Raw genomic sequence first — 115343 nt, 5'->3', positions numbered from 1 at the left:
GGTCGCCGCCGCCGGAGCCCGGAAGCTGAGCCACACGTTGGAGTCCCGCCGTGGCCCCAACCGGGCCACTCGACTGCTCAACAAGGGCGCCGACCTGATCCGCCCTCGGCAGGCAAAGCGCCGCCGCTTCTTCTGACGCGACCGGTGCGACCGGTAGCCCAGCAATACGGCATCTCGCGGTATCCCTGCTGAGGGATACCGCGAGATGCCGTATTTCGGGGGCTTGCGGGTCAGGCCTCGACCTCGGCGCGGTCGGGGGTGGCCCAGAGGGTGTGGAACGAGCCGTCCCGGTCGACGCGGCGGTAGGTGTGCGCGCCGAAGTTGTCGCGCAGTCCCTGGATCAGTGCGGCCGGCAGCCGGTCCGCCCGCAGCGCGTCGAAGTACGCCAGCGACGAGGCGAACGCGGGCGCCGGTACGCCCGCCCGGGCCGCCTCGGCCACCACCCGCCGCCAGCTCGGCACGCCGTCGCGCACGGTGTCGGCGAACCACGGTGCGACCAGCAGGGTGGGCAGCTCCGGCTGCTCGTCGTACGCCTGCTTGATGCGGTCCAGGAACCGGGCCCGGATGATGCAGCCGCCGCGCCAGATCGTCGCCGTGCCGCCCAGGTCGATGCCCCAGTCGTACTCGGCGCTGCCGGCGCGGATCTGGTCGAAGCCCTGGGCGTACGCGACGATCTTCGAGGCCAGCAGCGCGCGCCGTACGTCCTCGATGAATGCCTCGCGGTCGCTGACCTGCCACTTCTCGCCGGCCTCGGGGAAGGCCCGCAGCGCGGCCTCGCGCTGACCCACGTGCCCCGACAGCGACCGGGCGAAGGTCGCCTCGGCGATGCCGGTGATCGGGATGCCCAGGTCGAGGGCGATCTGGACGGTCCACCGGCCGGTGCCCTTCTGCTCGGCCCGGTCCTGCACCACGTCCACGAACGCCCGCCCGGTGGCGGCGTCGGTGTGCGCCAGCACGTCGGCGGTGATCTCGATCAGGAAGGACTCCAGCTCGCCGGAGTTCCACTCCCGGAAGATCTGCGCGATCTCCGCCGGCTCCGCGCCCAGCCCGGCCCGCAGCAGGTCGTACGCCTCGGCGATGAGCTGCATGTCGGCGTACTCGATGCCGTTGTGGACCATCTTGACGAAGTGCCCGGCACCGTCCGGCCCGACGTGCTGGCAGCAGGGCACGCCCTCGACCTGCGCGGCGATCTTCTCGAAGATCGGTCCGAGCTTGCGGTACGACTCGGCCGAGCCGCCCGGCATGATGCTCGGCCCCCACAGCGCCCCCTCCTCGCCACCGGAGACACCGGTGCCGACGAAGTGCAGGCCCTTGGCCCGCAGCGTCTCCTCCCGGCGACGGGTGTCGGCGAAGTGCGCGTTGCCGCAGTCGATGATGATGTCGCCCGCTTCCAGCAGCGGCACCAACTCGTCGATCACCGCGTCGGTGGGTCCCCCCGCCTTGACCATGATGATCACCGCGCGGGGGCGCTCCAGCGCGGCGACGAAGTCCGCCAGGGACTCCGTCGGGACGAAGGTGCCCTCGTCGCCGTGCTCCGCCACGAGCGACCGGGTCCGCTCCGGCGAGCGGTTGTGCAACGCCACGGTGAACCCGTTGCGGGCCAGGTTGCGGGCCAGGTTGCGACCCATCACCGCCAGTCCCGTCACACCGATCTGCGCCGTAGCCCGATCCGCCATCCTCGTCGCCACCTTCCGCCGTCTACCTGTAGTGCTGCGACGGTATCGCGGCATGGGTCCGGTGCGCGTCGTCCCCCCACCGCTGGTCATCAGGTGGTCGCGTAGCGCACCCCGATCGCTCGCGCGGACCGGTGACGTTAATTCGGATGCACCGGCCCCGCCCGGCCGATAACGTGCGGGCATGCGCTACTGACGCCCCTTACCTGAGCCGGGTTCGCCGCTGTCGTGCCGCGACCCGTGTGCTCCCGGGCGTCCGCGTGTCCACCCGCCGTCGGCGGTGGCGTCCTCCGTGGCCGGTCCCGGGCAGCAGTCCGAACCGTCCCCGACCGCCCTGGTGGCGGTCCTCATCTGGTCGGCCGACCGTCCGCAGGTTGCCGGCCGAGCGAGGAGGCACAGATGCCCGCCAAGCGCAGCTCAGGCAAGTCCCGTCCCGACCGCCACTCGGCGGAACTCGCCGCCGTCACACCGGCGAACCTGGGCGACGTCGCGATCGCGCCGGTGCCCACCCGGCCGGCCGGGCGACCGGCCGCCCCCATGGCGGGGCCACCGGCCACCGGCACCTCCGGTGTCGGACGCGGCCAGCGGACCGGCCAGGTCCGCCGCTACGCCTTCCGGCGTAGCTGACGGTCCGCGCGCGGGCCGGGTGCGCGTCGGTACGCGCACCCGGCCCGTTGCCCTCCCGCGTCGCGCCGGTGCCGGGCGCCACGGTCGGAGGATCACCTCAGTGGTCGGCGCAGCAGGGCGTCGGGTCGGGCACCTCGAACGGGGCCAGGCCGCCCGCGTGGTGCGGCATGGTGACCAGGACCAGCTCGCCGTCCTGCCACTGTGGCCGGACGAAGTCCCTGGTGTGTACCGGCGCGTCCGGGGTCACCGGTGTCCCGCCCAGCGCCACCACCCGCTCGATCGCCCCGGCGGCGAGCAGTTCGGCGACGGTGAGGGTGCCGACCATCCGGTCCGCGCCCGGGTAGCGCACCGCGCGGCCGGAGCGGCGGGCGGCGTGCTCACCGGCTGCCCGGGCCGCTGCGGTCCGTAGCTCGGGCGGGGCGACCGCCAGCTCCGCGAGCCGCTCGGCCGCCGTGCCGGCCACACTGAGCGCCACATGCGGGTACGGCTCGGCGACCAGGTGGGTGCAGGCGACCAGATCCGGCCCGAACCCTGTCACCTGCTCGGTGAGCCAGTGGTCGGCCTCACGCAGGGTGCGGTGCCCCAGGCTGAGGCCGACGATCACTTCGGCAGGACCCAGATCGGGTTGGCGTAGAACCACAGGTCCTCCCACGGGTTGGCGGCACCGGCGACGTCCAACGCGGGACCGAACGGGTCGACCCCCGCACCCATCAGACCGGGCTGGCTACGCTTGCCGTCGGTACCCCGGATGCGCAGATAGAACGGCTGATCCACCCGGCCGAAGGAGTAGCTGAACGAGACCCGGCCGGTCTTGGCGGTGACGTCGAACGACTTGACCACCTTGGTGTTCGGGGCGGTGAAGCTGTCCTGGTCGGCCACCGGGCCGGTCACCCGGCCGGCGATCACGTCGACGCGGGCGAGCACCGGCACGAACTGCGACCAGTTCGGGATGTCGGCCAGATCGATGTCGATGGTCACGTCGACGGCGGTGCCACGCCGGACCCGCAGCACCCCGCCGAGCGGCGTGCCCGAGTTGGCCCGCCGGTCACCGGCGACGCGGGCGCGGACGTCCAGCCCCTTGATCAGACCGCCGTGGTCGACCCAGACCCGGCCGGCGCGCAGACCGTCCATGACCGCCCGGTAGTTGAAGCTGCTCGCTCCGACATGGGTGCGGCTGTACTGCCCCGGCCAGTAGTCACCGGCGTCGGTGATCACCGGTCCGTGGACCGGGTCGTTGTACCTGCCGTTGAGGTTGAAGTCGCTGCCCGGGCCCCGCTGCGAGGTGTCCAGGTAGTTGACGTGCGAGTCGGAGTTGGCGCTGATCCACCAGGCCCGGCCCTCGGCGAGCAGGCTGTCCCAGAGCCCGCCGACCGTCGAGGTCATCCAGTCGAACCCACCCCAGGTGCGGTAGCTCTCCAGCGGGTAGCCGGGGAACGAGTTGGCCGACGGGTTGTTGTCGTAGTAGCCGCGGGCCCGGCCGCCACTGTCCCGGGGCAGGCCGGCGGCCTGGTGGCCCGGTGCGCCCTCCATCCCGATGGCGACGCTCGGGTCGGCGTCGCGCCAGGCCCGGATCTCGTGCGGGGAGTCGATGCCCCGCCGGGCCGGGTGGTTGGCCAGGAAGAGCGCACCCTCGACGCGGCGCTTGCGTACCGCCTCGCCGAGGAACTTGATGCCGGCGACGGCCAGCGCCTCGTTCGCCGGGGTGTTGTCGCCGGCACTGCGGACGCTGCCGTCGAAGGAGTTCTCGAACTCCTTGAGCACGGCGACCTCGTTGCGTCCGGGGTGCACGAAGACGGTGGCGTGCTCGGCCGCCGGGATGTTCCACTCCAGGCCCTGGTAGATCAGCAGATCCTTGAGCCGGGAGCGGGCGGCGACGATGTCCGGGTTGACCTTCTCCACGCCGATCTTCGCGTGCGTCGCGCTGCCGTGGTCGGTGACGACCATCCAGTCCAGGCCGTACGCCCGCGCGTGCCGGGCCTGGTCGATCACCCGGTACATGGCGTCGGAGCTGTACTGCGTGTGGATGTGGTGGTCGCCCGCGAGCCAGTGGAACCCGCCTGTCCTGCCGTGGTCTCCGCCGGGCCCGTGGCCGTGACCGTGGTCATGACCACCGGCCACCGCCGGGGTGCCGGTCGCCAGCACGGTGGTGGCCGCGCCGGCACCGAGCAGGCCGGCGTTACGCAGGAAACCGCGCCGATTCAGGTCGGCCGGCGGCAGGTCGCTGTCGGGGATGGACAGGTCGAGCGCCGGGGGCACGTCGGTCCCGCTGGCGGCGTCGTGGTCGTGATGGTGCGCGTGGCCGTGGCCCATCTGCTGCTCCAGATCGATCGAGGAGTCGTCGCAGGCCAATCTGGTCGTAGCGGGGGAACGCGGCGTGTCACCTTCGCGGCGAACATGCGAACATGCGATCCCGACCATGTGTGGCGTCGATCGGGCCGCCGCTCACCAACCCGCTTCGACGCGTGTCGGCGGTGGCGTCAGCCGAGCAGGGGGCGGAAGGTGTCGAGCGCCACGCTGACGGCCAGCGCGGCCCCGGAGGTCGCCGTCGCGCCGACGACGAGCAGCCAGTCGGCCGCGACGAAACGCTGTCGGCGGGCGAAGGTGCGCGGGGTGCCGCTGTCGAAGCCTCGGGCGTCCATCGCCACCGCGAGCCGGGTGCCCCGCCGGATCGCCCCGACCAGCAGCGTGAACGCCGTCGAGACGAACAGCCGTAGTCGGGCCACCGGGTCGCGCCCCGCCTCGACTCCGCGCGCCCGGCGCGCCATGGTGATCATCTGCCACTCCTGGCCGAGCAGCGGCACCAACCGGAACGCCGCCAATGCGCCGATCGCGAACCGGGCGGGTGCCCTGGCGTTCTGCACCAGCGCGTCGGCCAGGTCCGTCGGGTCGGTGGTGGCGAAGACGATCACGCCGGGCAACGCCACCGCGAACAGCCGCAGCACCAGGCCGAGCGCGGTGACCAGCACCCCCGACGTCACCACGACCGGCCCCACGTCGAGCAGCACCCGGCCCGAGCGGTCGGCGGCGAAGAGCACCAGCGTGACCAGGATGCCGCCGCCGGCGGCCAGCAGTGGCCAGGCCCGTCGGGCCAGCAGCCCGGGGTGCACCCCGAACAGCGGCAGCACCGCCAGTTCCACGGCGATCGCGATGGCCGGCGTGACCGGGTCCAGCGTGGCCATCAGCGGAAACGCGAACAACATCGCCGCTGCCAGTTTGGCCACCGGATTGCGCCGAGCCAGCGGCGCGCCCGGCCGGGCGATCGGCTCCAGGGTGATCATCGCGACTCCGGTCCCGGACCGGGGGGAGCGAGGGCCAGCGTACGGTCGGCCAACGCGGCCACGAAGTCGGCGTCGTGGGTGACGGTGACCAGGCCGTGACCGGCGTCGCGCAGATCGGCGAGGAGATCCACCAGCTCACGCCAGGTGCGCCGGTCCTGGCCGAAGGTGGGTTCGTCGCAGATGAGCAGGCGGGGCGCGGTGGCCAGGGCGGTCGCCACGCTCAGCCGCCGCGCCTCGCCACCGGAGAGGGTGTACGGGTTGGCGGCGGCGAGCCGCTCCAGCCGCAGCCGGCTCAACAGTTCCGTGACGCGGTCCTGCACCGCCGATTCGGACGCCCCGGTCCGGCGCGGGCCCAGGGCCAACTCGTCGAAGACCGTACCGGTGACGAACTGGTGCTCGGGATTCTGGAACACCGAGCCGATCCGGCGGGTCAGCGCCGGTGCCCGCCAACGGTGCGGCGCGGTCCGCGAGTCCACTCCGGCCAGTCCCCGGCTCGCCGCCAGCCGCCCGGTGCCGGGCCGGAGGAGTCCGCCGAGCAGTAGCGCCAGGGTGGACTTCCCGGCGCCGTTCGGCCCGAGCACCGCGAGCGCCTCACCGGCGCGTACGGTCAGGTCGGTGGCGGCCAGCCGGGGTGGCTGGCCGAGCTGTTCGGCGGTGAGCAGCACCTCGCCGGCCGGGCCGGCGGCCCGACGTGGCGGGTTCTCCCGGCCGGGCACCCAGACTCCCTCGGCGGCGAGTGAGTCGCCGTGCGCGGCGAAGACCGCCTCCGGTGAGCCGTCGGCGCGGACCCCGCCGCCGGGTTCGAGCACCACCACCCGGTCGACCAGGGGGAGCGCCTCGGCGACCCGGTGTTCGACCAGGATCAGGGTGGTGTCGGCGTCCACCGCCCGGGCGAGCGCCGCGCGGATCAGGGCGGCACCGGCCGGGTCGAGGTTGGCGGTGGGCTCGTCCAGCAGCAGCAGGCCGGGACGCAGCGCCAGCACCCCGGCCAGGGCGAGGCGCTGCTGTTCGCCGCCGGAGAGCGCCGCGGTGGGCCGGTCCCGGTGGTACGGGAAGCCGACCCGGTCCAGTGCCCCGTCCACTCGCGCCCAGATCTGTCCGGCCGGCACGCCCCGGTTCTCCAGCCCGAACGCCACGTCGTCGCCGCTGCGGGCCATGACGAGTTGGGACTGCGGGTCCTGGAAGACGATGCCGACCCGGTCCCGGGCCTCGCCGACCGGCTGGCCGTCGATCTCGATGGTGCCTTCCCGCTCCCCGGAGTCCTCGGGCAGCAGCCCGGCCAACGCCGCCAGCAACGTGCTCTTGCCGGCTCCGGACGCTCCGAGCAGCAGCACCTTCTCGCCGTGCTCCACCCGCAGATCCACCCCGCGCACCGCCCAGCCACGCCTTCCGGCATGCCGCCACCCGAACCCCCGCACCCCCACCCCGTCACCCACAACACCCTCCTTTCTTCCCGTTGATCATGAGGTTGACGGCTGGTTCGGAGATCAACTCCGCCGCCAACCTCATGATCAACGTGGGATGGATTCCGGGTCAGACGAGGGGGCGTTCGCGGGCGGCGGGGAAGCGGTCCAGGACGCCGGTGCGGGCCAGGGCGCGGGTGAGGGCGTACGCGCCGGCACCGGCGATGACGGTGGCGCTGATGATGGTGAGCGCGGCGTAGGGCAGGCGGTAGGTGGCGATGTCGCGTTCGGCGTTCCAGTAGACGAAGTCGAAGATCGCCGCGCTCAGGCCGGTCAGCGCGCCGGCCAGCAGGGCGGCCGGCAGTCGGTAGGACCGGTACCGGAAGGCGGCGAAGGCCAGTTCGGCGCCGAGACCCTGCATCAGGCCCTGCAACAGGACGATGGTGCCCCACTGGCTGCCCAGCAGGGCCGAGATGATCGCCGCCAGCAGTTCGCAGTACAGCGAGGCGCCGGGCTTGCGGATGACCAGGCCGCCGAGCACGGCCGGCACCAGCCAGACACCGTAGATGAGGGTCTGTGCCGGCGGGAAGAAGCTGAAGGCGCCCTCGGTGGCGCTCCACACCACGCCCCAGGCCCAGAAGATGACGCCGAAGGCGACGGCGATGACCGACGCCACCACGATGTCGATGGTGCGCCAGCGGTTGCTCTCGGTGGTCTGCACGATGATTGCTCCCAGTCCAGATGCGAACCAGGCAAGACGCACGCCCCGGCCGGCGGCGCCGAACGGTGGCGGGCTGGAGGTGGACCGAACTCCCTGCGCTGGCATTACCCAGATCAGGTACGGAGGGTCTGCGGGCGGACCCGCACTCTCAGCGCTGTGCGCTCCCCTGTCGGAGGTGTTGTCTGTCCCGCCGACGCTAACACCACGGAAGATCCACCGGCAATGTGATCTCCCCAGGTCACGACGGGCGCTCGCCTCCGGCTCGTCTGGTGGGCCGGGGACGACCGGAGCCCGGCCATATTTGTGACATCCATCGACGTCATCCCCGCCGGACGGTAATCTCAGTCCGCTGATCCGCCACGGCCGAAGGGCGACGGGTGACCACAGACACTGACCGGGCCGTGCCGGGCGAGCCCGAGCCGCGACCCGCGGCCGGGGGCGTCGACATCGAAACGCGTCCCCCGGAGCCCGCCGGTGGCGAGCCGCCCCGGCGCTGGCTCGGTGACCGGATCGGCTCGGTGGAGGTCCTGGCGGCGCTGCTGATCATCCTGATCATCTTTCGGGAGCCGATCGCCGCCGCCCTGGACGATCCCCGCATCCAGACCTGGACCACCGTCTTCGTCTCGATCATGGTGCAGGCGGTGCCGTTCCTGGCCTTCGGCGTGCTGCTCTCCGCCGTGATCGCGGTCTTCGTACCCCGATCCTTCTGGGCGAAGGCGTTGCCCCGACACCCGGCGTTGGCGGTGCCGGCGGCCAGCGCGGCCGGGGTGGTGCTGCCGGGCTGCGAATGCGGTTCGGTGCCGATCGCCGGGTCACTGATCCGGCGGGGCGTCACCCCGGCCGCCGCGCTGGCGTTCCTGCTCGCCGCCCCGGCGGTCAACCCGATCGTGCTCACCGCCACCGCGGTCGCCTTCCCGAACAACCCCGAGATGGTGCTCGCCCGGGGCGTCGCCAGCCTGATCGTCGCCATGATCATGGGTTGGCTCTGGCTGCGACTCGGGCGTACCGAATGGATCAGGATGCCGCGCCGGCCGGAGTTGGACGACGCGTCCCGGGGGCGGGCCTTCTGGGCCGCCGTCCGTCACGACGTGACCCACGCCGGTGGATTCCTGGTGCTCGGCGCGATGGCCGCCGCCAGCATCAACGTGCTGGTGCCGGAGCGGTGGTTGCAGACCCTGGCCGACAACACGTGGTTGTCGATCCTGGCGCTGGCGCTGCTCGCCGTGCTGCTCTCGCTCTGCTCGGAGGCCGACGCCTTCGTCGCCGCCTCGCTGTCCCAGTTCTCGCTCACGTCCCGACTGGTCTTCCTGGTGGTGGGGCCGATGGTCGATCTCAAGTTGATCTCGATGCAGGCCGGCGTGTTCGGCCGCCGCTTCGCGTTCCGGTTCGCGCCGACCACCTTCGTGGTGGCCGTGCTGGTCGCTGTCGGCGCCGGGGCGGTGCTGCTGTGAACCGGCAGGCGCAGGCGGTGATCCTGCTGCTGCTCGGCGGCGCGGTGATCCGGGCCAGCGTCACCGACCTCTACCTGCGCTACGTCAAGGAGGGCCTGCGTCCCTTCCTGATCGCCGCCGGCCTGCTGCTGATCGCCGCCGCGATCATGACGCTCTGGTACGAGTTGCGCCCGCCGGCCCCCCGCGCGTTGACCCCGGCCGACGGATCGGGCGTCGGCCACGACGGCCACGGGCACGCCCACCACGAGCCGAGGATCGGTTGGCTGCTGATCCTGCCCGTGCTCGGCCTGCTGCTGGTCGCCCCGCCGGCGCTCGGGTCGTACGCGGCGGGCCAGGCCGGCACGGCGCTGAGCAGCCAACAGCAGTCGGACTACCCGCCGCTGCCCGAGGGTGACCCGGTGCAGGTAAGCGTTCTGGACTACGCCTCCCGGGCGCTGTTCGACCGGGGTACGTCGATCGGCGATCGGCGGGTGCAGCTCACCGGCTTCATCGCCACCGGCGCGGACGGCCAGCCGATCCTGGCCCGGATGGTGCTGTCCTGCTGCGCCGCCGACGGACGCCCGGTCAAGCTCGGGTTGACCGGCGACGTACCGGCCGGGTTGCCCGACGACAGCTGGGTGGAGGTGATCGGTCGCTACAGCGACCGGCTCGGCCGGGATCCGGTGAACGACGCCGAGATCCCCTACCTTGAGGTCGAGTCCTGGCGGCAGGTGCCTGTCCCCAAGCGCCCGTACGACTGACCTCGCGCCACCCACTGCGGAAAATGGCGCCGCTGCGGGCTTGACCCTGACGCTACGTCAACCCTCCATGCTGACCGGCATGACAATCCCGGCGACAACCAGTCAGTCTCAGGAGCCTGCGATTCGGGTGCGGGGCCTGGAGAAGTCGTACCAGAAGCTGCACGTGCTGCGTGGGGTGGATTTCGAGGTCGCGCGGGGGAGCATCTTCGCCCTGCTCGGCTCGAACGGCGCGGGCAAGACCACGGTGGTGAAGATCCTCTCCACGCTGCTCAAGCCCGACGCGGGTGGCGCACACGTCAACGGCCTCGATGTCACGGCCCAGGCCGCCGAGGTACGCGAGTCCATCAGCCTCACCGGGCAGTTCGCGGCGGTCGACGAGATCCTCACCGGGCGTGAGAACCTCGTCCTGGTCGCCAGGCTGCGGCACCTCAAGGCCCCCGGCGCGATCGCGGACGAGCTGCTGAAGCGCTTCTCGTTGACCGAGGCGGGCGACCGGAGGGTGGCGACGTACTCCGGGGGCATGCGCCGCCGGTTGGACATCGCGATGAGCCTGATCGGGAACCCGCCGGTCGTCTTCCTCGACGAGCCGACCACCGGGCTGGACCCGCAGGCGCGCCTTGAGGTGTGGCACGCCGTCAACGAACTCGCTCAGGGCGGCACGACCGTGCTGCTCACCACCCAGTATCTCGACGAGGCGGAAAACCTCGCCGACCGGATCGCGATCCTCCACGAGGGCCGGATCATCGTGGACGGCACCCTCGAAGAGCTGAGGCGGGTCCTGCCACCCGCTGAGGTCGAGTACGTCGAGAAGCAGCCGAGCCTCGAAGACATCTTCCTCACCCTCGTCGGCGCCGGCACGGACAAGGAACAGCGATGAACAAGCACTTCCTCGGCGACACCACGGTGCTCCTGGGGCGTTCGCTGCGGCACATCCTCCGCAGCCCGGACACCATCATCACCACCGCGATCATGCCGATCGCTTTCATGCTGCTGTTCGTCTACGTCTTCGGTGGTGCGATCGAGACCGGGTCCGACTCGTACGTGAACTACCTGCTCCCCGGCATCCTGGTCATCACGATCGCCTCGGGTATCTCCTACACCGCGTTCCGGCTCTTCCAGGACATGCAGGGCGGCATCTTCGGGCGGTTCCAGTCGATGCCCATCGCGCGATCCGCCGTGTTGTGGGCGCACGTCCTGACCTCGATGGTCGCCAACCTGATCTCACTCGTGGTCGTCGTCGGCGTAGCCCTGCTCATGGGCTTCCGCCCGGGGACGGATGTGCTTGGTTGGCTCGCGGCGGCAGGCATGCTGGCCCTGCTCACCCTCGCGCTGACCTGGCTTGCGGTGATCCCGGGCCTCACCGCGAAGTCGGTGGACGGCGCGGGCGCTTTCTCCTACCCGCTGATCTTCCTGCCGTTCGTCAGCTCGGCCTTCGTGCCCACCGACACCATGCCCGGCCCGGTACGGGCCTTCGCCGAGCACCAACCGGTGACCGCCATCGTCAACACGATCCGGGACCTGTTCGCCCAGCAGCCCGTCGGCTCCGACATCTGGACCGCACTCGCCTGGTGTCTCGGCATCCTCGTCGTCGCCTACCTGGCCGCCACGATCTACTACCGGCGGAGGATCGCGTGAGTCGGCACCGACCGGACCGGGCGAGCTGACGGCAGGATCGGGGCATGCTGACGATTGGTCAACTGGCCGCGTACGCCGGTGTCACGGTGCGGACGGTGCGGCACTATCACCAGATCGGGCTGCTGCCCGAGCCGGAGCGGGACGCCTCGGGTTACCGGCGGTACGGCGCGACGGCGGCCGTGTCGCTCATCAAGATCCGCACTCTCGCCAACGCCGGGGTGCCGCTGTCCCGGATCGATCAGCTACTCGAAGCCGACGCGGTGACCTTCACGGAGGCGATCCACAGGATCGACAGTCACCTCCGGGATGAGATCGAACGGCTTGAGACCAGCCGTCGGCAGATCGCGCAGCTCGCGGCCGGCGACGGCCTGACGCTCCCCCCGGAGGTGACCGCCTACCTTCATCGGCTTCGGGAGATCGGTGCGTCCGAGCGGGTGGTGGCGGGTGAACGGGACGGTTGGATCCTGGTCGCCGCTCGCTGGCCCGACAGCGTCCGCGAGTTCATGCCCGGCAAACTCGCGCAGCTCGACGACCCGCGGATCGTCCGGCTCTACCGGGTGCTGTCCGAGGTCTTCGACGGCGACGTCGACGACGATCCACGACTTGCGGAGGCCGCCGACATCATGGCCTGCCTGGCCGAGCAGGCGTACGCCGCGGGCGAGCTGAACGTCAGCAACGAGTCTTACGACGAGATGCCGCACGACCTGCTGGACGCGCTCGCCGAGGAGTCCGACCCCCGGATACAACGGCTGAAGGAGCTGTTGCGCGAACGAGGCTGGATCGGATGGAACCGGATGGAGCCGCTGGCCGAGCCGCCCTGTTGATCTCTGACCCGGTATCGCCTCTGTGAGCCGGCGTCGGGTCGTCGGTAGGCTGCCGGCATGCGTATCGATGCCCGAGGTCTGCGGTTCGACGTCGCCACCGGCGGTCCAGAGCAGGGCGAACCGGTGCTGCTGCTGCACGGTTTCCCGCAGCACTCGGGCGAGTGGGGTGGGGTGCTGCCGGCGCTGCACGCCGCTGGTCTGCACAGCTACGCGCTGAACCAGCGGGGCTACTCGCCGCAGGCCCGACCCACCCAGGTCGAGGCGTACCGGCTGGGGGAACTGGTCGCCGACGCGGCGGCGGTGCTGGACGCCCTCGGGGTGCCCGCCGCCCACGTGGTCGGGCACGACTGGGGTGCGGTCGTCGGGTGGGCGCTGGCCGCCACCCACCCGGACCGGGTACGGACCCTGACCGCGGTCTCCGTGCCGCATCCGGCGGCCATGGCGTACGCGCTGACACACGACCCGCAGCAGAAGGCGCGCTCGGCGTACATGCTGCTGTTCCGGAAGCCGGGGGTGGCGGAGAAGACGTTGCTGGCGCTCGGTGCGGCCGGGCTGCGGCGGCTACTGCATGGCGTCGGCGACGCCGCCCGGGTGGCCGCGTACGCCGATCCGATGCGTGAGCCGGGTGCGTTGACCGCCGCGTTGAACTGGTACCGGGCGATGTCGAAGGCCGATCTGGCGGCGATCGGCCCGGTGCCGGTGCCCACCACCTTCGTCTGGAGCGACGGTGACGTCGCCATCGGACGGGTCGCCGCGCAGGCGTGCGCCGCTCACGTGACCGGGGATTTTCGATTCGTCGAACTTGCCGGGATCACCCACTGGATCCCGGACGAGGCGCCGACGGCGCTGGCCGAGGCGATCCTGGCCCGGGTGCGCCCGGCGGTTTGAGCGGTCGGAGAGCGGGCACGGGGGATCCTGAACGGGTTTCGGGTCGCGCCCGACGGGGCATCAGCGTGACCGCCGGCGGCGAGGGCCGGCGGAGCCCCGGAGGTTCGCAGTGTCAAAGGAAACCGAGAAGCAGCGGTGGCAGCGCAACTTCGCCGACCTGCTACAGGAATTGCGGGTCGCGCAGACCGGCGTGCAGATCCTCTTCGCCTTCCTGCTGACCCTGCCGTTCAGCGCCGGCTTCGACGACACCACCCAGTTTCAGCGGGACGTCTACATCGTCGCGCTGCTGGCCGCGGCCGGCGCCACCGCGATGATCATCTCACCGGTGGCGTTCCACCGGGCGCTCTTCCGGCAGGGCCGCAAACCGGAACTGGTGCGCTTCGCCCACCGGATGGCCAGCGGCGGTCTCGGCTTCATGCTGGTCGCGATGGTGAGTTCGGTGCTGCTGATCACCGATTTCGTGCTCGCCCGACCGGTCGCCTTCCTGCTCAGCGGTATCGCCGGCCTGTGGTTCCTGACCTTCTGGATCTTCTTGCCGTTCGCCCGTCGCAACTGGGGTGAGGACGACATCGACGACGACGAGGACCCGAGCGGCCTGAACCAGGGCTGAGCCGGTCGCCGCTGCGGATATCCGTGGCTACCTTTGGGTAACAAACGCGGGTAGCCTGCTGAACAGGCGGAACAGTCCGACTGTCCGGATCGAGCCCCCGGGGGTTTGCCGTGGCCATCGCCGAGAACCACCGTCCGTCAGCCACCGACAGCCGCAACGCCGACCCCGCGCCGGACGCGCCGGGCCAGGTGACCGCGCCGGACGCGTCGGGCCAGGTGTCCGAGAAGGAGGCGCGTCAGGTCGCCGAGGCGGCCCGTCAGACCACCTGGGACCGGCCCAGCTTCGGCAAGGAACTCTTCCTGGGCCGGCTGCGGCTCGACCTGATCGATCCGTGGCCGCGACCGGATCCGGAGGAACAGGCTCGCGCCGAGGAGTTCCTCGGCCGGCTCCGCGATTACGTCGCCACCGAGGTGGACGGTGCGGCGATCGAACGCGATGCGCGGATCCCCGACGAGGTGTTCCAGGGGCTGGCCCGGCTGGGTGCCTTCGGGATGAAGATCGGTCGGGAGTACGGCGGGCTGGGCCTGAGCAACCTGCACTACTGCCGGGCGTTGATGCTGGCCGGCTCGGTCAGCCCGGCGATCGGCGCGTTGCTGTCGGCACACCAGTCGATCGGCGTACCGCAGCCGCTGAAGATGTTCGGCAGCGAGGAGCAGAGGCGTCGTTTCCTGCCCCGGCTGGCCGCCGGGGAGGTCTCCGCGTTTCTGCTGACCGAGCCGGACGTCGGCTCCGACCCGGCCCGCCTGGCGACCACCGCCGAACCGACGCCGGACGGCGCCGGCTACCGGATCAACGGCGTGAAGCTGTGGGCCACCAACGGCACCGTGGCCACCCAACTCGTGGTGATGGCCCGGGTGCCCAAGGCCGAGGGGCGTCGCGGCGGCATCACCGCCTTCGTGGTCGACGGCGACGCCGAGGGCATCACGGTGGAGCGGCGCAACGCCTTCCTCGGCCTGCGTGGACTGGAGAACAGTCTCACCCGCTTCCACGACGTCTTCGTACCGAAGGAGAACGTCATCGGTGGCGAGGGCAAGGGCCTGCGGATCGCCCTGAGCACGCTGACCACGGGTCGGTTGTCGCTGCCGGCAATGTGCGTCGGCGCCGGCAAGTGGGCGCTGAACGTGGCCCGGGAGTGGTCGGCGGAGCGGGTCCAATGGGGCCGGCCGGTGGGTGAGCACGAGGCGGTCGCCCAGAAGCTCTCCTTCATCGCCGCGACCACGTACGGCATGGAGACCATGCTCGACCTCTGCTGCCTGCTCGCCGACGACGACCGCAACGACATCCGGATCGAGGCGGCGCTGGTCAAGCTGTACGCCAGCGAGATGGCGTGGCGGGTCGCCGACGAACTGGTCCAGATCCGCGGTGGCCGTGGATACGAGACGGCCGAATCGCTCACCGCCCGGGGCGAACGTCCGGCCGCAGTCGAGCAGATGCTCCGCGACCTGCGGATCAACCGGATCTTCGAAGGCTCCACGGAAATCATGCACCTGCTCATCGCGCGGGAGGCGGTGGACGCCCACCTGTCGGTGGCGGGCGACATCATCGACCCCGACGCCGGGCTCGCCCGCAAGGCAAAGGCCGGCGCCCGGGCGGGCGCGTTCTACGCGCGATGGCTGCCGACTCTCGCGGTCGGCAAGGGGCAGCAGCCCACCGGGTACGGCGAGTTCGGTCCGCTCGCCGGGCACCTGCGTCAGGTGGAACGCGCCAGTCGGAAGCTGGCCCGCTCCACCTTCTACGCGATGTCCCGCTGGCAGGGAAAGATGGAGCGCAAGCAGGCGTTCCTGGGCCGGGTGGTGGACATCGGCGCGGAGTTGTTCGCGATGAGCGCGGTCTGCGTACGCGCCCACGCCGAGCGCGACACCCGACCGGAGAACGTCGAGCTGGCCGACCTGTTCTGCCGGCAGGCCCGGGTCCGGGTGGATGCCCTGTTCACCGCCCTGTGGGAGAACACCGACTCGATCGACGTGAGGGCCGCCAAGCGGATCCTCGCCGGCCGCTACGCCGCTCTGGAGGACGGCGTCATCACCCCGCCCACCGACCTCCCCTGGGTGGCCCCCTGGACCCCAGGCCCCTCCACGGCCACCACCACCGCCCGCCGCCACCTCCCCCCACCCCCCACCCCCTGACACCCCCACCCCCACCCCCACCCCTGACACCCCCACCCACCCACCCCCCAGCCCGGTCGATCATGAAGTTGTAGTCGCGACACGCCGAAGTCGATGACAACAACTTCATGATCGACCAGGCCGGGGTGGGGGAGGGGGTGGGTGGGTGGGTGTGCGGGTGGGAGGGGGGTGTGTGGGGGTTAGGGGGATTGGGGGTCGCGGAGGCCTAGGCGGCGGAGTTCGAGGGCGGCCAGGGCATCGACCGTCGTGTCGTCGCCTCGGCGCCAGGCCTCGGCGACGTCGGGGGCGATCCGGGTGAGCTTGCGCAGCGGTTGGCCGGCCAGGGCGCGCAGGGCCAGCAGATCCCGGCCGGCGGGTGCGGCGGCCAGCGCCGCCGCCGAGCCGGCCCGGCGCATCCAGCGCACCCGCAGCGGCAGCCAGCCGAACACCACCAACCCGAGTGGCACGATCAGCAGCCCGATGGCCAGTGCCAACGCCAACTGGTCGACCAACTCCTGCTGGTCGCGGCCGGCCTCGGCAAGCGAGCGGGCGGCGCCGGCCGCCCTTTCGAAGGGGGCGGTCAGCTCGTCGCCGACCAACGGCACCCGGCCGACCTTGCCGCCGGCCTCGGCGAGGTTGTCGGCAAGTCCGCCGCCCGCCCCTTCCAGCTTCTGCCCGGGTACGGCGAGTTTCTGCACCAGATCGTGCAGCCACAGCGCACCTCGGATCGTCGCGTACACCCAGGCGATGACGAGCAGATCGGTGAGCAGCTGTCGCAGCGCGGTCGGGAAACGATCAGCGTAGATCTTCACGCCGGACAGCCTGCCACGGACCCCACCGCCCGGCACCCCGACAACTGCCCGCCAGACCTCGCCGATCTTGCAGTTGTGGTCGCCGATATTTCCGCTCTGGCAGTATTCGTACCGACCAGAGGTGCAAGATCGACGGGTGGGAGGTGGGGGGTCAGCGGGCGCAGGTGGGGCAGGTGCCGAAGATTTCGAGGGTGTGGCTGACGTCGGTGAAACCGTGCTGTGCGGCGACGCGATCGGCCCAGGTCTCCACGGTGGGGCCGGCGACCTCGACGGTGCGACCGCAGGCCCGGCAGACCAGGTGGTGGTGGTGCCCCTCGCTGCACCGGCGGTACAGGTGCTCGCCGCCCGGTGGGCGCATCACGTCGATCTCGCCCGCGTCGGCCAACCCCTGCAATGTCCGGTAGACCGTGGTCAACCCGACCCGCTCGCCACGGTCGCGCAGCATCGCGTGCAGCTCCTGGGCGCTGTGGAAGCCCTCTGTCTCGGCGAGCAGCGCGCTCACCGCCGACCGTTGACGGGTGTTGCGAACCGCCGTACCACCGTCGCTCATGACGCCACTCCGCTCCGCTGCGTGCCGTCATGAGGCACGTCCGCAATGAGCCTGATGATTCGCTCGCTCATGACGCCACTCCGCTCGCTCATGATCCCTCCCCGGCGTGGCTGACCGCGTCGGCCACGATGTGCGCGACGTGCTCGTCGACCAGGGTGTACGCGATCTCCCGCCCCCGCCGGGAACCCCGGACCACGCCCGCCCCACGGAGCACCCTCAGATGCTGGGAGACCAGCGGCTGGGCCACGCCGAGCTTGTCCACCAGCTCGTGCACACAGCGCTCACCACCGGCCAGCTCACTGACGATGGCCAGCCGGATCGGTGCCGAGAGGGCGCGCAGCAACTCGCTGGCACCCTCGTACGCGTCATAGCCGGATCCGCTGGTCACCCTGCAACGGTAACCAATACCGGCGAGCCGCTCGTGATCAGGACCCGCCGAGCACCACCTCGTGCGGCTCCGGGGCCGGCGCGGGCTGGGGTCGGGCCCGCCGAAGCCGGCGCCAACCGGCGGCCAGCAGGGTGACCACCACGAACGAGGCGATCGCGAGCACCACCACCGAGGCGCCGGGCGCGGTGTCGGCGGTCGCCGCCATCCAGATGCCCGCGCCACCGGCGAACAGGCCCAACGCCATCGCCGCCGCCATCGTGCTGCGGAACCCTCGGGTGACCTGCTGCGCGGTGGCCACCGGGACGACCATCAGCGCGCTGATCAGCAGCACGCCGACCGCGCGCATGGCGATCGTCACCGTGATCGCCGTGGTGACCGCGAGCAGCAGGTTGAGCGCGCGCACCGGCAGGCCGGATACCCGGGCGTACTCCTCGTCGTGACAGACGGCGAACAGCGCCGGCCGCAGCCCGATCATCACCACCAGCACGGCCGTACCCAGCACCGCGATGGTGGCGACGTCCGCCCGCGACGCCGTGCTCAACGCGCCGAACAGGTACGCGTTGAGATTGGAGCTGGTGCTGTCGGAGAGACCGACCAGCACCACCCCGCCGGCGATGCCGCCGTAGAAGAGCAGCGCGAGGGCCAGATCGCCGGAGGTACGGCCGCGTTCACGAATCAGCTCGATGACGACCGCGCCGGCGGTTGCCGCGATCACTGCCATGATCACGGGGGAGGTCTGGAAGAGCAGGCCGGCACCGACCCCGGTCAGTGCGACGTGCCCGATGCCGTCGCCGATCAGCGCCAGCCGCCGCTGCACCAGGTAGATGCCGAGCGCGGGCGCGGTCAGCCCGATGATCAGAGCGCTGACCAGCGCAAGCTGCATGTACTCGTACTGGAAGAGGCTCATCGTGCGCTCCACAGCCCGGCGGGCTCCTCGGGACCGTGTGGATGCACGTGGTCGTGGTCCGGCGCCGCGTGGTGGCCGGCCGGCTCCGGCACGGCGCCGTCGTGCGCCACGAACCCCTGGTGTACGACGATCGCCCGGCCGATCACCGGGCGCAGCGGGCCCAACTCGTGGGCGACGAGCAGCACGGTGCCTCCGCCGACGGTGAAGTCGCGCAACGCACCGGCGAACGCCTCCTGGCTGGCCGCGTCCACGCCGGCCGTCGGCTCGTCGAGGATCAGCAGCTCGGGCTGCCCGGCCAGGGCGCGGGCGATGAGCGTGCGCTGCTGCTGCCCTCCGGAGAGGGTGCTGACCGGGTCCTTCGCCCGGTCGGCGAGGCCGACGGCGCGCAGCGCCTCGGCGACGGCCTCCCGGTCGGCGCGCCCGGGTGGGCGCAGGATCCCCCGGCGGGCCAGCCGGCCGGCGGCGACCACCTCGGCGACGGTGGCCGGTACGCCACTGCCGGCACCGAGTCGCTGGGGGACGTACCCGACGCGGTGCCACTGGCGGAACCGGCGGACCGGCCGGCCGAAGAGGGTCACGGTGCCGGCGCTCAGCGGAACCAGCCCGAGAATGGCGCGGATCAGGGTGGACTTGCCGGAGCCGTTGGCGCCGAGAATCGCGACCACCTCACCGGCGGTCACGGTAATTGAGACGTCACGAAGCACGGGGCGGCCGTCGTAGCCGACCACCCCGTGCGTGACGGTGATGACATCAGGTGTCACGAGCAGCTCAACGCCGTCCTCAGGGTCTCCAGGTTGGTACGCATCACCGAAAGGTAGTCCCCGTCGCCCTCGGCTGACAGGCCCTCGATCGGATCCAGCACGGCGGTCTGAGCGCCGACCTCACGGGCGATGGTCTCGGCCACCTTCGGGCTGACAAGCGTCTCGAAGAAGATCGTGGTGGCCTGGTGCTCCCGGGCCTCCTCGGTCACCTCCGCCAGTCGCTGCGGGGACGGCTCGTCCTCCGGGGTGAGCCCGGTGATGCCGATCTGCTCCAGCTGGTACTTCTGCGCCAGGTAGCCGAACGCGGTGTGGCTGACCACGATCTCCCGACGCTGGCAGGTCTTCAGCCCCTCGGTGAACTCGGCGTCCAGCTCCTCCAACTCGGTACGCAGGGTGGCGGCCCGCTGGGTGTACTCGTCGGCGCGGTCCGGGTCGGCCGTGCCGAGCCGCTCGGCGAGCTTGTCGCCGATGGTGGCCAGCCGGGTCGGGTCCAGCCAGACGTGCGGGTCCTTGGCGCCGTCGGCCGCCTCCTCGGCGTGCTCCTCCTCCTCGGCGTGCTCCTCGTCCTCGTGGCCGTGCTCGTCCTCCTCGCCTTCGTGGCCGTGGTCGTGGCCACCGGCGGTGGCGTCCAGCAGGGGTTCCACGGTCGCCACGTCGAAGGCGCGGTCACCGGCCTGCTGCTCGACCGCCTCGTCCACGGCGGGCTGGAAGCCGTGCAGGAAGACGACAAGTTCCGCCTCGCTGATCTGGCCGACCTGACCCGGGTTGAGCTCCAGGTCGTGCGGCTCGGCGCCGGGGCGGGCCAGGTTGGTCACGGTCACGGCGTCGCCGCCGATCCGCTCGGCGAGGAACTGCAACGGGTAGAAACCGGCCACCACGTCGACCCGCTGCGGGTCGGCGCCGGCCGGGCTGTCGTCATTCGAACAGGCGGTGACGCCGGTCAGGGCGAGCAGGGCGGCCGTGGCGGTGGCCAGGGCGCGCGGGGCGGGGCGGAAGGTCATGTCCTCGACTTTCCGCGACAACGACAATGATTGTCAAAAACGCATGCTTGCATGTCAGAACAGCTTCACCAGACCGGCCGTGACCAGCAGGGTCAGCACGATCAGCCGGATCGTCCGGGTCTGCGGCGTCTGCACCGACCAGGTGGTCACCAGCAGAGCCGCCAGCGCGCCGGCCAGCAGCAGCGTCAACAGCCCGCCGACCACCCCCGGAGTGAAGAACGCGACAAGCGCGAGAAGGAGGGTGACCAGGAACACCGTCGTCGGGTTGGTCCGGGCCAGTCGGCCGGCGATCCCAGGCTGCGTACGCTGCATCCCACAGACTCTACGAGGAGGAGGAGCCGGTGCTGGTGACCAACCGGTTCGTGGTCGACGAGGACGTCGCGGAGGCGTTCGCCACCCGGGCTCACGCGGCCCTCGCCGCGCTAGCCGCCCGGCCCGGCTACCAGCGCGGACAGCTGGTCCGGGCGCTCGACGACCCGCGTCACTGGTGCCTGGTCACCGAGTGGGAGTCGGTGGGCACCTACCGCCGCGCGCTCGGCGGGTTCGACGTGAAGATCACGGCGGTGCCGCTGCTCGCCGAGAGTGTCGACGAGCCGTCCGCGTACGAGCCGTTGGCGACCGCCGCACCGGGCGGAGACGTGGTCACGGTCGCCAGCGACCGGGCTGCGGGTCCTTACCGCTGAGTCGCCGGGCACTACGCTGGCTCCCATGACCGCTCCCGGACCGGCAGCCCCACCACCAGACTCCTCGCTGCCCGGCCAGCAGGGACCTCAGGCGGCGGACGAAAGCGGCACGCCGGCCCCATCCGGCCCGCCGTCCACCGACGGCACCGGTGCGCGGCCCGCAGCTGCCACCGGCCCGACCACGCCGCCCGGCACCGACGCGCCGCCGCCCGGCACCGACGCGCCGCCGCCCGGGCCCGGGGTGGCGCCGCCGTTCGCGGCGCCACCGACCGAGGGAGGTCGGTCCCGGCTCTGGCTCGGTCTCGGCGCGGGGGCGCTGGCCCTGCTGCTCTGTTGCGGCGGAGGCGGCACGGCGATCGTCGGCCTGCTGGTGAGTGGGGTACAGGCGATCGAGGAGCAGGGCCGAACGGTCTCCGGCGACTATTACCGGGCCCTCTCCGACGGCGACTACGGCCGGGCTTACGAACAGCTCTGCGAGGACGCCCGGCGGCGCGAGTCCCGGCAGGAGTTCGAACGCCGTTCCGCCGCTGAGCCGCAGATCTCCTCCTACCGGGTCGGTGAGGTGGACACCACCACGCTCACCGTGCCGGTGGAGGTGACCTACCGCGGAGGTGGGCAGGAGCGCCAGCAGGTCGTGCTCGCGCAGGATCCGCAGACCGGTGGCATGGAGGTCTGCGGAGTCAACTGACCGGCCGCAGGTAATGTGCTGGGTTCGGGACCGCACCGGTCGTACCGTGGTCCCGAGCCGTCCCCGCCGACCGTGACGTCCCCGCCGACCGCCAGTCGGCGTAGGAGGAAAAATGCCAGCCGACCGTATCGACGCCGTCGTCAGCCTCGCCAAGCGCCGGGGCTTCGTCTTCCCCTCCAGCGAGATCTACGGGGGCACCCGCTCGGCGTGGGACTACGGTCCGCTCGGGGTGGAACTCAAGGAGAACGTCCGCCGGCAGTGGTGGAAGACCATGGTCCAGCAGCGCGACGACGTGGTGGGGCTGGACTCCGCGGTGATCCTCGCCCGGGACGTGTGGGCCGCCTCGGGGCACCTGGAGGCGTTCGTCGACCCGCTGACCGAGTGCCAGTCCTGCCACAAGCGGTTCCGCGCCGATCATCTCGAGGAGGCGTACGAGGCCAAGCACGGCCGCCCGCCGACCTCGCTGGCCGAGCTGAACTGCCCCAACTGCGGCAACAAGGGCACCTTCACCGAGCCGCGGATGTTCAACGGCCTGATGAAGACCTACCTCGGCCCGGTGGAGAGCGACGAGGGTCTGCACTACCTGCGGCCGGAGACCGCCCAGGGCATCTTCGTCAACTACCGCAACGTGGAGACGGTGGCCCGCAAGAAGCCGCCGTTCGGCATCGCGCAGACCGGCAAGTCGTTCCGCAACGAGATCACCCCGGGCAACTTCATCTTCCGTACGCGCGAGTTCGAGCAGATGGAGATGGAGTTCTTCGTCGAGCCGGGCACCGACGAGCAGTGGCACGAGTACTGGCTCGCCGAGCGCTGGAACTGGTATCGCGACCTCGGTCTGTCCGAGACCAACCTGCGCTTCTACGAGCACCCCAAGGAGAAGCTCTCCCACTACTCGAAGCGCACCGTCGACATCGAGTACCGGTTCCAGTTCGGCGGCACCGAGTTCGCCGAGTTGGAGGGCATCGCCAACCGCACCGACTTCGATCTGTCCACGCACAGCAAGCACTCCGGCGTCGACCTGTCGTACTTCGACCAGACCAAGCAGGAACGGTGGATCCCGTACGTGATCGAGCCGGCCGCCGGCCTCACCCGCGCGGTGCTGGCCTTCCTGCTGGAGGCGTACGACGAGGACGAGGCGCCGAACACCAAGGGCGGTGTGGACAAGCGCACCGTGATGCGCTTCGACCCGCGACTGGCCCCGGTCAAGGTGGCGGTGCTGCCGTTGTCGCGTAACGAGGCGCTCTCCCCGAAGGCGAAGCAGCTCGCCGCCGACCTGCGCAAGCGCTGGGTGGTCGAGTTCGACGACTCGCAGGCCATCGGCCGCCGCTACCGTCGGCAGGACGAGATCGGCACTCCGTTCTGCGTCACCGTCGACTTCGACACCCTCGACGACAATGCGGTGACCGTGCGCAACCGGGACACCATGACCCAGGAACGGATCGGCCTGGACCAGGTCGAGCGCTACCTGATCGACCACCTTCCCGGCTGCTGATCCCCGACTCCGCCCGGGCACGCCGGTCTGAACCCGGCGGCCCGGGACGGATCGACGGTCGAGCCGACTGGTATCCATGGCCAATGATGTCTTCAGGCGGGCGTACCCGCACGGAGACGACGAAGGGCCAACGACGTGGAGCCGGAAGGACGCGAGGAGATCTTCGAGCGGGCGCGGGAGTACTCCACCCGGCCGGCGGGCTGGGAGCAGGCGGACGTGCTCTGGCTGCGGGTCATTGAGGCGTACCGGCAGGCCGTCGCGGGCGACCAGGTCGACCGGCACGATCAGCGTCAGCTGGCTCGGGCCCTGTGGCGGCACAGCATGGTGTTGGCCGCCATGGGTCGCCACGACCGGGCGAAGGAGTCGGGCCACCAGGCCATCGTGCTGTTCGCGGAGATCCATGAGGCGGTGGCGGCAGAGCATCCGGATCCGACCCAGCCGCGCCGGGACGAGGCGCTGGGCGAGTTGATCACCGCGATGGTGGACTGCGGCGAGTCGGCGTTCGTGGCCGGCAGCCCCGAGGTCCGGCTGGAGCTGCTGGACAAGGCGCTCGGCATCGGGCTGAACACCGCCGGTCCGCCGCCTGGCGCGGGGCCGCGCACCCGTGCGGCGATGGCCACCGCCTACCACAACTACGGCAACGCCCTGCTGCACCGTCACCAGCAGCGGGGCGCGGCGACCGATGCTCAGGAAGCGGCGCTGGCCGCCTCCCGGGCGACGGAGCTGCGCCTCAAGGCGCTCGACCCGCATCAGCCGATCACCATCTGGGAGCTGGCCAACACGTACTCGATCTACGCGCACGCGCTGGTGGCCATCGGCGACGTCGAGCGTGCCGGGTTGGTGGTCAAGCAGGGCATCCTGCTGACCGACTTGCTGGGTGTTAGCGGGACGGAGATCCAGCAGAAGCTGCGGGCAGCGGAGGCGCTGGTCCGGCAGGCGTCCGGTGGCGGCGGCCGCCGGTGGCCGTGGCGGCGGCGCTGACCACGGTCCCCGTACCCTTGAGCGGTGGAAACCGCCCTCCCTCCCGCTGCCGACCGGCCGTCGCTGAGCATCGGGCCGCACCAGGTGTGGCCACCGGTGGTGCTCGCCCCGATGGCCGGCATCACGAACGTCGGCTTTCGGCAGCTCTGTCGGGAGCAGGGCGGCGGCATCTACGTCTGCGAGATGATCACGACGGTCGCCCTGGTCGAGCGGAACCCCAAGACGCTGCGAATGATCGCGTTCGGGGCGGACGAGCGACCGCGCAGCCTCCAGCTCTACGGCACCGACCCGGAGACCACAGCTGCCGCCGTGCGGATCGTGGTCGAGCGGGACCTCGCCGATCACATCGACCTCAACTTCGGCTGCCCGGTGCCGAAGGTGACCCGGCGCGGTGGCGGCGCGGCGCTGCCCTGGCGGCGGCGGCTCTTCGCCCGCCTGGTGCGGGCCGCCGTGGACGCCGCGGCACCCGCCGGGGTGCCGGTCACGGTCAAGATGCGAAAGGGCATCGACGACGAGCACCTGACGTACGTCGAGGCGGGGCTCGCCGCCCAGGAGGCCGGCGTGGCCGCGGTCGCCCTGCACGGGCGTACGGCCGCGCAGCGGTACTCGGGCACCGCCGACTGGGACGCCATCGCCACCCTCAAGCAGGCGCTCGACGTGCCGGTGCTCGGCAACGGCGACATCTGGGAGGCCGACGACGCGCTGCGGATGGTGGCGCACACCGGGGTCGACGGCGTGGTGATCGGTCGCGGCTGCCTTGGCCGGCCGTGGCTCTTCGCCGACCTGGAGGCGGCGTTCGACGACTCGGCACAGCGGCGGCTGCCCACCCTCGGCGAGGTCGCGGTGACCATGCGCCGGCACGCCGAGCTGCTGGTCGAACAGTTCACCGCCGGCGCCCGCAACCCGGCCCGAGGTGAACGCGACGGCTGCACCGACTTCCGCAAGCACGTCGCCTGGTACCTCAAGGGCTTCCCGGTCGGCAGCGAGCTGCGCCGTTCGCTGGCGATGATCGACAGCCTGGCCCAGCTCGACGACCTGCTCGGCAAGCTCGACCCGGCGGCGCCGTTCCCGGTGGAGACGTTGGGCCAGCCGCGCGGGCGCACCAACTCGCCGGGCAAGGTCTTCCTGCCCGACGGCTGGCTGGCCAGCCGCGACGACGACACCGTCCCCGAGGGCGCCGAGCTGGACGACTCCGGCGGCTGACCCGCCCCGGCCCCCATGCCTGCGCCCCCGACCACCCCCTGCCCCGACCACCCCCTGCCCCGACCACCCCCTGCCCCGACCACCCCCTGCTGGCGGGAGCACAGCAATATCGGGGATGTTGCTGTGTCACGCCACGGCGAGGGAGCAACATCCCCGATGTTGTCGTATCCCGGGGTGGTGGTTCGGGGAGAGACGACGAAGGGCCGACCCCGGGTGGGGTCGGCCCTTCGTGGTGTTCGGTTGGTCAGGAGGTGGCGCTGTAGCCGCGGGTGGCGATCCAGTCGGCGAGGGCGTCGACGCTCATCCGGTAGGAGGCCTGGGCGGGGTCGGCGGAGTCGGCGATGGTGACCGTCTCGCCGCCGTCGCGGTAGCCCACGACGCTGATGTAGTGGCCGCCCTCGAAGCTGTGCGTGGTGCCGTCGGTGTCGGTGGCGGTGCCGGCGATGTTGGCGACCACGGCACGGCCGTCGTCGACGGTGCGGACGATGTCGTCGCGCAGCTTGTCGGTCTGCTTGTCGTCAGCCTTGGCGTCGGAGATCTCGACCGACTTGTAGACGTCCTTGCCGGTCTCCTTGTTCAGCACCGGGGTGATGTCGTTGATGGAGTTGGTGCCGGCCTCGGTGGTACGCATCTCCTTGGCCATGGTGTCCACGTCGATGTTCTTGCCCTGCACGCTAAGCGCGTTGCGGGCGGCAGCGGGACCGCAGTAGTAGAAGTTGGGCTGTGCCTCGTAGCGGACGCCCAGTTCGCGCTCGCCACCGGGCTTGCGGTCGGCCACCACGGCGCTCGCCTGGACACCGGGGGTGGCCTGGGCGGCGACGGCGGGGCCGGCGATGCCACCGGCGGTGGCGGCGGCAGCGGCGATGGTCAGGGCGGTCTTGCGCAGAATGGTGGTAGCCATGATGATCTACACCTTTCGGTCGGGGGTGCGCGCGGCTCCGCCCGCGAATGGGGGATGCGGGCGAGCCATGCGAAAAGGGGAAGACTTCGTGGCGTTCGTCCGGTGTCCCGGGATGCGGGGTAACACCGGGGGCTCGCGGCCCGGCCACATGTAACGCCGGGTGGGCCTGGGCCATTCCGTGGGCGTCGCGGGGAGGCGGTCGCCCTGGCATTGTCGTCCGGAGGTGTAACGCCCGACGGCGGGGGGTCATTCCGACCCGGGCCGGGGGCGGCGCTCGGAGGCGCCCGTGGTTACCCCATGTACAACCACCGGACCCGGCCCGCGATTCCGCCGGTGGGGTGGCCTCGGCCACCGGCGAACCGGACAACCCGGTCACATGGTGACGCGGGTGTCAGGCGGGTCGGGAGTCGGGTGCGGCGACGCTGAGCCAGGTGAACCCGGCATACATCGTGATCCGCTCGAACAGCCCCACCCGGCGCGCCGGGGAGCACCCCGGCAGGTCGAGGGCGACGAGCGTGGCGCAGGTGAGGAAGGCGGTCAGCGCCGGTGCCGCGACGCACTGTTCGCCGACGGACCGGTGGACCGCTTCACCCTCGGTCTGGAGCTGCTTCTGGACGGTCCGGCGGCTCGCCGGAATGGCTGACCGGCGGCTGCCCAGCCGGCTCGGCGCCGGTCGACGGCCTGCGCGGGGCGGGCAACGGCGTCGCCGACCAGGGCAGTTCAGGGCAGCGGTGATACGCGATGCCCGCCGTGGCCCACCGTGGGCCGTGCCCCGCCAGTCGGTCGCGGAACCCGTCCCAGTCGTGCGTCGACCGGGGTGACCAGCCCAACTCGGCGATGGCGGGCAGCCGGGGGAACAGCATGAACTCGATCTCGGCGAGGCTGGTCACCGACTCGGTCCACAGCGGCGCCTCGACACCGAGCACCGCCTCGGCCGGTACGCCCGCCAGGTGGCCGGCCGGGTCCCAGTCGTACGCCCGGCGTACGTCGATCAGGCCGGCCCAGTCGTGCCCGATCGGGGTGTCGGGGGCGTACTTCATGTCGAGGTACGCGTGGTTGCCGGGGGAGAGGATCAGCCGGGCGCCCCGGCGTACCGCCTCGGCGGTCACCGGATCGTCGCCGGTCGTGCCCCACCACTGGAGGATCCGCCGGTCGGTGTGGGCGGCGGGGGCGATCTGGTGCCAGCCGATCACCTCCCGGCCGAGCCCGGCGACGATGCGTTGCACCCGTTCGACGAAGGCGGCGTACACCTCGGCGGGTACTTTGAACGCCTCGTCGCCGCCGATGTGCAGCCACCGGCCTGGGGTGAGCGCGGCGATCTCGCCGAGCACGTCGGCGACGAAGTCGAAGGTGCGCTCGCTGGCCGGGTCGACATAGCTGAAGCCGACCTCGGTGCCGGCGTACGGTGGCGGTGCGACCCGGTCGGGCGCCAGCTCGCCGTACGCGGTCAGCGCCGCGTGCGTGTGACCGGGCAGGTCGATCTCGGGGATCACGGTGATGTGCCGCTCGGCGGCGTACGCCACGATCCGCTGGTAGTCCGCCCGGGTGTAGTAGCCGCCGGAGGCGTCGCCGACCGCGCCGGCTCCGCCGACAGTGGCCAGCCGGGGCCAGGATTCGATCGCGATCCGCCAGCCCTGGTCGTCGGTGAGGTGCAGGTGCAGCCGGTTGAGCTTGTACCGGGCCAGGTGGTCGATCACCCGCAGCACATCGCTGACGCCGAAGAAGTGCCGGGCCACGTCGAGCATCGCTCCCCGGTGCGGATACCGGGGGCGGTCGAGGATAGATCCGCCGGGTAGCACCCAGCGTTCGGTGACCGGGGTCACGCTCTCGACGGTGGCCGGCAGCAGCTGCCGCAGCGTCTGCACCCCGTGGAAGAGACCGGCGGGGGTGCCGGCGGCAATGCGTACGCCGTCGGTGGTGATGTCGAGCCGGTAGCCCTCCGCGCCCAGTGCCGCCTCGCCGGTCAGAGCGAGGGCGATGCCACCGGACGGTACGGGCGTGGCGGCCTCGGTGACCGGCAGCGGATATCCGGTCGCCGGGCGCAGCAGGGCGGCGAGATGCCCGGCGACGGCCCCGGCGGCCGGGTCCGCGCTGACCCGGATCACCGCGTCGGCGGCGAGCAGGTAGTCGGCCGTATTGTCCGGTTCGACCCGTTCCGGCGCGGGCACCACGTCGCCCAGCCGGGTCGGTGCCGGCGGTGCGAGCAGCGCCGCCGCCTCCCGCTGCGCCGCCCGGGCCAGCTCGCCAGTGGTACGCCCGGCAGCCTGGGTGGCGGCGGCGCGCGCCGCCGTCTCGGTGGCGTTCGCCGGTGCGGCGGTCTCGGCCCGGGTGGTGGTGCTCGCCCGCGCGGCGGTCCCGCCACCTGCGGCGTTCTGATCCGCTGCGGCGGTCTGCGCGTCCGGGGTGGGCGCCGCAGCAGGCGGCGCGGGGACGTCGGCGAGGTGGGACGGGTCGAGTGGTTCCGGTGCGGTGCTGGCTGCGGCGGACACGAGGACTCCCGAGGGGGTGTATTCGCGGCGGTTGTGGCAATGGTGCGGGGTGGTGACGGAGCGTGCCGTCCAGGGTACGAGGGGGTCGGCAATTGCGTGAATGTGCGCGTGGAACCGTTCCCAGAAGCCCTGTCGAACGCGAACAGTCGTGAATGCTGTGCCTATTGTCACCGAATGCTCCCGAGCCGCTCGTTGTTCGCTTAGCCTTCGCCCACCGATCGGCACGACTCCCCGGATTGCCAGCCCATGGATTCGGGGTATCAGAAAACTTAACCTTCGTTAAGTGTCAATCCGGGCGCGTGGGAGGCTCTGGTGGCAGCGCAAGAGACGGTTGAGCACAAGTACGTCTACGACTTCGCCGAGGGCAACAAGGATCTCAAGGACCTCCTGGGCGGCAAGGGGGCGAACCTGGCCGAGATGACCAATCTCGGCCTGCCGGTGCCGCCCGGCTTCACCATCACCACCGAGGCGTGCAGGGCGTACCTCGACACGGGTGCGGAACCGGCCGGACTGGCCGACCAGATCAGCGCGCACCTGACGGCGCTGGAGCGCGAGATGGGCCGGCGTCTCGGCGACCCGGACGACCCGCTGCTGGTCTCCGTACGCTCCGGGGCGAAGTTCTCGATGCCCGGGATGATGGAGACCGTGCTCAACGTCGGTCTCAACGACCGCAGCGTCGAAGGACTGGCCCGGCAGGCCGGTGGCTCGACCGACCGGGCCGCCTCCGGCGGCGCGGACAGGTTCGCCTGGGACTCCTACCGGCGGCTGATCCAGATGTTCGGCAAGACCGTCTGCGACGTGCCGGGCGAGGAGTTCGAGCACGCGCTCGACGAGGCCAAGCGGGCCAAGGGCACCGACCTCGACCTGGACCTGGACGCGGACGACCTGCGTGGGCTCGTCGACGCGTACAAGAAGATCTTCACGAAGCACACCGGGCGGGAGTTCCCGCAGGAGCCGCGCGACCAGCTGGACCTGGCGGTCCGCGCGGTGTTCGACTCGTGGAACGCCGAGCGGGCGATGGTCTACCGCCGGCAGGAGCGCATCCCGGCCGACCTGGGCACCGCCGTGAACGTGGTGGCGATGGTCTTCGGCAACCTCGGTCCCGACTCCGGCACCGGCGTCGCCTTCACCCGCGACCCGGCCAGCGGTGCCCAGGGCATCTACGGCGACTACCTGGCCAACGCGCAGGGCGAGGACGTCGTCGCCGGCATCCGCAACACCGTGCCGTTGCAGGAGCTGGAGCGGATCGACAAGGACTCCTACGACGAACTGCTCGACTACATGGCCCGGCTGGAGCGGCACTACCGGGACCTGTGTGACATCGAGTTCACCATCGAGCGCGGCAAGCTGTGGATGCTCCAGACCCGGGTCGGCAAGCGCACCGCCGCCGCCGCGTTCGTCATCGCCGGCCAGCTCGTCGACGAGGGCCTGATCGACCTCGGCGAGGCCCTGCACCGGGTCAACGGCGCACAACTGGCCCAGCTGATGTTCCCGCGCTTCCAGCTCGACCACGAGTTCCAGCCGGTCGCCACCGGCATCGGCGCGTCGCCGGGCGCGGCGGTCGGCAAGGTGGTCTTCACCTCGGCCCGCGCGGTCGAGTTGGCCGCCGAGGGCGAGGCCGTCATCCTGGTCCGCCGGGAGACCAACCCGGACGACCTGAACGGCATGATCGCCGCCCGGGGCATCCTCACGTCGCGGGGCGGCAAGACCAGTCACGCCGCGGTGGTGGCCCGGGGAATGGGTAAGACCTGCGTCTCGGGCGCCGACGACCTGGACATCGACGTGCCGAAGCGGCGGTTCGCCGTCGCCGGACACACGGTCACCGAGGGCGACGTCGTCTCCATCGACGGCACCACCGGCAAGGTGTACCTGGGCGAGGTGCCGGTCAGCCCGTCCGAGGTGGTGCGGTACTTCGAGGGTGAACTCGACCCGGCCACCACGGACGACGCTCTGGTCAAGGCCGTACACCGGATCATGTCGCACGCGGACGCCAGCCGGCGGCTGGCGGTGCGTACCAATGCCGACACCGCCGCCGACGCGGCCCGGGCCCGGCGCTTCGGCGCCGAGGGCATCGGGCTGTGCCGCACCGAGCACATGTTCCTCGGTGACCGGCGTGAGTTGGTGGAGCGGCTGATCCTGGCCCGCGATCCGGCTGAGCGGGAGGACGCGCTCGCCGCGTTGCTGCCGTTGCAGCGGGCCGACTTCGTGGAGATCTTCCGGGAGATGGACGGCCTGCCGGTCACCGTCCGGTTGATCGATCCGCCGCTGCACGAGTTCCTGCCGCCGCTGGAACAGCTCGCGGTAAACGTGGCGGTCGCCCAGGAGCGCGGCGAGGACGTCGCCAAGCAGGAGGCGCTGCTGGCGGCGGTGCGCCGGATGCACGAGGAGAACCCGATGCTCGGGCTGCGCGGCGTACGCCTGGGCCTGGTCATCCCCGGACTGTTCGCGATGCAGGTCCGGGCCATCACCGAGGCGGCCGTGGAGTGCACCCGCCAGGGTGTACGCCCCTGCCCGGAGATCATGGTCCCGCTGGTCGGTGCGGTCCAGGAACTGGAGACGGTACGCGCCGAGGCCGAGCGGATCATCGCCGAGGTGGTCGGTGGCAGCGACGTCGACGTGCTGATCGGCACGATGATCGAGGTGCCCCGGGCGGCGTTGACCGCCGGGCAGATCGCCGAGGCCGCCGAGTTCTTCTCCTTCGGCACCAACGACCTGACGCAGATGGGTTGGGGCTTCTCCCGCGACGACGTGGAAGGGGCGTTCTTCTGGCGCTACCTGGAGCTGGGCATCTTCGGCATCTCACCGTTCGAGTCCATCGACGCCGACGGGATCGGTCGGCTCGTCCGCATCGCCGCCGAGGAGGGGCGGGCGGCCCGCCCGGGGCTCAAGCTCGGGGTCTGCGGCGAGCACGGCGGTGACCCCGACTCGGTGCACTTCTTCCACTCCGTCGGGCTGGACTACGTCTCCTGCTCGCCGTTCCGGGTGCCGGTGGCGCGGCTGGAGGCCGGCCGAGCGGCAGTGGTCACCAGCGGCTCGGACAGTCGCTGACCAGCCGGCTCGCCCCGCCCCGGGGCGAGCCGCATACCCGCCGCGCCGCGCCGCGCCGCGCCGCGCCGCGCCGCGCCGCGCCGCGCCGCGCCGCGCCGCGCCGCGCTGCGTCGTGCCGTGCCGTGCCGCGCTGCGTCGTGCCGTGCCGCGCCGCGCCGCGCCGTGGAGCACAGCAACATCGGGGATGTTGCTGTGTCGAGCGGCCGTGAGACAGCAACATCCCCGATGTTGCTGCATGGCGCGCGGGGCGCGCGGGGCACGCGGGGTGGCGCATGGGTGCGCGCGGCGTGCGGCGTGGCGCGGCGTGCAGCGTGGCGCGTGGCATGCGGCGTGGCGCGTGGCGTGGCGCGGGGCGTGCGGCGTGGCGCGTGGCGCGCCGCGTGGCGCGGGGCGTGCGGCGTGGCGCGGGGCGTGCGGCGTGGCGCGGGGCGTGCGGCGTGGCGCGGCGTGGTACATAGCGTGCCGCGTGCCGTGCGGCTTGGCGCGGGGCGTGCGGCGTGGCGTGGGGTGGCGCATGGCGTGCGGGGTGGCCCATGGGCCGGTGTGCGTTGTGCGGTGTGCGGCGTGCGGGGTGGCGCATGGGGCGGTGTGTGGCTTGGCGCGGGCACGGGTAGTGCGGCGCGTGGGCGCATGACGTGGCGGGCGGCGCGTGTGGATGCCGCCCGGTGACTGACGTGGGTCAGATCGGAGGGCGGCGCCAGGTGATGGACTGCGCGCGGCGGGGGCGTTGGTTCGGCATCGTGGCCATCGGGGTGCGCACCGCCAGCGGGGCGTGCGGATCCGTCTGGTGCGGCAGCAGCGTCGGTTGGCGGCAGGCGGCCAGGGCCGGGCCGGTACGCCGGACCACCCCTCGGGCCTCCTCGCGTAGCGCCACCAGATCCGCCCCCGGTGCGGTGACCAGGGTCAGCAGGGCGTCGCGACCGGCCGGAAAGGTGACCACGCAGCCGGCAGCGCTGTGCACCACGGACTCGTGGAACTCGCCCTGCCGCACGGTGGCTGCCATCCGATGCCCGAGGCCGAAGCTGGCTGCGGCCAGCGCCGCCAGGTGAGTGGCGTCGGTCGCGGGCAGATCGCTGGAGATGAGCAGGCCGTCAGTGCCGGCAAGCACCGTGCCGGCGATTTCGGGACGGCGTCGGCGCAGCCCCCGGAGCTCGGTACCCATCATCGTTTCCGCGTTCACGAGCGTGTCTCTCCCACCGGTCGGGTATCGCCGCAACAGGTGACGTTCCGCGATGGCGACGCTACCCGTGGATGTCGATGAGTGCGATCCCGTTACCGTCGGCAATCGGGCGACAACTCTCGTCTGATCGGAGGATGTGGACCCGCCCTGGACACGTCGGGGGTGCGCCGAACCGGGGCCCCGGGCGTAACCTGACTTCGCCCGTGGACCGTCGTTTCGCGAAGGGGTGGCCGGATGGGATGGCGTGCCGAGTTGTCGGAGGCTGTCGGTGTCGCGGTGGCGGTGCCGGCATGACCGCCGTGTGGGAGAGCCTGACCGTCGACGCCCGTGACCCGGGGCGGCTGGCCCGCTGGTGGGCCGAGGCGCTCGGGTACCAGGTCATCGAGGAGCGGCCCGACGAGGTGGAGATCCGGCAGAGCGCGGACCGGTTGCCCGGCATCGTGTTCGTGCCGGTGGCCGGCGTCAAGGAGCGCAAGAACCGGCTGCACCTCGACCTGCGCCCGACCGACCGGGAAGCCGAGGTGGAACGGTTGGTCGACATGGGTGCCCGGCATGTCGACATCGGCCAGGACGGCGACGACTGGACGGTGCTGGCCGACCCGGAGGGCAACGAGTTCTGCGTACTGCGGCAGCGTGGGGATTGAGCGCTGCGTCCGGTGAGCCGGACGCGGCGCGTCGGGTCGCGGAGCCGGTCAAGGATCCGGAGCACGGCCGGTCCCCGTACGAACGGGACCGGGCCCGGGTGCTGCACTCGGCGGCGTTCCGCCGGCTGGCCGCGAAGACCCAGGTGCACACGGCCGGCACCGACGACTTCCTGCGTACCCGGCTCACCCACTCGCTGGAGGTGGCCCAGATCGCCCGGGAGATGGGTGCCCGGCTGGGCTGTGATCCGGACGTGGTGGACACCGCCGGGCTGGCCCACGACCTCGGGCATCCGCCGTTCGGTCACAACGGTGAGGCCGCGCTCGACGAGCTGGCTGACGACTGCGGCGGATTCGAGGGCAACGCCCAGACGCTGCGGGTGCTGGCCCGGCTGGAGGCCAAGGTGTACGGCCCGGACGGGACGTCCGCCGGGTTGAACCTGACCCGTGCCTCGCTGGACGCGGTCGGCAAGTACCCGTGGACCCGCCAGCCCGGCCGGCGCAAGTTCGGGGTGTACCCCGACGATCTGCCCGCCTTCGTCTGGCTGCGGCAGGGCTCCCCGACCGGCGAGCGGCAGTGCCTGGAGGCGCAGGTGATGGACTGGGCCGACGACGTGGCGTACTCGGTGCACGACGTCGAGGACGGCATCCACGGTGGTTACCTCACGCTGGAGCCGTTGCTCGTCGACCGGGACGAGCGGGCCGCGCTCTGCGCCGACGTCGCCGCCGTCTACTCGACCGAGTCGCCCGACTACCTCGACGACACCCTGACCGGGCTGCTCGCCGATCCGGTGCTCGCCCCGTTGGCCGGCTACGACGGCAGCCATCGGGCCCAGGCCGCGCTCAAGGCCACCACCAGCGTGTTGACCGGTCGATTCGTGGCGACCGCCGTCGCCGCCACCACCGAACGCTTCGGCCCGGGACCACACCGACGGTACGCGGCCGACCTCGTCGTACCCCGGCCGTTGCGGGCCCGGTGCGCGCTGCTCAAGGGGATCGCTCTGCGCTACGTGCTGCGTCGGCCCGGCGCGCAGGGCCGCTACCAGCGGCAGCGGGAGATCATCGCCGGGCTCGTGACGACGCTGGCCGCGCGGGCGCCGGCAGCGCTGGATCCGGTCTTCGCTCCGCTGTGGCGGGACGCACCTGACGACGAAGCCCGCCTGCGGGTGGTGATCGACCAGGTGGCCTCACTGACCGACCCCGCCGCCCTGGCCTGGCGTGATCGCTTGATCAGAAGCTGACATCGGACCGGAGGTCGAACGGCACTCCGAAGTTAGGTTAGCCTAACCGAATGACGGATCGCTCGAAGAAGGTCACCTCCGCCCGCGTACTGCGCACCTCGCGACCCACCCCACACGTGGTCCGGCTGGTGCTCGGCGGGGAGGAACTGGCTGGCCTGCCGGTCGGCGAGTTCACCGACCACTACATCAAGATCGTCTTTCCGGTCGCCGGTGTGGACCACCCGCGTCCGCTCGATCTCGCCACCATTCGTCGCGACCTGCCGCGTGAGCAGTGGCCCCGGCTGCGGGCGTACACGGTCCGCGCCTGGGACCCGACGGCGGGGGAACTGACCGTCGATGTGGTGCACCACGGCGACGAGGGGCTGGCCGGCCCGTGGGCTGCGGCGTTGCGCCCCGGTGACGAGGTGCTGTTCGTGGGCCCGGGCGGGGCGTACGCGCCGAGCCCGGCGGCCGACTGGCACCTGTTGGTCGGCGACGAGAGCGCCCTGCCGGCGATCGCCGCCGCCCTGGCCCGGCTGCCCGTCGGTGCGCCCGCGTACGTCTTCGTCGAGGTCGACGGCCCGGCCGACGAGCAGCCGCTGCCCAGCGCTGGCGCGGTGCGGCTGACCTGGCTGCACCGGGGCGTACGCCCAGTGGGTCAGGCGTTGGTGGCCGCGGTGGGTGAGCTGGAGTTTCCGCCCGGCACGGTGCACGCCTTCGTGCACGGTGAGGCGTCCTTCGTCCGCCAGTTGCGCCGGTTGCTGCGGGTGGAGCGGTCGGTGCCCCGCGAGTGGTTGTCCATCTCCGGCTACTGGCGAAAGGGCCTGGACGACGAGGGCTGGCGGGCCACGAAGCCCGACTGGAACCGCCAGGTCGAGGCGGACGAACAGGACCGCGTTCCCGTGCCGCTTGGTTGACCAGCGAGCCGATAACCGGCAAGGTGGCACCCCAACGCGCCCCTGAACGGCCGAAAGTCGACTCCGAGGGTGCGATTAGCCGGATTTTCGGAGCACGACGGCAGTGGACCGGGAGGATGGTCAGGGGTGACCATGAGCGAGCAGGTGGACGAGAAGACCGCTGCACCTGGCGGTGAGGGCGGCGCGATCGATCCGATCGTGCTGGGCTTGGGCGTCGGCGGGGTGCTTGCCGTGGTGCTCTGGGGGGTGCTGGCCCGTGACTCGCTGGCGAGCGTCGGCGAGTCGGGCCTGGCCTGGGTGATCGACACGTTCGGCTGGTTCTTCGTGGTGGCGGCCAACGCCTTCCTGGTGCTGGCGGTGGTGCTGGCGCTGTCTCGGTTCGGCCGGATCCGGCTCGGCAAGGACGACGACGAGCCGGAGTTCAGCACGCTGGCCTGGATCGCCATGATGTTCAGCGCCGGCATGGGCATCGGCCTGGTCTTCTTCGCCGTGGCCGAGCCCATCCAGCACTACGCCACACCGCCACCGGCGAGCGGCGTCGAGCCGCTGACCGGGCAGGCGGCGTCGGCGGCCATGCAGTTCACCCTCTTCCACTGGACCCTGCACCCGTGGGCGATCTACGCGGTGGTGGCGCTGGCCCTGGCGTACTCGACGTTCCGTCGGGGGCGGCAGAACCGGATCTCGGCGGCGTTCCGGCCGCTCATCGGCGACCGCGCCGACGGTTCCGTCGGCCAGATCATCGACCTGCTGGCCGTCTTCGCCACCGTCTTCGGCTCCGCGACCAGCCTCGGGCTCGGCGCCCTCCAGGTCGCCGCCGGCCTGGACCTGGTCGCCGGGGTGCCGGACTCCACGGCGGTGGAGCTGGTGGTGATCGGGGCACTGACGCTGGCCTTCGTCATCTCCGCCTTCACCGGCCTGCATCGGGGCATCAAGTGGCTCTCCACCACCAACGTGGTGCTGGCCGTCGCGCTGATGCTCTTCGTCTTCGTGGTCGGGCCGACCATCTACACCCTTGAGGTGCTGCCGGCCTCGATCGGCGACTACCTCAGCAACCTCGTCTTCATGTCCACCCGGACCGGGGCGTTCTCCGACCCGGCCTGGCTGGGCGGCTGGACGATCTTCTACTGGGCGTGGTGGATCTCCTGGGCGCCGTTCGTCGGCACCTTCATCGCCCGCATCTCCCGGGGCCGGAACGTGCGACAGTTCCTGATCGGTGTGCTCCTGGTGCCCAGCGGAGCCAGCGCCGTCTGGTTCGCGATCATGGGCGGCAGCGCGCTGCGAGTGCAGGCCACCGGGGTACGGGACCTGGTGGCGGACGCCTCCGCCAGCAGCGAGCAGGCGCTGTTCGGTCTGCTCGACGCGCTGCCGCTGGCGGCGCTGACCGGTGTGCTGGCCATGGTGCTCATCGCGCTGTACTTCGTCACCAGCGCCGACTCCGCCTCGCTGGTGCTCGGCTCGCTGACCTCCCGGGGCGCGCTGCGCCCGCACCGGCTGGTCGTGGTCAGCTGGGGAATCCTGATCGGCGCGGTCGCCGCCGTGCTGCTGCTCGTCGGCGGGCTGGATGCGCTGCAACAGGCCACCATCATGGTGGCGTTGCCGTTCGTGGTGGTGATGCTCGGGCTGGCTGTGGCTCTGGTCAAGGACATGGCCCGTGACCCGCTGCTGGCCGCGCCGACGCGCAGCCGCCCGCACGGACTGGCCGACGCGGTGCGCGCCGCCCGGTCGTACGAGGAAGAGGACCCGCCGCCGGTGCGTCGGTACCTGCGTCGTCGCCCCCGCTGACCGTCCTCGCCCTCCGCCTGCCTGCCGCGCCCGCCGCGCCGTTCCGCCGGAACGGCGCGGCGTCGGCGTGCGGGCGACCGGCTCGGCGGTTCCGGGTGGGCGGCCCATTGGACACCGGAGGCGTCGACGAGGGGCCCCTCCTCGCGCCCGGGGCGCGCAGGGCAGGATGTAGGTCGAGGAGGTGGCGGCATGGCGGGGCGGATCCGGGACGAGGACATCGCGCTGGTCCGCGAGCGTACGTCCATCGCCGAGATCATCTCCGACACGGTGACGCTCAAGTCGGCCGGCGGCGGCAACCTCAAGGGGCTCTGCCCCTTCCACGACGAGAAGAGCCCGTCGTTCAACGTCTCGCCCGCCCGCAACGTCTGGTACTGCTTCGGCTGCGGCGCCGGCGGCGACGCGATCAAGTTCCTGATGGACGCCGAGCACCTCAGCTTCGTCGAGGCGGTGGAGCGGCTCGCCGCCCGCGCCGGCCTGCAACTGCGCTACCTGGAGGACGACCGGTCCGCACCTCGACCCAACCGCCCGCAGCAGGGACAGAAGCAGCGGCTGGTGGCCGCGCACGCCGCCGCCGTCGAGTTCTACACCGCGCAGTTGGCCACGGCCGGCGCGCGCCCCGCCCGGGAGTTCCTGGCCGAGCGCGGCTTCGACCGGGCCGCCGCGCAGCGGTACGGTTGCGGCTTCGCCCCCGACGGCTGGGACCTGCTGACCAAGCATCTGCGTCAGCGTGGCTTCAGCCACGACGAGCTGGTCACCGCCGGGCTGTCCCGCCCGGCCCGCTCGGGCAGCCTGATCGACCGGTTCCGCCGCCGGCTGCTCTGGCCGATCCGGGACCTGACCGGCGACGTGATCGGCTTCGGCGCGCGCAAGCTCTTCGCCGACGACGACGGCCCGAAGTACCTGAACACCCCCGAGACGCCGATCTACAAGAAGTCCCACGTGCTCTACGGCATCGACCAGGCCAAACGGGAGATCGCCAAGCAGGGCCGGGTGGTGGTGGTCGAGGGCTACACCGACGTGATGGCCTGTCACCTGGCCGGCGTACCGACCGCCGTGGCGACCTGCGGCACCGCCTTCGGCGCCGACCACATCGGCGTACTGCGTCGGCTGCTGCTGGACACCGACGCCGTCGCTGGCGAGATCATCTTCACTTTCGACGGGGACGCGGCCGGGCAGAAGGCCGCGCTGCGCGCCTTCGACGACGACCAGCGTTTCGTCGGGCGTACCTTCATCGCGGTCAGTCCCGACAACATGGACCCGTGCGAGCTGCGGCTGGCAAAGGGCGACCTGGCCGTGCGTGACCTGGTCGCCCGCCGCGAGCCACTTGTCGACTTCGCGCTGCGCCACGTGATCAGCCGGTACGACCTGGACACCGTCGACGGTCGGGTCGAGGCGATGCGGCGTGCCGCGCCCCTGGTGGCCAAGCTCAAGGACCGGGAGAAGCGTCCGGAGTACGTCCGCAAGCTCGCCGGTGACCTCGGCATGGAGATCGAACCGGTGCAGCGGGCGGTGCTGACCGCTGCCTCGGGACGACCGGCGGACGGCCCAACCGCCCGAACCGCCCGGGTCGAGCCGAGCGTGGACAGCCCGCAGTCGATGGTGGAGCGGGAGGCGTTGAAGCTGGCCCTCCAGGAGCCGGTGCTGGCCGGTCCGATGTTCGACGCGGTCGAGGCGACCGACTACCGGCATCCGGTGCACGTGGCCGTCCGGGCCGCGGTCGCCGCGGCCGGCGGCGTCGCGTCGGCGGCCGGTGGCGCGGTGTGGATCGAAGCGGTACGCGACGCCTGCGACGATCTCGCCGCCCAGGCTCTGGTCGGTGAGCTGGCTGTGGAACCGCTGCGGATCGACGGCGAGCCGGATCCCCGCTACGTCTCGATCACCATGGCCCGGTTGCAGTGGGGGTCGGTCACCGCCCGGATTCGGGAGCTGAAGTCCCGGATCCAGCGGATCAATCCGGTAAACAACAAGGACGAGTACTTCGCCGCCTTCGGTGAGCTGCTCTCGTTGGAGCAGCACGCCCGTGCCCTGCGCGAGCAGGCGGCGGGAGGGTTGTAGGGATGCCACTGTTCCGCCGCCGGCCCAAGCTGCCACCGGCCGACCGGCCACCACTGGAGCGCGACGAACGGGTGCTGGCCTGGGCCGCCGCCGGCAACGGTGAGGGCGACGGGGTGGTGGTCGCCACCAACCTTGGGCTCTGGCTGCCCGGCCGGGGGCACCGGATCGGTTGGCACGACATCGTCAAGGCCGTCTGGTCCGGCCGGGAGCTGACCGTGACCCCGGGCGAGCGGGTCGCCGAGCGGGACGGCTACCTGGTGGTCGCCGAGCGGCCGGCCGAGCGGTACCTGCTGCTCGATCCGGGTGACCTGCCGCACCAGGTACGCACCCGGGTGACCCGCTCGGTCGCGTACACCCAGCACCACGCCCTGCCCGGCGGATCCGGCCGCGTCGTCGGTCGCCGGGTGCCCGGCAGCGACGGTCTGACCTGGATGGTCCACTACGACCCCGGCACCCCCACCGACGCCCCCGACGTCCTGACCGAAACCGACCGCCTCGTCGCGTCCGCCCGCACCGCCACCACCCCCGCCGACCTCTGACGTCCCCCTGCCCCCGCGATCATGCACTTGTGGCACCGGAAAAGTGGCAAATGTCCGGCTTGCTCGGTGCCACAACTCCATGATCGGCGCGTTAATGCGGTGGGAAGTGTCGGAGCGGGTGTCTAGGGTGCGGGGGGTGATCACGGGGCGACCATTGATTCAGGCACGGGGGCTGGTGAAGCGGTTTGGCGACTTCACTGCCGTCGACGGCATCGACGTGGAGGTCCGTGCCGGTGAGGCGTTCGGCTTCCTGGGCCCCAACGGTGCCGGCAAGTCGTCCACCATGCGGATGGTCGGCTGCACCTCGCCGCCCAGCAGCGGGCAGCTGCGCATCCTGGGCATGGATCCGGTGCGGGACGGGCCGGCCATCCGGGCCCGGCTCGGCGTCTGTCCACAGCTGGACAATCTCGACCCCGAGCTGACCGTCCGGGAAAACCTGACGACGTACGCCCGCTACTTCGGCATCTCACGCCGGGTGGCCCGAGCACGGGCCACCGAGTTGCTGGATTTCGTGCAGCTCGGTGACCGGGCGGACAGCAAGGTCGAGCCGCTCTCCGGTGGCATGAAGCGTCGGCTCACCATCGCCCGCGCGCTTGTCAACGAGCCGGACATCGTGCTCCTCGACGAGCCGACCACCGGCCTCGACCCGCAGGCCCGGCACCTGGTCTGGGAGCGGCTGTTCCGGCTCAAGCAGCAGGGCGTCACGCTGGTGCTCACCACGCACTACATGGACGAGGCCGAGCAGCTCTGTGACCGGTTGGTGGTGATGGACGGCGGCCAGATCGTCGCCGAGGGGTCGCCGCGCGCGCTCATCGAGCAGCATGCCACCCGCGAAGTGGTCGAGCTGCGGTTCGCCGCCGAGTCGCAGGAGACGTTCGCCGGCAAGCTGGACGCGCTGGGAGAACGCGTCGAGGTGCTGCCCGACCGGGTCCTGGTCTACGTGCCCGACGGTGACGCGGCGGTGGCCGAGGTGGCCGCGCTCGGTCTGCACCCGACAAACGTCCTGGTCCGACGCAGCAGCCTGGAGGACGTATTCCTGCACCTCACCGGCCGAACCCTCGTCGACTGAGCCAGGACCTGCTGGAAGGGGCCGCCGTGACGGCACAACTCACCCGGGACCGACCCGCCCTGCCGCGGGTGCCGGCGCTGCGGGTGCTCGAATACCGCCTGGTGGGTTACCGGCGTATCTGGCGGGCCGGCGCCTTCTCGTCCTTCCTGCTGCCCACGCTCACCGTGCTCGGGTTCGGGGTGGGCGTCGGGGCGTACATCGACCAGGGCGTGGGTGGCGTCTCCTACCTGGAATGGGTCGTCGGCGGGCTGCTCGCCTCGACGGCGTTGCAGGTGGCGATCGGCGAGTCGACGTGGCCGGTGTTCGGCAACCTCCAGTGGAGCAAGATTTACCTCGGGCAGCGCTCGTCGCCGTTGCGGGTGGCCGACATCCTCGCCGGCCACCTCGCGTTCGTGCTGTTCCGGGTGCTGACCTCCGTCCTCGCGTTTCTCCTGGTCACCAGCGTGCTGGGGGCGCTGCGCTCGCCGTGGGCGGTGCTGGCGGTGCCGGTGGCGGCACTGCTCGCGCTGGCCGTCGCCGCACCCACCTTCGCGTACGCGGCGTCGGTCGACTCGGACAGTTGGCTCGCCATGCTGTTCCGCTTCGCGGTGATTCCGATGACCCTGTTCGCCGGGGTGTTCTTCCCGGTCGAGTCGCTGCCGCTGGTGCTGCGCTGGCTCGCGTACCTCACGCCGCTCTGGCACGCCGTGGACCTGTGCCGGGCGGCGGTGCTCGGCGTCGCCCCGCAGTGGTCGGTCGCCGGCCACCTGTGCTACCTGGCGGCCTGGGCGGCCGGAGGATGGTTGCTCGCCCGCCGCGTCTTCACCCGCCGGCTCGTCGTCTAGGAGGGGTCATGGTCAGTCTGGTGCTGCCCCGGCTGGTCGACGTCTCGGCCGCGTCGCGGCGATCCGCGTCGGTCACCGAACGGAACGTCGCCGCCCTGAAGTCCGTCTACTGGCTGCTGCTCGTCTCCGGCTTCGTCGAGCCACTGCTCTACCTGCTGTCCATAGGCGTCGGGGTGGGGGCACTGATCGGCGACCTGACGCTGCCCGGCGGCACTGTCGTCTCGTACGCCGCCTTCGTCGCCCCGGCCATGCTCGCCTCGTCCGCGATGACCGGCGCGCTGGCGGAGACCACCTTCAACTTCTTCGGAAAGATGAAGTACATGAAGCTGTACGACGGGGTGATCGCCACCCCGGTGCAGCCGTTCGAGATCGCCCTCGGCGAACTGGCCTGGGCGATGCTGCGGGGCAGCGCGTACTCGGCCGCGTTCCTCGTGGTGATGGTGGTGATGGACCTGACGACGCCCGTTAGCGCGCTCGCCGCGTTCCCGGCGGCGGTGCTGGTCGGCTTCACGTTCGGCGCCCTCGGCATGGCCATCTCCACGTTCATGCGCAGCTGGCAGGATTTCGACCTGATGAGCTCGGGGCAGTTCGTGCTGTTCCTGTTCTCCGGCACCTTTGTGCCCGCCGAGGCGTATCCGACGGTGCTGCGCTGGCTGGTGGAGGTGACTCCGCTCTACCGGGCGGTGCATCTGATCCGTGGGCTGACCGCCGACACAGGTGGCTGGAGCTGGACAATCGACGTGTTCTACCTGCTCGCGGTCCTGGCAGCCGGCCTGCTGGTCGCCTCCCGCCGGATGAGCCGCCTGCTCTACGAGTAGCTCACTTTTCCGCCGCCGCCTCCTTCGAATCGTGGCCGGTGGGACGGCGCGGGCAGCGAAGATTGTGGCACTCCAGGTGCCCTCTGGTCGGCGTGTCGAGCATCAGGAGTGCCGACATGGTCTGGCTGGTCAGCTGCTGCCAAAGGGCCGGTGGCAGGCGCCTGGTGTTCCGCTTGCGTTGGGGGAGCGGCGCGGGTTGCGCCGGGGGCCGGCATCGCCAGGACCTGATTCGCATGAAGCCTCCGACGAGGTGGAGGGGGCGCCGTGGTCCCTTCCCGCCCCCGCCCCCGCCCCGGCGTCCCCGCCCCCGCGGCCCGGACGGCCTGCGGTGACCGTCCTAACTGGTCAATCTGACCGGTAAATGACCTGTACCGCGGCGGGTTTGGGGCGTGCGGGACTGGCCTTGTGTCGATTGGCTGGGGTTGGGGTGGGTGTGGGTCAGGTGGTTGGTTGCAGGGTGATGGTGTGGCCGAGGGCTTCGAGTTGCCGGATCAGGCTGTTGATCTTGCGGGTGGTGTTGACGCGGCGGTCGTGGTAGTCCGCGCCGAGGTCGTGGAAACGGGTGGTGGGGTTGGCCAGCAGGTGCCAGATGGTCACGAGTATGGATCGGGCGACGGCGACGAGGGCTTTGCCTTTGCCTCGGCGTTTGACCACGCGTCGGTAGCGTTCGGACAGGAACGTTGTCTTGCCGCGGGCGGCGCTGGCGGCGGCGATACCGAGTGCGCCTTTGAGGTAGGGGTTGCCTTTGCCGGTCTTGCCCGGGGTGTGGGTGGTGCCGGACTGGATGGTGCGTGGGCATAGTTTCGCCCAGGACACCAGGTGTCCGGCGGTGGGGAACCGTGTCATGTCCAGGCCGATCTCGGCGATGATCAGTTGTGCGGACTCGGTGCTGATTCCCGGGATCTCGGCCAGCCGTGTGCGGGCGTCTGGCCGCGGGATGTCCCCGTCGGGGGAGGGTGGATCGATGTCGTCGAGCAACTGCCCGATCCGTGTGGTGAGCTTCGCGATCTCGGCGTCGAGGCGGTCGATCTGGTCGAGCAGGATCCGGGCCAGCTCACCGTGATGGGCGTCGAACCGGCCGGTGAGTGCCTCGATCAGGGCGGTGTGTTTGCCGCGCATCCGGCCACGGGCCAGGCCGGCGAGGGCCTGCGGATCACGTTGGCCGGCGATCAACGCCTCGACCATGTCCCGCGTCGAGACCGTCTTCAGGGTCGACGCCACCGACGAGACCTTGATCAGGGCATCTTCGAGGAGTTTCTCCAACCTCGACCAGTAACGGGTGCGGTCCCGGACCAGATCCACCCGCATCCGGGTGTAATCGCGTAACACCCGCACCGGCGCCGGGGGCACGAACGACGGCCGTAACAGGCCCTTCTCGGTGAGTTTGGCCAACCACACCGCGTCCAGCTTGTCGGTCTTCGCCCGCCCGGGCACGTTCTTGACGTCACGGGCGTTGACCAGTTGCACATCAAACCCGGCAGCTTCGAACAGGTAAAACCAGATCCGCCAGTAGTCCGACGTGCTCTCCACAGTGACCTTCTCCACCCCCGCCGCCACCAGATTCCCCGCAAGGTCACTGACCGCCTTCGTGGTCGCCGCCACCTGCCACACCCGGCTGACACGCCGCCCGCTCGGACCAGACCCGCGGGTGCACACCATCCCCGACTCCTTGGCCACGTCGACCGCGCACACCCGCGCCAGGACCTGCTCAGACTCCGCGTCCGCAATCTCCTCGGGCACTCCACGCATCCTCACCCACACCCCCTCACTCACCGCGCAATCGATATGAAAGGCGGTCGCCCGGGGGCCTCGGTCGGGAACCGAAAATCTGACCGGCGTGCTCGAAGCAACAGTGCGTGACCCTTCAGGTCCGGGCCCCGGCGTCAGACTTGGACACGGCCTCAAACAGGCCAAGATCTCACGACGTCGGCGGGCGACCTACCCACCATTTTCACGCCTGCGAGGCGTCCCGAAAGACCGGGTGACTTGGACAGTTCCCGTTAGCGCGTAACGGGAACTGTCCAAGATCTCAGGAGCGGGGAGCGGGGAGCGGGGAGCGGGGAGCGGGAAGCGGGGAAGCGGGGAAGGGGAAGGGGGAAGGGGAGGGGAAAGGTGGTGTGGGAGCGGGGGTGCGGGGAGGGCTCTGTAGCGGGTGGTCAGCCGCCCTGGTAGTAGCGGGCGGCGCCGGGGTGCAGGGGGATGGGGTCGGTGGTGGCGGCGGATTCACGGTCGAAGTTGCGTGCCTCGGGGTGCGCCACGGACAGGTCGGCCTGGTAGGTGAAGAGCAGGCGGGTCAGGTCGTACGCCAGATCGTCGGGCATCTCCGCGCTGACCAGGATCACGTTCGGGACCGTCACGGTGGGGGTGCCCGAGGGGGTGTCGTAGGTGTCGCGGGGCAGTTCGGCAGTGGTGTAGACCGAGCCGTGCGTGGCGCTCAGCGGCTCGATCAGGTCGGCGACCGGCAGCAGCCGGAACCGGTCCGGGGCGTTGGTGAGCAGGTCGGCGATGCCCGGCGTGGGTAGCCCGCCGGAGAAGAACATGGCGTCGAGCGTGCCGCCGCGCATCCGGGCCACCGTCTCCGGCAGCGAGACCCGGGCTCGGCGTACGTCCCGCTCCGGGTCCAGCCCGGCGGCGGTGAGCAGCCGACCGGCGATGACGTCGGTGCCGGACTTCGGTGAGCCGGTGGAGACCCGTTTACCGCGCAGTCCCGCGAGGTTGGCGATCTGCGCGTCGGCGCGGACGATCACGTGGGTGTAGTTGCTGTAGACCCGGGCCAGCGCCCGGACCGGCTGCGGACGCCCCTCGAAGGCGCCACGGCCGGCGGTGGCGTCCGCCGCCGTGTCGGCGAGGCTGAAAGCGATCTCCATGTCGCCGTCGACCAGCCGGGTGATGTTCTCGACGGAGGCGCCTGTCGGTTCCGCCCGGGCCTCGTAGCCGGGCAGGTGGCGGCTGATCACATCGGCGTAGCCGCCGCCGAGCTGGTAGTAGACCCCTGTGGTGTTGCCGGTGGCGAGGAAGATGCGCCCGTCGTGCCAGGGCCGAGCCTCCGGGGCGCGCTCGGCACCGCAGGCGCTGAGAAGCGCGACCGCCAGCAGCGCCGCCACCAATCGCCGGCACCGGCCACTGCCAAGCAGGCCGTGCCGCCGTCCCCGGGCGGGAGGACGTCGAGCGGCTGCACGACCCCGCCCGCCCGCGTCGGTCCGCCCGGCGGGCCGGGTCGTGTCGGTGACCGTGGTGCGATCCGGCGACACCTGCGGTCCGTTCATGCCGGCACCCCGCCGGGGTGGTCCGCCCAGGTCCGGGCCGCCGGTTCGAGCGCCTCGGCGACCCGCTGGACCAGCGTCGCCGTTTCGTACCCGATCTGGCCCAGGTCGCATCCGGCGGCGGCCAGCACGCCGAGCAGGGCGCGGTCACCGACCGCCATCACCAGCAGCACGCCGCCGTCCATGTCCACGATCTGCTGTCGGACCCGGCCGGCGGACATCAGCCGGGCGGCGCCGACGGTCAGGCTGGCCAGGCCGCTGATCACGGCGGCGAGCTGGTCCGCCTGGTCGGTCGAGAGGTGCGGAGAGGCCGCCAGCCGCAGCCCATCCCCGGAGACGGCGAGGGCGTGCGACACGTCCGGTACCTGCTCGGCGAAGTTCGCCAGGAGCCAGTCGAGGCCGGGGCTGCCGTTGGGCATCATCTAGGTTCTCCCGTTCGTCTGCTGGTTACGTCGCATCGCGTGGGCCACCCCGGCGGAGAGAGCGGACAGCCGGGCCCGTACCACCTCGGGGTCGAGCAGGTCCGGCGCGGCCTGCGGCGGCGGCACGTCGTGCAGTTCGGACTGAAGGTCGCCGCCGCGTACCCGCCGGGGCAGGCCGGCCGCGGTGGCTTCCTCGGGACGGACGCCGGGTCGCCAGGCCGGCGCGCCGTTGGCCGACGCGGGCGGCCCGTCCGGCGTGACGCCGACGGGCTGTGCGGGCGGTCGGTAGTGCGGTTGACCGGGCTGGTCGGGTGACCAGGCCGCTGCGCCGTTGCCCACCACCGGCAGCGTCATCGTCGGGGCGCGGTGCACGTCGAACCGGTCTGCTGCGGCACCCACCGCCGCCGGAGCGCCCCGCTGCCGGAACCAGGCGTCCACGGCCGGGGGCGCCGGCCTCCCGACGGCGTTGGGACGGCCGGTGAGCTGCTCCATCCGGGTCAGCAGCGACTCCGGTACGTCCACCTGGGCGACCGTCCCGGCACCGGCGCTGTGCAGCCGCACCTGAATGCCGTGCCGGGCGGCCAGGTGCGCCACCACGTGCAGGCCCATGCTGCCGGCCGCCGCGCTGGACAACGCGGCCGGGGCGCGCAGCCTCTCGTTGATCTCGGCCAGCCGGTTCTCGCCGATGCCGATGCCCTGGTCGTGTACGCGCAGGGTCAGCCCGTCGACGGTGCGTCGACCGTCCACCTGCACCGGGGTGTGCGGCGGGGAGTACGAGGTGGCGTTCTCCAGCAGCTCGGCCAGCAGGTGCACCAGGTTGCCGACCGCCGACCCGTGCACACCGGTGGTGGGCACGTCGATCTCGACCCGGGCGTACTCCTCGATCTCGGAGGCGGCACCGCGTACGACGTCGGCCACCAGATGCGGCCCGTCCTGCGAACGTCCGGGCTCGCCGCCGGCCAGGACCAGCAGGTTCTCCCCGTTGCGCCGCATCCGGGCGGCGAGATGGTCGAGGGCGAAGAGGCGGGCCAACGCGTCCGGATCCGTCTCCTCCTGCTCGAACTCGTCGAGCAGCCGCAGCTGCCGGGTGATCAGCGTACGGATCCGACGGGCCAGCGCCTCGACCATCCGGGTCACGTCCATCCGCAGCTCGGCCTGCGTACCGGCGAGCCGCAGTGCGGCCCGGTTGACGGTGTCGAACGCTTCGGCCACCTGCGCGATCTCGTCGCGTCCACGGCTGATTCCCGCCGTGAGTTGCGAGGCGGCGCCCTCCGTCGGGCCACTGTCGCCGGCGGCGATGGCGGTGATCCGCTCGGGCAGTTCCCGATGTGCCATGGTCAGCGCCGCCACCCGCAACCGGCGCAGCCGGCGGCTGGTGCGTACCGCCAGCAACGCGGCGCTGGTCAGCGAGACCAGCGCCAGACCGGCGCTGGCGCCGCCGGTGACCAATGCCCGTTGCCGGGCGTCCGTCGCCAACTCGGCGGCGCGCTGGTCCAGCTCGTCGGAAAGCTCCCGGCCGAGCAGGTTGAACCGGCGGATGGCACCGCTCTGGGCGACGTACCAGGCGTCTCCGTCGGCGGGCAGCGCGGTCGGCTCGGCGTCGGCGTTCAATGCGCTGTCGCGCATCCGCCGGGCGGTGGAGACGTCGCCGCCGGCGATCAGACGGGTGTACGCGTCGGTGGCGCGTTCCCCGGCGATCCGGGAGAACTCGGCCTGCCGCTGCTCCTGCGCGCCGCGCAGCCGGCCCAGCCGGGCGAGTTCGCCCTCGACCAGCTCACCTCGGACGAAGATGGCCCGGAGCAGGTCACGTTCCAGCGACGCCAGGTGTTCCTGGGCCGCGACGGCGGCCACCTCACGGGCGCGGTTGGCCAGTTCGGGGTCGCGTAGCTGGGCGGGAAGCGCGTCGGCGACAGCGAGCAGCGACTCCACAAGTGCCACGTACATCCCGTCGGCATTGTCGGTGGTGAGCGCGGCTATCCGGGCCTCGTCGAGCTGGTCGAGGTGTTCGGTCACGCCGTCGAGGTCGTGGCCGAGGTCCGGCGCGGTGCGGCGGGCGTCGGAGCTGGCGGTGCGGTAGCGCTCGCTGGCCTCGTCGACCCGACGCCGTTGGGCGTCGACCAACTGGCGGCCGGAGGTCCCGCCGCGCTGGCGGAGCGCCGCCGTCTCGCCGAGTTCCCGCTCCAGCTCGTGCACCAGCGAGACGGTGGCGGTGGCGGTGCCGGCCAGCACCCGGGCCCGTTCGGCGTCGGTGGAGGCGGCCAGGGCGTCACCGGTCTGGATGGCCCCCAGCACGAGCAGGCCGGCGGTGGCGATCAGGATCGGTGCGAGCAGTTGGGTACGCACCGACCAGAGTCGGCCGGTGTGGCCGGACGGTCGGCTGTGCCGGCGTACGCGGGCCAGCGAGGACAGCGGCACGGGGGTCTCCCGAGGTCGGGGCGGCCGGGCCGGGTGTCAGAACTCCGGCCCGGCCGCCGTCGGTCAGCTCGCGCCGAGGTCCTGCAACGCCTTGGCCGCGCCCCGGTGCAGACCGACCGGGTCGGTCTTGCGGGCGGTGTCCAGGGCGATGCCCTTGGCAGCGGGATTGGCCTGGGCCAGCGCGTCCCTCTTCTCGAACACGGTCCGGGTGATGGCGCAGGCTACGTTGGCGTCGAGGTCGTTGCGGACGAGCAGCACGTTCGGGACCACGATGGTCGGGGTGTCCGCCACTGTGGAGTACACGTCCTTGCCGATCGTGCCGGCCTGGTACGCGGGGTTCAGATCGCTCATCTTAGGCAGCAGCGGCGTGATGTCGATGAATTTGACCTTGTCGCCGGCGGTGGTGAACAGGTCGGTCAGGCCGCCGGTGGGCAGGCCGCCGGACCAGAAGAAGCCGTCGACGGTGCCGTCCTTGACTCCCTCCACGGTCTTGGTGAGATCGAGCCGCTGGGCCTGCACGTCCGCGGCCGGGTTCAGGCCGGCGGCCTCCAGCAGCCGGTTCGCGATGACCTCGGTGCCGGACTTGGGGGAGCCCGTCGAGATCTTCTTGCCGCGCATGTCGGCCACCGAGTTGATCCCCGAGTCGGCCCGGACGACCACCTGGGTGTAGTTGTCGTAGATGCGGGCCAGCGCCTCGACCGGCTGCGGTGCGCTGAAGCTGTCCTTGCCCTCCACCGCGTTGACGGCCGTGTCGAACAGCGAGAAGGCCACGTCGTACTGGCCACCGACGAGCTGTTCGATGTTCTGGACCGAGGCTCCGGTCTCGGCTGCGGTGCCGGTCAACCGGCCGCCGGTGCTGTCCGAGAGCTGCCCGGCCAGGGCGTTTCCGACCACGTAGTAGACGCCGGTGGCGTTGCCGGTGGCGATGCCCACCCGGGTGTTCTCGGCCACCTCACAGGTGACGGCGCTAGCGGTGTCGTCCGTGGCCGCGGCGTCCTGGCGGCCTCCGCAACCGGCGGCGCCGGCGGCGACGAGGGTGAGGGCTCCCACCCCGGCCACGAGCCGCGCGTTGATCCGTCCCACAGTGACTCCTTCCTGGGTCATGCCGGTGATCCGGCTCGCGTTCCGCCGGAGGGACCGGCGGATCCGCGTCGTATGAACACGCCCACCGCCATGACGCCGGCCAGCACGGCACCGATCGCGACGGGCACGGGTTGCAGCCAGAGCAGCGTCAGGCCGGCGGCCCCGCCGATGACGCGTTCCGCCGCGCCCGCCGGGCCGACACCGGGCAGCCAGCCGCCCGCCGCGACTGCCAGCACCGCGACACCGAGGGCCGTGACGACGGCTGCGACGAGGATGCGCCGGGGCCCGCCGATGCCGAGCAGGCCGAGCCCGGTCGGGGTGATCACGAATGCCAGCGGAATCAGGTACGCCGGCAGCGCGTACCGCAGGGTGTGCCACATGGTCGGCACCAGCCGTCCGCCGGTGACCGCGGCGGCGGCGACGGCGGCGAGCGCGGTCGGTGGCGACACCTCGGACAGCACCGCGAAGTAGAAGACGAACATGGCGGCGGCGGGAGCGCTGACCCCGAGGTCCAGCAGGGCCGGCCCGATGATCACCCAGCCGATCACGAACGACGCGGTCACCGGGACCGCCAGGCCGAGCAGGCTGAGCGCGACGGCGGCGAGCAGCGCGGTCAGCGCGAGCACCACGGCCGGCTCGGAGCTGACCGCACTCGCGGCGCCGACCAGGAGCGCGGCGGCCTGCGGACCGAGACCGGTCTTGGTGGTGGTGGCGGTGATGACGCCGGCCGCCGCGCAGACGACGGTGACCGCGAGAACTCCGCGTACGCCGTTGGAGAGCGCGGCGACCAGCCGGGCCGGGCTGAGCCGGTCCGCCCGGTCCAGGAAGGACAGGGCGATCGCGAGGACGGTGGCCAGCACCACGGCCCGGGTTGCCGACAGCCCGACGGCGAGCAACCCGACGATGGCGAAGAGGGAGGCGAAGTGATACCCGGACCGGGCCAGCAGCCGCCAGGCGGAACCGGCCGCGAGAGCCGCGGGCCGTACCCCGGAGCGGCGCGCGTCGATCTCCACCGAGAGCACGATGCCGAGGTAGTAGAGGACGGTCGGCACCACCGCCCAGCCGAGTACCTGGAGGTAGGACACGCCGAGGTACTCGGCGATGATGAAAGCTGCCGCGCCGAGCGTCGGTGGGGACAAGATGGCGCCCACCCCGGCGGCGGCGAGCATCCCGCCGGCCCGCTCCGCCGGATACCCGGCGCGACGCAGGATCGGCCAGGTGACCGCGCCGATGCTGACGGTGGTGGCAGCCCCGGAGCCGGAGACGGTGCCGAGCAGGAACCCGGAGGCCACCGCCGTACGGCCGGCGGCGGTGCGCGAGCGCCGGAACGCCGCGGCGGACAGGTTCACGAAGAACCGGCCGGCGCCGGAGAGGTCGAGCACCGCCCCGTAGATGGTGAACAGCACGATGTACGTGGCGGCCACGTCCAGCGGGGTGCCGTAGAAGCCGCTGTCGGAGTTGTAGAAGGCGTCGACCAACTGTCCGAAGTCCAGCCCGGCGTGCGCCACCGCCCAGGTCTGCGGCAGCAGCCCGCCGTAGTAGCCGTAGCCGAGGAAGACCAGACAGACGGCGGGCAGGATCCAGCCGGTGGTGCGTCGGCAGCCCTCCAGCAGCAGGAGCAGCAGGACGGTGCCCATCGCCACGTCCATCCCGACCAGCAGCCCCTGCCGGTCGAGGAAGGCGTCGTAGCCGCCACCACCGCCGGCCAGGGCGATCGGCAGCACCGGGTACAGGCAGCCGGCCAGCGCCGCGGCGGCGAGCAGCCAGTCGACGCGGCTGGGCCCGGACCGGGCGGGCCTGGTCGGGCGGGATGCCGACGCTGACGGTTCCCTACCTGCGCGCGCCCGCAGGCGGCGCGGCAGTCGCAGGTCGGCCGGATAGGCGAGAAAGACCAGCGGGAGTACGCCGGCCAGGAAGAAGATCAGGTAGTACTTGCTGCCCTGTGCCAGCGGCCGGAACACCTGCCAGAGGGCCAGCAGGCTGATCGCCAGGGTGGCTGCGGTCAGCGCGAGGGCGACCGGTCCGGTCAGCACCCGGCCCGGCTTCTCGTCCTCGAACCGCCCGGCGAGGTCGGTCGGATCGATCTGAACGGGATCGGACCCGACGGCGGGTGCCTCCGCCTCCGCGACTCGGCTATGTCCGCCGCGACGCTCAGGTCCGGAATCTTCGATGAATCGGATAGCCGACACGAGGGGGGACGATACGCGAATTGACCCCACGTTGGGGGACATAGTCGAACATCGCTTCGCTGCGTGACTTTACATTCTTTCGCGTCCCATGTAACAGGGGAATTTAAGAATCGCATTCATGATTGACCCGGACGTGCCGATAAGAGGTTCCAGGTCGCCGGGCGGGGTGGCGCGAACTGTCCGCATTGTCGAGTTAGCAGACATCTCGCGACCGTGTCGGTCGGCAGAGAAATTGACTCGGATGGCTACTCTCCGTATCCATGACTACGTTAGGTGTCGTACCGAACCGCCTGGGTCGCCGGGTGGTCGGCACCGACCGGAAAACCGATGCGGTACGACCGGCGTGAATGGCCAGCCTGTTGGTCGGTCCCTGGCGGGCACTGCCAGACCATTCGCGTAGTGATCGCATTTGCCCCGCTCCCGTCGGTGGGAAGCCACGTTGGCGCATTTCCCGTACATAGGAGACCGGGCCTGCGTCGACTGTTTCACGCCCCGCCGGGCGGCTTCGGGGTCGTCCGAGGCGGCCCGCGTCGCCGACCGTCCGATGGCTGCCGACGCGAAGCCGGGTCGGCTGGCGCGACTGTCTGGGTTACTTCACGTCGGTCGCTGGGCATGTGACCTCAACGATCACCGTGAGCGGAGCCGAGGGGAGAGGCGATGGCCTCCGAGGAGTCTTCCCGTCCAGACCGGCGTGGCCCGGGTGCCGACCCCGCACCCGAGGGGCGGCGGCACGAGGCGGGTGTCGACCGCGACCGTGCGGAGCGGCGGGACCGCGTCTCCGAGGAGCGGCGGAACGAGTCGGGCACCGGTCGCGCCGATGCCCAGCGGCCGGGCGACCGCGAGGGGCGGCGGAGCGAGGCGGGTGCCGACCGCGACGAGGTGCCGGTAGGGCAGCAGGTGAGTGACGCGCCGGCGCATCCGGGCCGGTTGTCGCGCGGCGAGTGGTTGGCGGCGGCGCGCCGGACGGTGCGCGAATTCGGCGACGACGGCCTGACCGACCGGGCCGCGGCACTCACCTACTATGGCGTGCTCTCCATCTTCCCGGGCCTGCTGGTGCTGGTCTCGCTGCTGGGCCTGCTGGGCCCGGCGGCCACCCGGACGGTACGCGACACCGTCGCGGAATCGGTGCCCGAGCAGAACATCCGCGAGATCCTCGACGCCGCGATCGAACAGGCGCATCGGAGCGGCGGGTTGGCCGGTATCGCCGCGATCATCGGTCTGCTCGCCGCCTTCTGGTCCGCCTCCGGCTACGTCGCCGCTTTCATGCGCGCCTCCAACGCGATCTACGACGTGCCGGAGGGCCGACCGATCTGGAAGACCCTGCCGATCCGGGTAGGGGTGACCGCGGTGATCGGCGTGATGCTGCTGGCCAGCGCGGTGATCGTGGTCTTCACCGGCCGCTTCGCCGAGGAGGTCGGCGCGGCGCTGGGGGTGGGAGGCACGGCCGTGGCGGTGTGGGACATCGCCAAGTGGCCGGTGCTGCTGGTCCTGGTCAGCCTGATGTTCGCCATCCTCTTCTGGGCGTCGCCGAACGCGCGCCAGGGCGGCTTCCGCTGGGTGAGCCCCGGTGGGGTGCTGGCGGTGCTGATCTGGCTGCTGGTCTCCGGTCTGTTCGCCTTCTACGTCGGCAACTTCGGCTCGTACAACAAGACCTACGGGGCGCTCGCCGGGGTGATCATCTTCCTGGTCTGGCTCTGGCTGAGCAACATCGCGATTCTGCTCGGTGCGGAACTCGACGCCGAGCTGGCGCGTGCGCGGGCGATCAATGGCGGCCTCCGGCCGGTCGATCGGGAGCCCTACGTCGAGTTGCGCGACGACCGCAAGCTGCGCTCGAAGGGTGGTGGCGAGCGTGCCGGCTGAGGGTCGTTGTAGTCCCTGACCGGTGCCAGCCGGGACGGTAGCTTTTGCTAGATCCAGCAAAAGTTGGGCACAGATTGGTTCTAAGGTCTGGACAGGGCGCACTGAAGCCTCCTACTGTGTCGGGCACCACACGTCGGCATTTCGTCGATGTGAACGCCCCCGGTGGGAGAGGTGAGCCCGTGCCCAACGCCGACCCCCTGCACGTCCGGTTGTTGCGGTTGTTACGCGACGAGGGAGCGCTGTCGCGGGCCGAACTCGCCGACCGCCTGGAGATGCCCCGGCCCCGGCTGCTCGCCGAACTGGAACGGTTGGTCGCCCTCGGCTATGTGGCGGAGGCGGGCAAGGCGGCCTCCCGGGGCGGGCGGCGGTCGACGCTTGTCGAACTGAGCCCCGAACTGCGTTTCGCGGCCGTCGACCTGGGCGCCAGCTCGATCGACGTGGAGGTCGTCAACGGCCGGCTGGAGCCGGTGGCGGCGTACGCGGAGACGGCCGACATCCGGTCCGGCCCGAAGGTGATCCTCCAGCGCGTCAACGAGCTGCTGCACAAGGCCCAGGTCGACGGGGTCTACGAGCGACTCGACGCGGTCGGCGTCGGGGTGCCCGGCCCGGTCAGCTTCCGCGACGGAGTACCGGTCTCACCGCCGATCATGCCCGGCTGGGATCGCTTCCCCGTCCGGGAGCTGCTCACCCGCGAGCACGGATGCCCGGCGGTGGTCGACAACGACGTGAACATCATGGCCATCGGCGAGCGGCACGGCGGGGTGGCCCACTCGGTCGACGACTTCCTCTTCGTCAAGATCGGCACCGGCATCGGCTGCGGGATATACCTCAGCGGCGACGTCTACCGGGGCACCGACGGGTGTGCCGGCGACATCGGCCACATCCAGGTCGATCAGCAGGGGCCGATCTGCTCCTGTGGCAACGCCGGCTGCCTGGAGGCGCTCTTCAGCGGAGCGGCCCTGGCCAAGGACGCCACCGCCGCGGCCAGGGCCGGCACCTCACCCGCTCTGGCCGAACGGTTGGACGCGAACGGTTCGGTCAGCGCTCTCGATGTCGCCGCCGGCGCGCTCGAAGGGGACGTGACCTGCATCCAGCTCATCCGCGAGGGGGGACGTCGGGTCGGCGGAGTGCTCGCCGGGCTGGTCAGCTTCACCAACCCTTCGATGATCGTGATCGGCGGTGGACTCGCCCAACTCGGACACATCCTGCTCGCCGAGATCCGCAGTGTCGTGTACCGCCGCTCGCTGCCGCTGGCCACCGGGAACCTGCCGGTGGTGCTCTCCGAGCTCGGCCCGCGGGCCGGCGTGGCCGGCGCCGCGGTGCTCGCCAGCGACCTGGCCTTCGGGGAGGCGGCATGACCGAGCACGACGTGGCAAGCTCGACCGGCGGCACGCCGGTCGCGACGACCACCGGCGAGGGCGAGGTGGTGCTGCGCCTGACCGACGTGGTCAAGACCTTCCCGGGCGTACGCGCCCTGGACGGCGTGCAACTGGAGGTCCGCGCGGGCGAGGTGCACTGCCTGCTCGGGCAGAACGGTGCCGGCAAGTCCACCTTGATCAAGGTTCTCGCCGGGGTGCACCGGCCGGACTCGGGCCAGGTCGAGTGGCGCGGCGAGCGGGTCACCTTCGCCAATCCGCAGGCCGCGATGCGCGCCGGGATCGCCACCATCTACCAGGAACTAGACCTGGTCGACGACCTGTCGGTGGCGGAGAACGCCTTCCTGGGGCACGAGCCCCGTCGGCTCGGGTTCATCCGCCGGCGCCACATGGCCAATCGGACGCGCCAGATCCTCGGCCGGCTCGGTCACGCCGAGATCCCACCCAACCGGATGGTGCGGGCACTGCCGGCGGCCGGCAAGCAGGTGGTCAGCATGGCCCGGGCGCTGTCCCACGAGGCCAGACTGATCATCATGGACGAGCCGAGCGCCGTGCTCGCCCACGACGAGGTGGAGAACCTCTTCCGGATCATCCGCGAACTCACCGCCCAGGGCATCGCGGTCATCTACATCTCGCACCGGTTGGAGGAGATCCGCGAGATCGGCGACCGGGTGACCGTACTCAAGGACGGCCGGACCACGGCGGCGAACCTGCCGGCCCGCGCGACCCCGACCAGCGACCTGGTTTCCCGGATGACCGGCCGCGACATCGAGTACGTCTTCCCGGACCGCCCCGCCGACACCGTGGTCGGTGACGAACTGCTCCAGGTCGACGGGTTGACCCGCCACGGCGAGTTCGTCGACGTGTCACTCACCGTCCGAGCGGGAGAGATCGTCGGCATCGCGGGCCTGGTCGGCTCGGGCCGCTCCGAACTACTGGAGACGATCTACGGAGCGCGGGCGGCCGAGACCGGTTCGGTGCGGATGGCCGGCCGGGCACTGCGACCCGGCAGCGTCGGCGCGGCGGTCAAGGCCGGCATGGGCATGGCTCCCGAGGAGCGCAAGAGTCAGGCGCTGCTGCTCGGTGAGCCGATCTACCGCAACGTCACCCTCGCCACCTTCGCTCGCTACGCCCGCTTCGGGTTCACCGACATGGGTCGGGAGCGGACGGAGGCCGACCGGATCGCCGAGAGCCTGGAGATGCGCCCGCGCGACGTCCGCCGGGCGGTACGCACGCTCTCCGGCGGCAACCAGCAGAAGGTGGTGGTCGGTCGCTGGCTGCTCGGCGACACGAAGCTGCTGCTGCTCGACGAGCCCACCCGGGGGGTGGACGTCGGTGCCCGGGCCGAGTTGTACCAGGTGATCCGGCAGCTCGCGGCCCAGGGGGTCGGAGTGCTGCTGGTCTCCAGCGAGGTGCCCGAGGTGCTCGGTCTGGCCGACCGGGTGCTGGTGATGCGGGAAGGGCGGGTCGTCCGGACCGCCCCCGCCGACGAACTCGACGAACCCACGGTGCTCGACCTCGTGATGGCGGGGTCCCTGATGGAAGGCGCAGCGGCATGACCGATAGTCCGCCCACGACTAAGCTGCCGGCGCAGTCGCCACCGGTGGACCCGGCCGAGACCGAGGCGGCGGGACACGCCACGGCGGGCCCCACCGGCGGGCTCTCCTGGTGGCACGGCGACGGCGGTGAGGGCGCCAAGCGGAACCTCGCCCTGATCGGGGTGCTGCTGGCACTCTTCGTGATCGGTGCGGCCACCCGGTGGGACCTGTACTCCAACCCGGACTGGGTGTGGGCGAACATGCTCAGCATCCTCAAGCTCGCCTCGGTGGTCGGCGTGGTCACCGTCGGGATGACCTTCGTGATCATCGGGGGTGGTATCGATCTCTCGGTCGGGGCGATCGTGGCGCTGGCCGGGGTCTGGTGCACCACGGTGGCGACCCAGAGCTTCGGCGCCGGCGGGATGATCTTCACCGCGATCATCGTCGGGTTGGCGGTCGGCCTGGTCAACGGGACGCTCATCGCGTACGGGCGGCTGGTGCCGTTCATCGCGACGCTGGCCATGCTCGTCGCCGCTCGGGGACTGGCCGCCGAGATCTCCCAGAAGCAGACCCAGATCTCGCAGAACAGCACCATCAACGGCATCGCCAGCACCGATCTGCTCGGCATTCCGCTGCTGGTCTACATCCTGGCCGCCGTGGTGGCCGCGGGCTGGGTGCTGCTGAACCGCACCACGTTCGGGCGGCGCACCGTCGCCGTCGGCGGCAACCCCGAAGCCGCCCGCCTGGCCGGCATCAACGTCCGGCTGCACACCCTGTTGCTGTACGCGCTGTCCGGCCTGTGCTGCGGCATCGCCGCCATCATGCTCACCGCCCAGGCCACCTCGGCCCAGGCAGCGATGGCGAACCTCTACGAGCTGGACGCGATCGCCGCCGTGATCATCGGCGGCACGCTGCTCAGCGGCGGGCGGGGCACCATCATCGGCTCCCTGCTCGGCGTGATCATCTTCGCCACCATCACCAACCTCTTCGCCATCAACGGCCTCTCCACGGAGGCGCAGAACATGGTCAAGGGCGGCATCATCGTCGCCGCCGTCCTGATCCAGCAGATCCAGTTCGGCACCCTCTCGCAGTTCTTCCGTCGCAACCGGCTCACCACGAGCTGAGCACCACTGCATCCGGGCCACCCGCGCAATCGACGGTGGCCGGGCCTCGTACACCCAAAATCCTTACCAGTGAATAACCAGGAGGTCGTCATGACCCAGCACAGTCGCGACATGTCGCGGCGCCGGCTGCTCTTCGGCGGGGCGGCCGTCGGCGCCGGCGTACTGCTCGCCGGTTGTACCAGCAACGAGCAGTCGCCGACCGAGGCGCAGACCAAGGCGGCCGACGGCAACGCCAACGCCGAGCCCGGCCAGGAGGTGACCATCGGCTTCTCCGCACCGGCCGCGGATCACGGCTGGATCGCCGCGATCACCAACAACGCGAAGGCGCAGGCCGCCGCGTATTCCGACGTGAACTTCAACATCGTCGAGGCGGGTGCGGACGCGGCGGCCCAGCGGGCGGCGCTGTCCACCCTGATCTCCCAGCGGCCCGACGTGATCGTGCTGCTGCCGCACGACGGCAAGGAGCTCAACTCGTTCGGGCTGGAGGCGATGCAGGCCGGCATCCCGGTGGTCAACCTGGACCGGGCCTTCCCCGACGCCAAGGCGTACCGGTTGCAGATCAAGGGCGACAACTACGGTATGGGCGTCTCCGCGGCCACCTTCATCGCCGAGCAGCTCAAGGCCAAGGGGGTCAGCAACCCGGTGATCACCGAGATCGCCGGCATCGACTCGCTGGAGCTGACCCAGGAGCGGTCGAAGGGCTTCGCCGACACCCTGGCCCAGCACGGTCTGCGGGTGGCCAACCGTCGGGCGGCGGAATTCACTGTGGACACCGGTCAGCGGGAGGCGGCCCAGCTGCTGCAGGCCGAGCCGAAGATCGACGCTCTCTGGAACCACGACGACGACCAGGGCATCGGTGTGCTGGCCGCGATCAGCCAGGCCAACCGCAGCGAGTTCTTCATGGTCGGCGGCGCCGGCTCGAAGAAGGCGATGGAGGACATCCAGGCCGACAACACGGTGCTGAAGGCCACGGTGACCTACAGCCCGTCGATGGCGTCCTCGGCGATCTCGCTGGCCCGTCTCATCGGCCAGGGCAGGGGCATGTCCGACCTGGTGGAACTCCAGGTTCCCAAGGAGATCGTCCTCGCCTCCGAAACGATCACCAAGGAGAACGCGAGCGACTACCTCAAGCTCGGGTTCTGACACAACGGGGGGAGACCCACCTTGTCCACGACAAACAACGAACTGCGGGTCGGCATGGTCGGCTACGCGTTCATGGGGGCCGCGCACTCGCAGGCGTGGCGCACCGTGAACCGGGTGTACGACCTGCCCGCGCGAGCCCGGATGGCGCTCATCTGCGGCCGGGACTCCGCGAAGGTGGCCGAGGCCGCCGACCGGCTCGGCTGGGATGAGCACACCACGGACTGGCGGGAACTGGTGAACCGTCCGGACATCGACGTGGTCGACATCTGCACACCGGGTGACAGCCACGCCGAGATCGCGCTGGCCGCGCTGGCCGCGGGCAAGCACGTGCTGTGTGAGAAGCCGTTGGCCAACACGGTCGCCGAGGCCCGGGAGATGGCCGCCGCGGCGGCCACCGCCCAGGCCGGCGGGGCCCGGTCGATGTGTGGCTTCAACTACCGGCGGGTGCCCGCGGTGGCGCTGATGCGTCAGCTCGTCGCCGACGGGCGGCTCGGCGAGATCCGGCACGTCCGGGCCGCCTACCTGCAGGACTGGATCGTGGACCCGCAGTTCCCCCTGGTCTGGCGGCTCCGCAAGGAGGTGTCGGGCTCCGGTGCACTGGGTGACATCGGTGCGCACATCATCGACCTGACCCAGTACGTCACCGGACAGCGGATCAGCGGGGTCAGCGCGGTGACCGAGACGTTCGTCAAGGAGCGGCCGTTGCCGGCCGAGTCGAGCGGGTTGGCGGCGCAGGCCGACGGGGCCGGGGCCGCCACCGGCCCGGTCACCGTCGACGACGCGGCGATCTTCGTGGCCCGCCTCGACGGCGGGGCACTTGCCACGTACGAGGCGACCCGGTTCGCCACCGGGCGCAAGAACGCCCTCCGCGTGGAGATCAACGGCTCGCTGGGCAGCGTCGCCTTCGATCTGGAACGCCTCAACGAACTGGAGTTCCTCGACGCCACCCGGCCCGCCGCCGAGCAGGGCTTCAACCGGATACTGGTGACCGAGGCCGAGCACCCGTACCTGTCGGCCTGGTGGCCGCCGGGGCACATCATCGGGTACGAACACTCCTTCACCCACCAGATGCGCGACTTCATCGAGGCGGTGGCGACCGGCGTCGACCCGTCGCCCTCGTTCGCCGATGCGTTGCAGGTGCAACTGGTGCTGGACGCGGTGACCCGCTCGGCCGAACTGGGCTCCTCCTGGGCCGCGGTGGAGCCGTCGATGGCGACGGTCGCCGCCTGAACCACCTCCGGAGCCGACCGGCGAGGGCCGGCCACGGTTGCGCCCCGTGGCCGGTACGGGTCGGGTCCGGAGGGCGTGCCCCGGGCGACCGGCGGTACGAGCAATGCGGTTCCTCCGGTGCGGCCGGACCGGGATTCCCCGGCAGCACCGGAGGGCCGCCGCCCATCGACCACTTCGTTGCCGTCCACCTGGAGACTCCCGCCGCCAGGCGGACCGCGTCCGATGAGCCGTCCGATCGGGACACCGTCGTCCCGACTGGCCGGATGCGGGGGAGGCAGGGGCGAGACGCCGACCGCCCCTGCCTGCCAGCCCCGTCCGACCGACCCAACCGGTACGCCGGCCCGACGTCGTCGCCGCCGACCTCGGCGTCGGCCGGCGTGTTCACCGGAGCGGGCGGCGGACGGGGCGCATCGGCCTAACCCGTATCTTTTTCAGCTTTTTCCTGATATCAAGATTCAATTGATGCATGTCGGTTTCCTGGACACCGGAAGGAGCGCTATGCGTACAGGTGTCTGGCTGGTGGGGGCGCGTGGCTCGGTCGCGACCACAAGCATCGTCGGGGCGCTCGCGCTGCGTGCCGGCTTGACCGGGCCGACCGGCTGCGTCACCGAACTGACCGGGGTCAACAGCGCCGCCCTGCCGGGCTTCGCCGACCTGGTCTTTGGTGGCCACGACGTGGTCGCCACGCCGATCGCCAAACGCGCCGAGGAACTCGCCGCCGCGGGTGTGCTGCCGGCCCGACTGGTCGCCGCGCTGCCCGAGGAACTGGCCGCCGTGGAACGGGAACTACGCCCCGCGCCCACCGCCGGGACACAGGCCGACCGGGCCGCCGCGCTGGTCCGGGATCTCACCGCCTTCCGACAGCGACACGAGCTGGCCCGGGTGGTGGTGGTGAACGTCGCCGCGACCGAACCGGCGCCCCGCCCGCATCCCGGGCACGCCGACCCGGACGCGCTGCGGGCCGCCCTCGCCGGCCCTGGCGAGGTGCTGCCGCCCAGCTCGCTCTACGCGTACGCGGCCGTCGCGGCGGGCTGTCCGTACGTCGACTTCACCCCGTCGACCGGCCTGCGGCTGCCGGCGCTTACCGCGCTTGCCGACCGCCACGGCGTGCCGTACGCCGGCCACGACGGCAAGACCGGGGAAACCCTGCTCAAGTCGGTGCTCGCCCCGATGTTCGCGATGCGTCACCTCACCGTCCGGTCCTGGTCCGGGCTCAACCTGCTCGGCGGCGGCGACGGCGCGACCCTGGCCGATCCCGACGCCAACGCCGCGAAGGTGCGCAGCAAGCAACGGGTGCTCGGGGAGACGCTCGGCTACCTGCCGCAGGGCGACACCCGGATCGGGTACGTCGAGGAACTCGGTGACTTCAAGACCGCCTGGGATCTGATCACCTTCGCGGGATTCCTGGGTACCGGAATGCGGCTGGAGTTCACCTGGCACGGCTGCGACTCGGCGCTGGCCGCCCCGCTCGTGCTCGACCTGGCCCGGCTCACCGCCGCCGCGCACGCCGCCGGCCACACCGGAGCGCTTACCGACCTGGCCTTCTTCTTCAAGGATCCGCTGGGCACCGCGACCCACTCGCTGGCCGACCAGTGGTCCCGGCTGTGCGTCTTCGCGGGCAGCCTGGACGCCGGAGACACCGATGCCGCGCGTGGCTGACCTGGCCGAGCTGGTCCGCGCCCCGGCCGCGCTCTCGGTACCCGGGGACGTGATCGCCGGTGCCGCCGCGGCGGGCAGCCTCGGTCCGCGTACCCCCGCCCTCGCCGCCGCGTCGGTGCTGCTGTACTGGGCCGGCATGGCCGCCAACGACTGGGCCGACCGCGAGCTGGACGCCGTGGAACGCCCCGAGCGGCCGATACCGAGCGGCCGGGTCGGTCCCGGCCTCGCGGTCGGCCTCGCCGCCGGTCTCACCGTGGCCGGCGTCGGGCTCGCCGCCGCAGCCGGCGGCCGGCGGGCCACCGCCGTGGCGTTGCCGCTCGCCGCCGCCGTCTGGGGGTACGACCTGGCGGCCAAGAACACCGCCGCCGGCCCCGCCATGATGGCCACCTGCCGAGGGCTGGACGTGCTACTCGGTGCCGCCGGAGGCCGGACGGCGCGGGCGTTGCCGGCCGCGGTCACCGTCGCCGTGCACACCTGGACCGTCACCGCGTTGTCCCGTCGGGAGGTCAGCGGCACCGACCGCGCCCTGCCGCTGCGTACCCTCGCCGGCACCGCCCTGATCGCGGCGAGCGCCGCGCTGCCGCCCGGCCGGCCGCTCACCACGAGCGCCATCCGGACCGGTGGCCCGGGGGAGTCCGGCCGGCGCGCACCTGTCGTCCGCACCGACGGTCGGCGAGCCGGCGACGTCGGGCACGGTCGGCGTGCCCTCGGCAGCGCGGCGGCGGCGCTGCCCGCCGTCCTCGCCGGCTGGTACGCCACCCGCTACGGCACCGCGCAGGCCCGGGTGGCGGCCGAGCCGACCGCCGCGCGGGTCCGTGCGGCGGTGGGCGCCGGTATCACCGGCCTGCCCGCGTTGCAGGGGGCGCTGACCGCCCGCGTCGGGTCCGGTCTGCTCGGACTGGCGGTGGCGGCGGCCGCGCCGTTGGGCCGGCGGCTGGCCCGGAAGGTCTCACCGACATGACGGCCGCCACCGCCCCCGACGGACTGCGCTTCGGGTACGGAACCAACGGCTTCGCCAACCACCGCCTCGACGACGCGCTCGCGGTCATCGCCGATCTCGGTTACGCAGGTGTCGCCCTCACCCTGGACCACGACCACCTCGACCCGTTCGCGCCCGGGCTGGCGGGGCGCGTCGACGCCGTCGCTCGCCGGCTCGCCGAACTCGGCCTCGGCCTGGTGATCGAGACCGGCGCGCGGTTCCTGCTCGACCCCTGGCACAAGCACGCCCCGACGCTGCTGCACGACGACCCCGCGCTCCGGATCGAGTTCCTGCGCCGGGCGGTGGCCATCGGCGCGGATCTCGGCGCCGAGGCGGTCTCGTTCTGGGCCGGTGTCCGGCCGGGCACGGTCACCCCGGCGGTGGCCTGGGACCGCCTGGTCGCCGGCTGCGCCACCGTGATCGAGGCGGCCGAGGCCGTCGGGGTGACGCTGGGCTTCGAGCCGGAACCGGGGATGCTTGTCGAGGACATCGCCGACTGGCGTCGCCTGCACACCGCCCTCGGCTCGCCCGCCCGCCTCGGCATCACTCTCGACATCGGACACTGCCGTTGCCTGGAGCCGCAGGCGGTGCCCGACTGCGTCCGTGACATCGCCGCACACCTGGTGAACGTGCAGATCGACGACATGCGGCGGGGGGTGCACGAGCACCTGGAGTTCGGTGCCGGCGAGATCGACTTTCCGCCGGTGCTGGCCGCGCTGCGCGAGATCGGCTACCGGGGCCTGGTGGCGGTCGAGTTGCCCCGGCACTCGCACGCCGCTCCCACCGTCGCCGCCCGCTCGCTGGATTTCCTGCGCAACGCCGCCGCGCGGCACACCCTTTGCTCTGCTTCAACCGGCGCACCACCAGGCGTCCGCTATCCGGACAACCACCGACGCGTGGAGTGAAGCAGAGCAAAGGACGCACGCGGTACCACCGCCACGGCCGTCGACGGCGGCGGACGAGGGAGGAGACGCGATGACAGTGGACGAGCTGCGGGCGGCCCTGCGGGGCGTACCCGATCCGGACTGGTTGGCCACGGCCCTGGACCGCGTCGCGGCCGAACCCACCGCCATCGCGCGGTTCTTCCCGGCGGCCGGCCGTCGCTGCGGCCGACACGACCTGCCCGACCTGCCCGGTTGGACCGCCGACGAGGCCGCCCGGGCCCTGCTGCTGGCCAGCCTGCCCGCCGACCACGCCGAGCAGGCCGAGACGCTCTACCGCACCGGGGACGCCGCCGAGAAGCGGGCCGTGCTCAAGGCGCTGCCGTTGTTGCCGATCGGCGCGGCCGGAGTGCCGCTGCTGCACGATGCGATCCGCACCAACGACACCCGGTTGGTGGCCGCGGCCCTCGGCCCGTACGCCCGCCACCTCGACCCGTCGGCCTGGCGGCAGGCGGTGCTCAAGTGCGTTTTCACCGACGTGTCGCTGGGGGTGGTGGCCGACCTCGACGCCCGCGCCGACGGGGAACTGGCGCAGATGCTCGCCGCGCTGGCCGCCGAGCGCCGGGCCGCCGGTCGGAGCATGCCCGCCGACGCCACCGAACTGCTGGATCGGCTCACCGCCGCCAGCCAGCCCCAGCCCAGGGAGGTGTGATGCGGATCTTCGACCCGCACATCCACATGACGTCGCGGACCACCGACGACTACGAGCGGATGGCCGCCGCCGGCGTCCGGGCGGTGGTGGAGCCGGCGTTCTGGCTGGGCCAGCCGCGCACCAACGTCGGCTCGTTCACCGACTACTTCGACTCGTTAATCGGGTGGGAACCGTTCCGGGCCGGGCAGTTCGGCATCCGTCATCACGCCACGATCGCGCTCAACCCGAAGGAGGCCAACGACAGGCGTTGCCGGCCGGTGCTCGACGAACTGCCCCGCTACCTGGAGAAGGACGGCGTGGTGGCGGTCGGCGAGATCGGGTACGACTCGATGACCCCCGAGGAGGACGACGCCTTCGCCGCCCAGCTCGCCCTGGCCGTGGCGCACGACCTGCCGGCGATGGTGCACACTCCGCACCGGGACAAGGCCCGGGGTGTCGAACGCAGCCTGGCCGTGGTCGCCGAGTCCGGCATCGCGCCGCAGCGGGTGGTGCTCGACCACCTCAACGAGACGACAGTGAAACTGGTCCGGGACACCGGCTGCTGGCTCGGCTTCTCCATCTATCCGGACACCAAGATGTCGCCGCCGCGAATGGTCGAGCTGCTCAGGGCGTACGGGACCGAACGGATGCTTGTCAACTCGGCCGCCGACTGGGGACGCTCCGACCCGCTGCTCACCCGGGCCACCGGCGAGGCGATGCTGCTCGCCGGTTTCACCGACGACGACGTCGACCGGGTGCTGTGGCGTAATCCTGTCGAGTTCTACGGGCAGTCCGGGCGGCTCGACCTGTCCGACGACGACCTTGCCGAGCCGACCTTCGCCGGCAACTCGATCCTGCGCGGCGGCAGCTGATGCGGCTGCGGCACGCCGGTGGGCGCACCGTCCACCTCGGTTACTGCACAAACGTGCACCCCGCCGAGGACCTCGCCGGCATCGTCGCCCAACTCGACACCTACGCGGTGCCGGTCCGCGAGACGCTCGGTGCCGATCCGCTCGGGCTGGGCCTGTGGCTGGCCGCCCCGGTGGCCGCCGAACTGGCCGCCGACCCGGCCGCCCGTCGCCGGTTGCGCACCGAGCTGACCGTACGCGGGCTGGAGGTGGTCACCCTCAACGGCTTCCCGTACGCGGCCTTCCAGGCGCCGGTGGTCAAGGGCGCGGTGTACCGGCCGGACTGGACCACGCACGAGCGGCTCGGGTACACCCTCGACCTGGCCCGGGTCTTGGCCGACCTGCTGCCCGACGACGCCGCCCGTGGCTCGGTCTCCACCCTGCCACTGGCCTGGCGCACGCCGTGGGACCGCAGCCACGCGGACGCCGCCCGTCGCCGACTCGACCAGCTCGCCAGCGGACTCGCCGCCGTCGAGCGGGAGACCGGCCGGCCGGTGCGGGTCGGTTTCGAGCCGGAGCCCGGCTGCGTGGTGGAGAGCACCCCGCAGGCGGTCGCCGCCCTGTCCGGAATGGACACCGATCGGCTCGGAATCTGCCTGGATCTGGCCCACCTCGCCTGCGCCTGGGAGGAGCCCGCCGCCGCCCTGGAGCGGCTGGCCGTCGCCGGCCTGCCGGTGGTCAAGGTGCAGGTGTCCGCCGCGCTGGAGGCGGCCGACCCGGCCGCCGACGCCGCCGCCCTGCGCCGCTGGGTCGAGCCGCGTTTCCTGCACCAGACCCGCACCGCCGGCTGCGCCACCGCCACCGCGCCGACCACCGCCACCGCGCCGGCCGGTGGGCCGCGGGCTGCCGATCCGGCGGATCCGAGCTGGGCGGCCGACGATCTCGACGTCGCTCTGGACGCCGCGCTGCCCGGGCCATGGCGGGTGCACTACCACGTGCCACTGCACGCCCCACCCGAACCACCGCTGGGCTCGACCCTGCCGGTGCTGCGCGCCGCGCTGACCGCGCTCTTCGCCGGTGCGGATGCCGGCTGCGACCACCTCGACGTCGAGACGTACACCTGGGGGGTGCTGCCGGCCGCACGGCGCCCGCGCACCGACGCGGAGCTGGCCGCCGGAATCGCGGACGAACTGGCCTTCACCCGGGACGAGCTGGTCGCCCTCGGGCTGACCCCGTTAGCTGAGGCGGTGACAGCATGAGCAGGCAACTGGTGGTGCTCGACGTGGTGGGGTTGACGCCTCGGTTGCTGGCGCACATGCCCCGGCTGCGTGCGGTCGCCGACACCGGGTTCCGCGCCGAGTTGGGCACCGTGCTGCCGGCGGTGACCTGCTCGGTGCAGTCGACCTTCCTCACCGGCGCGCTACCCGTGGAACACGGCATCGTCGGCAACGGCTGGTACTTCCGGGATCTCGGCGAGGTGCTGCTCTGGCGGCAGCACAACGCGCTTGTCGGCGGGGAGAAGCTGTGGCAGGCCGCGCGCCGCGCCCGGCCCGGCTACACGGTGGCGAACGTCTGCTGGTGGTACGCGATGGGCGCGGACGTGAACTGGACGGTCACACCCCGACCTGTCTACTACGCCGACGGTCGCAAGGAGCCGGACTGCTACACGGATCCGCCGCAACTGCACGACGCGCTCACCGACCGGCTCGGCACCTTCCCGCTGTTCACCTACTGGGGACCGGGTGCGGGCCTGCCGTCGTCCCGTTGGATCTGCCGGGCGGCCGAGCAGATCCTCGCCGAGTCGTCGCCCGACCTGACCCTGGTCTACGTGCCGCACCTGGACTACGACCTGCAACGGTTCGGCCCGTCGTCGCCCCGGTCCGCCGCCGCGGCGGCGGAACTCGACGGCGTGCTCGCGCCGCTGCTGGACGCCGCGCAGGCCCGCGACGCGACCGTGGTGGTGCTGTCGGAGTACGGCATCACCGAGGTGTCCCGTCCGGTGGACGTGAACCGGTTGCTGCGCGCCGAGGGGCTGCTCCGGGTGCACACCCAGGCGGGCATGGAGTACCTCGACCCGTGGACCTCTCGCGCCTTCGCGGTGGCCGACCACCAGGTCGCGCACGTGTACGTGCGCGACCCGGCCGACGTGCCGGCGGTGATGAAGCTCTGCGCCGGCCTGCCCGGGGTGGCCGAGGTGCTCGACGCCGACGGCAAGGCGGCACACGGGTTGGACCATGCACGCGCCGGTGAGCTGGTGCTGGTGGCCGAGCCGGACGCCTGGTTCACGTACTACTACTGGCTGGACGACGCGGGTGCGCCCGACTTCGCCCGGCTGGTGGAGATCCACCGTAAGCCCGGGTACGACCCGGCGGAGCTGTTCTTCGACCCGGCCGCGCCGGGCGCGGCGAAGCGCCGCGCCGGGGTCGCGCTGGCCCGCAAGAAGCTCGGCATGCGGTACCTGATGAACGTGGTCGGGTTGGATGCCGGCGCGCGGGCGGTCCGGGGCTCACACGGACGGCTGCCCGCCGATCCGGCCGACGGGCCGGTGCTGCTCTGCTCCGACGCGTCGGTGGCCCGGGACCGGATAGCGGCCACGGAGGTGAAGGGGCTGCTGCTGGAACTGGCCGGAGTGGAGGGACGGTGACCCTCGCCGAGGCAGCTGTCGACTCCGCCGGGCTGCGGGCCCGCTTCGACGCCGAGCTGACCGCCTTCCTCGACCGGCAGGATCCGGACTGGCCGGACGGCGCGCCCCGAGGGGTCTTCACCACGTTGCACCGGTTCGTGCTGGCCGGCGGGAAGCGCCTGCGACCACTGTTCTGCTACTGGGGCTGGCGGGGCGCGGGCGGCCCGGACGGCACGCCGATCGTGGTCGCCGCCGCCGCGCTGGAGCTGTTCCACGCGTTCGCGCTGATCCACGACGACATCCTGGACGGCAGCGACCGCCGCCGGGGGGAGCCCTCGGTGCACCGGATCTTCGCCGACCTGCACGCCCGCTCGTCGTGGCGGGGTGACCCCGAGGCGTACGGACGCAACACCGCCCTGCTCTGTGGTGACCTCTGCGCCGCCTGGTCGGATCAGATGTTCCACGAGTGCGGGTTGAGCCCCGACCAGGTGCACCAGGGGTACGCCGTGTTCGCGCTGATGCGTACCGAGGTGATCGCGGGGGAGTACCTCGACCTGGTGTCCGGGGTGGGCGACGGCTCGGTGGCCAGTGCGCTCACGGTGATCCGGATGAAGGCGGCCCGCTACACGGTCACCCGGCCGTTGCAGATCGGCGCTGCGCTGGCGGGTGCGCCCGTCGAGCTGCTCGACGCGCTGGCCGAGTTCGGCGACCCGCTCGGGGACGCCTTCCAGCTCCGCGACGACGTGCTGGGGGTCTTCGGTGACCCGGCGGTCACCGGCAAGTCCGTACTTGACGATCTGCGCGAGGGCAAACCGACGGTGATGATGGCGCTGGCCCGCGATGCCGCCGACCGGGCGCAGGGTGCCCGGCTGCGTGAGCTGTTCGGCAATCCCGACCTGGACGCCGACGGCGCCGCCGAGCTGCGCGAGATCATCGAGAGCACCGGGGCACGCCGGAAGATCGAGCAGATGATCCAGGTCCGCGCCGAGGCCGGGTTGGCGGCGCTGGAACACACCGAGGTGACCGCGGACAGCCGGACCGCCCTGACGGAGCTGGCCGCCCAGGCCATCGACCGGCAGCGCTGAGCGCCACTGCGGCAGCGCGGCAGCCGGGCGGCTTTTGACCGAACTGACGAAAGTCAGTATCCGGCGGGCAGAAGATATAGACACATAGACGAATGACGCTTAGTGTCGTCGCTAGCACCGAATTGTTTCGTCGAGGTGAACCGGCGGCGCGGGACCCCCCTCGGCACCCCCCCGGCTACGGCATCCGGCGCGACGGCGCGCGCCCCGCCCTGGCAGAAGCACTCGTCAGGAAGGGACAGCACTGCGATGTCCACCATGCGCACCACCCGCCACCCCGCACGGTGGTCCACCAGCGCTTCGGCGCTGCTCCTGGTCGTCACAGCCGGCACCGTTGCCATTGCCGGCCCGACCCCGGCCCGCGCCCACCCCATCGTCGCCAGCGACTTCCAGCAGGTCACCCTCGCCAAGGGGGTGGCCGAGGTCGGTGAACCGATGACCCTCGCGGTGTTGCCGGACCGCTCGGTCCTGCACACCGCCCGCAACGGCACCGTGCGTCGCACCGATGCGGCCGGCACCACGACCGTGATCGGTACCGTATCGGTCTACACCCACGACGAGGAGGGTTTGCAGGGCATCGGCGTCGACCCGAACTTCGCCAGCAACCGGCACATCTTCCTCTACTACGCGCCGCCGCTGTCCACTCCGAGCGGCGACGCACCGGCCACCGCCAGCGACTTCTCCGCCTGGCAGGGAGTGAACCGGCTGTCCCGGTTCACCCTCAACGCCGACTTCACGCTCAACCAGTCCAGCAAGGTCGACGTCCTCGACGTGCCCGCCGACCGGGGCATGTGCTGCCACGTCGGCGGCGACATCGACTTCGACGCGGCGGGCAACCTGTACCTCTCCACCGGCGACGACACCAACCCGTTCGACTCGGGCGGCTACTCGCCGCTGGACGAGCGCACCAACCGCAACCCGGCGTACGACGCCCAGCGCAGCGCCGCCAACACCAACGACCTGCGCGGCAAGATCCTGCGCATCAAGGTCAACGCCAACGGGTCGTACTCGATCCCGGCCGGCAACATGTTCGCGCCCGGCACCGCCCGGACCCGCCCCGAGATCTACGCGATGGGCTTCCGCAACCCGTTCCGGATGAGCGTCGACAAGGCCACCGGCGTCGTCTACGTCGGCGACTACGGGCCGGACGCGGGCTCGACCTCCGCACGCGGGCCCAGCGGGCAGGTGGAGTTCAACCGGGTCACCGGGCCCGGCTTCTACGGCTGGCCGTACTGCACCGGCACCAACACCACAAACGAGACGTACGCCGAGTGGAACTTCGCCAACGGCACCGCCGGTCCGAAGTACAACTGCACCGGCGGCGCGACGAACAACTCGTTCCGCAACACCGGCCTGGCCACCCTGCCGGCCGCCAAGCCGTCCTGGATCCGCTACGCCGGTGACGCCGGCAGCCCGCCGGAGTTCGGCGGCGGCTCCGAGTCGCCGAGCGCCGGCCCGGTCTACCGCTACAACGCGGCGTCGACGTCGACCACCAAGTGGCCGCAGAGCTTCGACGGGCTCTTCTTCGCCGGTGAGTTCGGCCGGGGCTGGATCAAGCCGATCCACGTCAACAGCGACGGCTCGGTGGGCGCGATCGACGCGTCGTTCCCGTGGAACGGCAAGCAGGTCATGGACATGGCCTTCGGGCCGGACGGTGCGCTCTACGTGCTGGACTACGGCACCGGCTACTTCAACGGCGACGCCAACTCGGCGCTCTACCGTTACGACTACGTCGCCGGAGGCAACCGGGCACCCACGGCGGTCGCCTCGGCCAACCGGACCTCCGGGGTCGCCCCGTTGAGCGTGAACTTCTCCTCGGCCGGGTCGTCGGACCCGGAGGGTGGGGCGTTGACCTACTCGTGGGCGTTCGGTGACGGCACCACCTCCACGGCGGCCAACCCGAGCAAGACGTACACCGCCAACGGCAGCTACACCGCCACCCTGACCGTACGCGACCCGCAGGGCGCGACCGGCACCGCCAGCGTGCAGATCCGGGTCGGCAACACCGCGCCGACGGTCACCATCAACGGCCCGGTCAACGGATCGCTGTTCTCCTTCGGCGACACCGTGCCGTTCAGCATCACGGTGACCGACCCGGAGGACGGCACCATCGACTGCACCAAGGTCAGAATGACCTACGTGCTGGGCCACGACAGCCACGGCCACCAGATCACCTCACGCAACGGGTGCTCCGGTTCGATCACGATCCCGGTGGACGGGGAGCACGACTACGCGGCGAACATCTTCGCCATCTTCGACGCCGAGTACACCGATGCCGGCGGGCTGACCACCCACACCCAGCACACCCTCCAGCCCCGTAGCCGGCAGGCCGAGCACTACAAGACCTCCTCCGGCATCGCCACCTTCGACAAGGCGGCCGCCGAGGGCGGCAAGACCGTCGGCAACATCAACAACGGTGACTGGATCGCCTTCGAGCCGTACCGGATCAACAATGTGACGTCGTTCAGCGCCCGGGTCTCCTCGGCCGGCTCCGGCGGCACCCTCCAGGTGCGGGCCGGCTCGGCCACCGGCACCGTGCTCGGCTCGGCCACCGTCCCGGTCACCGGCGCCTGGGACACCTTCACCACGGTCACCGGCACCATCAGCAACCCGCCGTCCGGCACCACCACGCTCTACCTGACCTTCGCCGGCACCGGGACCGGCTCGCTCTACGACCTGGACTCGTTCACCTTCACCACCGGCAGCGGTGGTACGGGCGGAACCGGTCCGATCGTCGGCCTGGGCGGTAAGTGTCTGGACGTGCGTAACGCGGCGACGGCCGACGGTACGCAGATTCAGATCTACACCTGCAACGGTACGGCGGCGCAGACGTGGACGGTGACGCCGAACTCGACGATCCGGGCTTTCGGCAAGTGCCTCGACGTCGACGGTGCCGGCTCGGCTGACGGCACGAAGATCCAGTTGTGGACCTGTAACGGCAGTGGTGCGCAGAACTGGTCGGCGCAGTCCAACGGCACGTTGCGTAACCCGAGTTCGGGCAAGTGCCTGGACGTGTCGAGCAACAGCTCCGCCGACGGGCAGGCGGTGCACCTGTGGACCTGCCACACCGGCGCCAACCAGCGCTGGGTCCTGCCCTGATCCGAGGAGGGGCTCCTGGTCAACGCCTAGGGTTGGAAACAGGGGCCCCTCCTGACACCACCAATCGTTGGGAGAGCACATGCGCAGACTCCTCAGAACCGCCGTCGGCCTGGCCACCGCGGCCCTCGCCGTACTCGCCTGCACCACCCCGGCCACCCCGGCCAGCGCCGCCGACGCCCCGTACGACGTACTGGTCTTCTCCAAGACGGCCGGCTTCCGGCACGACTCGATCGCCGTAGGCACCCAGACCATCCGGGATCTGGGCGCGGCGAACAGCTTCACCGTCACCGCCACCGAGGACGCCAACGTCTTCACCACCGGCAACCTCGCCCAGTACGAGGCGGTGATCTTCCTCAACACCACCGGCGATGTGCTCAACAACAGCCAGCAGGGCGCGTTCGAGTCGTACATCGGCTCCGGTGGCGGCTACGTCGGCGTGCACTCCGCCGCCGACACCGAGTACGGCTGGTCCTTCTACGGCAACCTGGTCGGGGCGTACTTCCGCTCCCACCCGGCGATCCAGCAGGCCACCGTCCGGGTGGAGAACCGCGCCCACGCGGCCACCGCCCACCTGCCGCAGAACTGGGTCCGCACCGACGAGTGGTACGACTTCCAGAGCAACCCCCGCTCCGGCGCGCGGGTGCTGGCGAACCTGAACGAGTCCACGTACTCGGGCGGTGTGATGGGCGCCGACCACCCGATCGCCTGGTGCAAGACGTACAACGGCGGTCGGTCCTTCTACACCGGCGGCGGGCACACCCAGGCGTCGTACGCCGAACCGGCCTTCCGGGCGCACCTGCTCGGCGGCATCCGGTACGCGGCCGGCCGCACCAAGGCCGACTGCCGGCCGGAGACCGGCTACACCACCCTCTACAACGGCTCGACAAGCGGCTGGTCCCAGGCCGGGCCGGGCAGCTTCAGCAACTCCGACGCCACGCTGACCTCGGTCGGCGGGATGGGGCTGTTCTGGCACAGCGCCAAGCAGTTCACCAACTACTCGCTGAAGCTGGACTGGCGGGTGGCCGGGGACGACAACTCCGGGGTCTTCATCGGCTTCCCACCGTCGAGCGACCCGAACTCCGCCATCAACAACGGCTACGAGGTGCAGATCGACCCCACCGACGCCGCCGACCGGACCACCGGCGCGGTCTACGGCTTCAAGTCCGCCGACCTCGCCGCCCGGGACGCCGCGCTGAACCCGGCGGGGGAGTGGAACACCTACGAGCTGCTGGTAGAGGGGGAGCGCCTCCAGGTCTTCCTGAACGGCTCGAAGATCAACGACTTCACCAACACCGACCCGGTCCGGTCGCTGGCCGGCCACGTCGGCATCCAGAACCACGGCACCGGCGACGACGTGTCCTTCCGCAACATCCGGATCAAGGAACTCGGCGGCTCGAACCCGCCCCCGGGCGGTGACCGGACCGGTCGGATCACCGGGTTGGCCGGCAAGTGTCTGGACGTGCGTAACGCGGCGACGGCCGACGGTACGCAGATTCAGATCTACACCTGCAACGGTACGGCGGCGCAGACGTGGACGGTGACGCCGAACTCGACGATCCGGGCTTTCGGCAAGTGCCTGGACGTCAATGGTGCCGGCTCGGCTGACGGCACGAAGATCCAGTTGTGGACCTGTAACGGCAGTGGTGCGCAGAACTGGTCGGCGCAGTCCAACGGCACGTTGCGTAACCCGAGTTCGGGCAAGTGCCTGGACGTGTCGAGCAACAGCTCCGCCGACGGGCAGGCGGTGCACCTGTGGACCTGCCACACCGGCGCCAACCAGCGCTGGGTACTGCCGTAGCTGAACGCCCCGGTGCGGCGCTCGCCGTCGCGCCGGGGCACTTTCCTACCGACCGCCGCCCGCCTAGAGTGAGGGACGGCGACCGTGAGGTGGCCGGTGAGTCGGCGGGAGGCGCAACCCGTCGGCCCCAGACGCGACAAGCGTCCACCGGTACATCGTCGGGGCCGCCGCATCCGGTCATCCCTCGCCCCGGTCCCGCAGGTAACGGAATCCCCAACACGACAGGGGAAAAGGACACATGGCGCGACCGATCACGCTGTTCACCGGCCAGTGGGCCGACCTTCCGTTCGACGAGGTGTGCCGGCTCGCCGCCGAGTGGGGCTACGACGGGCTGGAGATCGCCTGCTGGGGCGACCACTTCGAGGTCGACAAGGCCATGGCCGACGACTCGTACGTCGAACGCAAGCGGGAGACGCTCGCCAAGCACAACCTCCAGGTCTTCACCATCTCGAACCACCTGGTCGGCCAGGCGGTCTGCGACCACCCGATCGACGAGCGGCACCAGGGCATCCTGCCCGCCCGGATCTGGGGCGACGGCGAGCCCGAAGGGGTACGCCAGCGGGCCGCAGAGGAGATCAAGGACACCGCCCGGGCGGCGGCGAAGCTCGGCGTGGACACCGTCGTCGGCTTCACCGGCTCGTCGATCTGGCACACCCTGGCGATGTTCCCGCCGGTGCCGCCGGAGATGATCGAGCGCGGCTACCAGGACTTCGCCGACCGGTGGAATCCGATCCTCGACGTCTTCGACTCCGTCGGGGTCCGCTTCGCCCACGAGGTGCACCCCAGCGAGATCGCGTACGACTACTGGACGACGAAGCGGACCCTGGAGGCGATCGGAAACCGGCCCGCGTTCGGGCTGAACTGGGACCCGTCGCACTTCGTCTGGCAGGAACTCGACCCGGTCAACTTCATCTTCGACTTCGCCGACCGGATCTACCACGTCGACTGCAAGGACGCGAAGGTGCGTACCGGCGACGGCCGTCGCGGTCGGCTGGCCTCGCACCTGCCCTGGGCCGATCTGCGCCGGGGCTGGGACTTCGTCTCCACCGGCCACGGCGACGTGCCCTGGGAAGACTGCTTCCGGGCGCTGAACGCCATCGGTTACTCCGGGCCGATCTCCATCGAATGGGAGGACGCCGGGATGGACCGGCTCGTCGGTGCCCCGGAGGCGCTCCAGTTCGTCCGCCGGCTCGCCTTCGACGCGCCGTCCGCCGCGTTCGACGCGGCGTTCAGCAGCAAGGATTGAACCGTCCGGACGCCCGGGGGTCGGCCCGCAGCCGCCCCCGGGCGTCGCCGATGGTCAGCCGGCGCTGAAGACGTGCTCGCTGGCCAGGTGGGCCGCGCCCACCACGGCGGCCCGGCCCGCCAGATCGGACAGGACGATCGGCATGGTGCCGGTGGCCAGCGGCGCCGAGCGCCGGTAGACCACACCACGGATCTCGGAGAGCAGCAGGTGGCCGAGCCCGTCGGGGGCCCCACCGATCACCACGATGCCGGGATTGAAGAAGCTGACCAGACCGACCAGCACCCGACCGAGCCGGCGGGCGGCATCGCGGACCAGCAACTGGGTGGCCGCGTCCCCGGCGGTGGCGGCCGTGGCCACGTCCGCGACGGTGAGCGTGCCCGCCTCGGCCAGCCGCGCGGCCAGCGCCGGGGAGCGATCCGACCGGGCGACCGCCAGCGCCGCCCGGACCAACCCGACATCCCCGCAGTACGCCTCAAGGCAACCGGCCTCACCACAGGCGCAGGGCGGGCCCTCCTCGCCGATCGGTAGGTGCGCGATGTCGCCGGCGCTGCTGGTCGCACCCCGGTAGAGCGACCCGCCGAGCACCAGCCCGCAGCCGATCGCCGTGCCGAGCTTCAGGTAGAGGAAATCCTCGACGGTGCGGCCGATGCCGGCGTGCCGCTCGCCCAGGGCGAGCACGTTCGCGTCATTGTCGACAAGCACCGGGCAGCCCAGCTCGGCGGCGAACGCGTCCCGCACCGGAAAGCGCTGCCAACGGGGCAGGGCGGCCGGTGCGGTGGAGGTGCCGCCGTCGACCGGCCCGGGAAGGGCGACACCGACCCCGGTGAGTTCGGTGACGCCCAACTCGGCGCGGAGCTTGTCGACCAGCTCGACGGCCCGGCCGATGACCAGCTCCGGTCCGTCGCGCACGTCCGCCACCTCGCCGGTCTCGGCCAGCACGTTCAGCTCGCCGTCGGTGATCGCGACGGTGACTCGGTCGGTGGCGACCACCACGCTGCCGAAGCGCACGCCGCCGTTGAGGCGCAGCAGCGACGATCGACGCCCGCCCCGGGAGGCTGCCGGCCCGGCCGTCTCGACCAGCCCTCGGGCGGTGAGCCGGTCCAGCTCGGTGGTGAGGGCCGTCCGGGACAGGCCCAGCAGGTCACCCAGCTCCACCCGGGAGCGGGGACCCTCGTCCCGCAGTAGCCGGACCAACCGTGCCTGCTGCGGATTCTCCGGTCGGACCAGGGCCATCTCGACCACCTCCGTGCGGAGTGTTCCACGGCGGTGTTTCAGACCAGTGGCCGACCGGGAGCGGACCTGTCAACGCCTGCCGCTGCGGCGGTCCGGGGTGATTTGCTGTCGGCCGGGCACACGGACGGGCCCGGCCACCGAGGTCGGTTGCCGGGCCCGTCCGGGGGTGCTCAGAGGGTGCTGCCGTTGGCTCCGGAGCCGGACGGCTTGCTGCGGGGGGTGGCAGACGTCGAGCTGGAACCCGACGAGCCGGAACCCGACTTGGTGCCGGCCGTGGCCGGCGTACCGGCGAACGTGTCGTCGGCGGGGGTGAGCCCCGCCTTGCCGTTGGCGTTGAGCTTCTCGCCCAGCTTGGAGTTGCCGAGCTTGTCCCTGCCCTCGTGGTAGAGACGGTTGGCCTGGGCCTGCGCGACCCCGGCCGCCTCCTGGACGGTCGGGTGGTCGAGCACCTTGCGGCCCCGGACCACCAGCTCCTCGTACTTCTCCCGGCCGGCACGGGCGCCCAGGACGAACCCTGCAGCCAGCCCGCCAAGGAACATGATCTTTCCGCGCATGGCGGCTCCTTTCGTACCTGACGCGCCGTCGTCCCGCTCCCGGATGCCCGGGGGGCGGGACTGACCGATCCGCGCCTGCGTCCTGTCGTCGGCAGCTAACTACCCATCCTGCTCTCCGCTCATACCTCCTTGTGCCAGGATGACGATTTGTCTGGTAAACGGCCGCCGAGCCGCTCGGTGGTCACCGATCAACCCCCTGGACCAACACCCCCCGCCGTCCTGTACTCTTGTGCCCGGCGCGCGGTGCGGAGCGATCCGCTCCGGGCGTTGTTGCGGTCCCCCGTAGCTCAATTGGCAGAGCAGCCGGCTGTTAACCGGCAGGTTTTTGGTTCGAGTCCAAACGGGGGAGCTTCCCTCCTCACCACGACGCCCACCGGATCCGGCCGGTGGGCGTCACCCGTTTCTCCACCAGATCGGGCCGACGCCGCACTCAGCCGGCGGTACCCGGCCAGCCGGGTCTACGCTGGTGCGCGTCGATCCTGCGACGACAGCCGGTGGGTGGGATGTCCGGAATCTGGAAGATCCGCTCGGCCATGATGCGGCCGCCCGGGGCGGTCGTGTGCCCCGGCGTGGCAGCGCTGTCCGCTCGCCACCGGGTCACACCCGGCACGACCGGGGCAGGGCGCACCTGATGCCCGCCGACATCGACGTCGTGGTCGTGGGCGGCGGCCTCGCCGGCCTCGCCGCGGCCCGCCGCCTGCACCGCGCCGGGGTGTCCTGGCGGTTGGTCGAGGCCGCCGACCGGCTCGGTGGCCGGGTCGCCACCGACAGCGTCGACGGCTTCCTGCTGGATCGTGGCTTCCAGGTCCTCAACACGGCGTATCCCCGGCTCGGCGCGCTGCTCGACGTGGACCGTCTCGACCTCGGCTTCTTCGTTCCCGGGGTGCTGGTACGCAAGGGCGACCGGCTGCTGCGACTGGTCAATCCGCTGCGCGATCCCGCCGGTGGCCCGGGCACCGCCCTGGCCTCCGTCGGGTCGCTGCCCGACCGGCTGCGTTTCGCCGCCCTCGCCGCGAGCTACGCCACGCTGCCCGCCGAACGTCTGCTCGCCAGGCCCGAGACCAGCGCCGAGACGGCGCTGCGCAGCGCCGGTCTGTCCCACGCCATCATCGAGGACCTGCTGCGCCCGTTCCTGTCCGGCGTGCTGCTCGACCGGGAACTGGCCACCTCCAGCCACGTCCTGGCCATGGTGCTGCGCTCGTTCGCCCGAGGTCGGGTCGGCCTGCCCGCCGACGGGATGGCGGCGTTGCCCCGAGCCGTCGCTGCCGCGCTACCGGCCGGGCTGCTGGACCTCAACACCACAGTCGTCGAGGTGGCGCCGGGGCGGGTCCGGACCACCGCCGGGGAGTTGCGCTGCCGGGCCGTCGTCGTCGCCGTCGACCCGCCCGCCGCCGCCCGGCTGCTGGACCTGCCGCCGGTGCTCATGCACGGCTACACCACCTACTACCATGCCACCACCGAGCCGTCGGTGGCCGAGCCGATCCTGCTCATCGACGGGGACCGCCGCGAGATGATCGCCAACACGGTGGTGGTCAGCCGCGCCGCGCCCAGCTACGCGCCGCCCGGCCGGCACCTGATCGCCACCTCCGTGGTCGGGCCGTCGGTACCGTCCGAGTCGGCCGTGCGGCTGGAACTGACCCGGCTGTACGGGCGGCCCACCGGCGGCTGGGAGCACCTGACCACTGTGACGATCCCCGCCGCGCTGCCCGCCGCGCCGCCCCCGCAGGGCCGGCTACGAAAGCCGGTGGCGCTGGGAAACGGGCTGTTCGTCGCCGGTGACCACCGCGACAGCCCGTCGATCCAAGGGGCACTCGCCAGCGGATGGCGCACCGCCGGCGCCACCCTGCGGCACCTGCGCGAGCACTGAAATTCGAAGTCACCAGGCCCAATGATGATCACTTATGATCTTCGCCATGCCCCGACCCCTCGCGCCGCCGGTGTTCGACACCGCGGCGGCGTACCCCCAGGTGGCCGCCGCCCGTGACGCGCTGGCCGCTGGCGACTGGCCGGCGATGCGGGCCGTGGTCGACGCCCAGGACGCCCACGGTAGAACGGTCCTCGTCGGTGGGGTAGAAGACGCGGCGGACGCCGAGACCTTCCTCCGAAAGGTGCTCGCCGCACAACCGGACGACCCGGTGGCCGCCGCAATGCTGGGGGCGCACCTGATCCGCGCCGGGTGGCGGATCCGGACCGCCCAGCGGGCGCAGGATGTCAGCCGGGAACAGTTCGCCCAGTTCTTCGATCATCTGCGCCGGGCCGAGCAGGTCCTCATCGAGGCCACCGCCCGCCACCCGGACGACGCGGCAGCCTGGACCCAGCGGGTCACCAGCGCCCGCGGCCTGCAACTCGGCCAGGCCGAGGCCCGCCGCCGCTACGACCGCCTCGCCGCCAGGCATCCACACCACCTGCCGGCCCAGAGTTCCCTGTTACAGCAGCTCTGCCCGAAGTGGAGCGGCACCTGGGAGAAGGCGCACGACTTCACCCGGGAATGCACTGCGGCCGCACCGCCCGGCGCGCCCAACGCCGTCCTCATCGTCGAGGTGCACCTGGAACAGGCATTCGACCACGGCACCCTGTCCGCTGCGCGGGCATTCCTGCGCGGCCAACAGGTGCGCGCCGCGATCCACGACGCGGCCCAGCGCTCCATCTGGCACCCCGAGTTCCGCCACGGTTGGGGCTGGGTCCGGGTACGCAGCACCTTCGCTCTCGCCTTCTGCCTGATGCAGGAGTGGACGTCGGCGGCGCAGCAGTTCGCCGCCCTCGGTGACCTCGGCGACGAGTCGATGTTCGGCTACTTCGGCGACGCGGTCGCGCAGTTCCAGCGGTTCCGCGACAAGGCGTACGCGAAGGGCGGCCAGCCGTGATCCAACACCTCGAAACCGACGGAGTGCCGACCCTGCTCGCCCCCACCGGCGGGCCTATGCGTGCCGGGCTGACCTTCCGGGTCGGCACCGCCGACGAGACGCTGGCCCGCCACGGCATCACCCACCTGCTCGAACACCTCGTTCTCGCCCCGCTCGGCACCGCCGACTACCACTTCAACGGCGCCACCGGACCAACCTTCACCACCTTCCACATGCAGGGCTCCGCACCCGACATCGCCACCTTCCTCACCTCCGTCTGCACCAACCTGACCGACCTGCCGACCGGGCGGCTTGAGGTGGAGAAGGACATCCTGCGCACCGAGTGGAGCAGCCGGGGCGGCGCAGCCATCGACGACATCCCGTTGTGGCGCCACGGCGCCCGCGACCACGGGCTCAGCAGCTACCCGGAATGGGGACTGGGCAGGCTCACCGCCGAGGAACTGCGCCAGTGGGCCGCACGCTGGTTCACCCGGGAGAACGCGGTGCTCTGGATCGCCGGTGACCGGGTGCCCGACGGGCTGCGGCTGGACCTGCCCGCCGGCACCCGGCAGCCGGTACCGGCGGCCTCGTCGGCGCTGCCGACCACCCCGGCGTACTTCGTGCACGGCTCACGGGCGGTGGTGCTCGACGCCGTCGTGCGGCGCCGCACCGCCGCGAACGTCTTCGCCGAGGTGCTGGAGCGCGAACTGTTCCGGGCGCTGCGCCAGGACGCCGGTCTCTCCTACACCATCGGCAGCGGCTACGAACCGCGTGGCGACGGCCAGGCCCACCTGCGGGCCCTCGCCGACTCGCTGGCCGAGAAGCAGGACGCCGTGCTCGGCGGATTCATCGACGTGCTGGCCAAGCTTAGGGTGGGCCGGATCGAGCAGAGCGACCTCGACGCCGTGGTGGCCAAGCGAATCGACATGTACGCCACCGCCGAGGCCGACGCCACCCGGTTGCCCGCGTACGCCTTCAACCTGCTCACCGGCGAGCCCAACCGCACCATCGACGAGCAGCTCGCGCAGCTGAAGGCGGTCACCCTCGCCGACCTGCACGAGGTCGCCCAGGAGGCGTACGCCTCGGCCCTGCTGATGGTGCCGAACGGAACCAGCGCCGACTGGGCCGGCTTCACCGCCGCGCCCACCTCGTCGGAGTCGACCGTCCCGGGCACCACCTACCGTGCCCGCGACGACGACAGTCGACTGCTCATCGGCACCGAGGGGGTCAGCCACCTCAGCGCCGGTGGCACCATCACCGTCACGTTCGCCGACTGCGCCGTGATGCTGGCCTGGCCCGACGGCGCCCGGCAGCTCATCGGTCACGACGCGATCGTGCTGCACATCGAGCCGACCCTGTTCGACATGCGCCCGGCTGCGATGCACCTCATCGACAGCGGAGTACCGATCGACCGGCAGATCACCATGCCGCCCCGCGACCCGCAGAGCATTCCGCAACCGCGTGCCCTCCGCGCGGCCCGCGAGCACCTGGCCCGGCCGAAGCGGGCCGGTTGGGAGATCCTGCTGATGGTGCTCAGCGGCTTGGCGACGCTGGTGGTGGGCGGATTCACCCTGCTGCTCACCATCGGCATGCTGATCAGCCCCACCGCCGAGGAGGACGTCGCCGTCCTGTGGGGTGCGGTCGCGATCGGCTGGCTGCTCACTGTTATCCTCGCGTTGCCCATCGTGCTGCTGACACGAGGGCGACGCCGGTGAGGAGAGACCGTGGCCGCCGGATGTCTCCCGACCTGCACCGCACGGCGCTCGCATCCAGCGTCCGACCTTGCGGTCCGTCGGACCGCGAGGAGGCCGGGAAGGCTCGTTGGCCGATGATCGACTGGGCGGGATAAGATCCGGCCCGGTGCCGGGGCGGTAGCTCAGCCGGTTAGAGCAGGGGACTCATAATCCCTCGGTCGCGGGTTCGAGTCCCGCCCGCCCCACCTCAGACGGATACCCAAACGGAGGGCCAGTGCGGTGAAGCCGCAGGCCACGGCCGATATCTCGTGTGCTGGTATCGCGGCTCGACGCCGCAACCCCGGACAGCGCCGCCTCGGGGGTGGGGCGAAGAACGTGGTCAGAATTCTGACCAGTCGCTAGAATGGTCGCTATGGAGACCATTCCGATCACGGAAGCCAAGGCCCGGATCGCCGAGCTTGCCGACCGGGTCGCTCGGGAACACGACCACTTCACGATCACCCGGAACGGCCGCGCCGACGTGATGCTGATCTCGGTCGCCGAGTACGAGTCGATGCGGGAGACGCTCGACCTGCTCTCCGACGACGAGGCCCTCGCGGATCTGCGCCAGTCGCGGGAGGATTTCGCGGACGGCGACACGTTCTCGATGGACGAGGTTCGCGCCGAGTTGGAACGGCGTCGCGGTAGGGCGGCCTGATGCCGTCGCAAGGCGGGCGGCGGGACGACACGGGCGAGGCCAGCCCGTACACGGTGATGTTCTCGCGGCAGGCCCGCCGCAACCTGCACGAGGACCTGCCGCTGGAGGTCGCGGTCGCGGCGACGGAGACCATCCAGCACGCGATAGCGGTCAACCCCTATCGGGCGGGCAAACCACTCGACGAACCCTTCGACGGCTTCCACTCCGCCCGCCGCGGCACCTACCGGATCATCTACCGGATCAACGAGGCCAAGCGTGTCGTGGAGATCCACTCGATCCGCCACCGACGCGACGCCTACCGCTTCTAGGGCCACGTCTGGAATCGCGCTTCATTGGGCTGGCCGGCCCGTTCGCAGCGGTAATGGGCCACCGGCGATGATCACCGACTGGTTCGCATGGTGGTGCCTCCGGCCCATCCGAAACGGATACCCGAACAGAGGGGTGCAAGGCGGCAGAAGCGCGGGCCATGGTCGATGCCGTGGCCGCACTGCCGGGCGGCGGCCGGAACCTTGTACCCGGGTGGTGGATTCGTGGGTCAGTTCTGGCCTGGGCTTGCTACGGGTAGTCCTGCTTCCTTGGCGCATTCGAGCAGTCGCCGGTCGTAGGTGACGAAGGCGGTCAGTGCCGTGCCGGACTCGTTGGTCAGAACCTGGGCGGTGGCCAGGTGGATGGCGTCGAGGCTGCGGAGCGTCGGCTCGGCGAACGCGGCTGCGGTCGCGCGGATCGTGCTGTCGATCTCCAGTCGGAAGAGCCGTCCGACGGCGGCCGGCACTCCGATCAACGCTTGCGGAGCTGATCGGCGCAGCGCTCTGGGCACTTCCACCTCGACAAGAGCGGAGGAGACCAGCGGCACGTCGTCGTGCTTGTTGAGCCAGGAGACAAGGTCGGTACTGCACATTTCCTGCCGAACCAGCTTGACGACGGCAGCTGAATCGAGATAGATCACCAGCGCTCCTCGTCACGCATCGCGGCGAGCGAGGCAGCCACGTCCACGTTCTCGTCACCGAGTTTTGGCGGAAGTGGCACAGAGCCACCGCCGGTGGGGGCGACGGCTCGTCCTGCCGCTACCAGCTTGGCCAGTATCGACCTGTCGTCGCCTACCGGAACAAGTCGGGCGATCGGGTGTCCCCGGTCGGTGATCTCAACGGTCTCGCCGCCACTTACCCGAGCCAGAACCTGGCTCGTGTTCTGGTTCAGCTCCCGGACACCGATGCGTTCCATGGACAGGAGTGTAGAACTGACGCTGCATGCATAATAAATGCATGGTTGCTCTTCAGATTCGGGACGTGCCGGAAGAAGTACGAGACGCCTTGGCGGCGCAGGCCAGGGCGCGCGGGCAGTCGCTCCAGGCGTACCTGCTGGATCTGGTGGAGACGCAGGCTCGGCGGCTGCGCAACACGGCGGCCCTTGATCGCTTCGCCGGCCGATTGGACGGTGCTCGCGCCCTGCCGGGGGAGAGCGCGGCCGAGTTGGATGACCAGCGGGAGCAGCGCGGACCAGGGGGAAGCGCCGCGTGATCGTCGTGGATGCGTCGGTTCTGACCGATGCCCTGGTCGACGACGGGCCGGTCGGCGATGCGGCGCGGGCGGAGCTGACCGGCGATCCGCACTGGGCCGCACCGAGCCATCTTCTGGTCGAGGTCATGTCGGTGATCAGAGGCAAGGTCCTCGGTGGGAAACTGGGCCTTGCCCGGGCTCAGGAGGCGATCGACACCCTGCCCTCGTTGGTCATTGATGAGGTTGGTGTTGTCGTGCTGCTCGACCGGATATGGCAGTTGCGGGGCAATGTCACGGCGTACGACGCGGCTTACGTCGCGGCGGCGGAACTGTTGGCCTGCCCACTCGTGACCGGTGATGGCCGGCTCGCCAAGGCCAGTGGCGTCCGCTGCGAGTTCCGACTGCTCGCGGTGTCCTGACGGTGGCTGCCCGAGGATCGTCGGCCTGACGCCCGTGGGCAGGCCAACCTGAGTGGAAGCGGATCGCCGGCGATCGTGGCGGCGTGGTTCGCATGGTGGTGCCGGCGAACGCGGAGCGGGCACTGTACGGGCCAGCCGGCTCGACGCCGATGCTGGCCGGCGCCAATAAGCCCCCACCCGACGTTTCCTTCCGAGATGCCAGCGGGCGGGAGGTGTACCGGAGAGAGGTCAAGACCTTTAGTGGGGCGCCGACCACGTTCGCTCGGCAGTTCGAGGACTATGCGAAGAAGTTGGACTACCGGGGTGAGTTGTATGTGCAGGTATCCAGAGGTACGGACATACAACGGCTGATGGAGGCGTTCTGGGCCAAGAATCGCGACGATCGCCGCTTGGCGAGGTACGCGGACGTGTACGTTGCGTTCCACACGCCGGATGGTCGGCCGGCAGGGTTGTGGATGCTGGGGGCTCGTGGAATGGGCGTATCCGGTTAGAGGGGTGACAGGTGGGGGCATCGGCGTTTCTCTACTGCGCGTGTAACCGGATCTGCTGGGGGCTCGGCAAGCCGTTGAGTGAGCAGCCCGGCGGCGCTGTCATCAGGTATGCCGGCAATCCTGGTGAGCCGGTCTTCTCGCAGTCCCGGCTACCGTCCAGCGCGTTGTGGAAGCTGCTTGCCGACCATGTCGGTCACCAGCTTCGGGTGACTCACGACTGGGATCCGGAACTGCACCGTCAGATGGAGAGCGGTGTGCTGCCGGCGATGCTGGACGCGGACGGCGACCTGGACATACCCCTTCCGGCCTACCTTGCCGGCTGGCCGGAGGATGGGTTCGCAGAGTTGTTGTCCGCTGGCTTCGACGGCACTGACGAAGGGTTTTTGACCTGCGAACGCTGCCCTGAGCGACTGGCCCTCGGCTGGGCGCTGCGGGATCGCGCAGGTGCCCTGTTGCTGTTTCACGCGGGCGACCAGGGTGAGGTGGCCAATTCTCGGCAACCGGAGCTGAACGCGGCGGCTTGGCGCTTCCTCACCGTGCACTTCCAGCATCCGTTGCGGGTGGTCGCGCATCCCGCTGGGAAGCGTGCTCCGGCCGACGGCTGTTGACAGTCGGCGGTGTCGGGTCGGGCGGCATGTCGCTCGCGGCGTACGTCGCCGGGTTCACCGGTTGATCTCGGGACAGACCTGCAAGCGGTTAGGGGCGCGGCGGCGGAGTTGATGGCGTGCCCACTCGTTACCGATGATCGTCGGCTCGCCACAGCCAACGGCGTCTGCTGCGAGATCCGACTGCTCGTGGCCTCCTGACGTTGGCCGCCCGAGGATCATCGGCCTGACGCCCTTGGAGCGGCCAACCTGAGTGGAAGCGGCTGACCGACGATCGTCGCACTTCGGTTCGCATGGTGGTACCTCCGGCCCACTTTGTTGATCTTTGATGCGAACCAGGCGATCGCAGCGCGTCGTGACGCTCTGGTTGGCTGCCCGACGCGGCTGGCTGGCCACGGATCCGTCGCCGAATGCGCTAGCGTCAGGGGAATGAAGAATCGCGCCGCGAGGTACGAGCCACTGACGGTGGCACGCCTAGGGGCTCTGCTCGTCGGCTCCGACGAGACGCGACGGTGGCGGTTGGTGGCGGAGTTCCTCGAGGAGTACCGCTGGGAGCCGGCTGAGATGCGCGCCGGTCTGCTGGACCAGGAGCCCACGTGTACCGGCGACGAGCGCTGGGACGTGTTCCTCGCGGCGTTGACGGAACACTTGGCAGCGCGCGCCGCCATGGGTCCAGGCGCGGTCGCTCCGGCGGTTCTGGTTCCCCTTCAACACTCCTGCCGCCCGGGTCGACGCGGTGGTACACGCGCCGGCGGCGTTCCGTCGTCGGGGCGTGTTCGTGTCGGCGCAGGAGTTGAACGTCGCGTGAGCCTTGATGATCCACTGCTGGACCGCGCGGCGATCGAGGATGCCTACTTGTCGAGGTAGTGGCCGTGGCAGGCGGCGATTTCCAGGTCGCCGCCACGGACGCGGTAGATGAGCCGGTGTTCGTCGTTGATGCGGCGGGACGACCATCCAGAGAGTGGGCCTTTCAGCAGTTCGGGCTTGCCGAGACCGGTTCCGTGTGGATCTCGTTGAACGTCGAGGATCAGTTTGCTGATGCGGCGGACCATCTTCACGTCCCGGCGTAACCAGCCGTCGTAGTCCTCCCATGCGTTGGGGGTGAAAACGATGCGCAGGCTCATGCGGCTTTCTTGCCGGGTTTCGGAGAGTAGGAGCTCGAGTCGAGCGGATGCTCCTCGAGTAGGCCGGCATCGGCCTGGGCGATGCTCTCCAACAGTCGGCGGGCGTTCGAGGCGGAACCGAGAGCATGCAGCGTCTCGTTCATGGCGTTCCACTCGTCGAGCGAAACCATGACGACGGCCTTGCCGCCGCCGCGTGGGATGACGCACTCCTCGGCATCATCGATCACCGCATCGACCACGGCGGCGAGGTTCTTGCGAACGTCGCTGATTGTCAGCACCTTCATCTCGGCCCCCAAGAACAGAACGTACGATCAAACGTACGTGTAATGGTACGTCAAGGGTGTGACGAGCGAGAGGTCGATCGGGCGCGTGGGGCGTTGACTCGCTGTGTTGACGAGACACGCCGCGTCGGGAGGCTGGGCAGCGGGTGGACGGGCCAGACTGGGCCGCCATGTGCGACCGGCGCGTGGCTGAGCCCGGAGCCGCGGAGGCGTCCGACGCGGCGCGGCTGGCGTTCAAGCTCAGTCGTGCGGTTCGGGCGCTTCGCGAGCCTCGAGGTCGGAGTCAGGCGCAGCTCGCGCACGTTCGGAAATGCCCCAGTCGGCGGTTGCCCGGTTCGGGGCGGGAGGGACCGTTCCGACGGTACCGCCGCGCCCACAGCGGACACGCCTCCGGGCGTCGCCGGGACTGCGCCGCCTACTGGCCTTGCTGGTATCGGCTCAGCGTCGACGTGGTGCTTGCTGGCGGGAGCTGACGCACCGGCGGCACCCCAATGCGACCGTCAGGCAACGGGTCAGGGGCCTTCTCGGCCCATCTGCGTGACGGAGGCGACACCAGCGACAACGCGACCAGAAGCCATACCACCGAAGAGATCCGGTTGGCGGTAGTCGTGGGTAGGCCAAGCGATCCGGCGGCTACAACGACCAGCACCCCGGCGCCGAACCGTGCCACCGCCGGGTCCGTCCACCGACGCACGCCGAGCCAACACCACCCCAGTGCGGCAACGATCGCGGCCTGTGCCGCCACTCCGACGATGCCGGCCATCACCAGCGCCTCCACCCAGGCGCTGTCGTATGCGACACGTAACCCGTCCAACCCGAAACCGAACCACGGCGAGTGGGTGAGGACAATGTCCACCGGCCGGCTGAGGGTCGAGTTGTCGCCGAATCGCGATGCGGTGTAGAGGTCGATGAGGCTGCCGCTGCGGCTGCCGGGGTCGAGCCACGCGCCGAGGAGAACACCGCCGATCGGTGTGTCAGGTTGTCGCGCCTGGTGATCGAAGACGGCTAGGACACCGCAAACGGCGAGAGCGGCACCGGCCCGGGTGCGCCACGACGATCCCGTCCAGGTCTGCCAAAGCGCGACAGGCAACCCGATCAGGAGGAATATCTTCGACGCGGTAAGGAGCCCACCGATCGTGAGTACGACACCGGCAGCGGCGAGCATCATGGGCTGGCGGCGCAACGCGTACACGGCGGCGATCAGTCCCAGCGAGTACGCCACCCCGGCCTCGGCGGGCTGGTTGAAGATCCCCGAGTAGCGGCCCATCGTCGTGGCCCGCTCCGCCGTGGAAACGCCGGTGTCGCCTACCCACCACGCGGACAGCAGTTGGTCGTACTCGCCGGGGCTCATCAGCATCAGATAGGACACGGCTGCGTTGGCGGCGAGCGCGGCCACCAGGGTTAGTGCGGCGACCCGTAGGAGGCGACGCCGGTCGGGGTGGCCGGCGGCGATCAGGTAGCCAGCGGTGAGGGCGATAACCGGCAGCAGCAGGTTGTCGAGGCCGGCGAGGAAACCGACGGGTCCGTAACCGGTGGCTTGGTTGCTGGGGCCGATCGCGGCAAATGCGGCCACGGCTAGGTAGGTTGCCATCGCTGCGATTACCAGCATCGCCCGTGCGGGGATTTTGCGGAGGTGACGCGCGCCGGCCAGCAGCGCCAGCCCTGCAACAGCGCAGACGGCGGCCTGTTCGGTGCGGATGCCGGCTGCAAGGTACGGGCCGAACGTGGCCAGCACAATGATCATGATGGCGGCTTCGGATGTGCGTTGGTGTGCGGTCACACGACTCCTGTGCGCCGGCATGATCGACTCCCACTGTCGCCCCCGGCCGGGGGAATTCCCCTTTTGTACCAAACGGCCGGGTAAGGTGGTTCCAGATCGGCGATGGTGTCGTTGACCTTCGTCGCGCGTGACGGGCCGCGCTTCACCAGCCGCTTCGACCCAGGTGAGTCCGTTCGCGTCCATGGCGATGGGGCGGTAGACATCTCGGCCGCCACCCTCTGGGTGGCCCTGTCGCGGTGCCGCGGTTGAGGAGTATTCCGCAGGCCACCCACCCGTGACGGCCCCGCGAGGCGGGCCCTCGGTGATGGCTGCCCGCTCGTGCCCCTTGATCACTGTGGGCGGCGTTTCCTTGTATCAGTGACGTGCCGGGCGCTCCGCGCGACGCCTCTCCAGATCCCGGCGCCTGTCCGAATTCCTTGGTATTCAGTGTTGCTATCTACCGGTACCTAGCGGTACTGTCTACCAGTAGTCAGCGTCGCTTGGTAGCGAAGGGATGAAGGCATGGGCAACCAGATGACCGAGATGCTGAAGGGCACCCTCGAAGGCATCGTCCTGGCGATCCTGGCCCGCAGGTCCGCGTACGGCTACGAGATCACCGCGTGGCTGCGCGACCGCGGTTTCTCGGACATCGCGGAAGGCACCATCTACGCACTGCTCGTCCGCGTGGAGCAACGGGGGTTCGTGGACGTGGAGAAGGTGCCCTCCGAGAAGGGGCCCCCGCGGAAGGTGTATTCGCTAAACGCGAAGGGGCGGGACCAACTCGCCGAGTTCTGGAGGACCTGGAGCGTCCTCACGGATCGCATCGAGCAACTCCGTCACAACGGCAACCAAAACGACCAGGGAGCATGAGCATGGCCGCGAAGTGGATCGAGACGCTCGTCGGATCGCTGGAGCAGAAGAAGCAGTACAAGCACCACATGGCCCGGATCGAGGCCCTGCCGGAGCCCTATCGCGGCTCCGCCAAGGCGCTGCACAGGTACTTCATGTACCACGGTGGCATCCTCGACGGCGACACGATCACCACGATGCTCGGCGACTTCGTCGACCTCTGGGAGCGTGCGGTCGCCGACGGAACGCCGGTCCGCGCCGTCGTCGGCGACGATCCGGTCGAGTTCGCCGAGACCTTCCTACAGGCATACGCCGGCCGGCAGTGGATCGACAAGGAGCGCGAGCGTCTCCGGAAGGCGATCGACGCCGCCGACCACAACAGCGGGCAGGAGGACAGGTCGTGATCACCGAGACGCGTGAACCCGCGATCAGAGTGCGGGCCGTCACCAAGTCCTACCAGGACCTGCACGTGCTGCGGGGTGTCGACTTCGACGTGGCGGCCGGGAACATCTTCGCGCTGCTCGGCTCGAACGGCGCCGGAAAGACCACGCTGGTGCGGATTCTGTCGACGTTGCTGAAGGCGGACAGCGGCAACGCGACCGTCCACGGCTTCGACGTTTCCTCGGTGCCGGCCGACGTACGCAGGTCGATCAGCCTGACCGGCCAGTTCGCCGCAGTCGACGGCGTGCTCACCGGTCGGGAGAATCTGGTCCTGATCGCGAAGCTCCGCCATCAGAGGAATCCGGGTGCGATCGCCGACGACCTGCTCGCCCGCTTCTCGCTCACCGATGCCGGCAACCGCCGGGCGGTGACGTACTCGGGCGGCATGCGCCGGCGGCTGGACATCGCGATGAGTCTGGTCGGCAACCCGCCGGTCGTCTTCCTCGACGAGCCGACCACCGGCCTCGACCCACAGGCCCGCATCGAGGTCTGGCAGACGGTGAAGCAACTCGCCAAGGACGGCACGACCATTCTGCTGACCACTCAGTACCTCGACGAGGCCGAGCAACTCGCCGACCGAATCGCGATCCTGCACAAGGGCACCATCATTCAGCACGGCACCCTCGCCGAGCTGCGGCAGCTCCTCCCGTCCGCGAAGGTCGAGTACGTCGAGAAGCAGCCGACCCTTGAAGACGTCTTCCTCGCCCTCGTCGGTGACAGCAGTGACACCACCGACGAGGCGGCCATCGAAGCGGGAGAGGAATCCCGATGACCGCCCACGTCCTCAGCGACACCGCAACCCTCACCGGCCGCTCCCTGCGCCACATCCTCCGCAGCCCGGACACCATCATCACCACGGCGATCACCCCGATCGCGCTGCTGCTGCTCTTCGTGTACGTGCTGGGCGGGGCCATCAACACCGGCACCGGTGAGTCGTACATCAACTACATGCTGCCGGGGATCCTGCTCATCACCATCGCCTCCGGCATCGCCTACACGGCGTACCGTCTGTTCCTGGACATGCAGGGCGGCATCTTCGAGCGCTTCCAGTCGATGCCGATCTCGCGCCCCTCCGTGCTCTGGGCGCATGTCCTGACCTCGCTCATCGCCAACCTGGCCTCGCTCGTGATCGTCATCGGCGTCGCGCTGATCATGGGATTCCGGACCAGCGCATCCGTGGTCGACTGGCTGGCCGCCGCCGGCATCCTGGTCCTGTTCACCCTCGCCCTCAGCTGGGTCGCCGTGATGCCGGGCCTGACCGCAAAGACCATCGACGGCGCCAGCGGCTTCAGCTATCCGTTGATCTTCCTGCCCTTCATCAGCTCGGCGTTCGTCCCCACCGACTCGATGCCCGGCCCGGTCGCCTGGTTCGCCGAGAACCAGCCGGTGACGTCCATCGTGAACACCCTCCGCGGCCTCTTCGCGCAGCAACCCGTCGGCAACGACATCTGGATCGCCCTCGCCTGGTGTGTCGGCCTGCTGGTGGTGGCCTACGTCGCCGCGACGGCGATCTACCGCAAGAAGATCAGCTAGCCGATCGCACGGAACGGCGCCGCGTCCGCACGGACGCGGCGCTGTCCCCTGTGCAGCGCCCACCTGCGAGATCGGCTGTCGGGCGACGACAGCCGCAGGATGGCCGGCTCAGGGATGCAGGGCGCGTTCGAAGATCACGCGGTTCGCGCGTACATAATTCGCGTCGTTCAGGTACTGGATGTGGTGTCCGTCCGCGAGGTGACCGGCGAAGGCGGCGTTGCCGGCGGCTGCCTGGGTCTGCATGAAGTCGACGAGTGCGTGCAGCCGGGCGGCGGTGACATCGACCAGGTCGGATCGGGCGCTGTCGTCGAGCCCGTAGCGGTCGCAGAACGTCCGGAGCCGATCGGCCTGTTCCTCCGGGGTTCCGAAGCCGTCCGTGTTCTCCGGTGCGGTCATCGGCACCCACCGGTAGGCCGCGTAAGCGACATCCCAGATCCGGGGGCCGGGCTGGGCGTGGTCGAAGTCGATGATGCCCACGACGCGGTTGCCGTCGAGCACGCAGTTGTGTGGCGCGTAGTCGCCGTGACAGATGACCTCGACCGGTTCGGTCGCCGGCACCTGCCAGCCGTCGCGGGGCGCTTGCCTCGCGTACTCGGCTGTCGCGTCGTGATAGGCCCGCAGCAGCGCGGCGGCACTCTGCAACGCCTCGACCGAGGCCGCCGCGGGGGTGGGTGGATAGTTCGACACCTCGCCCGGCAGGAAATCGAGGATCTCGAAGCCGGGTTCGCTCGTGTCGCGTACCCGGGGCGTCGCCGTGAAGCCCTGGGCGGCGAGATGCCGCAGCAGGTCGTGGACCAGTTCGGACCACGGTCCGGTAGGTCGGCGCACCGTGTCGCCGATCCGAACGACCTCGTTGACGCCGCCGCCCGCCAGGATCTCCCGCTCGATCATCCCGCCCACCTGTCGCGTCGACGTCCGTCCGACCCCGCACCGATCAGCCGGCCACGCGCCGGCCGACCGAACCTGACCGTACGACGGTACGAGGCCGCTCGCGAGCGTCGACCTGGAGGGTGACGGTTCGCCCTCAACGACCTGCTCACCTTCCCCGACGGACTGATCGCCCGCGTCGACTCCTACGTCGTCCCACTGCCCTGAGCGGCTGCCGGGGCGGTCAACGGCGCAGCAGCGCGTTGAGTCGGGCGGCCTGACGGGTGAGATGGTCGATTTCGGGAAGGCTGGGCGCCGATCGGGCGGCCTTGGCGTAGAGGCGTGCCGCGGTCGCCAGGTCGCCGTCACGCTCGTGCAGGTAGGCGGCGACAGCGGCGTACCGGGGCAGCGCGGGGTCGAGATCCGCCAGGGCGGCCAGGCCAGCCCGTGGCCCGTCGGCCTCGCCGACCGCGACGGCCCGGTTGAGGCGGGCCACCGGGCTGTCGGTGAGCCGCACCAGTTCGTCGTACCATTCGACGATCTGCACCCAGTCGGTCTCCTCGGCGGTGCGGGCGTCGGCGTGCAGCGCGGCGATGGCGGCCTGCGCCTGGAATTCGCCCAGGCGGTCCCGGGCCAGCGCGTTCTGGAGCACCTGCACGCCCTCGGCGATCAGGCGGGTGTCCCAGCGGCCACGGTCCTGTTCGGCCAGCGGTACCGGCCGGCCTCCGTCGGTGGTCCGTGCCGCGCGACGGGCGTGATGGAGCAGCATGAGCGCGAGCAGGCCGGCCACCTCCTCGTGTCGGATCCTGGCCGCCAACTGGCGGGTGAGTCGGATCGCCTCTGCGGCGAGGTCGACATCGCCGGAGTAGCCCTCGTTGAAGACCAGGTAGAGCACGCGCAGCACGGTGCTGACGTCACCGGGTTGGTTGAACCGGACTCCGGTGACGGTCCGCTTGGCCCGGCTGATCCGTTGCGCCATTGTCGTCTCCGGCACCAGGTAGGCCCGCGCGATCTGGCGTGTGGTCAGTCCGCCCACCGCCCGCAGCGTCAGCGCCACCGCCGAGGCCGGGGTCAACGACGGATGCGCGCACAGGAAATACAGCGCGAGCGTGTCGTCCACCAGCTCGCCCCGCCCGGGCGTGGGCTCGACCTCCACCAGGGCCTCGCGTCGTCGCCGCGAGGTGTCCGCGCGAGCCGCGTCGAGGAACTTCCGCCAGGCCACGGCGACCAGCCAGCCCTTGGGGTCGCGCGGCGGGTCGGTAGGCCATGCCCGGACGGCCTCGACCAGCGCGTCCTGCACGGCATCCTCGGCCGTCGCGAAGTCGACCCCGCGACGGACGAGGATGCCGATGACGGCGGGAGTAAGGGTCCGTAGGACGGCCTCATCCACCGTGCGTCACTCCGAGATGGTCGGCGGCTCGGTGAGGAACGGCCGCACCTCGAGCCACTCGTGCAGCGGCTTGCCGCCGGCCCCTGGTGCCGCGGACAGCTCACCGGCCAGCTCCAGCGCCCGGTCGTAGGTCTCGACGTCGATCACCATCCAGCCGGCGATCAGATCCTTGGTCTCGGCGAACGGGCCGTCGGTGACCGGCGGTCGCCCCTCGCCGTCGTAGCGGACGAACGTTCCCTCGGGGGAGAGCGCCTGACCCTCGACGAACTCGCCGGAGTCTTCGAGCCGAGCCGCGAAGTCGCGCATGTACTGCACGTGGGCCGAGATCTCCTCGGGCGTCCACTGATCCATCGGCGCGTCGTACAGCGGGGTCGGGCCGCCACGGTAGTGCTTGAGCAGCAGGTACTTGGCCATCGGATGCTCCTTGTCAGGTACGGGCCATTGTGGCCGCGTTCGCAGCAGGGACGGAGCCCGACCCGACTTCTCGACATGCCGCCGGGAAATTTCTCGCCGAAGTTCGCCGGATGCCCCTCATGTTGGTCCGTCCGGCACCCCGGCCAGGCAGGTAAGCGCCCAAGCGGTGGCCGTCGAGGTGGCGGGCAGCAGCGGCGGGCGGACGAGCGGCGTCGGTATCCGCCCCTGGGCGTGCAGCACCGCCTTGACCACGGCGGGGTTGGGTTCGGCGAACAGCGCGGCCGAGAGGGTGGCGAGCCGGTGTCCGAGCGGCCGGGCCCGGGCGACGTCGCCGGACCGCCAGGCGGCGACCAGGTCGGCGTAGTCGGCGGTGGCGAGATGCGCGGAGGCGAGGATCCCGCCGGCCGCGCCGAGTGCCAGCAGCGGCGAGACGTACGCGTCCTCGCCGCACAGCACCGCGAAGCCGGACGGCGGGTCGGCGAGAAGGGCGATCGTGTCGGCGTCGATGCCGCCGACCGCGTGCTTGACGCCCACCAGGCCGGGCAGCCCGGCGAGGCGGCGCAGCGTGCCGACGCCAAGCTGCTGCCCGGTGCGGTACGGGATGTGGTACGCGATCAGCGGCACCGGGGAGTCCTCGGCCAACCGGGCGTAGTGCCCGAGTACCGCCTCTTCCCCGGGGCGGAGAAACGGCGGGACCAGGCAGAGCGCCGCTGTGGCCTCGGGTCGCTCGGCGAGTGCCCGCAGCTCCGGCGCGGTGTGCGCGCCGACCAGGAGACCGGCCCGGTGTTCCCGGCAGGCCGCGGCGACCGCGTCGAGAACCCCCCGCTGCTCGACGGCGCTGAGGGCGTGCGGCTCGGCGGTGGTGCCGAGGGCGACCAGACCGGCCGCGCCGGCCTTCAGCACCTCGTGGGCGAGAGCGCTCAGCGCGTCGAGTGCGACGGCACCGTTCCCGTCGAACGGCGTGATCATGGGTACGTAGAGCCCGGCAGGTGTCATGCTGCCAGCCTTCGCCAGCGGAAAATGAAGCACCAGTTCCGATTACTCACCGAATACGTAAGCTGAGCTGATGCTTGACGTTCGCCGTCTACGCCTGCTGCGGGACCTGTCCCACCTGGGCACCATCGCCGCCGTGGCCGAGGCGCACACCTACACTCCGTCCGCCGTCTCCCAGCAACTCGCCGCGCTGCAACGTGAGGCCGGCGTCGCGCTGCTGGAGCGGGCCGGCCGGCGGGTCACCCTGACTCCCACCGGCGAGGCGCTGGTCCGGCACGCCGAGGTCGTCCTCGCCGTCTTGGAGGCGGCCGACGCGACCCTCGCCGCCGCGCGGGGCGGGCTCTCCGGCACGGTACGCATCGGCGCGTACCCCAGTGCCGTGCGTACGCTGCTGCTGCCCGCCCTGGTCGCGCTCGGCCGTGACCATCCCGCGCTGGACCTGATGGTGGCCGAGCTGGATCCGGTCGCGGTGCCCGCCGCGCTGCGCGACCGCCGCCTCGACGTGGCTCTGGTGCACGACTACGACATCGTGCCCGTCGAGCCGGATCCGGCCCTGGACTCGGTGCCACTGCTGGACGAGACGGTGTTCCTGGCCGTCGGGAAGGACCACAATCTCACCGGTGACCCGATGCGCTCGGTACACGACGCGGACTGGATCTTGGGCAGCCCGGGCACGCTCTGCCACGCGGTGACCCTGCACGCCGGTGAGTTGGCCGGCTTCCGCCCGACCGTGCGGCACCACGCCGACGACTTCACCGCCGTGCTCGCCCTGGTGGCCGCCGGCCAGGGCGTCGGACTGGTACCCCAACTGGCGGTCGAACGGCCGCCCACCGGGGTGGTTCTCGTCCCCCTCACCATCCGGCGGCGTACCCGGATCGCCTACCGACAGGGCGCGGGCGGCCATCCTGCGGTCGCCGCGAGCGTGGCCGCCTTGCGGGCCGCTGCCTTGGCCATCCGCCCAGGCCGGGCGGGCAGGGCGTGACACCGGGCCGGTCCAGCGCGTTGGCGGCGGCAGGCGGGCGAGTGAGTTCGGTCGGACGCCCGCCTGCTGGTCCTTCTTACGGTAGGTGTGCTGAAGTGACATGGTGGATCCGGTGGAGATCGCCCGTCGCTTCGCGCTTGGCCGAGCGGCAAGCCTGTCGGATGGGCCCGTGGCGCGCGGCAAGCAGGGGCTCGTCTGGCGGCTGGATACGGCAGACGGCAGCTGGGCGGTGAAATTGCCGCTGCACCAGGCCAGCGAGGACGAGGTGCGGCCGGCGGCAGCGTTCCAGGAGGCGGCCCACGCCGCCGGTGTCCCGACGCCGCAGGTGCGGCGGACCAGTGAGGGGGACGTGCTCGCCACCATCGCGGGCAGGCAACTCAGGGTGTACGAGTGGGTCGACGTCAAGGCCCCCGACCCCATGCTCGATCCGGCGCTGGTGGGAGCGGTGGTGGCGGCCATCCATCGCGTACCGATCGCGACGTGCGGAAAGGTGGACCCGTGGTACCACGAACCGGTCGGCGCCGATCGCTGGGACCGACTGGTCGAGCTGCTTGTGGAAGCGCGAGCGCCGTTCGCCGGCCGGTTGGCCGAACTGCGTGATGAGCTGGTCGCGTTGGAGTCCTGGATCGAGCCACCCCAGACGCTGCGGACCTGCCACCGAGACCTGTGGGCCGACAACGTCTTGTCGACCATGGACGGCGGAGTGTGCGTCATCGACTGGGAGAACAGCGGGCCGGCTGACCCGAGCCACGAACTCGGCTGTGTGCTCTTCGAGTTCGCCCGTGCCGATGCGGGGCGGGCCCGCGCCCTGGTCGACGCCTACCGGCAGGCCGCTGGACCGGCATCGGTACATCGGCGGGGGCACTTCTCCATGCTCATCGCGCAGCTCGGACACATCACCGAGGTCGCCGCGACCGACTGGCTGGCACCGAACGCCCGCTCCCCGGAGCGCGCCGACTCCGCGGCATGGATCGATGAGGTTCTTGACGAGCCACACACCCGCGAACTGCTGGAAACCCTTCTGCTGGCGGTGCGCGCAGGCGACCTGCGGTGAGGGGCCCCACGCGGAGAAATGGATGGCTTCTTCTCGGGCTCTCCAGCAGTATCGCGGCGTGACGCTGCACCAGGGTGAGATTCCGGTCGACGAGGATGTCGTCAGGTCGCTGGTGGCCCAGCAGTGCCCACAGTGGGCGGACCTGCCGTTGTCGCCGGCGGGCGCGGGCACCGACAACACCATGTACCGGCTCGGCGCGGACCTGCTCGTACGGCTGCCGCGTACCGCCGACAAGGCGCCGGCGCTGCGCAAGGAACAGCGCTGGCTGCCCCGGCTGGCACCCGTGCTCGCCTGCCGGATCCCGGAGCCACTGCACACCGGCGTACCCACCGGCGCCTTCCCGCTGCCCTGGTCGGTGTACCGGTGGATCGACGGTGACGAGGTCGGGCCGGAGACCGTCTCGGACTGGGTTGCCTTCGGCACCGACCTGGCGGGGGTGGTGCGGCAGCTGCACGGCCTCGACCTCATGGGGGCGACCCGCACGGGCGAGCTGAGCTGGTACCGCGGCGGGCAGCTGCGGCCCTGCGCCGACTGGATCGGCCGCGCCCTCGCCGACTGCCGGGACATCGTCGGCGCGGAGATCGACATCGACAACGTGGAACGGCTGTGGCAGGCGGCGCTCGCCCGGCCCGAGCCGTCCGGGCCGCAGGTGTGGTTGCACGGCGATCTGAGACCCGCCAACCTCCTGGTCCGGCACGGCAGGCTGCACGCGGTCATCGACTTCGGTGGCCTGTCGGTCGGCCTGCCCGACGCCGAGCACGCCCCGGTGTGGGATCTGCCGGCCGAGGCCCGCCACGCCTACCGGAACGCCGCCGACGTGGACGACTCGGCCTGGATCCGCGCCCGTGCCTGGGCGATCGCCGTGGCCGTCAGCGGTATCTCGTACTACCAGCACAGCTACCCGGCGTTCGTGGCCGAGTGCCGGGCCCGCCTCCAGGCGATCCTCACCGACGAGAGTCCGCCGTGACGGGCCGCGCCAGGGGGACGGGCGGGCCGAGGTGCTCGCCTTCCTCGCCGCCGGCTGACGGCACGCCCTACGGGGTGCCGGTGCCGCGACCGCGATCATCGAGGACCAGCGGGGCACGGCCGCGCACCGCGTACCGGATGTGGGTGACCTGCGGGCCGGGGACCACCCGCTCGGCGACAAGCTCGATCGCCTCGAAATCGTCGAGGCCCAGGTCGTCGAAGAGGCGGAGCCCGGCACCGAGAACGACCGGCACCACGTGCAGCTCCAACTCGTCGAGCAGCCCGGCCCGCAGCGCCTGCCGGACCAGGCTGCCGCCGCCGGCCACTGCGACGTCCCGGCCGCCCGCTGCGGCCCGCGCCTGTGCCACCGCGCTGGCCAGTCCGTCGGTGACGTAGGTGAAGCTGGTGCCACCCTGACGGTGCAGGGTCGGGCGGGGCCGGTGGGTCACCACGAACACCGGAGCGCGGAACGGTGGTTCGTCGCCCCACGGCACCTCGCCGCCGTCGGCCATCCGGCGACCCATCACGTACGCGCCGGCCGCGGCGAACGACTCGGCGATGATCTCGGAGTCGGCATCGTGCCGGCCGCCGGCGAAGCCCTGCCGCTCGCGCCACGCCATCGCCTCGGTGGCCCACCGGGTCACCCGAAAGAACCCGTGGCTCTCCGCCGACCGCAGCCAGTCGCCGTCGCCGTCGTGCTGTGGGCCGGCGTAGTAGCCGTCCAGCGACACCGACAGTTGGGCGGTCACCTTCGTCATGTCCGTTCCTCCCGGATCCGTCGGCACCCACCGTGGATGCCGATCCACAGGTGGATCGGAGCAGCACGGCCCGCTTCTACCGGATCCGAGAGTGACCTGGCTCACAGGTAACCTGGCTCGGGTCGCTCGCGGCGGCGGCGCGGCGCAGCAGGTATCGCCGTTCGGGATAGCTGCCGGCATGGTCCGCCGCCGCCCGCCACTGCGCTGCCGCGGCGGCCCGATCGTCGGCGAGTTCCAGCAGATGGGCGCGGACGGCGTGCAGTCGGTGGTGCCCGGCCAGCGGCCCCGACTCCACCTCGGACAGCAGGGCCAGCGCGGCGGCCGGCCCGTGGACCATGCCCACCGCCACCGCCCGGTTCAAGGTGACCACCGGGTTGGGTGCGACCTGCTCCAGCAGCTGGTACAGGGCGAGCACCTGCGGCCAGTCGGTGGCCTCGGTGCTCGACGCCTCCGCGTGCACCGCCGCGATGGCGGCCTGGATCCGGTACGGCCCGGGTGGTGCGGCGGCCAGGCTCCGCTCGACCAGAGCGCGACCCTCGTCGATCGCCGTCCGGTCCCACCGCCTGCGGTCCTGCTCCGCCAGCGGCACCAGTTCACCGTCCGGGCCGACCCGGGCCGCCGCCCGGGCCTCGGTGAGCACCATCAGCGCGAGCAGGCCGGCCGTCTCCCCGTCGTCGGGCAGTTGCTCGTGCAACCGGCGAGTCAGCCGCAGGGCCTGCCCGGTCAGGTCGGCGCGACGCAGCCGGGGGCCGCTGCTGGCGCTGTAGCCCTCGTTGAACATCAGGTACAGCACCTGGCGTACGACGGACAGCCGGGCCCTGCGTTCCGCCGCCGGCGGCGGTGCGAACCGGGCGCCCGCCTCCCGCAGCCGCTGTTTGGCCCGGGAGATCCGTTGCCCCATGGTCCGCTCCGACACCAGGAAGGCTGTGGCGATCTCGGCGGTGGTGAGCCCACCCACCGCGCGCAGGGTCAGGGCCAACTGCGCGGGTGCCGGCAGCGCCGGATGGCAGCAGAGCAGGAACAACTCCAGCAGGTCGTCGCGGGGCGTCTCGGCGTCGGGCGGTGGGGCGACCAGCGCGTCGCGTGGGGCGAGGTCCAACGCCGTCCGCTCGCGGCGGGCGCGGGCGGCCTCGGTGCGTACCAGGTCGACGTAGCGGCGGGCGGCGACGGTGTGCAGCCAGCCCGACGGCTGCTCGGGCACGCCGTCGAGGGGCCACCTCTCGACGGCGGCGACCAGGGCCTCCTGCACGGCCTCCTCGGCCCGACCGAAGTCGCCGTACCGGCGAACGAGCGTACCCAGCAGCTGCGGTGCGAGCCGGCGCAGCAGGTCGACGCTTGTCGCATCGAGGCTCAGTGGTCCGCTCCGGTCATCAGCGGCCAGATCTCCAAGCCGCCGCTGGCGGTGCCGAACCGCAGGCCCGGATAGTCACGGGCGATCTCCAACGCGCGCCGTTCGTCCTCGACGTCGACCACGAAGTACGAGCCGACGTACTCCTTGGCCTCCAGGTACGGCCCGTCCGTGACCACCGGAGCGTCCCCGGTGATCCGCACCGACCGGGGCCGGGACACCAGCCCCTGCACGTCGACCAACTCGCCGGAGGCCCGCAGCGCCTCGTTGAAGGCGTCGACCCGCTCGATCAGGGTGGTCAGGTCGTCGTCCGGGAGGCTGCCCCAGATCTCCTCGTTGCCGTAGATCAACATCAGATACTTCACGTGTCGCCTCCATAATGGTCAATATGTCCGGAAACGGACAAGACGCCGGAGCGTGCCCCGACGCACTGTTGTAGCAGGTAGCGAGGCTGCGGATGGCGGGCCACATCCGATCCTCCGGCCCGGGGCGGGCAGCGTGACGTCCCGCCGGCCGCTAGTACGGATCCCGCCGGGGCGCGCCGCCGCGCCACCCGGCTCCGGCCCGCCGTCGCAGACCAGCCGCACCGACGGTGTTGCACCGCTGGTCACGGCGACCAAGCCAGGAAGGAGCCGCCATGGCCGCTCCCACCGCCAACGCCTCGATGAATCCCACCACCTACTCGCCGGGCGAGCAGATGCTGCTGACCGTCAACTACGGCGACCCGGATCACCAGCGGTTGACCGTGACGGTCACGGTGGCCGACGCGCAGGGCAACCGTAGCGCCCCCGTTTCGGTGACCGCGGTGATCGATCCGCTCACCGTCACCGTCGCCGACGACTCGGGGCGCGCCTGGTCGCGGGTCTCCGACAACGGTGCGGTCGCCGTCTACCGGGCGGTGGCGTGATGCCGAGGGTGACCGTCACCGTGCGTGACTCCGCCAACCGGACCGCCAGCGCCAGCGTCGCCTACACCGTGCTGCCGCCGGTGCTGGGCGGGTACTACCTCTCCGGCGGCGCGGACCCGACGGCCGACATGGTCGGCGGCAACTTCCGGTCGCTGACCCAGTACCGCAGCTTCGCCGACGCCTACATCTTTCCCGGCTACCAACGCCCCTGGCTGATCACGTTGGGTCGGGCCGGGGTGCAGCTCAACATGGTGCTCGAACTGAAGCACTACGGCGCGCCCGACACCGGACCGCAGAGCTTCACCGTGGACGGGGTGCGGTACACGGTGCCGGCGCCCGCGATGACCATTCAGCAGCGGCCCGGCGCGATCTGGCCGAAGGCGTACGGCTACGGCCAGGTCCTCGCCGGGCAGTGCGACGGACTGTTCGCCCGGGCGCTGTCGCAGTACCGGACGATGGGCTTCGCGGTGAACATCCAGCTCGCCTCCGAGTTGGACACCGATCACGAGTTCGGCACCACGGAGGCCGGCAAGGCGTACACCTGGGCCGAGTCCGACGCGCGGGCGGTGCAGGCGGTGACGTACATCGTCAACTGGTTCGGAGCCAAGGGGCTGCCGCAGGGCAGCACCTTCTCGGTCGGGGTCGGCGGGTTCGACCGCGCCTGCTTCCGGCGCACCCACCCCGAGGCGTTGATGACCCGGCTGGACTACCTCCAGTGGAACGTCTACGCGACAAGTCCCAGCCACACCGCGCTGGAGCGGTTCCGGCGCACCAAGGACTGGGCGGTGGCCGATCTCGGCCCGGTGGCGTTGTCCCGTCCGGTGCTCATCGCCGAGTGGGGCGTACGGGTCATCGAGATCCCCGACCAGGCGGCCTGGATCGCCACGGTGCCACCGGCCATCGCCCGGCTCAACGCCGAGCGCGGCCCGCTCATCGCCCGGACGAACTACTTCAACTCCGGCTGGGGCACCCTCAACCCGAAGGCGACCGGTCTGGCCGCGCTGCGGGCCGCGTACGCCCGGCCGCCGTACGGCTGATCCTCATGGTGTCGATGCCCAGACGCTGGCGGCGAGCGGCACAACCTCGGCCTCCTGCTATGGCGGCCCGGCCGCCCGCACCGGGACGCGAACGCATTCCCGCGTGTGGGCGACCGGGCCGGTCGCGTTACTCGGCCATGCCGACGTACTTTGTCTCCAGGTACTCCTCGATACCATCACGACCGCCCTCCCGACCGAGGCCGGAGAGCTTGATCCCACCGAAGGGTGCCGCCGCGTTGGACACCACCCCCTGGTTGAGGCCGACCATGCCGACCTCCAACCGCTCCGCCACCCGCAGCGACCTGCGCAGGTCGGCGGTGTACACGTAGGCCAGCAAGCCGAAATCAGTGTCATTGGCGGCAGCGATGACCTCATCCTCGTCACGAAAGGTCAACACGGGAGCGACCGGGCCGAAAATCTCCTCGGTCAGTAGCCGGGAGTCCGGCGAGATACCGGTAAGCACTGTCGGGGCGAAGAAGAACCCGGCGCCGGGCATCGGACCGCCTTCGAGCACCGGCGTCGCGCCCCGAGCGAGTGCGTCGTCGACCAGGCCGGCGACCTTGTCGCGTCCCACGGCATTGATCAGTGGTCCGACCTGCGACCGCGGGTCGATGCCGGGACCGATCGCCAACTCCGACATGCGCTGCGCCAGACGGCGGACGAACTCCTCAGCCACCGGCTCGGCGACGAAGAACCGATTCGCCGCCGTGCACGCCTCGCCGATGTTGCGCATCTTCGCCGCCATCGCCCCGGCCACCGCGTCGTCCAGGTCGGCATCGTCGAAGACGATGAACGGTGCGTTGCCACCCAGCTCCAGTGACACCCGTAGCACCCGGTCGGCGGCGGTCCGCAGCAGGTGGGATCCGACGGGCGTGGAGCCGGTGAACGACACCTTGCGCAGCCGGGCGTCGTTCATCAGTGCCGCGCTGACCGGTGCCGGGTCCGCAGCGGTCACCACGTTCAGCACCCCGGGGGGCAGGCCGGCTTCGACCAGGATCTCGGCGATCGCCAGCGCACACAACGGAGTCTCCTCCGCCGGTTTGAGCACCGTGGTGCAGCCGGCGGCGAGTGCCGGGGCAATCTTGCGGGTCGGCATCGCCAGCGGAAAGTTCCACGGAGTGATCAGCAGGCTGGGGCCGACCGGTTGGCGCATCACCAGGATCCGGTGTGTGCCCTCGGGGGTGCGACGGAAGTCGCCCTCAATCCGGGACGCCTCCTCGGAGAACCAGCGGAAGAACTCGGCCGCATAGGCCACCTCGGCCCGTGACTCGACCAGTGGCTTGCCCATCTCCAGCGTGGCCAGCAGGGCGAGTTGCTCGGCGCGGTCGCGCATCAGCTCGTACGCTCGGCGGAGAATCTCCGCCCGCTGGCGGGCCGGAGTCGCCGCCCAGCTCGACTGCGCCGCCGCGGCGGCGTCCAGCGCGTCGAGGGCGTCGGCCGCAGTGGCGTCGGCGACCGACCGCAGAGGTTGACCGGTGGCCGGATCGACCACGTCGAAGATGCCGCCGGATCCGTCCCGCCACTGCCCGCCGATGAGTAGTTGACCGGGAAGACGGTCCAGGAGTTCTGTGGTGAGAGTGGATGTGGACACGAGTCAGTCCTCCGTCTTCGCCGGTGTCGCGGCGTCGGCCGAGTCGCAGCTCGCCCCGAAGCGCAGCAGTTGCCGGATGGCCCGGCCGTCGGCGAGGTCGTCCAACGCCTGGTTGATGTCATCAAGGGTCAGCGTCGCGGTGTGCAGTTTCTCGACGGGCAGCCGACCGGCGCGCCACAGCGCCAGGAAACGTGGAATGTCCCGCTGTGGCACGCAGTCGCCGAGGTAGGAGCCGAGCAGCTGCTTGCCCTCGCCGGCGAAGGCCAGCGCCGAGGTGCCGAGACGACTGTCCGGGTGGGGCAGGCCGACGGCGACGGCCCGGCCGCCGCGGACGAGCGCCGCGAGGCAGGCGTCCAGCACGCCGGCGCTGCCGGCCGTCTCGACCGCCACGTCGACTCCGCCCTCTGGTAGCCCGGCGATCAGCGCCGCTGCGTCGGCCGGGTCCACCGCGACGGTGGCGCCGACCTGTAGGGCGACCTCCCGCTTGGCCGGTACCGGGTCGACGGCGACGATCGGATCGGCACCGGCGAGCCGGGCGCCCATCACCGCGGACAGCCCGACACCGCCGAGCCCGTACACCGCGACCGCCTCGCCAGGGCGTACGGCGGCGGTGTGCAATGCCGCACCGGCCCCGGTCAGCACCGCGCAGCCGAACATCGCGGCCACCTCGAACGGCACGTCCGGGTCGATCACCACCGCCGACTCGCGCGCCACGACCACGTGGTCGGCAAAGGCCGACACGCCCAACTGATGGCGTACCGGGGTGCCGGTGTGATCCGCTAACAGCGGCGGGCCGTGCAGTAGTTCTCCGGCGGCGTTGGCTGCCGCACCCCGGGCGCACAGCGCCGCCCGCCCGGCCGCGCATTGCCGGCAGCGCCCGCAACTGGGCACGAACACCAGCACCACGTGGTCGCCGGGACTGACGTCGGTGACACCGGGGCCGACCCGAGCGACGACACCGACCGCTTCGTGGCCGAGCGCCATCGGTAGTGGGCGTACCCGGTTGCCGTCCACCACCGACAGATCCGAATGGCAGAGGCCGGCGGCCTGTACCGCGACCAGTAGTTCCCCTGGGCGCGGAGCGCCGAGTGTCAGCTCTTCGACCGTGACAGGTGCGCTGTCACGGTATGGCCGCTGCGACGTGGTGTGCCGCAGCACGGCCGAACGGATCTTCATCGTGTGTCTCCCCGCTTGTTGCGACATGCTCAGCCCTTGACCGCGCCGAAGCTCAGGCCACGGGCCATCTGCTTCTGCACGAAGATCGAGAAGATCAGGGCTGGAATCATGATCAGGGTGCCGGCGGCGGCCATGCCGCCCCAGTCGGTGCCCTGTTCACCGAGGAACGCGGTCATCGACAGTGGCAACGTGTTGGCCTCGCGGCTGGTTAACATCAGCGCGTACAGGAACTCGTTCCAGGCGAACATCCCGACCAGAACGCTGGTCGCGGCCAGTCCACCGGACGACATCGGCAGCACCACCCGCCATAGCGCAGCGAGCCGGGAACAACCGTCCACCCAGGCCGCCTCCTCCACCTCGACCGGCAGGTCTTGGAAGAAGCCGTGCATCATCCACACCGCGTACGGGATGTTCATCGCCGAGTAAATGATGATCATGCTGAATCGGGTGTCGAACACCTCCAGCGCCTTCAGACCGAGAAACAGTGGCACCACCGTGCTGATCGGCGGCACGAACCGGGTGGACAGGAACAGGAAGCTGATCGTCGCGCTGCCCGACGGACGCAACCGGGCCAGACCATAGGCCGCCAGCACCCCCAGCACCATCGTGATCAACGTCGACGTGCCGGTGATGACCAGGCTGTTCGTCAGGAACGACACCACCCGCGACTGGCTGAGGTAGGCGACGTAGTTGGTCCAGTCCGGGGCCACGAAGATCCGTGGCGGGATCTCGTACGCCTCGGTGCGGCTCTTGAACGAGGTCATCAGGATCCAGTAGATGGGCACCAGATATCCGACTGCCAGGAGCGTCACGAGCGCGTACTTGACGACGGTGATGGTCGTCCGGCGTCGGTTCGGTCGCCGGTTGCCGCCGGTCGGACCGGCCTGCCCCAGCGGCGGCGACGGCATGGTCGTCGTGGTCATCGAATCACCCCCGATCCGTCCGGGTGCTGCGCATCAGCCCGATGGCGATGGCGGTCATCAGCAAGAACATGAGCATGGCGATGGCCGAACTCTGGCCGAAGTCGAGATTGACGAACGCCCTGCGCCACACGGCCAGCGACAGCAACTCGGTCGCGCCGCCGGGGCCACCCTGGGTCATCGTGTAGACGTGGTCGAAGCCCCGGAACGCCCAGGTGAAGCGGAACAGCAGGGCGATTACGATCAACGGCATGATCGCCGGCAGGGTGACGTTGCGGAAGATCTGCCAGGCGTTGGCTCCGTCGATGCGGGCCGCCTCGACGGGTTCCCCCGGCGCCGCCTCCAAGCCGGCCAGCAGGAGCATGAACACGAACGGTGTCCACTGCCAGACGTCGACCACGATGATGGCGACCATGGCCATCGTCGGATTGCCCAGCCAACTGCCGTTGTATCCGACGGCATCGCCGATCAGCGTGACCAGGCCCACCTGATCGTTGAAGAGGAACCGCCACATCACCCCGACCACCGCCGGCGCCATCAGCATCGGCATGAAGAAGGCGGTCCGGAAGATCCGCCTACCCCAGCCGATCTGGTTGACCAGCATTGCCAGCAGCAGGCCGAACAGCAGCGACAGCAGCACCGTGCTGACCGTGTAGACCGTCGTGTTGACCGCTGCCGAGCGCACTGCCGGGTCGGCCAGCACCGCCCGATAGTTTTCCCACCCGGCGAAGTCCCGGTTCTGGCTGATCAGTTCGTGGTTGCGGGTGCTCAGCCACAGGGTGTACAGCAGGGGGAACAGACTGACCACACCGACCACCAGGAACGCCGGCAGTACGTACAGGTGCCCGGTCGAGAAGCGGAATCGGCGGGCGGGCCGCCGCCGCGCCCCGGACGTGGTGACCGGTGGCGGGGCGGCGGCACGCGCACGACGCGTGAGCGCGGCGGGCATGGTTACGAATCCAGTTCCCGGTTGACTGCGGCGGCTGCCGCGTCGAGGCCGGCCTGCGCCGAACCGCCGCCGGCCAGGGTGGCCTGCAACTCGGTCGCGATGAGGTTCTCGATCGACGAGATCTCCGGTAGTTTCGGATACGACCAGGCGTTCTGGGCCGCCTGCTCGGCCGACGCGAACGATGGATACTGATCCTGCAGGCGCGTCAGCAGGTCGGCACGGGCCGGCACGATCGCGCCGTCGGCGCTGGTGGTCATCCACTCCACCAGGTCAGGTGACATCAGGTACTGGACGAGCTGGTAGGCCGCCTCCGGGTTCGGGCTGCCGGCGGTGACCGCCAGCGCCCACGTGTTCAGCTTGGAGGTGCTGGGCTCGCCGGCGGTGGCCGGCGGCAGGGTGGCGTAGCCGATGTCGCCGGCCACCTGCGAGTCGTCGCCCTCGACGACGCTTGCCTGGTACGGCACCAGCAGGTCGGTGGCGGTGGCGCCCTGCGCCATCAGCGCGGCGTTGTCGTCGTAGGTGCGGTTGAGGTAACCCTGCGGCGACACACCGGTCAGCTCGCGCAGGAACTCCAGCGCGGCCACGCCTTCCGCCGAGTTGAACGCCGCCTCGGTGCCCTCGTCGTTGAGGAACTGGCCGCCGTTGAGCACTACGAGATCCATGAACAGTTCGGTGAACGACGCAGGTGCCAGGCTCAGGCCGACCCCGGACACGCCGTCGCCGCTGGCGGCCCGTGCCGACGCCAGCCAGGCGTCCCAGTCCACCGGAGGCTGCTCGATGAGGTCGCTGCGGTAGAACATGATCAGCGTGTTGAACTTCCACGGAAGGGCGAGCAACTGCCCGTCCACCCGGTTCGCCTCCAGCAGCGCGTCCGGGATGCCGTCGATGTCGAAGTCAGGGTCGTACAGATCCTCGTCGGCGAGGTAGTCGTCCAGCGGGCGCAGCCAGCCCGCGGCCTGGTACTCCCCGAGCCAGAAGTCAGGCACCGCGGTGACGTCGTACGAGCCGCCCCCGCCGGAGAGCTCCAGCACCTGCTTGTTGTGCAGGTCGGAGTAGGGGACCGTGTCCATCTCGACCTCGATGCCGGTCTCGGCGGTGAAGTCGGCCAGCTTCTCCTGCATCAGCTCGGCGTCGTAACCGGCGTGGCGCAGGAATCGCAGCGTGACCCCGTCGTACGGGTTGTCCGAGTCGGAGCCGCCGCCGCTACCGCAGGCGGTGGCCACCAGAGTGACCGCCGTGGCCGCGGCGACCATCCGCGCCGCACGTGTGATGTTCCGTTTCATGACTACCTCCCTTTGCGCGCTTTTCAAAGGCGGAAAACGCGTCGGGCGTTTCCGGCGAAAATTTTCTGCTTCACTGCGTCGGATACGGAGGAGTGATTAATGATGTCGATGTCGATCGAATGGTCGAAATAGGGGTTGTCGCTGCCGAACAGCAGGCGGTCCTCGCCGATGCCGGCGACAGCCTTCTCGATGGGCCACAGGTGGTGATGCGAGATGCAGGTGTCGAAGACCATGTTCGGTGCCCGCGAGGCGAGATCGATGCTCGCCGACAGGTGGGTGGTGTCCATCATCGGGTGAGCGTTGACGAACGTCACCGACGGGAACGCCGCAGCGAGCTTGCCGAGTTGGAACGGCGCCTCCAGGATCGAGTGCTGGGCGGTGTGCGCCTGCACCACCTGACCGTCGTATCTGGCCAGACGTTCCAGGATGGAGAACATCGACGGATGGTCCAGCGGCAGGCCGGCGAAGTCGTTGTGGAACATGAGTCCGTGCAGACCGAGACCCTCGACTGCCCGGTCCACCTCGTCGAGAGCGGGTGCGCCGTGCCGTGGCTCCACCACGCCGAGGCCGCGCGGAAAGCGGTCCGGCCACTTGCGCACCGCCTGGGCGATATTGTCGTTCTGCGTCGCAGAATCTGCGATGCCTTTCGGATCCTCGTATCCGGGAATGGGTGAGATGACGGCCTGCGAGATGCCGTTGTCGTCCATTTTCCGGAGCACATCCTCCGCGTTGCCGGCGACCGCGAGAGTAGAGCTGATGCCGATATGCGCGTGGACGTCGATGATGTCGTGGGACATGGCGGTGCCCTCCGGCCTTTCTGTCTAGTTCGTCGTGGTCAGGTGTCGAACTGCTGACGGGTCACTTGTCGAGGTGCAGGGTGGCCGTGCCGTCGTGGTGGCGTAGCGACACCACGTGCAGGTCGTCCACCGGCTCGGAGCGGAACGACTGGCCGTTCCACGACCCGCTGGTCGGCCGGTCGAACGCCAACTCCACGGGTGCGAGCCGGTCACCACGGGCGGCGAACTCGGTCCGTTCGGTGTTCGTCGGGGTCAGCTCGGTCGTCGCATAGAGCATCCGCGTGTACCCGAGATCCAGATCGAGCCAGAGCTGGTAGATGCTCTTCGGGTCGACCGTCAGCTCACCGACGCGCGGGAAGGTGACCGGAGGCTCGCCGTCGAGCGCGACGGTGACCCGGCCGATGCCGTCACCACCCGCGACGTTGGCGACGGTGACGAGCTTTGCTGGAGAATCGGGCCGGCGACGTAGCACCGCGTGCAACCGCTCCCCGGTGGTGCTGACCCGGCGGCGCACCCCGGCGGCGTCGAGCAGGACGGTACGGAAGAAGTCCTGACTGTCGCGGGTCAGGTAGGACGGGTAGACACCCATCACGAGCACCCGGCCGCGACCGGCCGGCTTGCTGAAGATCACCGGCTGGCCTTCGTGGGTGGCCAGCACCTCGGCGTCATCGCCGATGCCGGCGAACGTCCGCAGCCCCCGGTCGACGGCCACCTCCGGGATCCCGGCGTCGCCGTCGCCGGTGCCGTCGATGGTCAGGAACCGGGTCCGCCCCGGCTCCATGCCCGGGATCGGGACCTCGGTCTCGGTGACCTGGTCCAGCCCGGTGAACCGCAGAAAATCGGTGGCCGGCTCACTGTCGAGGTCCATGGTCGGCACGGTCGGGAAGAACACCACCGTCTGCCCGGCCTCCAGTTGCCGGCGCAGCAGGTCAAAGCCCTGCCGGGGCAGCCGGCCGCTGGTCGGCACCACGATCGGGCGGTCGGCGATCGGCCGTTGCGGCGGGTGGTACGGGTTGAGGAACGTGAAGTGGGCGTTGAACTCGGTCATGATCCGGATCACGCCGTCGACTCCGTCGTACGCGTCGTGGCTGGCCTTGGTCGCCACGGTCGCGTACCCGAAGGTGTCGTCGCTACCGGGGCTGAGCACGGTGACCTCGTCCATCCAGCGGGCCTGGTAAGCCAGGTCTGTGGAGAGCGCCAGGTAGAAGTCGAACTCCTTCTCGGTGTCGACCAACTCCGGCTGCCAGCCGGAGATCCACGCGCCGGTGCGGGCCAGCCGGTCGAAGGTGGGGTGCCGGGTGCCGTCAGGTAGGACCGGTGCGTTCCAGTGGTAGTCCCGACCGTAGTTGTTTGAACCCGGCGCGTTGTACCCGCCGGAGAACATGTAGATGTTGTAGCCGTCCAGACCGTGCCCGAGCGCCAGCCGGGTCAGCAGGTCGAAGTTGTAGTGCGCCCGGTTGCGGGTCAGGTCGACCCACCCGGAGGCGAGTTCGGCGACGAATGTCGGCCCGGCGAGATCCAGCAGCTTTACCAGCTCCAGCCGGTACAGCGTGGTCGGCACACCGATCAGGTCCTGCTCGCCGCCGGTGAGGTAGAGGTGCCCGGTGGTGAAGTACTGGCCTTCCTCGTGCCGGAAGAAGTCCGACGCCGCGGCGTGGTCGCCGCCCTTGAACATCATGTTGACCGGCTCGTTCATGGTGAACGGCACATCAAGGCCGAGGTCCCGAAAGCGGTCCACCAGGTGGCTGGCGTAGGTGAAGATGTACCAGGTCTTGTAGTCCAGCCAGTCGGCGATCCGCCGCCGCCCGGCCGGGTCCGCCGCCGCCCGACGGGGCGGGGCCAACTCGGCCACGCCGCTCACGCGGAGCCCGTGGCGGCGGGCCACCGCCTCGACCGAGCCGTACCGCTCCAACAACCAGCGCTGCCACAACCCTGGCGTGGTGCCGTCGCCGATGGAGTGCGTGTCGTAGAGGGAGTGCCCCAGCCCGTAGGTGAAGGCGATGTTCATCTCGTTGTCCGGCTGGCTGAGCACGATCGGTCCGCCGTTGCCGATGGTGTACCGGGCCAGCAGCGGTACCACCTGCTCGTACCAGCGGTCCACCAGGGACAGGAAATCGGGGTGCAACTGGGCCGGAATCGGCACGCCATGTCCCCGCCACAGCGCCGGCTTGTCGTCCGAGTCGCGGCTCCACAGCTGTGGGTGGTTGTCGAAGACCCAGGCCGGGTGCCCGCCGTAGCGGAACTCCGAGTTGATGAACGGGCCGGGCCGGATCATCAGGTGCAGCCCGCTGTCGGCGACCAGGTCCAGGTAGCGCACGAGGTCACGCTGGGGGTGGGTACGGCCGTCCAGGTCGAGCGTGCCCTCGGTGGGCTCGTGCCACTCCCAGGGGATGTAGCTGGCGACACAGTTCAGATTGGCGTTGCGGGCCTCGTCGAGACGGTGCCGCCAACTTGCCGGGTCGGTGCGGTAGTAGGGGAGTTCGCCGGAGCGTACGTAGATCGGTTCGTCGTCGATCAGGATGCTCTTGCGGGCGATACGGACGCGGCTGGTCATGCTGTCCTTCCTCCTGCTCCGACCCCCGGTGCCGGGGAGATCGGTGTGTCGTGGCTGATCGGTCCCGCGGCATCGCCGTGGCTGCTGAGCGTGCTGCGGTTGGTGCTGAGGCTCATCTGGTCGCTGATCGCCCGCACGGTCCTGGCCATCAGGTCCTGTAGCGCGTGGACGGAGTTGTCTGGAAAGCGGAACACCGGGGCGGACATGCTCAGCGCGGCGACCACTTGGCCGTTGCGGTCACGGATCGGTCCGGCGATGCAGCGCACCGACGGATCCAGCTCGCCGAGGTTGACCGCGTAACCACGGTCACGGACCTCGGCCAGATGCTGGTCCAGCTCCGTGCGATCGGTCACCGTCTCGGTCGTGTACGCGGGCAGTGTCGCGTCCAACAGCCCGTCCACATCACCGGGCGGACGCCAGGCGAGGAGGATCTTGCCGGCTGCGCTGGCGTGCAGCGGCATTCGCTTGCCGACCGACGAGGTGAACCGCACCGACTGGCTGCTCTCGATGAACAGGATGTCGGTGGCTTCCCGGCCGACCAGGACACTCAGGTGCAGGGTCTCGTCTACCTGGTCGCGGAAGCGTTCGATCCAGGGCAGCGCCACCGAGGTCAGTTCCTGATGGACCACGCCGATGGTGTTGGCCAGGGCTAGCAACCGGGGTCCGACCGTGTAGGGCCCTCGGCTGCGTTCCTGGGCGAGATACCCCTCATGCACCAGGGTGGCCAGGAAGTTGTGCACCGTCGTCACGTTGGCCTCCACCGCGCGGGCGATCGCCTGCAGCGTCAGCCCACGCGGCTTGGCGGCCACGGCGTCGAGGATGCGCAGCGTCCGCGACACGGACTGAATGCCGGCCACCATTCCCTCCCGAATTTCAGTCAACTTGAATTTCAACAATGTTGAATATGATTTCAGGTACGCCAAGTATTGCCACCGTGAAATCTGGTCGTCAAGTTTCGTAACCGTGCTGAGACATCGTCGAATGTCGGTGCGATTTCAACGAAGTTGCAGGTGGTGGTGGGTGACATCGATGTTGCGAGACCTCTGTGAACGGCAATTTTGCGAGCTTTGGGGACCCGCGTCACTGGTGCCGCTAATCGACCTACCGCTGGCGCTGTTCAACATTCTGGAATTCGCCTGGATCCAAACTCGTATCCGAATGGTCGCGTTCCGGTCGGCTGTTTCCGCGATTCGCCCCGACCTGGCTCGCCTCTTGTGTCTCGCGATCCGCCGCCGCTCGGACGGACCTGGCGCCGCCTTGACAGCGATGCCACTCTGGTTGCATGGTTAGTTACATGAGTAATGAACCAGCCAACCAGGGTGGCGTCTGGGGATGGTGGACGTGATGGAGGACGGCCGGCCGATCTTCCTTCAGATCGCCGAGCTGCTGGAGAACTCGATCCTGGACGGGACCCTCGCAGAGGAGGGCCAGGTGCCCTCGACCAACGAGCTGGCCGCCTTCCACCGGATCAATCCCGCGACCGCCGCCAAGGGGGTCAACAAGCTGGTCGACGACGGAACTCTCTACAAGAAGCGAGGAATCGGCATGTTCGTCTCTCCCGGCGCCCGGGTGAAGCTCCGCGGCCGGCGTCGCGACGAGTTCGCCCGGCAGTACGTCCGGCCGCTGCTCACCGAGGCGCGCAAGCTCGGCATCGAACCGGGCGAACTCAAGAACATGATCGACACCTGGGAGGAGGGCCAGTGAGCGCGGTCGTCACCGTCACCGATCTGACCAAGCGGTACCAGGACGTCACCGCCCTGGACGGGGTCAGCTTCTCGCTTGCCGAGCATCGGATCCACGGCCTGCTGGGGCGCAACGGTGCCGGCAAGACCACCCTGATGCAGATCCTCACCGCGCAGAACTTCGCCAGCAGCGGTGAGGTCAGCGTCTTCGGGCAGCACCCGTACGAGAACGAACAGGTGCTCTCCCGGATCTCCTTCATCAAGGAGAGCCAGACCTACCCGTCGCACCTGCGGGTCGCGCATGTCTTGCAGGCGGCCCGCCTGGTGCATCCGGGTTGGGACGAGGCGCTCGCCCAGCGACTGGTCGACGTGTTCCAGTTGCCGCGAGGGCGCAACGTCCGCAAGCTCTCCCGCGGCATGCTCTCCGCGCTCGGCATCGTCGTCGGGCTCGCCTCGCGTGCCCCGCTGACCTTCTTCGACGAGCCCTACCTGGGCCTGGACGCCGTCTCCCGGCAGCTCTTCTACGACCACCTGCTGGCCGACTACACCGAGCATCCACGCACCATCGTGCTGTCGACGCACCTCATCGACGAGGTCAGCGACCTGATCGAGCACGTCCTGCTGATCGACCGGGGTCGGCTCCTGCTCGACGTCGAGGCGGAGGCGCTGCGTGGCCAGGTGGTCACCGTCTCCGGTCCGGTCGCGGCGGTGGACGAATTCTCCCGTACCGGCACCGAACTGCACCGGGCGTCGCTCGGCGGCACGGCCCGGGCCACCGTACGCGGCGACTTCGGCCCTGCTGCGCACGACCGCGCCCGGTCCCTGGGCCTCGACCTCGAGGCGTCCTCGTTGCAGGACATCGTCGTACGCCTGACCACCTCGACAAACGGGCACGCGGCCGGTAGCGCCGCTGTGGCAGACAAGGAGGCTGTCCGATGAACCGCGCCCTGACCGTGGCTCGGCTCCAGTTCGTCGGCTGGCGCAGCGTGGTCGGCTGGCCGTGGGGGATCCTCGCGCTCAGCTTCCTCATCAACCTGGCCCTGTTCAGCGCGATGAACGAGGCCGACGACTTCGAGCCGACCACCGGTGGGCTGATGAGCATCTACGTGGTGATGTTCGTCGCCAGCATCAACGCGATCACCCATGACTTTCCGTTCGCCATCGGGCTGGGCGTCTCACGCCGCAGCTTCTACCTCGGCAACGTGCTCAACTACCTCGGGCAGGCGGCCAGCTACGCGGCGGTGCTCTACCTGCTGGCCGTGATAGAGGAGGCCACCGACGGGTGGGGCGTCAACCTGACCTTCTTCGGCATTCCCTTCCTGCTGGTGGACAACCCGGTGCTGCGGTTCCTCGGCTTCGCGATCCCGTTCCTGCTGCTCGGCTTCATCGGCATCGCCATCGCGCTGGTCTTCAAGCGCTGGGGAGTCAACGGCATGCTGATGCTGAGCACCGTTGCGTTGGCCGGGATCGGTGGGCTCGGCGTGCTCGCCACCTGGCGGGGCTGGTGGTCGGCGATCGGCGGCTGGTTCGCCGACCAACCGGGCTGGGCCCTGCTGGTCGGCTGGCCGGCGCTGTTCACCCTGCTGCTCGCCGGCCTCAGCTACCTGACCATCCGACGCGCGACGCCCTGACCGTCGACGGGCCGGCGTCCGAAATGGGTCGACGCCGGCCGCTCGGCGCACCGTGGGACGGGGGCGGCCCCTCCCGATCGGGGAACGGGAGGGGCCGCACGGTGCGGGCGGTGCCAGGTGGTCAGCGCCAGGTGTCGGTGAGCGTCGGCGAACCGGTGGTGGTGGCGGTACGGTTCGCGCCCGACTCCCACACCACCTGGCCGGAGTCGGTTCGCTTGACGTACTTGTAGGAGAAGGTGGTGCCGGCGGGCAGGCGTACCGCACCCGTCCAGACCGGATACTCCGTCGGTGCCAGCCGGATCCCTCGGGCCGGATCCCAGCCGCCGAGTGCGGGCAGGTCGCCGACCAGATACATGTGCTGCCCGTACGTGGTGCTGGCGGTGAGCCGTACGGAGACCGTGGCGTCGCCCGGTGGGTCGCTCGCGGGCTGGTTCCAGGTGGCGGTCACGGCGGTACCGCCGGTGCCGGTGCGGTTGGGGTCGTTCTCCCACTGCGTCGTGCCGTTGCCGACCTTCACCAGCTTCCACTCGAACGCGGTGCCGGTCGGAATGTCCACCGACCCGGTCCAGGTC

108 protein-coding genes, 2 tRNA genes, 1 pseudogene and 1 riboswitch (2 of these 112 running past the window's edge) are annotated in these 115343 nt (G+C 70.8%); of the genes and pseudogenes, 66 read left to right on the top strand and 45 right to left on the bottom strand.

Going from position 1 to position 115343, the window contains the following annotated elements; translation table 11 throughout:
- A protein-coding gene (locus O7601_RS29145) for a hypothetical protein (RefSeq protein ID WP_269737781.1) crosses the window boundary here: on the top strand, positions 1-136 show its 3' portion. The gene continues 50 nt to the left of window position 1, outside the view; the window shows 136 of its 186 coding nt (coding positions 51-186); its start codon lies off the left edge, out of view; it ends in the stop codon at positions 134-136.
- A gap of 94 nt (positions 137-230) precedes the next feature.
- Here O7601_RS29145 and gndA read toward each other — a convergent pair whose 3' ends face one another.
- Positions 231-1676, bottom strand: a complete 1446-nt coding sequence (gene gndA, locus O7601_RS29140) for an NADP-dependent phosphogluconate dehydrogenase (protein WP_281564236.1) — start codon at positions 1674-1676, stop codon at positions 231-233.
- Positions 1677-2072: 396 nt separating this feature from the next.
- Here gndA and O7601_RS29135 point away from each other — a divergent pair, with 396 nt between their 5' ends.
- Positions 2073-2300 (top strand): hypothetical protein, encoded by a 228-nt coding sequence (locus tag O7601_RS29135; RefSeq protein ID WP_281564235.1) that lies wholly within the window; start codon positions 2073-2075, stop codon positions 2298-2300.
- 97 nt (positions 2301-2397) lie between these two features.
- On the opposite strand, the gene O7601_RS29130 is transcribed toward O7601_RS29135, so the two are convergent.
- From O7601_RS29130 to O7601_RS29110, 5 genes are all read right to left on the bottom strand, one after another.
- Positions 2398-2904: a hypothetical protein gene (locus O7601_RS29130; RefSeq protein WP_281564234.1), complete on the bottom strand. Its 507-nt coding sequence runs from the start codon at positions 2902-2904 to the stop codon at positions 2398-2400.
- Positions 2901-4610, bottom strand: a complete 1710-nt coding sequence (locus tag O7601_RS29125) for a PHP domain-containing protein (RefSeq protein ID WP_281564233.1) — start codon at positions 4608-4610, stop codon at positions 2901-2903. Before O7601_RS29125 ends, O7601_RS29130 begins: the two co-directional genes overlap by 4 nt.
- Positions 4611-4777: 167 nt before the next feature.
- Positions 4778-5578 carry an energy-coupling factor transporter transmembrane component T gene (locus O7601_RS29120; protein ID WP_281564232.1) on the bottom strand — a complete coding sequence of 267 codons (801 nt, stop codon included), beginning with the start codon at positions 5576-5578 and terminating at the stop codon, positions 4778-4780.
- The gene (locus O7601_RS29115) at positions 5575-7014 is read right to left on the bottom strand and encodes an ABC transporter ATP-binding protein (protein WP_281564231.1); all 1440 of its coding nucleotides are present in this window, start codon (positions 7012-7014) and stop codon (positions 5575-5577) included. Before O7601_RS29115 ends, O7601_RS29120 begins: the two co-directional genes overlap by 4 nt.
- 97 nt (positions 7015-7111) lie before the next feature.
- Positions 7112-7702 carry an ECF transporter S component gene (locus O7601_RS29110; RefSeq protein ID WP_281564230.1) on the bottom strand — a complete coding sequence of 197 codons (591 nt, stop codon included), beginning with the start codon at positions 7700-7702 and terminating at the stop codon, positions 7112-7114.
- 72 nt (positions 7703-7774) lie between these two features.
- A riboswitch (TPP riboswitch) is annotated at positions 7775-7880 on the bottom strand.
- A gap of 331 nt (positions 7881-8211) precedes the next feature.
- On the opposite strand from O7601_RS29110, the gene O7601_RS29105 reads away from it, so the two are divergent.
- From O7601_RS29105 to O7601_RS29070, 8 genes are all read left to right on the top strand, one after another.
- The gene (locus O7601_RS29105; protein WP_281567088.1) at positions 8212-9153 is read left to right on the top strand and encodes a permease; all 942 of its coding nucleotides are present in this window, start codon (positions 8212-8214) and stop codon (positions 9151-9153) included.
- Positions 9150-9893, top strand: coding sequence for a TIGR03943 family protein (locus O7601_RS29100; protein WP_281564229.1), 744 nt, complete (start codon positions 9150-9152; stop codon positions 9891-9893). Before O7601_RS29105 ends, O7601_RS29100 begins: the two co-directional genes overlap by 4 nt.
- Before the next feature lie 79 nt (positions 9894-9972).
- Complete coding sequence (locus O7601_RS29095) at positions 9973-10770, top strand: ATP-binding cassette domain-containing protein (RefSeq protein ID WP_281564228.1); 798 nt, start codon at positions 9973-9975, stop codon at positions 10768-10770.
- On the top strand, positions 10767-11528 hold the full coding sequence (locus tag O7601_RS29090) for an ABC transporter permease (protein ID WP_281564227.1): 762 nt from the start codon (positions 10767-10769) through the stop codon (positions 11526-11528). Before O7601_RS29095 ends, O7601_RS29090 begins: the two co-directional genes overlap by 4 nt.
- A 44-nt stretch (positions 11529-11572) precedes the next feature.
- Positions 11573-12352, top strand: coding sequence for a MerR family transcriptional regulator (locus O7601_RS29085; RefSeq protein WP_281564226.1), 780 nt, complete (start codon positions 11573-11575; stop codon positions 12350-12352).
- Positions 12353-12409: 57 nt separating this feature from the next.
- Positions 12410-13240 (top strand): alpha/beta fold hydrolase, encoded by an 831-nt coding sequence (locus O7601_RS29080; protein WP_281564225.1) that lies wholly within the window; start codon positions 12410-12412, stop codon positions 13238-13240.
- 109 nt (positions 13241-13349) lie between these two features.
- Positions 13350-13850 (top strand): DUF6328 family protein, encoded by a 501-nt coding sequence (locus tag O7601_RS29075; RefSeq protein WP_281564224.1) that lies wholly within the window; start codon positions 13350-13352, stop codon positions 13848-13850.
- A 188-nt stretch (positions 13851-14038) separates the two neighbouring features.
- Positions 14039-15976, top strand: coding sequence for an acyl-CoA dehydrogenase family protein (locus tag O7601_RS29070; RefSeq protein WP_281567087.1), 1938 nt, complete (start codon positions 14039-14041; stop codon positions 15974-15976).
- Between the two features lie 179 nt (positions 15977-16155).
- Here the strand turns inward: O7601_RS29070 and O7601_RS29065 are convergent, their stop codons facing one another.
- The 7 genes from O7601_RS29065 to O7601_RS29035 form a co-directional block, all read right to left on the bottom strand.
- Positions 16156-16767 carry a hypothetical protein gene (locus O7601_RS29065; protein WP_281564223.1) on the bottom strand — a complete coding sequence of 204 codons (612 nt, stop codon included), beginning with the start codon at positions 16765-16767 and terminating at the stop codon, positions 16156-16158.
- Positions 16768-16918: 151 nt separating this feature from the next.
- Positions 16919-17317, bottom strand: coding sequence for a transcriptional repressor (locus O7601_RS29060; RefSeq protein ID WP_281564222.1), 399 nt, complete (start codon positions 17315-17317; stop codon positions 16919-16921).
- 88 nt (positions 17318-17405) lie between these two features.
- Positions 17406-17705 (bottom strand): metalloregulator ArsR/SmtB family transcription factor, encoded by a 300-nt coding sequence (locus O7601_RS29055; protein WP_093407467.1) that lies wholly within the window; start codon positions 17703-17705, stop codon positions 17406-17408.
- 37 nt (positions 17706-17742) lie between these two features.
- The gene (locus tag O7601_RS29050) at positions 17743-18612 is read right to left on the bottom strand and encodes a metal ABC transporter permease (RefSeq protein ID WP_281564221.1); all 870 of its coding nucleotides are present in this window, start codon (positions 18610-18612) and stop codon (positions 17743-17745) included.
- The gene (locus tag O7601_RS29045) at positions 18609-19373 is read right to left on the bottom strand and encodes an ABC transporter ATP-binding protein (protein ID WP_281564220.1); all 765 of its coding nucleotides are present in this window, start codon (positions 19371-19373) and stop codon (positions 18609-18611) included. The genes O7601_RS29050 and O7601_RS29045 overlap by 4 nt, the downstream gene beginning before the upstream one ends.
- Positions 19370-20374, bottom strand: a complete 1005-nt coding sequence (locus tag O7601_RS29040; RefSeq protein ID WP_281564219.1) for a metal ABC transporter substrate-binding protein — start codon at positions 20372-20374, stop codon at positions 19370-19372. Before O7601_RS29040 ends, O7601_RS29045 begins: the two co-directional genes overlap by 4 nt.
- 54 nt (positions 20375-20428) lie before the next feature.
- Positions 20429-20686 (bottom strand): hypothetical protein, encoded by a 258-nt coding sequence (locus tag O7601_RS29035; protein ID WP_281564218.1) that lies wholly within the window; start codon positions 20684-20686, stop codon positions 20429-20431.
- 29 nt (positions 20687-20715) lie between these two features.
- Between O7601_RS29035 and O7601_RS29030 the strand changes: the two genes are divergently transcribed.
- The 5 genes from O7601_RS29030 (at position 20716) to dusB (ending at position 25421) form a co-directional block, all read left to right on the top strand.
- Entirely contained in the window at positions 20716-21057 is a 342-nt protein-coding gene (locus O7601_RS29030; RefSeq protein ID WP_281564217.1) for an antibiotic biosynthesis monooxygenase, read from the top strand.
- 241 nt (positions 21058-21298) lie between these two features.
- Entirely contained in the window at positions 21299-21745 is a 447-nt protein-coding gene (locus tag O7601_RS29025; protein ID WP_281567086.1) for a hypothetical protein, read from the top strand.
- A gap of 112 nt (positions 21746-21857) precedes the next feature.
- A complete protein-coding gene (locus O7601_RS29020) occupies positions 21858-23237 on the top strand; it encodes a glycine--tRNA ligase (protein ID WP_281564216.1) in 1380 nt (459 codons plus the stop codon).
- Positions 23238-23372: 135 nt separating this feature from the next.
- Positions 23373-24218: a hypothetical protein gene (locus tag O7601_RS29015; RefSeq protein WP_281564215.1), complete on the top strand. Its 846-nt coding sequence runs from the start codon at positions 23373-23375 to the stop codon at positions 24216-24218.
- Between the two features lie 24 nt (positions 24219-24242).
- Positions 24243-25421 carry a tRNA dihydrouridine synthase DusB gene (dusB, locus tag O7601_RS29010; RefSeq protein ID WP_281564214.1) on the top strand — a complete coding sequence of 393 codons (1179 nt, stop codon included), beginning with the start codon at positions 24243-24245 and terminating at the stop codon, positions 25419-25421.
- Between the two features lie 244 nt (positions 25422-25665).
- On the opposite strand, the gene O7601_RS29005 is transcribed toward dusB, so the two are convergent.
- Positions 25666-26322: a C39 family peptidase gene (locus O7601_RS29005; RefSeq protein WP_281564213.1), complete on the bottom strand. Its 657-nt coding sequence runs from the start codon at positions 26320-26322 to the stop codon at positions 25666-25668.
- Between the two features lie 587 nt (positions 26323-26909).
- Entirely contained in the window at positions 26910-28811 is a 1902-nt protein-coding gene (locus O7601_RS29000; protein ID WP_281564212.1) for a beta-N-acetylhexosaminidase, read from the bottom strand.
- A gap of 312 nt (positions 28812-29123) precedes the next feature.
- On the opposite strand from O7601_RS29000, the gene ppdK reads away from it, so the two are divergent.
- Entirely contained in the window at positions 29124-31859 is a 2736-nt protein-coding gene (gene ppdK, locus O7601_RS28995) for a pyruvate, phosphate dikinase (protein ID WP_281564211.1), read from the top strand.
- Positions 31860-32538: 679 nt separating this feature from the next.
- Here ppdK and O7601_RS28990 read toward each other — a convergent pair.
- Positions 32539-33024, bottom strand: a complete 486-nt coding sequence (locus O7601_RS28990) for a roadblock/LC7 domain-containing protein (protein WP_281564210.1) — start codon at positions 33022-33024, stop codon at positions 32539-32541.
- Positions 33025-33329: 305 nt separating this feature from the next.
- Between O7601_RS28990 and O7601_RS28985 the strand changes: the two genes are divergently transcribed.
- The 9 genes from O7601_RS28985 (at position 33330) to O7601_RS28945 (ending at position 42904) form a co-directional block, all read left to right on the top strand.
- Positions 33330-33683 carry a VOC family protein gene (locus O7601_RS28985; protein ID WP_281564209.1) on the top strand — a complete coding sequence of 118 codons (354 nt, stop codon included), beginning with the start codon at positions 33330-33332 and terminating at the stop codon, positions 33681-33683.
- The gene (locus tag O7601_RS28980; protein WP_281564208.1) at positions 33680-34921 is read left to right on the top strand and encodes a deoxyguanosinetriphosphate triphosphohydrolase; all 1242 of its coding nucleotides are present in this window, start codon (positions 33680-33682) and stop codon (positions 34919-34921) included. The genes O7601_RS28985 and O7601_RS28980 overlap by 4 nt, the downstream gene beginning before the upstream one ends.
- 50 nt (positions 34922-34971) lie before the next feature.
- Entirely contained in the window at positions 34972-35817 is an 846-nt protein-coding gene (locus O7601_RS28975) for a siderophore-interacting protein (RefSeq protein WP_281564207.1), read from the top strand.
- Positions 35818-35949: 132 nt separating this feature from the next.
- A complete protein-coding gene (locus O7601_RS28970; RefSeq protein ID WP_281564206.1) occupies positions 35950-37599 on the top strand; it encodes a BCCT family transporter in 1650 nt (549 codons plus the stop codon).
- A gap of 189 nt (positions 37600-37788) precedes the next feature.
- The gene (gene dnaG, locus O7601_RS28965; protein WP_281564205.1) at positions 37789-39654 is read left to right on the top strand and encodes a DNA primase; all 1866 of its coding nucleotides are present in this window, start codon (positions 37789-37791) and stop codon (positions 39652-39654) included.
- A 2-nt stretch (positions 39655-39656) separates the two neighbouring features.
- Positions 39657-40193, top strand: coding sequence for a hypothetical protein (locus tag O7601_RS28960; protein WP_281564204.1), 537 nt, complete (start codon positions 39657-39659; stop codon positions 40191-40193).
- Positions 40194-40329: 136 nt separating this feature from the next.
- Entirely contained in the window at positions 40330-41262 is a 933-nt protein-coding gene (locus O7601_RS28955; RefSeq protein WP_281564203.1) for an ABC transporter ATP-binding protein, read from the top strand.
- 26 nt (positions 41263-41288) lie between these two features.
- A complete protein-coding gene (locus tag O7601_RS28950) occupies positions 41289-42086 on the top strand; it encodes an ABC transporter permease (protein ID WP_281564202.1) in 798 nt (265 codons plus the stop codon).
- A gap of 8 nt (positions 42087-42094) precedes the next feature.
- On the top strand, positions 42095-42904 hold the full coding sequence (locus tag O7601_RS28945) for an ABC transporter permease (protein ID WP_281564201.1): 810 nt from the start codon (positions 42095-42097) through the stop codon (positions 42902-42904).
- A gap of 438 nt (positions 42905-43342) precedes the next feature.
- On the opposite strand, the gene O7601_RS28940 is transcribed toward O7601_RS28945, so the two are convergent.
- From O7601_RS28940 to O7601_RS28915, 6 genes are all read right to left on the bottom strand, one after another.
- Positions 43343-44653 (bottom strand): IS110 family transposase, encoded by a 1311-nt coding sequence (locus O7601_RS28940; RefSeq protein ID WP_281567085.1) that lies wholly within the window; start codon positions 44651-44653, stop codon positions 43343-43345.
- A gap of 407 nt (positions 44654-45060) precedes the next feature.
- On the bottom strand, positions 45061-46170 hold the full coding sequence (locus O7601_RS28935; protein ID WP_281564200.1) for a TAXI family TRAP transporter solute-binding subunit: 1110 nt from the start codon (positions 46168-46170) through the stop codon (positions 45061-45063).
- Positions 46167-46589, bottom strand: coding sequence for a roadblock/LC7 domain-containing protein (locus O7601_RS28930; protein WP_281564199.1), 423 nt, complete (start codon positions 46587-46589; stop codon positions 46167-46169). Before O7601_RS28930 ends, O7601_RS28935 begins: the two co-directional genes overlap by 4 nt.
- Positions 46590-49004 carry a nitrate- and nitrite sensing domain-containing protein gene (locus O7601_RS28925; protein WP_281564198.1) on the bottom strand — a complete coding sequence of 805 codons (2415 nt, stop codon included), beginning with the start codon at positions 49002-49004 and terminating at the stop codon, positions 46590-46592. It abuts the gene before it with no gap.
- A gap of 63 nt (positions 49005-49067) precedes the next feature.
- Positions 49068-50087 (bottom strand): TAXI family TRAP transporter solute-binding subunit, encoded by a 1020-nt coding sequence (locus tag O7601_RS28920; RefSeq protein WP_281564197.1) that lies wholly within the window; start codon positions 50085-50087, stop codon positions 49068-49070.
- A gap of 17 nt (positions 50088-50104) precedes the next feature.
- On the bottom strand, positions 50105-52276 hold the full coding sequence (locus O7601_RS28915; protein ID WP_281564196.1) for a TRAP transporter fused permease subunit: 2172 nt from the start codon (positions 52274-52276) through the stop codon (positions 50105-50107).
- A gap of 657 nt (positions 52277-52933) precedes the next feature.
- Here O7601_RS28915 and O7601_RS28910 point away from each other — a divergent pair.
- From O7601_RS28910 to O7601_RS28830, 17 genes are all read left to right on the top strand, one after another.
- Entirely contained in the window at positions 52934-54136 is a 1203-nt protein-coding gene (locus O7601_RS28910) for a YihY/virulence factor BrkB family protein (protein WP_281564195.1), read from the top strand.
- A 179-nt stretch (positions 54137-54315) separates the two neighbouring features.
- On the top strand, positions 54316-55494 hold the full coding sequence (locus O7601_RS28905; RefSeq protein ID WP_281564194.1) for an ROK family transcriptional regulator: 1179 nt from the start codon (positions 54316-54318) through the stop codon (positions 55492-55494).
- On the top strand, positions 55491-57071 hold the full coding sequence (locus O7601_RS28900; protein ID WP_281564193.1) for a sugar ABC transporter ATP-binding protein: 1581 nt from the start codon (positions 55491-55493) through the stop codon (positions 57069-57071). Before O7601_RS28905 ends, O7601_RS28900 begins: the two co-directional genes overlap by 4 nt.
- Positions 57068-58174, top strand: a complete 1107-nt coding sequence (locus O7601_RS28895; RefSeq protein ID WP_281564192.1) for an ABC transporter permease — start codon at positions 57068-57070, stop codon at positions 58172-58174. The genes O7601_RS28900 and O7601_RS28895 overlap by 4 nt, the downstream gene beginning before the upstream one ends.
- Before the next feature lie 90 nt (positions 58175-58264).
- Positions 58265-59317 (top strand): substrate-binding domain-containing protein, encoded by a 1053-nt coding sequence (locus O7601_RS28890; protein WP_281564191.1) that lies wholly within the window; start codon positions 58265-58267, stop codon positions 59315-59317.
- A gap of 21 nt (positions 59318-59338) precedes the next feature.
- Positions 59339-60547, top strand: a complete 1209-nt coding sequence (locus tag O7601_RS28885; protein WP_281564190.1) for a Gfo/Idh/MocA family oxidoreductase — start codon at positions 59339-59341, stop codon at positions 60545-60547.
- 498 nt (positions 60548-61045) lie between these two features.
- The gene (locus O7601_RS28880; protein WP_281564189.1) at positions 61046-62206 is read left to right on the top strand and encodes an inositol-3-phosphate synthase; all 1161 of its coding nucleotides are present in this window, start codon (positions 61046-61048) and stop codon (positions 62204-62206) included.
- Complete coding sequence (locus O7601_RS28875) at positions 62190-63167, top strand: SCO3242 family prenyltransferase (RefSeq protein ID WP_281564188.1); 978 nt, start codon at positions 62190-62192, stop codon at positions 63165-63167. Before O7601_RS28880 ends, O7601_RS28875 begins: the two co-directional genes overlap by 17 nt.
- Complete coding sequence (locus tag O7601_RS28870; protein ID WP_281564187.1) at positions 63164-64090, top strand: sugar phosphate isomerase/epimerase family protein; 927 nt, start codon at positions 63164-63166, stop codon at positions 64088-64090. Before O7601_RS28875 ends, O7601_RS28870 begins: the two co-directional genes overlap by 4 nt.
- Positions 64091-64160: 70 nt before the next feature.
- Entirely contained in the window at positions 64161-64778 is a 618-nt protein-coding gene (locus O7601_RS28865) for an EboA domain-containing protein (protein ID WP_281564186.1), read from the top strand.
- Positions 64778-65629 (top strand): TatD family hydrolase, encoded by an 852-nt coding sequence (locus tag O7601_RS28860; RefSeq protein WP_281564185.1) that lies wholly within the window; start codon positions 64778-64780, stop codon positions 65627-65629. The genes O7601_RS28865 and O7601_RS28860 overlap by 1 nt, the downstream gene beginning before the upstream one ends.
- Positions 65629-66864: a metabolite traffic protein EboE gene (gene eboE / locus O7601_RS28855; protein WP_281564184.1), complete on the top strand. Its 1236-nt coding sequence runs from the start codon at positions 65629-65631 to the stop codon at positions 66862-66864. Before O7601_RS28860 ends, eboE begins: the two co-directional genes overlap by 1 nt.
- On the top strand, positions 66861-68249 hold the full coding sequence (locus O7601_RS28850) for a nucleotide pyrophosphatase/phosphodiesterase family protein (RefSeq protein ID WP_281564183.1): 1389 nt from the start codon (positions 66861-66863) through the stop codon (positions 68247-68249). Before eboE ends, O7601_RS28850 begins: the two co-directional genes overlap by 4 nt.
- Complete coding sequence (locus O7601_RS28845; RefSeq protein ID WP_281564182.1) at positions 68246-69313, top strand: polyprenyl synthetase family protein; 1068 nt, start codon at positions 68246-68248, stop codon at positions 69311-69313. The genes O7601_RS28850 and O7601_RS28845 overlap by 4 nt, the downstream gene beginning before the upstream one ends.
- 255 nt (positions 69314-69568) lie before the next feature.
- The gene (locus O7601_RS28840; RefSeq protein ID WP_281564181.1) at positions 69569-72409 is read left to right on the top strand and encodes a PQQ-dependent sugar dehydrogenase; all 2841 of its coding nucleotides are present in this window, start codon (positions 69569-69571) and stop codon (positions 72407-72409) included.
- A gap of 79 nt (positions 72410-72488) precedes the next feature.
- A complete protein-coding gene (locus tag O7601_RS28835; RefSeq protein WP_281564180.1) occupies positions 72489-74207 on the top strand; it encodes a ThuA domain-containing protein in 1719 nt (572 codons plus the stop codon).
- A gap of 238 nt (positions 74208-74445) precedes the next feature.
- Positions 74446-75453, top strand: coding sequence for a sugar phosphate isomerase/epimerase family protein (locus tag O7601_RS28830; protein ID WP_281564179.1), 1008 nt, complete (start codon positions 74446-74448; stop codon positions 75451-75453).
- A gap of 54 nt (positions 75454-75507) precedes the next feature.
- Here the strand turns inward: O7601_RS28830 and O7601_RS28825 are convergent, their stop codons facing one another.
- Entirely contained in the window at positions 75508-76686 is a 1179-nt protein-coding gene (locus tag O7601_RS28825) for an ROK family transcriptional regulator (RefSeq protein WP_281564178.1), read from the bottom strand.
- 170 nt (positions 76687-76856) lie between these two features.
- The gene (locus O7601_RS28820) at positions 76857-77240 is read right to left on the bottom strand and encodes a hypothetical protein (protein ID WP_281564177.1); all 384 of its coding nucleotides are present in this window, start codon (positions 77238-77240) and stop codon (positions 76857-76859) included.
- 276 nt (positions 77241-77516) lie between these two features.
- On the opposite strand from O7601_RS28820, the gene O7601_RS28815 reads away from it, so the two are divergent.
- The 7 genes from O7601_RS28815 to O7601_RS28785 all read left to right on the top strand — a co-directional run bounded on the left by O7601_RS28815 (position 77517) and on the right by O7601_RS28785 (position 82782).
- Positions 77517-77589: transfer RNA gene (locus O7601_RS28815), tRNA-Asn, on the top strand.
- A 282-nt stretch (positions 77590-77871) separates the two neighbouring features.
- Positions 77872-79107: an FAD-dependent oxidoreductase gene (locus O7601_RS28810; RefSeq protein WP_281564176.1), complete on the top strand. Its 1236-nt coding sequence runs from the start codon at positions 77872-77874 to the stop codon at positions 79105-79107.
- 46 nt (positions 79108-79153) lie between these two features.
- Entirely contained in the window at positions 79154-80104 is a 951-nt protein-coding gene (locus O7601_RS28805) for a hypothetical protein (protein WP_281564175.1), read from the top strand.
- A complete protein-coding gene (locus tag O7601_RS28800) occupies positions 80101-81798 on the top strand; it encodes an insulinase family protein (protein ID WP_281564174.1) in 1698 nt (565 codons plus the stop codon). Before O7601_RS28805 ends, O7601_RS28800 begins: the two co-directional genes overlap by 4 nt.
- A gap of 150 nt (positions 81799-81948) precedes the next feature.
- Positions 81949-82022: transfer RNA gene (locus tag O7601_RS28795), tRNA-Ile, on the top strand.
- 167 nt (positions 82023-82189) lie between these two features.
- On the top strand, positions 82190-82474 hold the full coding sequence (locus tag O7601_RS28790; protein ID WP_117228533.1) for a type II toxin-antitoxin system Phd/YefM family antitoxin: 285 nt from the start codon (positions 82190-82192) through the stop codon (positions 82472-82474).
- The gene (locus tag O7601_RS28785) at positions 82474-82782 is read left to right on the top strand and encodes a type II toxin-antitoxin system RelE/ParE family toxin (protein WP_281564173.1); all 309 of its coding nucleotides are present in this window, start codon (positions 82474-82476) and stop codon (positions 82780-82782) included. The genes O7601_RS28790 and O7601_RS28785 overlap by 1 nt, the downstream gene beginning before the upstream one ends.
- Before the next feature lie 227 nt (positions 82783-83009).
- Here O7601_RS28785 and O7601_RS28780 read toward each other — a convergent pair whose 3' ends face one another.
- Entirely contained in the window at positions 83010-83420 is a 411-nt protein-coding gene (locus tag O7601_RS28780) for a type II toxin-antitoxin system VapC family toxin (protein ID WP_281564172.1), read from the bottom strand.
- Positions 83417-83695: a type II toxin-antitoxin system prevent-host-death family antitoxin gene (locus tag O7601_RS28775; RefSeq protein WP_210838669.1), complete on the bottom strand. Its 279-nt coding sequence runs from the start codon at positions 83693-83695 to the stop codon at positions 83417-83419. The genes O7601_RS28780 and O7601_RS28775 overlap by 4 nt, the downstream gene beginning before the upstream one ends.
- Before the next feature lie 41 nt (positions 83696-83736).
- Between O7601_RS28775 and O7601_RS28770 the strand changes: the two genes are divergently transcribed.
- From O7601_RS28770 to O7601_RS29545, 5 genes and pseudogenes are all read left to right on the top strand, one after another.
- Positions 83737-83991, top strand: a complete 255-nt coding sequence (locus tag O7601_RS28770) for a hypothetical protein (RefSeq protein ID WP_281564171.1) — start codon at positions 83737-83739, stop codon at positions 83989-83991.
- A complete protein-coding gene (locus O7601_RS28765; protein WP_281564170.1) occupies positions 83988-84389 on the top strand; it encodes a type II toxin-antitoxin system VapC family toxin in 402 nt (133 codons plus the stop codon). Before O7601_RS28770 ends, O7601_RS28765 begins: the two co-directional genes overlap by 4 nt.
- An 83-nt stretch (positions 84390-84472) precedes the next feature.
- On the top strand, positions 84473-84880 hold the full coding sequence (locus O7601_RS28760; RefSeq protein WP_281564169.1) for a hypothetical protein: 408 nt from the start codon (positions 84473-84475) through the stop codon (positions 84878-84880).
- Positions 84881-84891: 11 nt separating this feature from the next.
- Positions 84892-85488: a hypothetical protein gene (locus tag O7601_RS28755; protein ID WP_281564168.1), complete on the top strand. Its 597-nt coding sequence runs from the start codon at positions 84892-84894 to the stop codon at positions 85486-85488.
- A 96-nt stretch (positions 85489-85584) separates the two neighbouring features.
- Positions 85585-85686: pseudogene (locus O7601_RS29545) on the top strand (VapC toxin family PIN domain ribonuclease); the annotation flags it as partial.
- Positions 85687-86336: 650 nt separating this feature from the next.
- Here the strand turns inward: O7601_RS29545 and O7601_RS28750 are convergent.
- From O7601_RS28750 to O7601_RS28740, 3 genes are all read right to left on the bottom strand, one after another.
- The gene (locus O7601_RS28750) at positions 86337-86609 is read right to left on the bottom strand and encodes a Txe/YoeB family addiction module toxin (RefSeq protein ID WP_281564167.1); all 273 of its coding nucleotides are present in this window, start codon (positions 86607-86609) and stop codon (positions 86337-86339) included.
- Positions 86606-86905, bottom strand: coding sequence for a type II toxin-antitoxin system Phd/YefM family antitoxin (locus O7601_RS28745; RefSeq protein WP_281564166.1), 300 nt, complete (start codon positions 86903-86905; stop codon positions 86606-86608). Before O7601_RS28745 ends, O7601_RS28750 begins: the two co-directional genes overlap by 4 nt.
- A 400-nt stretch (positions 86906-87305) precedes the next feature.
- Positions 87306-88853 (bottom strand): hypothetical protein, encoded by a 1548-nt coding sequence (locus O7601_RS28740; protein ID WP_281564165.1) that lies wholly within the window; start codon positions 88851-88853, stop codon positions 87306-87308.
- A gap of 318 nt (positions 88854-89171) precedes the next feature.
- On the opposite strand from O7601_RS28740, the gene O7601_RS28735 reads away from it, so the two are divergent.
- Genes O7601_RS28735 through O7601_RS28720 form a run of 4 tightly spaced genes read left to right on the top strand, consistent with a single transcriptional unit; the run spans position 89172 to position 91472 of the window.
- Entirely contained in the window at positions 89172-89519 is a 348-nt protein-coding gene (locus O7601_RS28735; RefSeq protein WP_281564164.1) for a PadR family transcriptional regulator, read from the top strand.
- A 2-nt stretch (positions 89520-89521) separates the two neighbouring features.
- Positions 89522-89902: a DUF1048 domain-containing protein gene (locus tag O7601_RS28730; protein WP_210940785.1), complete on the top strand. Its 381-nt coding sequence runs from the start codon at positions 89522-89524 to the stop codon at positions 89900-89902.
- Positions 89899-90711 (top strand): ABC transporter ATP-binding protein, encoded by an 813-nt coding sequence (locus O7601_RS28725; protein ID WP_281564163.1) that lies wholly within the window; start codon positions 89899-89901, stop codon positions 90709-90711. The genes O7601_RS28730 and O7601_RS28725 overlap by 4 nt, the downstream gene beginning before the upstream one ends.
- Positions 90708-91472, top strand: coding sequence for an ABC transporter permease (locus O7601_RS28720; protein WP_281564162.1), 765 nt, complete (start codon positions 90708-90710; stop codon positions 91470-91472). The genes O7601_RS28725 and O7601_RS28720 overlap by 4 nt, the downstream gene beginning before the upstream one ends.
- Positions 91473-91580: 108 nt before the next feature.
- Here the strand turns inward: O7601_RS28720 and O7601_RS28715 are convergent, their stop codons facing one another.
- The 4 genes from O7601_RS28715 to O7601_RS28700 form a co-directional block, all read right to left on the bottom strand.
- Positions 91581-92363, bottom strand: a complete 783-nt coding sequence (locus O7601_RS28715; protein ID WP_281564161.1) for an aminoglycoside phosphotransferase family protein — start codon at positions 92361-92363, stop codon at positions 91581-91583.
- A gap of 220 nt (positions 92364-92583) precedes the next feature.
- The gene (locus tag O7601_RS28710; protein WP_281564160.1) at positions 92584-93729 is read right to left on the bottom strand and encodes a DUF6596 domain-containing protein; all 1146 of its coding nucleotides are present in this window, start codon (positions 93727-93729) and stop codon (positions 92584-92586) included.
- Between the two features lie 6 nt (positions 93730-93735).
- Positions 93736-94143 (bottom strand): YciI family protein, encoded by a 408-nt coding sequence (locus O7601_RS28705; RefSeq protein ID WP_281564159.1) that lies wholly within the window; start codon positions 94141-94143, stop codon positions 93736-93738.
- A 117-nt stretch (positions 94144-94260) separates the two neighbouring features.
- Positions 94261-95139 carry a dihydrodipicolinate synthase family protein gene (locus O7601_RS28700; protein WP_281564158.1) on the bottom strand — a complete coding sequence of 293 codons (879 nt, stop codon included), beginning with the start codon at positions 95137-95139 and terminating at the stop codon, positions 94261-94263.
- A 70-nt stretch (positions 95140-95209) separates the two neighbouring features.
- On the opposite strand from O7601_RS28700, the gene O7601_RS28695 reads away from it, so the two are divergent.
- From O7601_RS28695 to O7601_RS28685, 3 genes are all read left to right on the top strand, one after another.
- Entirely contained in the window at positions 95210-96118 is a 909-nt protein-coding gene (locus O7601_RS28695; protein WP_281564157.1) for a LysR family transcriptional regulator, read from the top strand.
- A gap of 112 nt (positions 96119-96230) precedes the next feature.
- Positions 96231-97172 (top strand): phosphotransferase, encoded by a 942-nt coding sequence (locus O7601_RS28690; RefSeq protein ID WP_281564156.1) that lies wholly within the window; start codon positions 96231-96233, stop codon positions 97170-97172.
- 22 nt (positions 97173-97194) lie between these two features.
- Complete coding sequence (locus tag O7601_RS28685; RefSeq protein ID WP_281564155.1) at positions 97195-98139, top strand: aminoglycoside phosphotransferase family protein; 945 nt, start codon at positions 97195-97197, stop codon at positions 98137-98139.
- 67 nt (positions 98140-98206) lie between these two features.
- Here the strand turns inward: O7601_RS28685 and O7601_RS28680 are convergent, their stop codons facing one another.
- The 3 genes from O7601_RS28680 to O7601_RS28670 form a co-directional block, all read right to left on the bottom strand.
- A complete protein-coding gene (locus O7601_RS28680) occupies positions 98207-98896 on the bottom strand; it encodes a dihydrofolate reductase family protein (protein WP_281564154.1) in 690 nt (229 codons plus the stop codon).
- A 76-nt stretch (positions 98897-98972) separates the two neighbouring features.
- The gene (locus tag O7601_RS28675; RefSeq protein ID WP_281567084.1) at positions 98973-100250 is read right to left on the bottom strand and encodes a sigma-70 family RNA polymerase sigma factor; all 1278 of its coding nucleotides are present in this window, start codon (positions 100248-100250) and stop codon (positions 98973-98975) included.
- On the bottom strand, positions 100247-100609 hold the full coding sequence (locus O7601_RS28670; RefSeq protein ID WP_281564153.1) for a YciI family protein: 363 nt from the start codon (positions 100607-100609) through the stop codon (positions 100247-100249). The genes O7601_RS28675 and O7601_RS28670 overlap by 4 nt, the downstream gene beginning before the upstream one ends.
- A 272-nt stretch (positions 100610-100881) precedes the next feature.
- On the opposite strand from O7601_RS28670, the gene O7601_RS28665 reads away from it, so the two are divergent.
- Together O7601_RS28665 and O7601_RS28660 are read left to right on the top strand one after the other, a co-directional pair.
- On the top strand, positions 100882-101151 hold the full coding sequence (locus O7601_RS28665; protein ID WP_281564152.1) for a hypothetical protein: 270 nt from the start codon (positions 100882-100884) through the stop codon (positions 101149-101151).
- Entirely contained in the window at positions 101151-102188 is a 1038-nt protein-coding gene (locus O7601_RS28660) for a hypothetical protein (RefSeq protein WP_281564151.1), read from the top strand. The genes O7601_RS28665 and O7601_RS28660 overlap by 1 nt, the downstream gene beginning before the upstream one ends.
- 127 nt (positions 102189-102315) lie before the next feature.
- Here the strand turns inward: O7601_RS28660 and O7601_RS28655 are convergent, their stop codons facing one another.
- From O7601_RS28655 to O7601_RS28620, 8 genes are all read right to left on the bottom strand, one after another.
- On the bottom strand, positions 102316-103779 hold the full coding sequence (locus tag O7601_RS28655; RefSeq protein WP_281564150.1) for an NAD-dependent succinate-semialdehyde dehydrogenase: 1464 nt from the start codon (positions 103777-103779) through the stop codon (positions 102316-102318).
- Positions 103780-103782: 3 nt separating this feature from the next.
- Positions 103783-104955 (bottom strand): alcohol dehydrogenase catalytic domain-containing protein, encoded by a 1173-nt coding sequence (locus tag O7601_RS28650; protein ID WP_281564149.1) that lies wholly within the window; start codon positions 104953-104955, stop codon positions 103783-103785.
- A gap of 29 nt (positions 104956-104984) precedes the next feature.
- A complete protein-coding gene (locus tag O7601_RS28645; protein ID WP_281564148.1) occupies positions 104985-105878 on the bottom strand; it encodes a carbohydrate ABC transporter permease in 894 nt (297 codons plus the stop codon).
- 4 nt (positions 105879-105882) lie between these two features.
- The gene (locus tag O7601_RS28640) at positions 105883-106824 is read right to left on the bottom strand and encodes a sugar ABC transporter permease (protein WP_281564147.1); all 942 of its coding nucleotides are present in this window, start codon (positions 106822-106824) and stop codon (positions 105883-105885) included.
- Between the two features lie 2 nt (positions 106825-106826).
- A complete protein-coding gene (locus O7601_RS28635; protein WP_281564146.1) occupies positions 106827-108107 on the bottom strand; it encodes an extracellular solute-binding protein in 1281 nt (426 codons plus the stop codon).
- 23 nt (positions 108108-108130) lie between these two features.
- Positions 108131-108904: an amidohydrolase family protein gene (locus O7601_RS28630; protein ID WP_281564145.1), complete on the bottom strand. Its 774-nt coding sequence runs from the start codon at positions 108902-108904 to the stop codon at positions 108131-108133.
- Between the two features lie 61 nt (positions 108905-108965).
- Positions 108966-111458 carry a beta-galactosidase gene (locus O7601_RS28625; protein WP_281564144.1) on the bottom strand — a complete coding sequence of 831 codons (2493 nt, stop codon included), beginning with the start codon at positions 111456-111458 and terminating at the stop codon, positions 108966-108968.
- A complete protein-coding gene (locus tag O7601_RS28620; protein WP_281564143.1) occupies positions 111455-112339 on the bottom strand; it encodes an IclR family transcriptional regulator in 885 nt (294 codons plus the stop codon). Before O7601_RS28620 ends, O7601_RS28625 begins: the two co-directional genes overlap by 4 nt.
- Before the next feature lie 451 nt (positions 112340-112790).
- Between O7601_RS28620 and O7601_RS28615 the strand changes: the two genes are divergently transcribed.
- From O7601_RS28615 to O7601_RS28605, 3 genes are read left to right on the top strand one after another with little or no spacing between them, the layout of a single operon-like run.
- A complete protein-coding gene (locus O7601_RS28615) occupies positions 112791-113162 on the top strand; it encodes a GntR family transcriptional regulator (protein WP_281564142.1) in 372 nt (123 codons plus the stop codon).
- Positions 113159-114079: an ABC transporter ATP-binding protein gene (locus tag O7601_RS28610; RefSeq protein ID WP_281564141.1), complete on the top strand. Its 921-nt coding sequence runs from the start codon at positions 113159-113161 to the stop codon at positions 114077-114079. Before O7601_RS28615 ends, O7601_RS28610 begins: the two co-directional genes overlap by 4 nt.
- Positions 114076-114771 (top strand): ABC transporter permease, encoded by a 696-nt coding sequence (locus O7601_RS28605; RefSeq protein WP_281564140.1) that lies wholly within the window; start codon positions 114076-114078, stop codon positions 114769-114771. The genes O7601_RS28610 and O7601_RS28605 overlap by 4 nt, the downstream gene beginning before the upstream one ends.
- 121 nt (positions 114772-114892) lie before the next feature.
- Here the strand turns inward: O7601_RS28605 and O7601_RS28600 are convergent, their stop codons facing one another.
- Positions 114893-115343: the 3' end of a carbohydrate-binding module family 20 domain-containing protein gene (locus O7601_RS28600; RefSeq protein WP_281564139.1), read on the bottom strand. Its footprint extends 1724 nt past the window's final position; 451 of the gene's 2175 nt are visible here — the last part of the coding sequence; its start codon lies off the right edge, out of view — the gene reads right to left on this strand; its stop codon occupies positions 114893-114895.

The sequence above is a fragment of the Verrucosispora sp. WMMD573 genome, assembly GCF_027497175.1.
GTDB lineage: Bacteria > Actinomycetota > Actinomycetes > Mycobacteriales > Micromonosporaceae > Micromonospora.
The sequence above is the reverse complement of the archived record's forward strand: the minus strand, read 5'-3'. Positions and strand labels throughout refer to the sequence as shown.

Excerpts from the sequence above, each read along its gene's own strand:
- gndA (WP_281564236.1), bottom strand. The coding sequence starts at position 1,676 with ATGGCGGATCGGGCTACGGCGCAGATCGGTGTGACGGGACTGGCGGTG.
- O7601_RS29135 (WP_281564235.1), top strand. The coding sequence starts at position 2,073 with ATGCCCGCCAAGCGCAGCTCAGGCAAGTCCCGTCCCGACCGCCACTCG.
- O7601_RS29125 (WP_281564233.1), bottom strand. The coding sequence starts at position 4,610 with ATGGGCCACGGCCACGCGCACCATCACGACCACGACGCCGCCAGCGGG.
- O7601_RS29120 (WP_281564232.1), bottom strand. The coding sequence starts at position 5,578 with ATGATCACCCTGGAGCCGATCGCCCGGCCGGGCGCGCCGCTGGCTCGG.
- O7601_RS29095 (WP_281564228.1), top strand. The coding sequence starts at position 9,973 with ATGACAATCCCGGCGACAACCAGTCAGTCTCAGGAGCCTGCGATTCGG.
- O7601_RS29090 (WP_281564227.1), top strand. The coding sequence starts at position 10,767 with ATGAACAAGCACTTCCTCGGCGACACCACGGTGCTCCTGGGGCGTTCG.
- O7601_RS29085 (WP_281564226.1), top strand. The coding sequence starts at position 11,573 with ATGCTGACGATTGGTCAACTGGCCGCGTACGCCGGTGTCACGGTGCGG.
- O7601_RS29080 (WP_281564225.1), top strand. The coding sequence starts at position 12,410 with ATGCGTATCGATGCCCGAGGTCTGCGGTTCGACGTCGCCACCGGCGGT.
- O7601_RS29060 (WP_281564222.1), bottom strand. The coding sequence starts at position 17,317 with ATGAGCGACGGTGGTACGGCGGTTCGCAACACCCGTCAACGGTCGGCG.
- O7601_RS29050 (WP_281564221.1), bottom strand. The coding sequence starts at position 18,612 with ATGAGCCTCTTCCAGTACGAGTACATGCAGCTTGCGCTGGTCAGCGCT.
- O7601_RS29040 (WP_281564219.1), bottom strand. The coding sequence starts at position 20,374 with ATGACCTTCCGCCCCGCCCCGCGCGCCCTGGCCACCGCCACGGCCGCC.
- O7601_RS29035 (WP_281564218.1), bottom strand. The coding sequence starts at position 20,686 with ATGCAGCGTACGCAGCCTGGGATCGCCGGCCGACTGGCCCGGACCAAC.
- O7601_RS29020 (WP_281564216.1), top strand. The coding sequence starts at position 21,858 with ATGCCAGCCGACCGTATCGACGCCGTCGTCAGCCTCGCCAAGCGCCGG.
- O7601_RS29005 (WP_281564213.1), bottom strand. The coding sequence starts at position 26,322 with ATGGCTACCACCATTCTGCGCAAGACCGCCCTGACCATCGCCGCTGCC.
- O7601_RS28990 (WP_281564210.1), bottom strand. The coding sequence starts at position 33,024 with ATGATGGGTACCGAGCTCCGGGGGCTGCGCCGACGCCGTCCCGAAATC.
- O7601_RS28985 (WP_281564209.1), top strand. The coding sequence starts at position 33,330 with ATGACCGCCGTGTGGGAGAGCCTGACCGTCGACGCCCGTGACCCGGGG.
- O7601_RS28975 (WP_281564207.1), top strand. The coding sequence starts at position 34,972 with ATGACGGATCGCTCGAAGAAGGTCACCTCCGCCCGCGTACTGCGCACC.
- O7601_RS28970 (WP_281564206.1), top strand. The coding sequence starts at position 35,950 with ATGAGCGAGCAGGTGGACGAGAAGACCGCTGCACCTGGCGGTGAGGGC.
- dnaG (WP_281564205.1), top strand. The coding sequence starts at position 37,789 with ATGGCGGGGCGGATCCGGGACGAGGACATCGCGCTGGTCCGCGAGCGT.
- O7601_RS28960 (WP_281564204.1), top strand. The coding sequence starts at position 39,657 with ATGCCACTGTTCCGCCGCCGGCCCAAGCTGCCACCGGCCGACCGGCCA.
- O7601_RS28945 (WP_281564201.1), top strand. The coding sequence starts at position 42,095 with ATGGTCAGTCTGGTGCTGCCCCGGCTGGTCGACGTCTCGGCCGCGTCG.
- O7601_RS28940 (WP_281567085.1), bottom strand. The coding sequence starts at position 44,653 with ATGCGTGGAGTGCCCGAGGAGATTGCGGACGCGGAGTCTGAGCAGGTC.
- O7601_RS28935 (WP_281564200.1), bottom strand. The coding sequence starts at position 46,170 with ATGAACGGACCGCAGGTGTCGCCGGATCGCACCACGGTCACCGACACG.
- O7601_RS28930 (WP_281564199.1), bottom strand. The coding sequence starts at position 46,589 with ATGATGCCCAACGGCAGCCCCGGCCTCGACTGGCTCCTGGCGAACTTC.
- O7601_RS28910 (WP_281564195.1), top strand. The coding sequence starts at position 52,934 with ATGGCCTCCGAGGAGTCTTCCCGTCCAGACCGGCGTGGCCCGGGTGCC.
- O7601_RS28900 (WP_281564193.1), top strand. The coding sequence starts at position 55,491 with ATGACCGAGCACGACGTGGCAAGCTCGACCGGCGGCACGCCGGTCGCG.
- O7601_RS28895 (WP_281564192.1), top strand. The coding sequence starts at position 57,068 with ATGACCGATAGTCCGCCCACGACTAAGCTGCCGGCGCAGTCGCCACCG.
- O7601_RS28890 (WP_281564191.1), top strand. The coding sequence starts at position 58,265 with ATGACCCAGCACAGTCGCGACATGTCGCGGCGCCGGCTGCTCTTCGGC.
- O7601_RS28880 (WP_281564189.1), top strand. The coding sequence starts at position 61,046 with ATGCGTACAGGTGTCTGGCTGGTGGGGGCGCGTGGCTCGGTCGCGACC.
- O7601_RS28875 (WP_281564188.1), top strand. The coding sequence starts at position 62,190 with ATGCCGCGCGTGGCTGACCTGGCCGAGCTGGTCCGCGCCCCGGCCGCG.
- O7601_RS28870 (WP_281564187.1), top strand. The coding sequence starts at position 63,164 with ATGACGGCCGCCACCGCCCCCGACGGACTGCGCTTCGGGTACGGAACC.
- O7601_RS28865 (WP_281564186.1), top strand. The coding sequence starts at position 64,161 with ATGACAGTGGACGAGCTGCGGGCGGCCCTGCGGGGCGTACCCGATCCG.
- O7601_RS28860 (WP_281564185.1), top strand. The coding sequence starts at position 64,778 with ATGCGGATCTTCGACCCGCACATCCACATGACGTCGCGGACCACCGAC.
- eboE (WP_281564184.1), top strand. The coding sequence starts at position 65,629 with ATGCGGCTGCGGCACGCCGGTGGGCGCACCGTCCACCTCGGTTACTGC.
- O7601_RS28850 (WP_281564183.1), top strand. The coding sequence starts at position 66,861 with ATGAGCAGGCAACTGGTGGTGCTCGACGTGGTGGGGTTGACGCCTCGG.
- O7601_RS28840 (WP_281564181.1), top strand. The coding sequence starts at position 69,569 with ATGCGCACCACCCGCCACCCCGCACGGTGGTCCACCAGCGCTTCGGCG.
- O7601_RS28835 (WP_281564180.1), top strand. The coding sequence starts at position 72,489 with ATGCGCAGACTCCTCAGAACCGCCGTCGGCCTGGCCACCGCGGCCCTC.
- O7601_RS28830 (WP_281564179.1), top strand. The coding sequence starts at position 74,446 with ATGGCGCGACCGATCACGCTGTTCACCGGCCAGTGGGCCGACCTTCCG.
- O7601_RS28825 (WP_281564178.1), bottom strand. The coding sequence starts at position 76,686 with ATGGCCCTGGTCCGACCGGAGAATCCGCAGCAGGCACGGTTGGTCCGG.
- O7601_RS28820 (WP_281564177.1), bottom strand. The coding sequence starts at position 77,240 with ATGCGCGGAAAGATCATGTTCCTTGGCGGGCTGGCTGCAGGGTTCGTC.
- O7601_RS28810 (WP_281564176.1), top strand. The coding sequence starts at position 77,872 with ATGCCCGCCGACATCGACGTCGTGGTCGTGGGCGGCGGCCTCGCCGGC.
- O7601_RS28805 (WP_281564175.1), top strand. The coding sequence starts at position 79,154 with ATGCCCCGACCCCTCGCGCCGCCGGTGTTCGACACCGCGGCGGCGTAC.
- O7601_RS28790 (WP_117228533.1), top strand. The coding sequence starts at position 82,190 with ATGGAGACCATTCCGATCACGGAAGCCAAGGCCCGGATCGCCGAGCTT.
- O7601_RS28785 (WP_281564173.1), top strand. The coding sequence starts at position 82,474 with ATGCCGTCGCAAGGCGGGCGGCGGGACGACACGGGCGAGGCCAGCCCG.
- O7601_RS28775 (WP_210838669.1), bottom strand. The coding sequence starts at position 83,695 with ATGGAACGCATCGGTGTCCGGGAGCTGAACCAGAACACGAGCCAGGTT.
- O7601_RS28770 (WP_281564171.1), top strand. The coding sequence starts at position 83,737 with ATGGTTGCTCTTCAGATTCGGGACGTGCCGGAAGAAGTACGAGACGCC.
- O7601_RS28750 (WP_281564167.1), bottom strand. The coding sequence starts at position 86,609 with ATGAGCCTGCGCATCGTTTTCACCCCCAACGCATGGGAGGACTACGAC.
- O7601_RS28740 (WP_281564165.1), bottom strand. The coding sequence starts at position 88,853 with ATGGACGCGAACGGACTCACCTGGGTCGAAGCGGCTGGTGAAGCGCGG.
- O7601_RS28735 (WP_281564164.1), top strand. The coding sequence starts at position 89,172 with ATGGGCAACCAGATGACCGAGATGCTGAAGGGCACCCTCGAAGGCATC.
- O7601_RS28730 (WP_210940785.1), top strand. The coding sequence starts at position 89,522 with ATGGCCGCGAAGTGGATCGAGACGCTCGTCGGATCGCTGGAGCAGAAG.
- O7601_RS28720 (WP_281564162.1), top strand. The coding sequence starts at position 90,708 with ATGACCGCCCACGTCCTCAGCGACACCGCAACCCTCACCGGCCGCTCC.
- O7601_RS28715 (WP_281564161.1), bottom strand. The coding sequence starts at position 92,363 with ATGATCGAGCGGGAGATCCTGGCGGGCGGCGGCGTCAACGAGGTCGTT.
- O7601_RS28705 (WP_281564159.1), bottom strand. The coding sequence starts at position 94,143 with ATGGCCAAGTACCTGCTGCTCAAGCACTACCGTGGCGGCCCGACCCCG.
- O7601_RS28700 (WP_281564158.1), bottom strand. The coding sequence starts at position 95,139 with ATGACACCTGCCGGGCTCTACGTACCCATGATCACGCCGTTCGACGGG.
- O7601_RS28695 (WP_281564157.1), top strand. The coding sequence starts at position 95,210 with ATGCTTGACGTTCGCCGTCTACGCCTGCTGCGGGACCTGTCCCACCTG.
- O7601_RS28685 (WP_281564155.1), top strand. The coding sequence starts at position 97,195 with ATGGCTTCTTCTCGGGCTCTCCAGCAGTATCGCGGCGTGACGCTGCAC.
- O7601_RS28680 (WP_281564154.1), bottom strand. The coding sequence starts at position 98,896 with ATGACGAAGGTGACCGCCCAACTGTCGGTGTCGCTGGACGGCTACTAC.
- O7601_RS28665 (WP_281564152.1), top strand. The coding sequence starts at position 100,882 with ATGGCCGCTCCCACCGCCAACGCCTCGATGAATCCCACCACCTACTCG.
- O7601_RS28660 (WP_281564151.1), top strand. The coding sequence starts at position 101,151 with ATGCCGAGGGTGACCGTCACCGTGCGTGACTCCGCCAACCGGACCGCC.
- O7601_RS28650 (WP_281564149.1), bottom strand. The coding sequence starts at position 104,955 with ATGAAGATCCGTTCGGCCGTGCTGCGGCACACCACGTCGCAGCGGCCA.
- O7601_RS28645 (WP_281564148.1), bottom strand. The coding sequence starts at position 105,878 with ATGACCACGACGACCATGCCGTCGCCGCCGCTGGGGCAGGCCGGTCCG.
- O7601_RS28640 (WP_281564147.1), bottom strand. The coding sequence starts at position 106,824 with ATGCCCGCCGCGCTCACGCGTCGTGCGCGTGCCGCCGCCCCGCCACCG.
- O7601_RS28635 (WP_281564146.1), bottom strand. The coding sequence starts at position 108,107 with ATGAAACGGAACATCACACGTGCGGCGCGGATGGTCGCCGCGGCCACG.
- O7601_RS28630 (WP_281564145.1), bottom strand. The coding sequence starts at position 108,904 with ATGTCCCACGACATCATCGACGTCCACGCGCATATCGGCATCAGCTCT.
- O7601_RS28625 (WP_281564144.1), bottom strand. The coding sequence starts at position 111,458 with ATGACCAGCCGCGTCCGTATCGCCCGCAAGAGCATCCTGATCGACGAC.
- O7601_RS28615 (WP_281564142.1), top strand. The coding sequence starts at position 112,791 with ATGGTGGACGTGATGGAGGACGGCCGGCCGATCTTCCTTCAGATCGCC.
- O7601_RS28605 (WP_281564140.1), top strand. The coding sequence starts at position 114,076 with ATGAACCGCGCCCTGACCGTGGCTCGGCTCCAGTTCGTCGGCTGGCGC.